This is a genomic window from Pseudomonas sp. Leaf129, assembly GCF_001423465.1.
GTDB classification, from domain to species: Bacteria; Pseudomonadota; Gammaproteobacteria; order Pseudomonadales; family Pseudomonadaceae; genus Aquipseudomonas; species Aquipseudomonas coleopterorum.
On record NZ_LMOC01000010.1, the window covers coordinates 286,481 to 400,006 of the forward strand.

The 113,526-nt window shown below is 62.2% G+C and carries 107 protein-coding genes, 1 tRNA gene and 1 pseudogene (2 of these 109 only partly in view); 57 read left to right on the plus strand and 52 right to left on the minus strand.

Annotated features, from left to right (window positions below; translation table 11 throughout):
* The 4 genes from ASF66_RS19970 to ASF66_RS19985 all read left to right on the plus strand — a co-directional run.
* Nucleotides 1-491, plus strand: the end of a protein-coding gene (locus ASF66_RS19970; RefSeq protein ID WP_056845067.1) for a sensor histidine kinase. The gene continues 799 nt to the left of window position 1, outside the view; only the last 491 of its 1,290 coding nucleotides appear in the window; its start codon lies beyond the left edge, outside the window; its stop codon occupies nt 489-491.
* A gap of 147 nt (nt 492-638) precedes the next feature.
* Nucleotides 639-1,319 (plus strand): class I SAM-dependent methyltransferase, encoded by a 681-nt coding sequence (locus ASF66_RS19975; RefSeq protein ID WP_056845068.1) that lies wholly within the window; start codon nt 639-641, stop codon nt 1,317-1,319.
* Nucleotides 1,320-1,324: 5 nt separating this feature from the next.
* Nucleotides 1,325-2,041: a lipopolysaccharide kinase InaA family protein gene (locus tag ASF66_RS19980; RefSeq protein WP_056845069.1), complete on the plus strand. Its 717-nt coding sequence runs from the start codon at nt 1,325-1,327 to the stop codon at nt 2,039-2,041.
* A complete protein-coding gene (locus ASF66_RS19985) occupies nt 2,041-2,268 on the plus strand; it encodes a hypothetical protein (protein WP_049860644.1) in 228 nt (75 codons plus the stop codon). Before ASF66_RS19980 ends, ASF66_RS19985 begins: the two co-directional genes overlap by 1 nt.
* Nucleotides 2,269-2,288: 20 nt before the next feature.
* Here the strand turns inward: ASF66_RS19985 and ASF66_RS19990 are convergent, their stop codons facing one another.
* The 7 genes from ASF66_RS19990 to ASF66_RS20020 all read right to left on the minus strand — a co-directional run bounded on the left by ASF66_RS19990 (nt 2,289) and on the right by ASF66_RS20020 (nt 11,268).
* Nucleotides 2,289-3,398, minus strand: coding sequence for a DUF1513 domain-containing protein (locus tag ASF66_RS19990; RefSeq protein ID WP_056845070.1), 1,110 nt, complete (start codon nt 3,396-3,398; stop codon nt 2,289-2,291).
* Nucleotides 3,399-3,400: 2 nt separating this feature from the next.
* Complete coding sequence (locus ASF66_RS19995) at nt 3,401-4,465, minus strand: imelysin family protein (protein WP_056845071.1); 1,065 nt, start codon at nt 4,463-4,465, stop codon at nt 3,401-3,403.
* A 25-nt stretch (nt 4,466-4,490) separates the two neighbouring features.
* Nucleotides 4,491-5,918, minus strand: coding sequence for a di-heme oxidoreductase family protein (locus ASF66_RS20000; RefSeq protein WP_056845072.1), 1,428 nt, complete (start codon nt 5,916-5,918; stop codon nt 4,491-4,493).
* 160 nt (nt 5,919-6,078) lie between these two features.
* Nucleotides 6,079-7,431, minus strand: coding sequence for an imelysin family protein (locus tag ASF66_RS20005; RefSeq protein WP_056845073.1), 1,353 nt, complete (start codon nt 7,429-7,431; stop codon nt 6,079-6,081).
* Between the two features lie 127 nt (nt 7,432-7,558).
* On the minus strand, nt 7,559-9,628 hold the full coding sequence (locus ASF66_RS20010; protein WP_056845074.1) for a putative bifunctional diguanylate cyclase/phosphodiesterase: 2,070 nt from the start codon (nt 9,626-9,628) through the stop codon (nt 7,559-7,561).
* 257 nt (nt 9,629-9,885) lie between these two features.
* The gene (locus ASF66_RS20015) at nt 9,886-10,482 is read right to left on the minus strand and encodes a superoxide dismutase (RefSeq protein ID WP_043186911.1); all 597 of its coding nucleotides are present in this window, start codon (nt 10,480-10,482) and stop codon (nt 9,886-9,888) included.
* A gap of 186 nt (nt 10,483-10,668) precedes the next feature.
* A complete protein-coding gene (locus tag ASF66_RS20020; protein WP_056845075.1) occupies nt 10,669-11,268 on the minus strand; it encodes a LysE/ArgO family amino acid transporter in 600 nt (199 codons plus the stop codon).
* Between the two features lie 89 nt (nt 11,269-11,357).
* Between ASF66_RS20020 and ASF66_RS20025 the strand changes: the two genes are divergently transcribed.
* From ASF66_RS20025 to ASF66_RS20035, 3 genes are all read left to right on the plus strand, one after another.
* Nucleotides 11,358-12,248, plus strand: coding sequence for a LysR family transcriptional regulator ArgP (locus ASF66_RS20025; protein WP_056845076.1), 891 nt, complete (start codon nt 11,358-11,360; stop codon nt 12,246-12,248).
* A gap of 137 nt (nt 12,249-12,385) precedes the next feature.
* On the plus strand, nt 12,386-13,384 hold the full coding sequence (locus tag ASF66_RS20030) for an NAD-dependent epimerase/dehydratase family protein (protein WP_056845077.1): 999 nt from the start codon (nt 12,386-12,388) through the stop codon (nt 13,382-13,384).
* Between the two features lie 90 nt (nt 13,385-13,474).
* On the plus strand, nt 13,475-14,314 hold the full coding sequence (locus tag ASF66_RS20035) for a hypothetical protein (protein ID WP_056845078.1): 840 nt from the start codon (nt 13,475-13,477) through the stop codon (nt 14,312-14,314).
* Between the two features lie 37 nt (nt 14,315-14,351).
* On the opposite strand, the gene ASF66_RS20040 is transcribed toward ASF66_RS20035, so the two are convergent.
* The 3 genes from ASF66_RS20040 to ASF66_RS20050 are packed head-to-tail and all read right to left on the minus strand — an operon-like array spanning nt 14,352 to nt 16,899.
* Nucleotides 14,352-15,401 carry an alkene reductase gene (locus ASF66_RS20040; protein ID WP_056845079.1) on the minus strand — a complete coding sequence of 350 codons (1,050 nt, stop codon included), beginning with the start codon at nt 15,399-15,401 and terminating at the stop codon, nt 14,352-14,354.
* Nucleotides 15,402-15,416: 15 nt separating this feature from the next.
* Nucleotides 15,417-16,583 (minus strand): MFS transporter, encoded by a 1,167-nt coding sequence (locus tag ASF66_RS20045; protein WP_056845080.1) that lies wholly within the window; start codon nt 16,581-16,583, stop codon nt 15,417-15,419.
* 13 nt (nt 16,584-16,596) lie between these two features.
* Nucleotides 16,597-16,899 carry an ArsR/SmtB family transcription factor gene (locus tag ASF66_RS20050; protein ID WP_049860656.1) on the minus strand — a complete coding sequence of 101 codons (303 nt, stop codon included), beginning with the start codon at nt 16,897-16,899 and terminating at the stop codon, nt 16,597-16,599.
* A 140-nt stretch (nt 16,900-17,039) separates the two neighbouring features.
* Between ASF66_RS20050 and ASF66_RS20055 the strand changes: the two genes are divergently transcribed.
* Entirely contained in the window at nt 17,040-17,612 is a 573-nt protein-coding gene (locus tag ASF66_RS20055; RefSeq protein ID WP_056845081.1) for an acyl carrier protein phosphodiesterase, read from the plus strand.
* A 117-nt stretch (nt 17,613-17,729) separates the two neighbouring features.
* Here ASF66_RS20055 and ASF66_RS20060 read toward each other — a convergent pair whose 3' ends face one another.
* Entirely contained in the window at nt 17,730-18,500 is a 771-nt protein-coding gene (locus tag ASF66_RS20060; protein ID WP_056845082.1) for a lysophospholipid acyltransferase family protein, read from the minus strand.
* Nucleotides 18,500-19,255, minus strand: a complete 756-nt coding sequence (gene olsB / locus ASF66_RS20065) for an L-ornithine N(alpha)-acyltransferase (protein WP_049860659.1) — start codon at nt 19,253-19,255, stop codon at nt 18,500-18,502. Before olsB ends, ASF66_RS20060 begins: the two co-directional genes overlap by 1 nt.
* 208 nt (nt 19,256-19,463) lie before the next feature.
* On the opposite strand from olsB, the gene ASF66_RS20070 reads away from it, so the two are divergent.
* The 4 genes from ASF66_RS20070 to sbcB all read left to right on the plus strand — a co-directional run bounded on the left by ASF66_RS20070 (nt 19,464) and on the right by sbcB (nt 23,662).
* The gene (locus ASF66_RS20070; RefSeq protein ID WP_056845083.1) at nt 19,464-20,543 is read left to right on the plus strand and encodes a serine hydrolase domain-containing protein; all 1,080 of its coding nucleotides are present in this window, start codon (nt 19,464-19,466) and stop codon (nt 20,541-20,543) included.
* Nucleotides 20,540-20,869, plus strand: a complete 330-nt coding sequence (locus tag ASF66_RS20075) for a hypothetical protein (protein ID WP_049860661.1) — start codon at nt 20,540-20,542, stop codon at nt 20,867-20,869. Before ASF66_RS20070 ends, ASF66_RS20075 begins: the two co-directional genes overlap by 4 nt.
* 122 nt (nt 20,870-20,991) lie before the next feature.
* Nucleotides 20,992-22,149 carry a phospholipase D-like domain-containing protein gene (locus tag ASF66_RS20080; protein ID WP_056845084.1) on the plus strand — a complete coding sequence of 386 codons (1,158 nt, stop codon included), beginning with the start codon at nt 20,992-20,994 and terminating at the stop codon, nt 22,147-22,149.
* A 73-nt stretch (nt 22,150-22,222) separates the two neighbouring features.
* Complete coding sequence (gene sbcB / locus ASF66_RS20085) at nt 22,223-23,662, plus strand: exodeoxyribonuclease I (protein WP_056845085.1); 1,440 nt, start codon at nt 22,223-22,225, stop codon at nt 23,660-23,662.
* 83 nt (nt 23,663-23,745) lie between these two features.
* Here sbcB and mvaT read toward each other — a convergent pair whose 3' ends face one another.
* Complete coding sequence (gene mvaT, locus ASF66_RS20090; RefSeq protein WP_049860664.1) at nt 23,746-24,126, minus strand: histone-like nucleoid-structuring protein MvaT; 381 nt, start codon at nt 24,124-24,126, stop codon at nt 23,746-23,748.
* 314 nt (nt 24,127-24,440) lie between these two features.
* Between mvaT and purU the strand changes: the two genes are divergently transcribed.
* Both purU and ASF66_RS20100 read left to right on the plus strand, forming a co-directional pair.
* Nucleotides 24,441-25,292, plus strand: coding sequence for a formyltetrahydrofolate deformylase (gene purU / locus ASF66_RS20095; protein ID WP_056845086.1), 852 nt, complete (start codon nt 24,441-24,443; stop codon nt 25,290-25,292).
* Between the two features lie 2 nt (nt 25,293-25,294).
* Nucleotides 25,295-25,522: a hypothetical protein gene (locus ASF66_RS20100; protein ID WP_056845087.1), complete on the plus strand. Its 228-nt coding sequence runs from the start codon at nt 25,295-25,297 to the stop codon at nt 25,520-25,522.
* On the opposite strand, the gene ASF66_RS20105 is transcribed toward ASF66_RS20100, so the two are convergent.
* Nucleotides 25,491-26,486, minus strand: coding sequence for a lysylphosphatidylglycerol synthase transmembrane domain-containing protein (locus tag ASF66_RS20105; RefSeq protein WP_056845088.1), 996 nt, complete (start codon nt 26,484-26,486; stop codon nt 25,491-25,493). The genes ASF66_RS20100 and ASF66_RS20105 overlap by 32 nt on opposite strands.
* Before the next feature lie 354 nt (nt 26,487-26,840).
* Here ASF66_RS20105 and ASF66_RS20110 point away from each other — a divergent pair, with 354 nt between their 5' ends.
* Complete coding sequence (locus ASF66_RS20110) at nt 26,841-28,313, plus strand: helicase HerA-like domain-containing protein (protein ID WP_056845089.1); 1,473 nt, start codon at nt 26,841-26,843, stop codon at nt 28,311-28,313.
* A 69-nt stretch (nt 28,314-28,382) separates the two neighbouring features.
* Here the strand turns inward: ASF66_RS20110 and ASF66_RS20115 are convergent, their stop codons facing one another.
* Nucleotides 28,383-29,855, minus strand: a complete 1,473-nt coding sequence (locus ASF66_RS20115; protein ID WP_049860669.1) for an inorganic phosphate transporter — start codon at nt 29,853-29,855, stop codon at nt 28,383-28,385.
* Nucleotides 29,856-30,152: 297 nt separating this feature from the next.
* The gene (locus ASF66_RS20120; protein WP_049860670.1) at nt 30,153-30,353 is read right to left on the minus strand and encodes a hypothetical protein; all 201 of its coding nucleotides are present in this window, start codon (nt 30,351-30,353) and stop codon (nt 30,153-30,155) included.
* 296 nt (nt 30,354-30,649) lie between these two features.
* Between ASF66_RS20120 and pcaR the strand changes: the two genes are divergently transcribed.
* From pcaR to pcaC, 9 genes are all read left to right on the plus strand, one after another.
* A complete protein-coding gene (pcaR, locus tag ASF66_RS20125) occupies nt 30,650-31,534 on the plus strand; it encodes a pca regulon transcriptional regulator PcaR (RefSeq protein ID WP_049860671.1) in 885 nt (294 codons plus the stop codon).
* A 291-nt stretch (nt 31,535-31,825) separates the two neighbouring features.
* Nucleotides 31,826-33,172, plus strand: a complete 1,347-nt coding sequence (locus tag ASF66_RS20130) for an MFS transporter (RefSeq protein ID WP_056845090.1) — start codon at nt 31,826-31,828, stop codon at nt 33,170-33,172.
* Between the two features lie 133 nt (nt 33,173-33,305).
* On the plus strand, nt 33,306-34,166 hold the full coding sequence (locus tag ASF66_RS20135; protein ID WP_056845091.1) for a CoA transferase subunit A: 861 nt from the start codon (nt 33,306-33,308) through the stop codon (nt 34,164-34,166).
* A complete protein-coding gene (locus ASF66_RS20140; protein WP_056845092.1) occupies nt 34,163-34,942 on the plus strand; it encodes a CoA-transferase subunit beta in 780 nt (259 codons plus the stop codon). The genes ASF66_RS20135 and ASF66_RS20140 overlap by 4 nt, the downstream gene beginning before the upstream one ends.
* Nucleotides 34,939-36,144: a 3-oxoadipyl-CoA thiolase gene (gene pcaF, locus ASF66_RS20145; protein WP_177331312.1), complete on the plus strand. Its 1,206-nt coding sequence runs from the start codon at nt 34,939-34,941 to the stop codon at nt 36,142-36,144. The genes ASF66_RS20140 and pcaF overlap by 4 nt, the downstream gene beginning before the upstream one ends.
* Nucleotides 36,145-36,357: 213 nt before the next feature.
* Entirely contained in the window at nt 36,358-37,647 is a 1,290-nt protein-coding gene (locus ASF66_RS20150; RefSeq protein ID WP_056845094.1) for an MFS family transporter, read from the plus strand.
* 45 nt (nt 37,648-37,692) lie between these two features.
* Nucleotides 37,693-39,057 carry a 3-carboxy-cis,cis-muconate cycloisomerase gene (locus ASF66_RS20155; protein ID WP_056845095.1) on the plus strand — a complete coding sequence of 455 codons (1,365 nt, stop codon included), beginning with the start codon at nt 37,693-37,695 and terminating at the stop codon, nt 39,055-39,057.
* A 10-nt stretch (nt 39,058-39,067) separates the two neighbouring features.
* Nucleotides 39,068-39,856, plus strand: a complete 789-nt coding sequence (gene pcaD, locus ASF66_RS20160) for a 3-oxoadipate enol-lactonase (protein ID WP_056845165.1) — start codon at nt 39,068-39,070, stop codon at nt 39,854-39,856.
* Nucleotides 39,857-39,868: 12 nt separating this feature from the next.
* Nucleotides 39,869-40,261, plus strand: coding sequence for a 4-carboxymuconolactone decarboxylase (pcaC, locus tag ASF66_RS20165; protein WP_049860678.1), 393 nt, complete (start codon nt 39,869-39,871; stop codon nt 40,259-40,261).
* 48 nt (nt 40,262-40,309) lie between these two features.
* On the opposite strand, the gene ASF66_RS20170 is transcribed toward pcaC, so the two are convergent.
* The 4 genes from ASF66_RS20170 to ASF66_RS20185 all read right to left on the minus strand — a co-directional run bounded on the left by ASF66_RS20170 (nt 40,310) and on the right by ASF66_RS20185 (nt 47,676).
* The gene (locus ASF66_RS20170) at nt 40,310-41,575 is read right to left on the minus strand and encodes an OprD family porin (RefSeq protein ID WP_056845096.1); all 1,266 of its coding nucleotides are present in this window, start codon (nt 41,573-41,575) and stop codon (nt 40,310-40,312) included.
* Between the two features lie 327 nt (nt 41,576-41,902).
* Nucleotides 41,903-43,357 carry an AdeC/AdeK/OprM family multidrug efflux complex outer membrane factor gene (adeC, locus tag ASF66_RS20175; protein ID WP_056845097.1) on the minus strand — a complete coding sequence of 485 codons (1,455 nt, stop codon included), beginning with the start codon at nt 43,355-43,357 and terminating at the stop codon, nt 41,903-41,905.
* Nucleotides 43,354-46,524: an efflux RND transporter permease subunit gene (locus ASF66_RS20180; RefSeq protein WP_056845098.1), complete on the minus strand. Its 3,171-nt coding sequence runs from the start codon at nt 46,522-46,524 to the stop codon at nt 43,354-43,356. Before ASF66_RS20180 ends, adeC begins: the two co-directional genes overlap by 4 nt.
* Before the next feature lie 3 nt (nt 46,525-46,527).
* Nucleotides 46,528-47,676: an efflux RND transporter periplasmic adaptor subunit gene (locus tag ASF66_RS20185; RefSeq protein ID WP_056845099.1), complete on the minus strand. Its 1,149-nt coding sequence runs from the start codon at nt 47,674-47,676 to the stop codon at nt 46,528-46,530.
* 257 nt (nt 47,677-47,933) lie between these two features.
* On the opposite strand from ASF66_RS20185, the gene ASF66_RS20190 reads away from it, so the two are divergent.
* Complete coding sequence (locus ASF66_RS20190) at nt 47,934-48,566, plus strand: TetR family transcriptional regulator (protein WP_056845100.1); 633 nt, start codon at nt 47,934-47,936, stop codon at nt 48,564-48,566.
* Between the two features lie 129 nt (nt 48,567-48,695).
* Entirely contained in the window at nt 48,696-49,592 is an 897-nt protein-coding gene (locus tag ASF66_RS20195) for a DMT family transporter (RefSeq protein WP_056845101.1), read from the plus strand.
* A gap of 110 nt (nt 49,593-49,702) precedes the next feature.
* Here the strand turns inward: ASF66_RS20195 and ASF66_RS20200 are convergent, their stop codons facing one another.
* Together ASF66_RS20200 and ASF66_RS20205 are read right to left on the minus strand one after the other, a co-directional pair.
* The gene (locus ASF66_RS20200; protein ID WP_177331314.1) at nt 49,703-51,157 is read right to left on the minus strand and encodes an MDR family MFS transporter; all 1,455 of its coding nucleotides are present in this window, start codon (nt 51,155-51,157) and stop codon (nt 49,703-49,705) included.
* A 177-nt stretch (nt 51,158-51,334) separates the two neighbouring features.
* On the minus strand, nt 51,335-52,264 hold the full coding sequence (locus tag ASF66_RS20205; protein WP_056845103.1) for an AraC family transcriptional regulator: 930 nt from the start codon (nt 52,262-52,264) through the stop codon (nt 51,335-51,337).
* 312 nt (nt 52,265-52,576) lie between these two features.
* Here ASF66_RS20205 and ASF66_RS20210 point away from each other — a divergent pair, with 312 nt between their 5' ends.
* Nucleotides 52,577-52,915, plus strand: a complete 339-nt coding sequence (locus tag ASF66_RS20210) for an antibiotic biosynthesis monooxygenase family protein (protein ID WP_056845104.1) — start codon at nt 52,577-52,579, stop codon at nt 52,913-52,915.
* 42 nt (nt 52,916-52,957) lie between these two features.
* A complete protein-coding gene (locus tag ASF66_RS20215; RefSeq protein ID WP_056845105.1) occupies nt 52,958-53,197 on the plus strand; it encodes a hypothetical protein in 240 nt (79 codons plus the stop codon).
* On the opposite strand, the gene ASF66_RS20220 is transcribed toward ASF66_RS20215, so the two are convergent.
* From ASF66_RS20220 to bglX, 7 genes are all read right to left on the minus strand, one after another.
* Nucleotides 53,190-53,816 carry a flavin reductase family protein gene (locus tag ASF66_RS20220; protein ID WP_056845106.1) on the minus strand — a complete coding sequence of 209 codons (627 nt, stop codon included), beginning with the start codon at nt 53,814-53,816 and terminating at the stop codon, nt 53,190-53,192. The two genes, ASF66_RS20215 and ASF66_RS20220, sit on opposite strands and share 8 nt — an antisense overlap.
* A 109-nt stretch (nt 53,817-53,925) precedes the next feature.
* Complete coding sequence (locus ASF66_RS20225; RefSeq protein WP_056845107.1) at nt 53,926-54,132, minus strand: hypothetical protein; 207 nt, start codon at nt 54,130-54,132, stop codon at nt 53,926-53,928.
* Between the two features lie 267 nt (nt 54,133-54,399).
* On the minus strand, nt 54,400-54,660 hold the full coding sequence (locus ASF66_RS20230; protein WP_442962792.1) for a hypothetical protein: 261 nt from the start codon (nt 54,658-54,660) through the stop codon (nt 54,400-54,402).
* Nucleotides 54,661-54,709: 49 nt separating this feature from the next.
* Nucleotides 54,710-56,029 (minus strand): MFS transporter, encoded by a 1,320-nt coding sequence (locus ASF66_RS20235; protein ID WP_056845109.1) that lies wholly within the window; start codon nt 56,027-56,029, stop codon nt 54,710-54,712.
* A 159-nt stretch (nt 56,030-56,188) separates the two neighbouring features.
* Nucleotides 56,189-57,517: a sigma-54-dependent transcriptional regulator gene (locus ASF66_RS20240; protein WP_056845110.1), complete on the minus strand. Its 1,329-nt coding sequence runs from the start codon at nt 57,515-57,517 to the stop codon at nt 56,189-56,191.
* Nucleotides 57,514-59,268 (minus strand): sensor histidine kinase, encoded by a 1,755-nt coding sequence (locus ASF66_RS20245; RefSeq protein WP_056845111.1) that lies wholly within the window; start codon nt 59,266-59,268, stop codon nt 57,514-57,516. The genes ASF66_RS20240 and ASF66_RS20245 overlap by 4 nt, the downstream gene beginning before the upstream one ends.
* A gap of 23 nt (nt 59,269-59,291) precedes the next feature.
* Nucleotides 59,292-61,583: a beta-glucosidase BglX gene (gene bglX, locus ASF66_RS20250; RefSeq protein ID WP_056845112.1), complete on the minus strand. Its 2,292-nt coding sequence runs from the start codon at nt 61,581-61,583 to the stop codon at nt 59,292-59,294.
* A gap of 225 nt (nt 61,584-61,808) precedes the next feature.
* On the opposite strand from bglX, the gene ASF66_RS20255 reads away from it, so the two are divergent.
* A complete protein-coding gene (locus tag ASF66_RS20255; protein ID WP_056845113.1) occupies nt 61,809-63,005 on the plus strand; it encodes a class I SAM-dependent methyltransferase in 1,197 nt (398 codons plus the stop codon).
* Between the two features lie 96 nt (nt 63,006-63,101).
* Complete coding sequence (locus ASF66_RS23055; RefSeq protein WP_275669801.1) at nt 63,102-63,314, plus strand: response regulator transcription factor; 213 nt, start codon at nt 63,102-63,104, stop codon at nt 63,312-63,314.
* A gap of 12 nt (nt 63,315-63,326) precedes the next feature.
* Here ASF66_RS23055 and ASF66_RS20265 read toward each other — a convergent pair whose 3' ends face one another.
* Nucleotides 63,327-64,346, minus strand: coding sequence for a DUF4917 family protein (locus ASF66_RS20265; protein ID WP_056845114.1), 1,020 nt, complete (start codon nt 64,344-64,346; stop codon nt 63,327-63,329).
* A 140-nt stretch (nt 64,347-64,486) separates the two neighbouring features.
* Here ASF66_RS20265 and ASF66_RS20270 point away from each other — a divergent pair, with 140 nt between their 5' ends.
* Nucleotides 64,487-65,557 (plus strand): glycerophosphodiester phosphodiesterase, encoded by a 1,071-nt coding sequence (locus ASF66_RS20270; RefSeq protein ID WP_056845115.1) that lies wholly within the window; start codon nt 64,487-64,489, stop codon nt 65,555-65,557.
* A gap of 99 nt (nt 65,558-65,656) precedes the next feature.
* On the opposite strand, the gene ASF66_RS20275 is transcribed toward ASF66_RS20270, so the two are convergent.
* The 3 genes from ASF66_RS20275 to ASF66_RS20285 all read right to left on the minus strand — a co-directional run bounded on the left by ASF66_RS20275 (nt 65,657) and on the right by ASF66_RS20285 (nt 68,395).
* Nucleotides 65,657-65,971 (minus strand): hypothetical protein, encoded by a 315-nt coding sequence (locus ASF66_RS20275; protein ID WP_049860698.1) that lies wholly within the window; start codon nt 65,969-65,971, stop codon nt 65,657-65,659.
* A 103-nt stretch (nt 65,972-66,074) separates the two neighbouring features.
* Nucleotides 66,075-66,656 carry an AAA family ATPase gene (locus ASF66_RS20280; RefSeq protein WP_056845116.1) on the minus strand — a complete coding sequence of 194 codons (582 nt, stop codon included), beginning with the start codon at nt 66,654-66,656 and terminating at the stop codon, nt 66,075-66,077.
* Between the two features lie 299 nt (nt 66,657-66,955).
* On the minus strand, nt 66,956-68,395 hold the full coding sequence (locus ASF66_RS20285; RefSeq protein ID WP_236707131.1) for an NCS1 family nucleobase:cation symporter-1: 1,440 nt from the start codon (nt 68,393-68,395) through the stop codon (nt 66,956-66,958).
* A gap of 304 nt (nt 68,396-68,699) precedes the next feature.
* Here ASF66_RS20285 and ASF66_RS20290 point away from each other — a divergent pair, with 304 nt between their 5' ends.
* From ASF66_RS20290 to ASF66_RS22235, 3 genes and pseudogenes are all read left to right on the plus strand, one after another.
* Entirely contained in the window at nt 68,700-69,413 is a 714-nt protein-coding gene (locus ASF66_RS20290; protein ID WP_056845118.1) for a GntR family transcriptional regulator, read from the plus strand.
* 19 nt (nt 69,414-69,432) lie between these two features.
* Nucleotides 69,433-70,179, plus strand: a complete 747-nt coding sequence (locus ASF66_RS20295) for an aspartate/glutamate racemase family protein (protein WP_056845119.1) — start codon at nt 69,433-69,435, stop codon at nt 70,177-70,179.
* A pseudogene (locus ASF66_RS22235) lies at nt 70,161-70,331 on the plus strand (transposase domain-containing protein); the annotation flags it as partial. The gene ASF66_RS20295 and the pseudogene ASF66_RS22235, both read left to right, overlap by 19 nt.
* Nucleotides 70,332-70,429: 98 nt before the next feature.
* Here ASF66_RS22235 and ASF66_RS20300 read toward each other — a convergent pair.
* Nucleotides 70,430-71,371: an aromatic alcohol reductase gene (locus tag ASF66_RS20300; RefSeq protein WP_056845120.1), complete on the minus strand. Its 942-nt coding sequence runs from the start codon at nt 71,369-71,371 to the stop codon at nt 70,430-70,432.
* Nucleotides 71,372-71,418: 47 nt separating this feature from the next.
* On the opposite strand from ASF66_RS20300, the gene ASF66_RS20305 reads away from it, so the two are divergent.
* Nucleotides 71,419-71,862 carry a winged helix-turn-helix transcriptional regulator gene (locus tag ASF66_RS20305; RefSeq protein WP_056845121.1) on the plus strand — a complete coding sequence of 148 codons (444 nt, stop codon included), beginning with the start codon at nt 71,419-71,421 and terminating at the stop codon, nt 71,860-71,862.
* Nucleotides 71,863-72,564: 702 nt separating this feature from the next.
* Here ASF66_RS20305 and ASF66_RS20310 read toward each other — a convergent pair.
* A complete protein-coding gene (locus ASF66_RS20310; protein ID WP_082484723.1) occupies nt 72,565-73,344 on the minus strand; it encodes a GntR family transcriptional regulator in 780 nt (259 codons plus the stop codon).
* Nucleotides 73,345-73,440: 96 nt separating this feature from the next.
* On the opposite strand from ASF66_RS20310, the gene ASF66_RS20315 reads away from it, so the two are divergent.
* Genes ASF66_RS20315 through ASF66_RS20330 form a run of 4 tightly spaced genes read left to right on the plus strand, consistent with a single transcriptional unit; the run spans nt 73,441 to nt 78,454 of the window.
* The gene (locus ASF66_RS20315; protein ID WP_056845123.1) at nt 73,441-74,280 is read left to right on the plus strand and encodes an ABC transporter ATP-binding protein; all 840 of its coding nucleotides are present in this window, start codon (nt 73,441-73,443) and stop codon (nt 74,278-74,280) included.
* Entirely contained in the window at nt 74,277-75,269 is a 993-nt protein-coding gene (locus ASF66_RS20320) for an ABC transporter substrate-binding protein (protein WP_056845124.1), read from the plus strand. The genes ASF66_RS20315 and ASF66_RS20320 overlap by 4 nt, the downstream gene beginning before the upstream one ends.
* A 7-nt stretch (nt 75,270-75,276) precedes the next feature.
* Nucleotides 75,277-76,026, plus strand: a complete 750-nt coding sequence (locus tag ASF66_RS20325) for an ABC transporter permease (RefSeq protein WP_056845125.1) — start codon at nt 75,277-75,279, stop codon at nt 76,024-76,026.
* Between the two features lie 46 nt (nt 76,027-76,072).
* Nucleotides 76,073-78,454 carry a hypothetical protein gene (locus ASF66_RS20330; protein WP_056845126.1) on the plus strand — a complete coding sequence of 794 codons (2,382 nt, stop codon included), beginning with the start codon at nt 76,073-76,075 and terminating at the stop codon, nt 78,452-78,454.
* Between the two features lie 799 nt (nt 78,455-79,253).
* On the opposite strand, the gene ASF66_RS20335 is transcribed toward ASF66_RS20330, so the two are convergent.
* The 3 genes from ASF66_RS20335 to ASF66_RS20345 all read right to left on the minus strand — a co-directional run bounded on the left by ASF66_RS20335 (nt 79,254) and on the right by ASF66_RS20345 (nt 80,417).
* Nucleotides 79,254-79,327: transfer RNA gene (locus ASF66_RS20335), tRNA-Gly, on the minus strand.
* A gap of 165 nt (nt 79,328-79,492) precedes the next feature.
* Entirely contained in the window at nt 79,493-80,185 is a 693-nt protein-coding gene (locus tag ASF66_RS20340; protein ID WP_056845127.1) for a pseudouridine synthase, read from the minus strand.
* A gap of 7 nt (nt 80,186-80,192) precedes the next feature.
* Nucleotides 80,193-80,417 carry a cysteine-rich CWC family protein gene (locus ASF66_RS20345; RefSeq protein ID WP_056845128.1) on the minus strand — a complete coding sequence of 75 codons (225 nt, stop codon included), beginning with the start codon at nt 80,415-80,417 and terminating at the stop codon, nt 80,193-80,195.
* 217 nt (nt 80,418-80,634) lie between these two features.
* Here ASF66_RS20345 and ASF66_RS22245 point away from each other — a divergent pair, with 217 nt between their 5' ends.
* Entirely contained in the window at nt 80,635-81,042 is a 408-nt protein-coding gene (locus ASF66_RS22245; protein WP_082484724.1) for a hypothetical protein, read from the plus strand.
* Between the two features lie 54 nt (nt 81,043-81,096).
* Here ASF66_RS22245 and ASF66_RS20350 read toward each other — a convergent pair whose 3' ends face one another.
* A complete protein-coding gene (locus tag ASF66_RS20350; RefSeq protein ID WP_056845129.1) occupies nt 81,097-82,209 on the minus strand; it encodes an enoyl-CoA hydratase/isomerase family protein in 1,113 nt (370 codons plus the stop codon).
* Between the two features lie 158 nt (nt 82,210-82,367).
* Between ASF66_RS20350 and ung the strand changes: the two genes are divergently transcribed.
* Nucleotides 82,368-83,054 (plus strand): uracil-DNA glycosylase, encoded by a 687-nt coding sequence (gene ung, locus ASF66_RS20355; protein WP_056845130.1) that lies wholly within the window; start codon nt 82,368-82,370, stop codon nt 83,052-83,054.
* On the opposite strand, the gene ASF66_RS20360 is transcribed toward ung, so the two are convergent.
* From ASF66_RS20360 to ASF66_RS20375, 4 genes are all read right to left on the minus strand, one after another.
* Nucleotides 83,051-84,088: an AbrB family transcriptional regulator gene (locus ASF66_RS20360; protein WP_056845166.1), complete on the minus strand. Its 1,038-nt coding sequence runs from the start codon at nt 84,086-84,088 to the stop codon at nt 83,051-83,053. The genes ung and ASF66_RS20360 overlap by 4 nt on opposite strands.
* Complete coding sequence (locus ASF66_RS20365; RefSeq protein ID WP_056845131.1) at nt 84,081-85,595, minus strand: tripartite tricarboxylate transporter permease; 1,515 nt, start codon at nt 85,593-85,595, stop codon at nt 84,081-84,083. The genes ASF66_RS20360 and ASF66_RS20365 overlap by 8 nt, the downstream gene beginning before the upstream one ends.
* Before the next feature lies 1 nt (nt 85,596).
* Nucleotides 85,597-86,055: a tripartite tricarboxylate transporter TctB family protein gene (locus ASF66_RS20370; protein WP_056845167.1), complete on the minus strand. Its 459-nt coding sequence runs from the start codon at nt 86,053-86,055 to the stop codon at nt 85,597-85,599.
* Between the two features lie 153 nt (nt 86,056-86,208).
* The gene (locus tag ASF66_RS20375) at nt 86,209-87,192 is read right to left on the minus strand and encodes a Bug family tripartite tricarboxylate transporter substrate binding protein (RefSeq protein ID WP_049860713.1); all 984 of its coding nucleotides are present in this window, start codon (nt 87,190-87,192) and stop codon (nt 86,209-86,211) included.
* Nucleotides 87,193-87,473: 281 nt separating this feature from the next.
* Here ASF66_RS20375 and ASF66_RS20380 point away from each other — a divergent pair, with 281 nt between their 5' ends.
* Together ASF66_RS20380 and ASF66_RS20385 are read left to right on the plus strand one after the other, a co-directional pair.
* Nucleotides 87,474-88,145 carry a response regulator gene (locus ASF66_RS20380; protein WP_049860714.1) on the plus strand — a complete coding sequence of 224 codons (672 nt, stop codon included), beginning with the start codon at nt 87,474-87,476 and terminating at the stop codon, nt 88,143-88,145.
* Nucleotides 88,138-89,520, plus strand: a complete 1,383-nt coding sequence (locus tag ASF66_RS20385; RefSeq protein ID WP_049860715.1) for a sensor histidine kinase — start codon at nt 88,138-88,140, stop codon at nt 89,518-89,520. The genes ASF66_RS20380 and ASF66_RS20385 overlap by 8 nt, the downstream gene beginning before the upstream one ends.
* Here the strand turns inward: ASF66_RS20385 and ASF66_RS20390 are convergent.
* Nucleotides 89,517-90,329, minus strand: a complete 813-nt coding sequence (locus ASF66_RS20390) for an HDOD domain-containing protein (RefSeq protein ID WP_056845132.1) — start codon at nt 90,327-90,329, stop codon at nt 89,517-89,519. The two genes, ASF66_RS20385 and ASF66_RS20390, sit on opposite strands and share 4 nt — an antisense overlap.
* Nucleotides 90,330-90,403: 74 nt before the next feature.
* Nucleotides 90,404-91,345, minus strand: a complete 942-nt coding sequence (gene ygfZ, locus ASF66_RS20395) for a CAF17-like 4Fe-4S cluster assembly/insertion protein YgfZ (protein ID WP_056845133.1) — start codon at nt 91,343-91,345, stop codon at nt 90,404-90,406.
* Nucleotides 91,346-91,471: 126 nt separating this feature from the next.
* Here ygfZ and ASF66_RS20400 point away from each other — a divergent pair, with 126 nt between their 5' ends.
* A complete protein-coding gene (locus ASF66_RS20400; protein WP_043187050.1) occupies nt 91,472-91,726 on the plus strand; it encodes an FAD assembly factor SdhE in 255 nt (84 codons plus the stop codon).
* Nucleotides 91,710-92,162, plus strand: coding sequence for a protein YgfX (locus tag ASF66_RS20405; RefSeq protein ID WP_056845134.1), 453 nt, complete (start codon nt 91,710-91,712; stop codon nt 92,160-92,162). The genes ASF66_RS20400 and ASF66_RS20405 overlap by 17 nt, the downstream gene beginning before the upstream one ends.
* Here ASF66_RS20405 and nadB read toward each other — a convergent pair.
* Nucleotides 92,131-93,747 carry an L-aspartate oxidase gene (nadB, locus tag ASF66_RS20410; RefSeq protein WP_056845135.1) on the minus strand — a complete coding sequence of 539 codons (1,617 nt, stop codon included), beginning with the start codon at nt 93,745-93,747 and terminating at the stop codon, nt 92,131-92,133. The genes ASF66_RS20405 and nadB overlap by 32 nt on opposite strands.
* Nucleotides 93,748-94,312: 565 nt before the next feature.
* Between nadB and rpoE the strand changes: the two genes are divergently transcribed.
* The 11 genes from rpoE to pdxJ all read left to right on the plus strand — a co-directional run bounded on the left by rpoE (nt 94,313) and on the right by pdxJ (nt 104,735).
* Nucleotides 94,313-94,894, plus strand: coding sequence for an RNA polymerase sigma factor RpoE (gene rpoE / locus ASF66_RS20415; RefSeq protein WP_011535354.1), 582 nt, complete (start codon nt 94,313-94,315; stop codon nt 94,892-94,894).
* Nucleotides 94,895-94,924: 30 nt separating this feature from the next.
* Nucleotides 94,925-95,518 (plus strand): sigma-E factor negative regulatory protein, encoded by a 594-nt coding sequence (locus tag ASF66_RS20420; RefSeq protein WP_056845136.1) that lies wholly within the window; start codon nt 94,925-94,927, stop codon nt 95,516-95,518.
* An 8-nt stretch (nt 95,519-95,526) separates the two neighbouring features.
* Entirely contained in the window at nt 95,527-96,477 is a 951-nt protein-coding gene (locus tag ASF66_RS20425) for a MucB/RseB C-terminal domain-containing protein (RefSeq protein WP_056845137.1), read from the plus strand.
* Between the two features lie 320 nt (nt 96,478-96,797).
* Nucleotides 96,798-98,183 (plus strand): DegQ family serine endoprotease, encoded by a 1,386-nt coding sequence (locus ASF66_RS20430; RefSeq protein ID WP_236690508.1) that lies wholly within the window; start codon nt 96,798-96,800, stop codon nt 98,181-98,183.
* A 254-nt stretch (nt 98,184-98,437) separates the two neighbouring features.
* The gene (lepA, locus tag ASF66_RS20435; RefSeq protein WP_049860724.1) at nt 98,438-100,234 is read left to right on the plus strand and encodes a translation elongation factor 4; all 1,797 of its coding nucleotides are present in this window, start codon (nt 98,438-98,440) and stop codon (nt 100,232-100,234) included.
* 9 nt (nt 100,235-100,243) lie between these two features.
* Nucleotides 100,244-101,098 (plus strand): signal peptidase I, encoded by an 855-nt coding sequence (gene lepB, locus ASF66_RS20440; protein ID WP_049860725.1) that lies wholly within the window; start codon nt 100,244-100,246, stop codon nt 101,096-101,098.
* Nucleotides 101,099-101,150: 52 nt separating this feature from the next.
* A complete protein-coding gene (locus ASF66_RS20445; RefSeq protein WP_056845168.1) occupies nt 101,151-101,528 on the plus strand; it encodes a DUF4845 domain-containing protein in 378 nt (125 codons plus the stop codon).
* Nucleotides 101,525-102,214, plus strand: a complete 690-nt coding sequence (rnc, locus tag ASF66_RS20450; protein WP_049860726.1) for a ribonuclease III — start codon at nt 101,525-101,527, stop codon at nt 102,212-102,214. Before ASF66_RS20445 ends, rnc begins: the two co-directional genes overlap by 4 nt.
* Nucleotides 102,207-103,109, plus strand: coding sequence for a GTPase Era (era, locus tag ASF66_RS20455; protein WP_056845138.1), 903 nt, complete (start codon nt 102,207-102,209; stop codon nt 103,107-103,109). Before rnc ends, era begins: the two co-directional genes overlap by 8 nt.
* Nucleotides 103,110-103,263: 154 nt before the next feature.
* Nucleotides 103,264-103,950, plus strand: coding sequence for a DNA repair protein RecO (recO, locus tag ASF66_RS20460; protein ID WP_056845139.1), 687 nt, complete (start codon nt 103,264-103,266; stop codon nt 103,948-103,950).
* Between the two features lie 41 nt (nt 103,951-103,991).
* Entirely contained in the window at nt 103,992-104,735 is a 744-nt protein-coding gene (gene pdxJ, locus ASF66_RS20465; RefSeq protein WP_056845140.1) for a pyridoxine 5'-phosphate synthase, read from the plus strand.
* 92 nt (nt 104,736-104,827) lie between these two features.
* On the opposite strand, the gene nadE is transcribed toward pdxJ, so the two are convergent.
* The 6 genes from nadE to ASF66_RS20495 all read right to left on the minus strand — a co-directional run bounded on the left by nadE (nt 104,828) and on the right by ASF66_RS20495 (nt 112,831).
* On the minus strand, nt 104,828-105,655 hold the full coding sequence (gene nadE, locus ASF66_RS20470) for an ammonia-dependent NAD(+) synthetase (protein WP_056845141.1): 828 nt from the start codon (nt 105,653-105,655) through the stop codon (nt 104,828-104,830).
* Nucleotides 105,656-105,849: 194 nt separating this feature from the next.
* Nucleotides 105,850-106,308 (minus strand): CopM family metallochaperone, encoded by a 459-nt coding sequence (copM, locus tag ASF66_RS23340; protein ID WP_236707132.1) that lies wholly within the window; start codon nt 106,306-106,308, stop codon nt 105,850-105,852.
* Between the two features lie 75 nt (nt 106,309-106,383).
* Nucleotides 106,384-107,370, minus strand: coding sequence for a LacI family DNA-binding transcriptional regulator (locus tag ASF66_RS20480; protein WP_162240095.1), 987 nt, complete (start codon nt 107,368-107,370; stop codon nt 106,384-106,386).
* Nucleotides 107,371-107,563: 193 nt separating this feature from the next.
* A complete protein-coding gene (locus ASF66_RS20485; protein WP_056845144.1) occupies nt 107,564-108,817 on the minus strand; it encodes a D-mannose isomerase in 1,254 nt (417 codons plus the stop codon).
* A complete protein-coding gene (locus ASF66_RS20490) occupies nt 108,810-109,682 on the minus strand; it encodes a glucose 1-dehydrogenase (RefSeq protein WP_442962794.1) in 873 nt (290 codons plus the stop codon). Before ASF66_RS20490 ends, ASF66_RS20485 begins: the two co-directional genes overlap by 8 nt.
* Nucleotides 109,683-109,945: 263 nt before the next feature.
* Nucleotides 109,946-112,831: a ribonucleoside-diphosphate reductase subunit alpha gene (locus ASF66_RS20495; protein WP_056845146.1), complete on the minus strand. Its 2,886-nt coding sequence runs from the start codon at nt 112,829-112,831 to the stop codon at nt 109,946-109,948.
* 505 nt (nt 112,832-113,336) lie between these two features.
* Between ASF66_RS20495 and fhuF the strand changes: the two genes are divergently transcribed.
* On the plus strand, nt 113,337-113,526 hold the start of the coding sequence (fhuF, locus tag ASF66_RS20500; RefSeq protein WP_056845147.1) for a siderophore-iron reductase FhuF. The gene runs 479 nt beyond the window's last position; the window shows 190 of its 669 coding nt (coding positions 1-190); the start codon lies at nt 113,337-113,339; the stop codon falls past the right edge of the window.

A 113,526-nucleotide genomic window follows, 5' to 3' on the forward strand; every position in this document is an offset into this window, starting at 1 on the left:
CTTTCCTGATGCTGGCGCGCGCTCAGCGCGATGACAGCGGCCGCGTGACGCCGGCCACCTTGGGCCAGGTCGCCGAAGACCTTATGACGCAGTGGCGACCCGCGATCGAAAAGAAGGGCCTGAGATTGGAATTCGTGGCCGGTGCGCCCCTGAGTCAAACCTACAACGGTACCTTTCTACACGCGGTGATGGGGAACCTGTTGCGTAATGCCCTGCATTACACCGATCAGGGCTTCATTCGCCTGACGCTGGACGCGACAAGCTTCCAAGTTGAAGACAGCGGCGTGGGCATTCCCGAGGCTCAGCGAGAGGCCATGTTCCAGCCTTTCGTGCGTGGCCCTGAAAAGCGCGGGGAGGGTCTAGGCCTGGGGTTGTCGCTGGTTCAGCGTATCTGCGAAGACCAGGGCTGGCAGGTCCAACTGGAGCCTGTCGAACCCCACGGCTGTCGCTTCACCATCGAACTTGGATTGGGCAAACACGCATTGGCCTGATGCTTGCTTCCAACTGCCGCGTGCCATTACTGTAGGAAATATCCTGTATCACCTAGGAAATTTCTGACAAATTTTTCACAGTGACATGACCTGGCCACGACGGTTGGATGAATAAGGTGTGCGCCATCTGTCCTAGAGGCGTGCCCCATGTCCGATCCCGTCAAGTTGGAATTTTCCGAGAAGTATGACCGCGCCCACGCGCAGAAATATTTTGATAAACATCGCAACAGTTTTGCTCGACGCATGTCACACAGGCGCGACGAGCAACTGGCCCGCAAGGCACTGGCGCTGGTCGGCGAGCCCGGCCTGGTGCTGGACCTGCCGTGTGGTGCCGGTCGCTTCTGGCCGCTGCTGGCCGAGAAGCACAACCGCGTGATCATCGGTGCGGACAATTCGGCGGCGATGGTCGAAACCGCGTGCGCCTCGCAACCCAAGGACATCGTGGAGCGGGTGCAGCCGTTGCAGACTTCGGCGTTCGATATTGCCCTGCCGGACAATTCGGTAGACAGCATCTTTTGCATGAGGTTGCTGCACCACATCGGTGAAGCCGAACACCGCCTGACCATTCTCAGGCAGTTTCACCGGGTAACCCGTGACAGCGTGGTGTTGTCGCTGTGGGTCGACGGCAACTTCAAGGCCTGGAAGCGTGAGCGGGCCGAACAGCGTCGACGTCTGCGCAACGATCAGGACGAGTATCAGAACCGCTTCGTGTTGCCTGCGGCAACCGTGGAAGCGGAGTTCATCCAGGCCGGTTTCCGTATTCAGGAGCGCCTGGACTTTTTGCCGATGTACGCCATGTGGCGAGTATACGTTCTACGTAAGGGGTAAGCAGGATGGCGGTTGAGGGCATGACGGCAGGCACGGCAAGCGGCAAGGCCGGCTTCGATCACTACTGGCGGCAGCAGGGCGCGTGGGTGGAGGAGCCCAACGTGCGCCGTGGCGGCGAAAGCGGCGTGCAACGCCTGTTCGCGGCCGACGGGCAGATGATCTACGTCAAACGTCAGGTCGGACACATCTATCGCAGCTGGCTGCATCCGTTCGGTCGTCCTACGGTATTGCGCGAACGCGATGCGTTGACCGCGCTCTACCAACTGGACGTCAACGTGCCGAAGATGATCTTCTGTGGCACCCAGCGCGACGAGAACAACGAGTGGCAAGCACTGTTGGTGACGAAGTCGCTGGACGGTTTCGAAGAGTTCGAGCATTGGTTGCAGGGCGGCGGTCGCGAGCGTCATGGCGAAGCAGTCTACGAGCAGGTTCTGCAGAGCCTGGCGACCAACCTGGCGCGCATGCACCGCGGACGCTGGCAACACAGCTGCATCTACATCAAGCACGTATTCGTCCGCGTGACGGGCGAAGGTAGCAATGCGCGCGGTGAAGTGGCGCTGCTGGACCTGGAGAAGTGCCGTCAACGCATGACCGCTCAGCAGGCGGCCTCACACGACATGAAGCAGCTGCGTCGCCATTCGTCGTTCAGTGATCCGGACTGGCGCAAGCTGATCTACCTTTATGAGGCGGCATTCGGCAGCTCCATCAAAGGTTTACAGTGATGAAACTAGAAATCGCACGAGGTTTGTTTCTGGTGGCGGCGCTAGGCGTGGCCACCGCGGCGGTAGCAGCGTGGGAACAACCGCGCTCGGCCATCCTCAGCGCTGCCCACGGCGAGGGCAACTGTCCGTTGCCGCGCTCCCAGAAGGCGCAGATGGCCGTCACTCCGGACAAGGATTTCATCCTGTTCATGCTTGGCCTGAGCCAGGGCGTACGCACTCAGGGGTAAGGCGCCCAGCTCACCTGTATTCAAGCCACGTTCAGGTGCAGGTACAGGTGATTGTCCCAAAGCCCCGACGGCAGTTGCAGCGGCGCTCCCACCAGCTGTGGAGCGCGGCAGTCGTAGTAGCGGCAGCGGCCTTGCCCCGAGGTCACCACGAAACCATCTTCCACGGCACCGACGCCCGCGCAATCGGGCAAGGTGCCGTCGTGCTTCACCGCACCGCTGTCCATGTCCCAGATGAAGAAACGGTTGGCCCTGGGCGCGGTGAGTGCCACCAGGCGCAGTTCGCTGTGCACTGCGACGCTGGCGGTGTAGTGCCCCATCGACTGCAATTGTTCAAGCGAAACAGGGAAGGCCTGAAAGGCCTGGCCCGGTCGCTTGACGGCCAGCAGCGGGGCGCTCTCGTGGCTCGGGCCCATGAACTGCTGACAGGCGAACACGGTATCGTCGGCACTGATCGCCAGATGCCGCACGCTGTTCATCGGCTGCTCCAGGCATTCCTTGCTCAGCAGCGAGCCATCGCGACGCATCATCACCAGGCTGGGCTGCATGGCGTCCAGGTTCATCTCGACCCGGCTTTCAGCTTCGGTGCGGATGCCACCGTTGGCCACCACCAGGGTTTCGCCGTCCGTCATCCATGACACCTGATGCGGGCCGATACCGTGGGTGGACAACTCGCCGCTGTGCACCAGGCGCCCATCGACGAAGCGATAGACACCCAGCACGCCACGGCCTGGATCGGTGGTGTCGTTCTCGGTGGCATATAACCATTCGCCGTCCTTGTGAATCACGGCGTGGCCATAGAAATGCCGATCAGGGCGCGATTCCAGGGTTTGCAGCAGCGCCCCATCGCGCAGGTCGATCAGGTAACTCTGGGTGCCGGGACGACGCGCGACGAAGAGGGCCACCGGCAAGGTCGGGTGGTCGACGATGTCATGACAGCGTTGGCCGACCTGGGTGGCGAACACCTCACGGCCGTCCAGCCGATAACCCACGGCGTAGTGCCCGCCATCGGCATCGTCCCGGGCCGACAGCAACAGCGGTTCACGCTGTGCCTGCCTGGACAGTGTCCAGTTGCCCAGAGTCAGGGCCTTGAGCAGCACTTGGGTCAGCTTCTGCGCCGAGCGTGCGATCATCGTCAGTCACCGTCGTTGGCATTGAAGCCCAGCTGGATGTTCAGGGCGCGGGCCAACTCGCCTTCGTGCAGGCGGTGGACCACGTTGAGGCTGTCGTAGAGGGTGTTGAGAAACTGTTTGCCGGCATCGTCGCCAAGCAGGTCGCCCAGGCTGCGCGTGTTGCTGTCGAGCAGCTTCATGGACGTGGCGTAGGCCGCATCGATCTTGTCGGCCAAGGCTTTCTGGTCGCTGGGTAGCAGGCCGCGCAGGCCCTTGTTGTCGACGCCGGCCCAGACGGTCTGCGCGGCCGCCAGACTGGCACGCACGCTGTGTATCGACTGGGCGCTGCGCCAGGCTTCGGCCTGGTAGGGTTGGGCGATGCCCTTGGTGAGGCGGCCCATGGGCGCGCCGAGCTTCTTCTTCAGGGTGTCGAGTGCGGTGACCTGGGCCCGCAGGACGTCGGCGATGGCCTCGTGGGAATCGGCGTAGCGCTGATTGGGAAACTTGGTCATCTGCGCAAGCATGCCGTCGGCGCTGTTCCAACTGGCGAGAATCTCTTCGGCCAGTGCTTTCTGGTGCTCGCCGATGGCAGTGAGCAGCGGGCAATAGCGAGCCTTCTGCGCGGCATCGGCAATTTCCGGCTTGCTGTCGAAAAGGATGTACTCGTACGCCGACAGGCCCTGTACCACCACGCTGGCCTTGGCCAGGCTCTGTGCATCGATGGGTTGCTCGGCGTTGGCGAGCTGCTCGACCTGGCGCCCGACCAGGTTTTTCTTGTCCGGCCAGAACTGCACCGACCAGGCCTTGTTGCCTTCGGCCAGCGGGCCGATCAGCAAGGGTTGCAGCTCGGCCCAGGCTTTTTGCGCCTTGAGGAAATCAGCGCGCGCGGCGTCCAGTGGCTGGGAGCCCTGGCAGAACGCCAGGGCGCTGGCGGCCAGTTGCCGATCGGCTTCTACCCAACGGCTGTAGGTCGGCAGGATGACCTGCTTGGCGATGGCGGCACTGGTGACGGCTTGCTGGTCTTGGGGCGAGCAGGCGCCCAGTGCCAGGGCAGCGAGGCCGGTGAAGAGCAGCTTGGGACGGAACATGTAGGCTCCTGAAACGTGTAGTCATCTAGAGAGAGTTCAAGAACGCCAGCAGCGCAGCGCGCTGCTGGTCGTCGAATTGCAATACCTGCTGTTTGGCCGTTTCGGCCTCGCCGCCATGCCACAGCACGGCTTCGAGAAGGTTGCGCGCACGGCCGTCGTGAAGGAACTGGCTGTGCCCGCTGACCGTTTCGCTCAAGCCGATGCCCCACAGCGGCGGCGTCCGCCAGTCCTGTGCGCCGGCCTTGAACTCGCTGCGTCCGTCGGCCAAGCCTGGACCCATGTCGTGCAGCAGCAGATCGGTATAGGGGCGAATCGTCTGGTTGCGCAACTCCGGTTCCGCGGCGTCGCTTGCCGTGGTGTATTGCGCCACATGGCAACCCTGACAGCCAGCCTGGTAGAACAGATTCTTGCCGGCCAGCACCTGCGCAGAGTCGACGTCGCGTCGCGCCGGTACGCCGAGGTTGCGGGTGTAGAACAGCACCAGGCGCAGAATGTTATCACTGACTTCGGGTTCGCCGCCCGGGCCATTGCCATTGATCGCCCCACGGCAGGCGGTTTGCGCCGCCGTGCACTCATCGAACGGACGCAGCGAAGTGGTCAGCCCCATGTCGCCGGAGAAGGCATGCACATTCTGCTGATTCAGGTTGGGCTGCCCGGCTTTCCAGCCGAAGCGGCCGAGCACGGTACGGTTCTGGGCATCGTCCCATACCTGATTGGGCCGGCCCTTGACCGGGCCGGCGCTCTCGGCCTGGTGGCGGGCATTGGCCAGGATGTCCTGCTCGCTGATCGCTTCGAGCAGGCCCAGACCGATCATCGGTGGCGCGATCCGCGCCGAGAAGCGTGTATCGGGATGCAGGTCGCCGTAGCCCAGTTGGCTGATCTGCAGCTGCGGCTTGCGCAGTTCGATCTGCGTACCGTCCTTGAAGCGCACCGGCACGCTCTGGTAGGTCACCCGCACCTTGCCTTCAGGGGCGTGACCGGGGATGGCCATGTCCTGCAATTGCGTGCCATAGACCGGTTCGGGCACCACGCCCAGGCGCTCGATCTCGCGCAGGTAGTTCGGGCTGTCGGGCAGCGACAGGCGTACCAGCATGGACACGGCACTCAGCGCGTCGTCCTCGGGCGGGTGGCCGCGACCGTCCTTGATGTGGCAGTTCTGGCAGGCGTTGGTGTTGAACAGTGGCCCCAGGCCGTCGCGCGCGGTGGTGGTGGATGGCGCGATGACCCACGGACTGCGGAAGAAACTGTTGCCCACGCTGAAATCCAGGCGCCGGACCGGCGACAGATTGGCCGAAGGCATGGAGTAGGCATTGACGTCGAATTTGCGCACCGTGGCCTGGCCCGCGCTGTTCGCTTCGCCAGGTTCGGCCTGGGTGAAGCGCGGGGCGTCGTCGCACCCGCCCAGGCCGCAGGCCAGAAGCAGAGAGACGAAGCAGGGCAGGGCTGTGCGCATGGTCTGGAAGCTGTGGGAATCGGTTGAATGTTTGGCGATGGGGCTGTGAAAGCCTGGCGGGCAGCGGACTCGCCGCGCGCTTCGCCTGTACGGGCTTTCGAGCCTTGGGTGAACGGGCTGCACCGGACGCGCGAGTGCCTGTCGGTGCAGCCCGGATCGATCAGAACTCGTGGTCGGCGGTGTCCGGGTTGAGATCGGTGATACCCAGTTTGCCGGCGGCCTGCTCGATAGCGCCGGTCTGCTTGACCAGGGCGGCGATGGCATCGCGCACCACTTGCTGGCCAGCGGTGTTATCGCTGCTGATCAGCTGATCGAAGTGCTCGCCCTTGTTGGCGCGGTCGACGATGGCCTGCATCTTGGCTTCGGTGTCGGCAAGATCGGCCTTCAACGCGGTATCGGTAGCTGGGTCGGCCTTGGCCACCAGCGAGGACAGGCTTGCACCGGTCAGCTTGGTGCCATCGGTACGCGTGTACTCGCCCAGGTAGACGTTGCGGATACCCTTGGCGTTGTAGAACGCCGAGTTGTGCGTGTTGTCGCTGAAGCAGTCGTGCTCGTCTTCCGGCGAGTTGGCTTCCAGGGCGACCTTCATGCGCTCGCCGGCCAATTCGCCGAGGGACAGGCTGCCCATGCCGAAGAGCATCTTGCGCAGGCCGCTGTCGACCGGCTCGCCCACCAGGGTGGCGCGGTAGTTGTCGGCGACGTTGGGTTTCCAGTTGGCGAGCATCTCTTCGAGGTCGCTGACCAGCAGGTCGGTGACGGCCTTGAGGTAGGCACGACGACGGTCGTTGTGGCCACCGGTGGCACCGGCGCCTTCCAGGTAGTCGGACGCTGGGCGGTTGCCGGCGCCTGGGCCGGTACCGTTGAGGTCCTGGCCCCAGAGCAGGAATTCGATGGCGTGGTAGCCGGTAGCGACGTTGGCTTCCGAACCACCGAGTTCGTTCAGGCTGGCGAGCTTCTCGGGGGTGATGTCGCTGACGTCGACCTTGTCTTCACCGACCTGGATGATTTTGTTGGCGATGATGTTGGCGGTAGCGCCGGGGTTGCCCAGGGCGTGCTCGTAGCTCTTGTCGGTGTAGTCGATCAGGCCTTCGTCCAGGGGCCAGGCGTTGACCTGACCTTCCCAGTCATCGATCAAGGTATTGCCGAAACGAAAGGTCTCGGTCTGCAGGTACGAAGGACGCGAGGCAACCCAGGCATCGCGCGCAGCTTTCAAGGTGGCGTCGCTGGGCGCGGCAAGGAAGGCGTCGACGGCTTTCTGCAATGCCTGAGCGGTGGTCAGGGCATCTTCGAACGTGGCGTGCACGATGTCCGCGTAGTGGGCGACCACGGCCTTGGCCGCAGCTTCGTCGAGGGTGCCGGAAGCCGTGGGCACCGCAGCCGGGGCCGCCGGCGCGGAGGCGGCCGGGGCTGGGGTCTGGGCGGCGGTGGTGGTTTGCTTGTCCTTGCTGTCGCAGCCGGCAAGAGCGATGGCGATGGCCAGCAGACTGGCGGTGGCCAGGGGCGTACGAATCATGGCGAAATCCTGCGTCAAGAGTGGCGAGCGGGCGCGCGGAGGGCGCGCAAAACTGCGCCATAATGCGAAAGATATGCATTTTCTGTAAAGGGCTAATGTGAAAAAAGCTTCAGGCTGACGCGTTGCGCTAACTCTGCGACGGCGTCGAGGTGAGGTGGGTACGGCTGCGCTCCGATTGCTTGAGCAGGGCCGTCAACTCACGCGCCGCCAGCGGCTTGCTGTAGAGGTAGCCCTGACCCTCGTGGCAGCCCTGGGCGACGATGTAGGCCTCCTGCTCCAGAGTTTCGACACCTTCGGCGATGACCTGCATGTTCAGGCTCTTGCCCAGCTGGATGATGGCCCGCACGATGGTCGCGTCATCCTCGTCGCTGAGCACGTCCTGGACGAAACTCTTGTCGATCTTGATCTTGTCCAGAGGCAGCGACTTCAGGTAACTGAGCGATGAATAGCCAGTGCCGAAGTCGTCGATGGCAATCAGTGCGCCCGAGCGGCGCAGGCTCAGCAGGTGCTGCGCGGCCGTGCTGATGTCTTCCATGAGGCCGGTTTCGGTCACCTCCAGCTCCAGGCTGCGCGGCGGCAGACGATACATTTGCAGGATGTTGCTGACTACGCGGGGCAGTTCGTTGTGGTGCAACTGCACCGTGGACAGGTTGACTGCCATGCGCAGGCCGATGAAGCCCTGGTCATGCCACTCGCGCAACTGGCTGCAGGCCTGATTGAGGACCCATTCGCCGATGGCGATGATGCTGCGGTTCTGCTCGGCCAGGGGGATGAACTGATCGGGGGGAACCAGGCCGTGTTCCGGGTGCTGCCAGCGCAGCAGCGCCTCGACGCCGACGATACTGTGGTCGCGGTAGCTGATCTGCGGCTGGTAGACCAGGTGCAGTTGATTGCGCGCCAGTGCCTCGCGCAGGTCCTTTTCCAGCTCGCGGCGTCGGCGCATCTCGGTGTCGACGCTGGCGATGTAGAACTGGTAGCGGTTGCGCGAACGGACCTTGGCCAGGGTCATGGTCTGCTCGGCTTTCTGCAGCAGCTTCTCGGTACTGTCGCCGTCTTCGGGAAACAGGGTGATGCCGATGGTGGCGCGCAGGCGGATCGAATGCTCGTCGAGCGCGAAAGGGGCATCGAGGTCGTCGAGAATGCGCTGCGCCAGCTCCGCTGCCTTGTAGGGCTGTTCGATGTCCGCCTGAACCAGCGCGAACTGGTCGCCGCCCAGGCGTGCCAGGTTGCCGAACCTGCCGCTGTGAGCCCGCAAGCGATCGGCCAGGGCGCGCAGCAGGAGGTCACCCGTCTGGTAGCCGAACTGCTCGTTGATGCCCTTGAAGTCATCCAGGCCGACGCACAAGACCGCGACCCGACGCTGCAGGCGATGAGCGTCAAGCAGGACCTTGTCCAGTTGTTGCTGCAGTTGCACGCGGTTGGCCAGGCCGGTCAGCACGTCGTGCTGGGCCATGTGCAGCATGGTGTCTTCGGCTTCGTGGCGCAGTTGGGTGTTGCGCTCGATGGACGCCAGGAGCTGGTTGGCCGTGTTGACCCACAGGCCCAGCTCATTGTGCTCATGACCGCGTGGCAACGGCAGTTGGTATTCACCGGGCCGGTCGGGATTGATCTGCAGCAGGTGTTCGATGATTCGTGACAGCGGCTTGGTCAGCAGCCAGTGATAGATCAGGTACAGCAACAGGCCCAGGGCCAGGGCGCGCAAGGTGCCGGAAATGAAGATGATCACCGAGCTGACGATGAAGTCCTCGCCATAGGTGGCGGTGTCCAGGGTGATGTGCAGGTCGCCGTAGTATTCGCTGAACGGGCCGCGACCGACCAGGCGTGTGCTGAAGCTGCGCTCCTGGCCCAGGATGCGATCGGTCAGCCAGCGGCTGCTCAAGCTCTGCAGTGGGCGCGAGCGTTCGGCCAGCATGGCTTCGTCGGGGTGGCCGATGGACGCTTGACGCACCGCTTCATCCTGAAACAGCCCTTCGATTACCTGCATGCCCATTTCCCGGTCCAGGCTGTAGAGCGCCTGGGTCGAAGGGTCGCGGAACATGGCCAGGATCCGCTCGGCGTCGGCGGAGATGGCCTGGCGGGTCTTGTAGCCATCGAAGACGATCTGCGCACAGCTGAGCACCATGCCCACGACCAGGGCCGACATCAGCACCGCGCGAAGCAACTTGACGGACAAGCTGTTCCTGACTTCCAGCTTCAATGGCAATTCCTTGTGTCGAACGCTTGGTATCAAGATGCCACGAGTATTGGCAACTTACCGTGGGCCGTAAAGCCACAAATGAACGCGAATCGTACCGATTGTCTCGAATGGCGACAGGCGCGCCAGTGTGTCGGCCGGCCTGGATGCATTCTTGAGCGACAATCTGGCAACAAGCTGGACGGGAAGTGCCATCGGCGAATGCAGGCGGGCACAAAAAAGCCCGGCACGAGGGCCGGGCTTTTCAGAAACGATGTGGCTTATGCAGTGAAGGCGCGGCCTTCGTACTGCTGGGCCACGAAGTCCCAGTTCACCAGGTTCCAGAACGCCTCGACATACTTTGGACGCACGTTGCGGTAGTCGATGTAGTAGGCGTGTTCCCAGACGTCGCAGGTCAGCAGCGGGGTGTCGCCGTTGGTCAGCGGGTTGCCGGCACCGATGGTACTGGCCAGGGCCAGGGAGCCGTCAGCTTTCTTCACCAGCCAGCCCCAGCCGGAACCGAAGGTGCCGACCGACGTCTTGGTGAATTCTTCCTTGAACGTGTCGAACGAACCGAACGCGGTGTTGATGGCTTCGGCCAATGCACCGGTAGGCTGGCCGCCGGCGTTGGGTGCCAGGCAGTTCCAGTAGAAAGTGTGGTTCCAGACCTGGGCGGCGTTGTTGAAGATGCCACCGGACGACGACTTGACGATTTCTTCGAGGGTCTTGCCTTCGAACTCGGTGCCAGGCACCAGGTTGTTCAGGTTCACGACATAGGTGTTGTGGTGCTTGTCGTGGTGATACTCCAGGGTTTCCTTGGAGATGTGCGGCTGCAGGGCATCGTGGGCGTAGGGCAGCGGCGGCAATTCGAAAGCCATGGTGATTCTCCTAATCAGGTCTGTTGCGGTTTGCGCACGGCCGATCACGGGCGGCCTGAGAAACGTCGGCGAGTTTTTACTCTTTGCGACGCAGTGCCGGATCATAGCATCGGCATGGGGCCTTAACCACGCAACAACTGTGTGGGATAGAGGTTCCAGAGCCTTTGCCTGGCCAGACTGACGGTTTCAGGTGAACACCAGCTGCGCCGCGACCGCGAACATCATCACCGCCACCATCAGGTCGAGCAGGCGCCAGGTGGTGGGGCGTGCCAACCAGGGGGCGAGCCAGGCCGCAGCCAGGGCCAGGCCGAAGAACCATACCAGCGACGCGCTGGTCGCACCGGCCACATAGGCCGCCGGTACGCTTTGCTGGGCGCCCAGTGAGCCGATCAACAGCACCGTATCCAGGTACACATGGGGATTGAGCAGGGTCACCGCCAAGGCACTCAGCAGCACTGCCTTGCGCGAGCGCAGCCCGGTATTGTCGGCCCGTTCCAGGCTCTGCCGCGAGCAGGCACGGCGCAGCGCCTGGGCGCCGTACCAGAGCAGGAACAGGGCGCCGCCCCAGCGCGCCACCGCCAGCAACGTCGGATTGTGCGCCAGTAGCGTGGCCAGGCCAAACACACCGGCGGCCACCAGCAGCGCGTCACAGGTCACACACAAGAGGGCTACGGGCAGGTGATGCTCGCGGCGCAAGCTCTGCGCCAGAACGAACGCATTCTGCGTGCCGATCGCCATGATCAGGCCGAACGAAACCAGCAAACCATTCAGGTAACTCTGCCACATCGGTGTTTCTCCCTTTAGAAGCTGGCCATTGTGAGGACTGGCGCGGTATAAGAAAAACCAATAGTGCTGATCACTCATTAGGGAAACTGATGTTCGATTACAAGCTGCTCGCCGCACTGGCTGCCGTGGTGGAACAGGCCGGGTTCGAGCGTGCTGCCCAGGTGCTGGGCTTGTCGCAATCGGCGGTGTCGCAGCGGATAAAACTGCTCGAAGCACGGGTGGGTCAGCCGGTGCTGATCCGCGCCACGCCACCGGCACCGACCGATATCGGCCGGCGCCTACTCAACCATGTGCAGCAGGTGCGATTGCTCGAGCGTGATCTGCAGGGGCAGGTGCCGACGCTGGATGAGCAGGGCATGCCCGAGCGCCTGCGCATCGCCTTGAATGCCGACAGCCTGGGCACTTGGTGGGCGGGCGCGGTGGGTGAGTTCTGCATTCGCGAGCAGTTGCTTCTGGACCATGTGGTGGAGGATCAGGACGTCGGCCTCAAGCGCATGCGTGCCGGTGAAGTGGCGGCCTGCCTGTGTGCCAGCGAGCGGCCTCTGGCCGGCGCGCGCAGTCTCTTGCTGGGGGCCATGCGCTACCGGGCGCTGGCCAGCCCCGATTTCATGGCCCGGCATTTTCCCGACGGGTTCAACCCGGCCCATCTGCCGCGCACGCCCGCACTGGTGTTCGGCCCCGACGACTATCTGCAACACCGCTTTCTGGCATCGCTGGGTCTGGCCGAGGGCTTTCTCCATCACCTGTGCCCCTCGTCCGAGGGCTTCAACCGTTTGGCCAAGGCCGGCATGGGTTGGGGCATGGTGCCAGAACTGCAGGTCGAGGACGCGCTGGCCGAAGGCAGTCTGATCGAGATCTGCGTCGGACATCCGGTGGATGTGCCGCTGTACTGGCATCACTGGCGCAACGGCGGACAGCTGCTCGAACGGCTCACGCAGCATCTGCGCGACGGTGCCGGGAGCTGGTTGGTGCCGCTGTGAGCCCTGCGCGCGTCTATCGGTAGCAGGCGTCGTCCAGGCGTGCAGTGCACGCCCGTAAATCACCTAGAAGCACGCGGCAAAGCCCTTTTCCGGGCGAGCTGCGGTTACACATTGATCGATGTACAGCGGAGCAATTCATGAAGATTCTGGTCACCGGCGCAAGCGGCTTCATCGGCGGACGCTTCACGCGTCTGGCGCTGGAGCAGGGGCTTGAGGTGCGCATCAATGGTCGCCGGGCCGAAGGGGTGGAGCATCTGGTTCGACGCGGTGCGCAGTTCACCCAGGGTGACTTGCTCGACCCCGATCTGGCCAAGCGCCTGTGCATAGGCATCGATGCGGTGGTGCATTGCGCCGGTGCCGTGGGTACCTGGGGCCGCTACCAGACGTTTCATCAGGCCAACGTCGAAGTCACCGAGAACGTCGTCGAGGCCTGTCTCAAGGAGCATGTGCAACGGCTGGTGTACCTGTCGTCGTCGGCGGTCTATGTCGACGGCCGCAGCCACCTTGGACTCAAGGAAGAGCAGGTGCCGAAGCGCCTGCGTGGCCATGAGGCGCGCACCAAGTGGCTGGCCGAGCAGAAGGTTCTGGGCGCCGCCGAGTTCGGCCTGGAAACCGTCGTGCTGCGCCCGCATCGGGTGACCGGCGCTGGCGACGGGCAGCAGTTCGCACGGCTGATCGAGCGCCAGCGCAAGAATCGCTTGCGGATCATCGGTGACGGCTTGAACAAGGTCGATTTCACCAGTGTGCAGAACCTCAACCAGGCACTGCTGGGCGCGTTGTCGGCGGGCGATACCGCGCTCAATCAGGTCTACAACATCAGCAATGGCGCGCCGATACCGTTGTGGGACGTGATCAACTACGTGATGCGCCAGCTGGAATTGCCTCAGGTGCAGCGCTATCGCGATTTCGGCCTGGCCCACGGCAGCGCTGCGCTCGGCGAGGCGGCCTGCCTGCTCTGGCCCGGCCAGCCTCGGCCGCGACTGTCGCGCTACGAGGTGCAGGCGCTGCATGAGCATTTCACGCTGGATATCAACCGAGCCCGACACTATCTGGGTTACGACCCGCGGACGTCGCTGTGGGCATCGCTGGATGAGTTCTGTGGCTGGTGGCGTGCCCAGGGCGCGCCCGGCGCCTGAGCCAATTGCCTCGGTGGTCGGTCGATGACCACCGTGGCGAGGTTATACTCGCGGTCCCGGCCATTACCCCGTGACCCAAAGGTTTCTCACATGCGCAAAGATGCCCGCGACGACTTCGACGACAACCTGCCCAGCCTGCGCGGCGATACCCGCGACGATGACGACTTCGCCCCAGTGGGCGGCGGGCGCGAGCGCAATGCGTTGTATTCGCGCAACACCCCGGTGGTGCGTGTCAAGGCGCCCAGCACCGGCGCGCTGTGGGCACTGATCGGGGCCTTGTTCATCGCCTTGGGCGGGCTGGGGTGGTGGAGCTTCCAGCAGATCAACCTGATGGAGCAGCAGTTGGTGGCGACCCAGGAAAGCTTCGCGCGCATCAGCGAAGAAGCGGCGGGGCGCCTGCAGGACATCAGTGGCAAGGTTGCCAACACCCAATCCACTGCCGTGTCGGGCAGCGAAGCGATGCGGGCCGAGATCAAGCAGTTGCAGGAGCAGTTGGCACAGCAGACCCAGCAGCAGAGTGGTGTGGCCGGTCAGCAGAGCACCTTGCAGACACGTCTGGAGCAGGCGGCGTCGCAAGTGGCCGCGCAGCAGACGCTCAACGAGCAGTTGCAGGCGCAGTTGAAGAGCCTGGGCAGCGACCTAGCCGCACTCAAGCAGGCCCAGCCGGATACCGGCAAGTTGCAGGCACGCCTGGATGGCCTGGACGGCGAGCTGGCCGCATTGAAGAAGAGCAACCCCAGCGCGCAATTGGAGCGTCTGGAGCAGGACCTGATCGTGCTCAAGAGCGAGCAGGAGAATCGCCCGGCGGCCAGCAGTGGGCCGAGCGTCAATGAATTCGATGCGTTTCGCGGGCAGGCGACGCGCAGCTTGACCACCTTGCAGAGTCAGGTGCAGAACCTGCAACAGCAGATCAGTCAGCTGCGGCGCTGAACGGCCGGGCGCGCCTGGTAGCGGCCCGGCCTGCCGCTTACATGCGCGGGTAGTCCAGGTAGCCAGCAGCGCCCTTGGCGTAGAACGTTTCAGGGTGTGGCTCGTTCAGCGGTGCATCGGCCTGCAGGCGCTCGGGCAGGTCGGGGTTGGCGATGTACGGCACGCCGAAGGCCACGGCATCGGCGATGCCATTGGCCAGGGCAGCGTTGGCCGAAGCCTTGTCGAAACGCTCGTTGACGATGTACGGACCGCCGAATGCATCACGCAGTTGCGCGGCCAGGCTGTCTTCCCCTTCCTTCTCGCGGGCACAGATGAACGCGATGCCACGCTTGCCCAGCTCGCGGGCCACATAGGTGAAGGTTTCGGCGCGGTTGGCGTCGCCCATGTCATGCAGGTCGGCGCGTGGCGAGAGGTGCACGCCGACACGGTCGGCGCCCCAGACGTCGATGGCCGCATCGGTCACTTCCAGCAGCAGGCGCGCGCGATTTTCCAGCGAGCCGCCGTAGGCGTCGGTGCGCTGGTTGGTGCTGCTCTGCAGGAACTGGTCGAGCAGGTAGCCGTTGGCGCCGTGGATTTCCACGCCGTCGAAGCCGGCGGCCTTGGCGTTTTCCGCGCCCACACGGTAGGCCTCGACGATGTCGGCGATTTCAGCGGTTTCCAGCGCCCGTGGCGTTTCGAAACCGGTGATCGGACGCACCAGGCTGACGTGGCCGTCAGCGGCGATGACGCTGGGGGCCACCGGCAGTTCGCCGTTCAGGTACAGAGAATGGGAGATACGGCCCACGTGCCACAGCTGCAGCATGATCCGCCCACCGGCGGCGTGTACGGCCTGGGTGACGTTGGCCCAGCCACGCACCTGGTCGTTGGACCAGATGCCGGGGGTATCCGGGTAACCGACGCCCATGGGCGTGACCGAGGTCGCTTCGCTGAGGATCAGGCCGGCGCTGGCGCGCTGGACGTAGTAGTCGGCCATCATCTGGTTCGGCACGCGGCCTTCGTCGGCGCGGCAGCGGGTCAGTGGGGCCATGATGATACGGTTCGGCAGTTCCAGCGCGCCGAGCTTGATCGGGTCGAAAAGTGTAGTCATGGAAAACAGCCTCTATCAGTGAGTGGCAGGTGCCAGGTCCGGAGTCCGGGTCTGGCGAAAAGTGATCAGGGTGACGATCAAGGCGAGCACGGCCAGGACCGCCGCGGCCAGTGGCACGCTGGTCAGGCCGAGGCCGCCGGCGATGACGGCGCCGCCGATCCAGGCGCCCAGGGCATTACCCACGTTGAAGGCGCTGATGTTCAGGGTCGACACTAGGTTGGGTGCCGACTTGCCGAAGGTCACCACGTTGATCTGCAGCGCAGGCACGGCGGCGAAGGCTGCAGCGGCCCACAGGAACAGGGTGATTTCGGTGGGAATGACGGCGACTGCGGTCCAGCTCAGCGCGGTGGACACCACCGCCATGGCCGCGAACACGCCGACCAGGGTCGCGCCCAGGCGTCGATCCGCCAGCTTGCCGCCGATGATGTTGCCCACGGTCAGGCCCAGGCCGATCAGCAGCAGGGTGTAGGTGACGCCGCGCGGCGAGATGCCGGTGACATCGCCCAGCAGCGGCGCGATGTAGGTGAACAAGGTGAACATGGATGCGGCGAACAGCGCCGTCATGCTCAGAGACAGCCATATCCCGGCGCCCTTGAGCGCCGACAGTTCGGCGACCATGTCCAGCTTGGCTTCTTCGCGATTGCTCGGCAGAAAACGCAGCAGACCGATCAGGGCGACGACGCCGATCAGCGTCACCACCCAGAAGGTCGAACGCCAGCCTGCGGCCTGGCCCAATGCGGTGCCCAGCGGCACACCCAGCACGTTGGCCAGGGTCAGGCCGGTGAACATCAGGGCCACGGCCGAAGCGCGCTTGTTGGGCGCGACCAACCCCGCAGCCACCACCGAACCGATGCCGAAGAAGGCGCCGTGGGACAACGCGGTGACCACCCGGGCGAACATCAGCACGTTGTAGTCGCTGGCGATCGCGCACAGCAGGTTGCCGATGATGAAGATGCCCATCAGCACCACCAGCGCCGCCTTGCGTGGCAGGCGCGCGGTGGCCAGGGCCATGAATGGGGCGCCAATGGCGACGCCCAGGGCGTAGCCGGTGACCAACCAGCCGGCGCTGGGGATGCTCACGCCGAGATCGCCCGCCACATCGGGCAGCAGGCCCATGATGACGAACTCGGTGGTGCCGATGGCGAAAGAGCTCAGCGCCAGGATCAGCAGGGATAGAGGCATGGAAAAATCCTTGTCAGAGCTGTTCGCTCATTTGCGCGAGAAACGCCTGGATGACGTCCTCGTTGCGTTTGAAAAAGTGCCACTGGCCAACCTTCTTGCTGCTGATCAGGCCGGCCCGTTGCAGGGTCGCCAGATGGGCGGAGACGGTTGACTGCGAGAGGCCGCAGCGTTGATCGATCTGCCCGGCACACACACCGTTTTCGGTGCTGTGGTGCTGATCGGGAAACTGCCCCTGGGGATCCTTGAGCCACGCCAGGATTTCCCTGCGCACGGGGTGGGAGAGGGCTTTTATTATTTCGTCGAGATCAAGAGGCATGACGGACTCGGCTTATATCGGGACGGGACGAAATATATATCTGTATTTCGCGATATACAAATATGATTGCGTGCTAACGAAGGGTCGTTCGGCTATATCGGGTTATAACGATACAGGCGCAATGGTGCTAAGCTGCCGGCATGAACTACCTCGCGCACCTTCACCTCGGCGGTCCTTTACCTGAGCAGCTGCTCGGCAGCCTCTATGGCGATTTCGTCAAGGGTCGCCTGGAGGGGCGCTTCAGCGCGCCCTTGGAAGCCGGCATCCGGCTGCATCGGCAGATCGACGCGTTCACCGACAGCCATCCGCTGGTGCTGGCTGCCATTGGCCGTTTTCCGGTAGAGCGGCGACGTTATGCCGGGATCATCGTCGACGTGTTCTTCGATCACTGCCTGGCGCGGCACTGGGCGGATTATTCACAGCAGCCGTTGGCGGACTTCTCACGCCACGTCTATCGCGTGCTGGCCGCCGAAGCCGACCTGCCCGGACGGCTGGCGGCCATGGCGCCACACATGATCGCCGAGGATTGGCTGGGGTCGTACCGTGATTTCCGGGTCATCGAGCGGGTGCTGCAAGGCATCTCGCGGCGCTTGTCCAGGCCAGAGGGGCTGGCCGGGGCGTTCGAGGAATTGCAGGCGCTGTATGAGCCGCTGAGCGAGGATTTCCGGGCGTTCTATCCGGTGGTGCAGGGGTTCGCTCGGGAGATGCGGTGATTGTGCCGACGCTTTCGCGGGCGGAGGGCTCGCCGCCCGCCCCGCTCCCACACGGTTTGGGAGGGACCTTGTGGGAGCGGGCTCTGCCCGCGAATGAGGCAACTCGGAACACCTGACTCACGCCGCCCGCCGCATCTCCTCTACCTCACCGAACAACGCCCGCCGCACCGCCTCCTGCGCTTCAAAGGCCAGCGCCGCCCGTTCCTTGCCGGTGCTGGCAATCGGCGTCAGCACCTGAATCAATACCTGCCCCCGAGGCTGCGCAAACAGACGCAACAGGTGCGACAACAGATCGTCATCGCCCACGAACGGCGCGATCGGATCCAGATCGCCGCCCCGTTCATAGCGGATTGCGATCGGCTGCACCGCCACGCCGGCATCGATGGCGCTGGACATCAGCCGCCCATGGAAGGTCCGCAGACTGTGTCCATCGGTGGTCGTGCCTTCGGGGAAGATCATCAGGTCCAGATCGTTGCGCAGGTGCTGGGTCATCTGCCGGCGGATCAACTGGCTGTCACCCGCACCGCGGCGGATGAACAGCGTCCCCGCCTTGAGCGCCAGCCAGCCGGCCACCGGCCAGGTGCGGACTTCGGCCTTGGACAGGAACGAAAGCGGCGCCAGCATGCCGAGCAGCGGGATGTCGGTCCAGGACACGTGATTGCCGACCCACAGCATGGGCGTGCGTGGCAACTCGCCCTGCACGGTGACCTCGAAGGGCAGGGCATCGCTCAGCCGTTCCATGAACCAGCGCGACCAACGCTGGCGCCGCTCCATGCAGTTCGGTACGCGCAGCCGCTCCAGCAGGCTGAACGTCCCGGCCAGCGCCAGGCCCAGACCGATCACCCAGAGCAGCCGCAGGATGCGCGCGTAGACGCGCCAGCGCGGCATCACACGGCCGCCTTGAAGTGGCGGGCATAGCGCGGGCAGAGGTCGTCGCGCTTGAGCAGGATGAACACGTCGGCCACCTGGAAATCCGGGTCCCAGCACGGCTCGCCGCAGATCTTCGCGCCCAGGCGCATGTAGGCCTTGAGCAGCGGCGGCAGTTCGGCGATGACGTTGCCGGGAATGTCCAGGCTCGGCAATGGCATCTTCGGCTCGGCACGCAAGTGCTCGGTGCACAGGTAGCGCTCGCGCAGCCGCTGCATGATCGCCTGGGCCTGGATGCCGCCGTCCTGCATCGGAATGCTGGCGCAACCCATCAGGTAATCGTAGCCGCCTTCGTTGAGCACCTCGGCCAACTCGCCCCAGAGCACCGCGATGGTGCCGCCGTTGCGATAGGCCGGCGCAACACAGGTGCGGCCGATTTCCAGGATCGAACCTTGCAGATGCCGCAGACCGTGCAGGCTGAATTCCTCTTCGCTGTAGAAGCGGCCCAGCCGATTGGCCGCTTGATGGTCGAGCAGGCGGGTGGTCGCCACCAGACGCCCGGTGGCCAGGTCGCGCACACCGATGTGCTGACAGTGGGCATCGTAGTCGTCGACATCCAGACCCAGCTCGGCGCTCTTGAGCGTGGCGTTGAGTTCGGTGCTGAACACGGCGAAGCGCAGGGCCTGGGCCTCGTGCAGAGCTTGCGGGCCGGTGAGGCGTTCGGCCTGCAGACGGCGTTCGGTACGGGTGTCGCCAGAGCGTGCGATCTGAGTCATTGCAAGTCTCCAAAAGCCGGCCGGTGAGTGCGGCAGGTCGATTTTGCTAGGCATGGCCAGCCTAGGAAGACGCGGTGTCACCCCCGTGAAGCTTTGGTGATGCTTGCGTGACAGACCCGGCGGCCGCATGCCACACAACTCTTGCAGCGAACGGCTGTCATACCCGCACTGCACACTCGCGCCAACCCCGCTCACGAGCCTTTCTCGCATGTCGCGTCTGTTTATCCTGTCGATCTTTCTGCTGTGCTCGGTATCGGTGGGTGCGCAAAGCTGGCCGTCCGCGCAGTGGAGCCAGGCATTGGCACCGGCGTCGCCGGCCATTGCCGAGCTGGAGCGCTATGCGTTCTTGCCGCGCGATGACGTCACGCGCGAAGGCGTGCGCACCGACGCCTTGCTGGCCATCCGCGACGGCGAGATCGTCTACGAGCGCTACGCCGGGCCCGGCGCCGCCGATCGGGTGCATGCCACCTGGTCGATCAGCAAGAGCCTGCTGGCCACGGTGATGGGCGTGGCCTACGGCGAAGGGCGCTTTGCCCTTGAGGATGCCGCCGCCGACTATTTCCAGCCGCTCGACTCCCATCGTGACATCCGGGTCGAGGACCTGTTGCACTGGGCCTCGGGGCTGGACTGGGAGGAAGACTACGAATACGCGCCGCTCAATTCATCGGTGGTGGCGATGCTCTACACCCGCGGCCATCAGGACATGGCCAGCTACGCTGCCAGCCACCGACGTGCCCATGCCCCCGGCGAACGGTTTCGTTACTCCAGCGGCGACAGCAATCTGCTCGCCGCCGCGCTGCGCAACATGGTCGGCCTGCATGAATACCCGAACTATCCCTGGCAGGCGTTGTTCACCCCGCTGGGCATCGACCAGGCGGTGTGGGAGACCGATGCCAGCGGCACCTTCGTCGCCTCTTCATATGCCTACCTGACCGCGCGGGATCTGGCACGCGTGGGCCTGCTCATGCAGCGCGATGGTGAATGGCAGGGCCGGCAGTTGCTGCCTCAGGCCTGGGTCGCCTTCAATCGCACCCCATTCGCCCCGAGCCAGGACGTGCCGGGCGAGCCGGCCGCAGGCGCGCATTGGTGGCTCAACAGCAACGCCGCCTGGCCCCACGCCCCGCGCAGCACGATGGCGGCGCTGGGGCACTGGGGGCAAGCCCTGTACGTGTTGCCCGAGCAACGCTTGGTGATCGTGCGCTATGCCGACGATCGCGATGCCAGCTTCAGCCATGATGCACTGCTGCAACGGCTGCTCGCCGCCTTTGCCCCGGAGGGTGGCCAATGAGCACCGGCAAGCGCGCCTGGGTGGCCCTCAGCCTGCTGCTATCGCTGACGGCGGCCACCTGGCTGTGGCACGAGCGCACACAGTTGCTGGCATTTCCGGACATCCTCAGTGCCTATTCGGCAAAAGAGTACTGTTCATGCCGCTACGTCATGCAAAACAGCGTCGAGTACTGTCAGAGCTACATCAGACAGTATCTGCCGCTGAGCAGCCTGAGCGAAGACTCGGGCCAGCGGCGGGTCCTGGCCAGTGGCCTGGGACGCAGCAACACGGCGGCCTGGGTCGGTCCGCGGCAAGGCTGCCGGTTGATTCCGGGGAGTGATGGATGAAACTGCCCGAGCCACGTTGCCCGCGCCGATCACTGGCCTCTTCTTTCACTTGGTTACAGGACTGCCCATGCATGATTCGAACGGCTTGCAAGCGACCCTACCCGTCATGAAGGGGCGCTGATATGGGCGGGCCGGTGTTCCCATGGCGCAACTCCAGCGAGTTCGAGCTGCTCATCGATGGGCCGCAGTTCTTTCCGCGCATGCTCGAACGCATCGGCCAGGCCGAGCACACGATCGATCTCGAACTCTACCTGGTGGAAGCCGGTGCTTGCGCGGCGGCTGTGGTTCAGGCTCTGCAGGCGGCTGCAGTGCGTGGTGTCCATGTGCGCTGCCTGTTCGACCATTACGGCTCGCTGGCCTTCACCACGGAACTGCGCGCGCAGCTGACCGACGCCGGCGTCGAACTGCGCTTCTACAACCCGATCAGTTGGCGCCGCGGCGTGCGCAACCTGTACCGCGACCACCGCAAGCTGCTGCTGGTGGACCAGCAATGGGCGATGGTGGGTGGCACCGGTGTGACCGATGAATTCTGGCAGCCGGATGAAAGTGTCAGCGAATGGCACGAAGTGATGGTCGCCATCACCGGCATTCTGGTTGCCGATTGGCAGATGCTGTTCGACCGCCAATGGCGTGCCAACCTCAGGCGCACCGCCTGGCGCCCGCCGACCCATTTCGGCCTCGCGCGCGTGCCGCCCATGCCCGAAGGCGGCCAAGGGCTGGGTCGGGTAGCCTACGCGGACGCTCGTCAACATCGCGACATACTCCAATCGCTGGTGCGCGCACTTAACAGCGGACAGCGGCGCATCTGGCTGGCGACGCCGTATTTCCTGCCGACCTGGAAGGTTCGTCGTTCGCTGCGGCGGGCGGCCAGTCGCGGCCTGGATGTACGGCTGTTGCTGACCGGCCCGCGCACCGACCACCCCTCGGTGCGCTACGCCGGACACAACTATTACCCCAAGCTGCTCAGGGCCGGAGTCAAGATCTACGAATACCAACCCTGTTTCCTGCACCTGAAAATGGTCTTGATCGATGACTGGGTCAGTGTCGGTTCCTGCAACTTCGACCACTGGAACCTGCGCTTCAACCTGGAAGCCAACCTCGAGGCGCTCGATCCCGTCCTGACCGAGGCGGTGGAACGCAGCTTCACCACCGACTTTGCGGCCAGCCACGAAGTCAGTCTGAGCGATTGGCGCCGTCGGCCGTTCTGGGGGCGCGTCCAGCAGCGCATCTTCGGCTGGATGGATCGCCTGAGCGTGGCCGTGTTCCGCCGCCGCGGCTGAAGCTGCTCGGCAGGCGTGGCCGGATGCCGGGCAGGGCTCTACACTGTCGCGCTACTGCGCACAGGACACCTCAGTGACTTCCAGCATCTTCTGGTACGACTACGAAACCACCGGCATCAATCCGCGCTGCGACCGGCCCTTGCAGGTCGCCGGAATCCGCACCGATGCCGACCTCAACGAGATCGCCGCGCCAGTCAATCTGTACTGCCAGCCCAGCGACGACATTCTTCCGCACCCTGCGGCCTGCATGATCACCGGCATCACCCCCGAGCGTCTGGCCGACCGTGGCCTGAGCGAGGCCGATTTCATGACCCGGGTCCACGCACAGCTAGCCATGCCCGGTACCTGCGGAGCCGGCTACAACACCCTGCGCTTCGATGACGAGATGACCCGTTACAGCCTGTATCGTAATTTCTTCGACCCCTATGGGCGGGAATGGCAGGGTGGCAACAGCCGTTGGGACCTGATCGACGTGGTGCGGGCGGCCTATGCCCTGCGTCCGGACGGCATCGAATGGCCAGAGGTGGACGGACGCGCCAGCATGCGCCTGGAGCTGCTCACGGCGGCCAACGGCATCGACCATGGCCAGGCCCATGACGCGCTGTCCGACGTCCGCGCTACCATCGCCCTTGCACGTTTGATCCGCCAACGCCAACCCAAACTGTACGACTGGCTGTTTCAAATGCGCAGCAAACAACGGGTGCAGCAAAGCATTCAGCTGTTGCAGCCGCTGGTACATGTTTCCGGTCAATTCGGCGCTGCGCGACGCTATGCCGCAGTAGTCCTGCCACTGGCTTGGCATCCGACCAATCGCAATGCGTTGATCGTCTATGATCTGGCTCACGATCCCCAACCCTTGATCGAACAAAGTATCGAAGTATTGCAAGAGCGATTGTACAAGCGGCGTCAGGATCTGGCCGAGGGCGAAGCGCCCGTGCCTTTGAAACTTCTGCACATCAATCGTTGCCCGGTCATCGCGCCCCTCAACGTATTGCGCGATGAAGATTGGCAGCGCCTCAATCTGGATAAACCGCTCTATCAGGCTCGAGCGATGCGCTTATGCAATGACCAGCCGCAATGGCATTACAAATTGTCACCGCTCTATCAAACGACGACGTTTCCCGAGAGTGCCGATCCGGAGCAGCAGTTGTACGACAGCTTCATTGGCGACCGCGACCGATTATTGTGTGAACGCATTCGTACATTGGATCCAGAACAGTTGGCCCGTGCCGACTTGATGTTCGATGACGATCGACTGCCCGAATTACTGTTTCGCTACAGGGCGCGCAACTTTCCGGATACACTGAATCCTCTTGAAACACAGCGCTGGTTGCAATTCTGCCAACAGCGCTTGAGCGATCCTGTATTTGGCGCACCCAATACCTTGCAGGGTTTCAATGCCGCGCTGGGCGAATGCATGGCCAAGGCTGATCCGGCGCAGACGCAAGTGCTGCGGCATTGGCAGGCCTACGCTCAGGCATTGGCGGTACGCGTGGGCATGGTGCCTCACTGAGCTGAACAGAGGCCATAAAAAAACGCCAGTCCAGGGACTGGCGTTTTTTGATTGGCACGGTGCGACTTAACAAGATGTAACGATTAGCCCAGGAAAGTGGCCCAGGTTTCGACCACATCGCCACCCCACTTGGCTTTCCATTCTTTCAGGGTCTTGTGGTTGCCACCTTTGGTTTCGATGACTTCACCGTTGTGCGGGTTCTTGTATTGCTTGACCTTGCGCGCACGCTTGGTGCCGGTAACTTTACCGGTGGCAGGGCGCGGTGCCTTGTTCAACTTGGCTTCCGGGTCCAGCAGGGCGATGATGTCGCGCAGCGATTTCTGGTATTCGCCCATCAGGGTGCGCAATTTGCCTTCGAATTCCAGTTCGGTTTGCAATTTGTCGTCTTGCGACAGGTTTTTCAAGCGGGCTTGAAGCTCTTTGATGGCTTCTTCTGTAGCGCGATATTCGTTGATCAGGGACATGGTGATACCTCGGGAATGCAAGTGTCAGTGAAAACAGTGGGGTGATAATAAGCATCCTTCCGAACCAAGTAAACAATTAACGTGAACAGCGTTTTGCGCCGGGCCGGTTATCCACGATTCAGGTGAAGGGTTTTTCATGTTTACCTCCGCACATCTATATAATACCTGCCCCTGTATCGACACTGTGCTCGTCGGCGCCGATCGGCGCAGCAGGGCGGCTCTGCACCTGACAGCCAAGGCTGCAATCAATACTGCAGACTTGCCCGTCAACCGCTAGAATGGCGCCCTTTGCGAAGTTTCTGGAGTTTGAATACATGCGCACTTTTCGGCTGGTGACCGCTTGCCCGGACCGCGTTGGCATCGTTGCCAAAGTCAGCCATTTCCTGGCGTCCCACAATGGCTGGATCACCGAATCGAACCACCACTCCGATGACCAGAACGGTTGGTTCTTCATGCGCCACGAAATTCGTGCCGACACCCTGCCGTTCGACATCGAGGCGTTCCGCGCCGCGTTCGCGCCCATCGCCGAAGAATTCGCCATGGAATGGCGGGTCACCGACACCGCGCAGAAGAAGCGCGTGGTGCTCATGGCCAGCCGCGAATCCCACTGTCTCGCCGACCTGCTGCACCGCTGGCACAGCAACGAGCTGGACTGCGACATCGCCTGTGTGGTGTCCAACCACGATGACCTGCGCAGCATGGTCGAATGGCATGGCATTCCCTACTACCACGTGCCGGTCGACCCTGCGGACAAACTGCCGGCGTTTGCCGAGGTTTCGCGCCTGGTCGATCAGCACCAGGCCGACGTCGTGGTGCTGGCGCGCTACATGCAGATCCTGCCGCCGCAGCTGTGCCAGGCCTATGCCGGCAAGATCATCAACATCCATCACAGCTTCCTGCCGTCCTTTGTCGGTGCCAAGCCGTACCATCAGGCCTCGCTGCGCGGCGTGAAACTGATCGGTGCTACCTGCCACTACGTGACCGAAGAACTGGACGCCGGTCCGATCATCGAGCAGGACGTGGTCCGTGTCAGCCACAGCGACAGCATCGACGACATGGTGCGTTTCGGCCGCGACGTGGAGAAGATGGTTCTGGCCCGTGGCCTGCGCTATCACCTGGAAGATCGGGTGATGGTGCACGGCAACAAGACCGTCGTGTTCAGCTGAACATGAACGACCCCGGCGACAAGGCCAGTGCAAAGCCGTTGCCGGTGCTCGGTGCGGGTTGCGCGAGCCGTTATGATCCCGAAGCGCTGAGCGAAGAACACGGCACCGAGTTTCCCGGTGCCGAGGCGTTGCGGGCGCAACAGGTGTCGGAACGGCAGCAGGGTACGCCTGCCCGCGACGCCGACACGGCTGCCGAGCTCAAGCCTGACGAGCCCGCAGCAACTTGTTGAGCAGGGGCTTGCCCAGCAGGGCAACGAACACCGGGCCGCCGGCGATCAGGTAGAAATAGTAGGTCACCAGTCGCCAGATCAGGATGGCGGCAGCGGCGGTCGACTTGCCTACCATGGGCGCCAGCAACGCGGCCGAGGCCAGCTCGGCCGCGCCCGCGCCACCGGGCAACAGGCTGAACTGGCCGGCACTCAGGGCCAGCATCTGGATCAGGAAACTCCACGCCCAGTCCACTTCGCTACCCAATCCCTGCAAAGTGAAATACAGCACGCTGTAGCGCAACGTCCAATGTACGCAGGTCAAGGCGAACACTTGGGCGAGCACGCGGCGGGGCAGGCGGAAATTGTCGGCGAAGGCGTCCAGAAAGTGCAGCAGCTTGCGTGCCCAGCGCCGCCGCGTGGCCGGCTTGATCCGCAGCAGTCGCAGGAATCGGCCGTTGAGCTTGATCGCCGGGCGGTGGTAGCGCGCCAGGACTGCGCAGGCGACCAAGGCCCCGGCCATCAGGATACCGCTGGCCAGCAGCATGCTTTCCAGGGCCTGGCTGAGGTTGTGAAACAGCGCGTAGACCAGAATGCACAGCAGGGCGAAAAAGAAGAACATCAGGTCGTTGAGCTGGTCCATGGCGAACACGGCGCTGGTCTTGGCCGCGCCGATGCCGTGCCGGCCGAGCAGCGCCAGCAGTGTCAGCGGTGCGCCGCTGCCACCAGGGGTGGCGCAATAGGCGAACTCGGCGGCCATCACCACGGCCACGGTCTTCAGCCGACCGATGCGCGCCGCCTGCTCGGCCAGCAGCAGGCGCAGGCGCATGGCATTCACCACCCAGCCGACACAGATCATGCCGAACATGCCCAGCAGCAGAAGCAACGAGAACCCGCGCAGGCGCTGAAGCATTTCGGTGCCGCCCATGATCACTGGAATCAGTACGGCGACGACGATGATCAGGACCAGCCACAGCATTCGGTTCATGGCTGGTGGTTCGCCGCGAGGTTGCAGGGAAGCGAAAGGGGAGTGCGCTGCATGGGAAAGTCCGTATGGGCCGGCGCCAGGCCGTCGTGGCCGAGATGATAGCCGCGTCGGGGGGATTCGTCAGCGACTTGGCGTTGTGGTGTAGTTGATCTTGGGTTGATTGTGCTGGCCTCTTCGCGGGCAGAGCCCGCTCCCACAGAGGTGGGTACGGATGTGTGTGGGAGCGGGTCTCTGCCCGCGAAGAGGCCCTCACTGACTCCCACAGAAATGGTTCCAGCGCACGTTTTTCCTGCACACCGGTCTGTTTGGCATTACGCTGCCCTATGCTTCATTGAATAACAGCAGAGGTGCAAGATGACGGATGCCAGACACGTACTGTTCGGTGCCGATTCCAGCGGTGAACCCGTAGGCCTGGACCTGCGCTTGGCCAACCGCCATGGTTTGATCGCCGGGGCCACCGGGACCGGCAAGACGGTAACCCTGCAGCGCCTGGCAGAGGCGTTCAGCGAGGCCGGGGTGGCGGTGTTTGCCGCCGATATCAAGGGCGACCTGTGTGGCCTGGGTGCCAGCGGCAACCCTCAGGGCAAGATCGCCGAACGCATTGCCCAGATGCCTTGGCTCAATTATCGCCCGCAGGCCTGCCCGGTCACGCTGTGGGACATCCACGGCCAATCCGGCCATCCGCTGCGAACCACGCTCAGCGAAATGGGGCCGCTGCTGCTGGGCAGCCTGCTGGAGCTCACCGACAGCCAGCAGTCGGCGCTGTATGCCGCCTTCAAGGTGGCCGATCGCGAAGGCCTGCTCCTGCTCGACCTCAAGGACCTCAAGGCCTTGCTCAATCATCTCCGGGACAATCCCGAGCTGCTGGGCGACGACAGCGCCTTGATGACCACGGGGTCGAGCCAAGCCCTGTTGCGCCGTCTGGCCAGCCTGGAACAACAGGGCGCCGAAGCGCTGTTCGGCGAGCCGGCCTTGCGCCTGGAAGACATTCTGCACCCCGACGCCGAGGGTCGCGGCCGCATCCATTTGCTCGACGCCAGCCGCCTGGTCCACGAAGCCCCCAAGGTCTATGCCACGTTCCTGCTGTGGCTGCTGGCCGAACTGTTCGAGCAGTTGCCCGAGCGCGGTGATGCCGACAAGCCGCTGCTGGCATTGTTCTTCGACGAAGCCCACCTGCTGTTCAACGGCACGCCCAAGGCCTTGCAGGATCGTCTGGAACAGGTGGTGCGGTTGATCCGTTCCAAGGGCGTTGGCGTGTACTTCGTCACTCAGTCGCCCAGCGACCTGCCCGATGCAGTGCTGGCTCAGCTGGGCCTGCGCATCCAGCACGGCCTGCGTGCATTCACCGCCCGCGAGCAGAAGGCCTTGAAGGCCGTCGCCGAGGGCTTCCGGCCCAACCCCGAGTTCGACACTCTGGCCGTGCTGACCGAATTGGGCACGGGTGAAGCCTTGGTCGGGACGCTGCAGGAAAAAGGCACCCCGGCGATGGTCCGGCGGGTCGCGATCGCGCCACCGCAGTCGCGCATCGGCCCACTGACCGACGCCGAGCGCGCGGCCACGGTGCGCCACTCGCCGCTCGCCGGTCGCTACGATAAACCGATCGACCGCGAATCCGCCTATGAAATGCTGACCGCGCGCAAACTGCCGCCGACGGCGGATCCCGTACAGCCATCGGAGCCGAGCCTGGCCGACAAGGCCGGCGAGTTTCTCAGTGGGGCAGCAGGGCAGGCGTTGAAGTCGGCGATGCGCCAGGCTGCCAACCAGTTCGGCCGCCAGTTGGTGCGTGGCTTGATGGGCTCCCTGTTGGGAGGGAGCAAGCGCAAGTAGCGCAGGAGGTTTCTTCAGCCATGCAAAAAGGCGCCCGTGGGCGCCTTTTTGCAGAGTGTCACGCGGTGGTCATCCCACCAGTTGGCTGGCCAACCAGAACAGACCGGCCGCCAGGCCCATGGAGGCCGGGAGGGTCAGCACCCAGGCCAACATGATGGTACGAACCGTGCCACCTTGCAGGCCGCTCTTGTTGGCCACCATGGTCCCGGCCACGCCCGAGGACAAGATGTGGGTGGTCGAGACCGGCAGGCTGAACACGTTGGCCGCGCCGATCGCACAGGCGGTGACGATCTGAGCCGACATGCCCTGGGCATAGGTCATGCCCTGCTTGCCGATCTTCTCGCCGATGGTCAGAACCACACGCTTCCAGCCGACCATGGTACCGATACCCAGCGCCAGGGCCACGGCCAGAATCACCCAGAACGGCGAATACTCGGTGGTGGCAGTGAGGTCCTTGCGCAATTTCTCCAGGTCGGATTTCTCGCGCGGTTCCAGTGCCGGCAGCTTGCCGACCTTCTTCGCCGTGTCATCCAGGCAGAGCAGGTAGCGACGCACTTCGATACGGTGTTCGGCAGCCAGCGAGTGGTAGTCGGAGACGCCATCGAGAGTGCTCAGCAGCGCTGCGATGGTCGGTTCGGTCTGCTGTGGATTGCAGCTGAATTTCTCCGGCAGATCGCCCTGCTGAGCTTTGCCCAGCGCCAGGAATTCACCCAGGGTGGCCTGGTTGCGCTGATAGAACTGGCTCAGGTGCTGGGTCGCGTCGCGGGTCCGCTCGATCTGGTAGGTGGTCGCGTTCAGGTCCAGCACGAACTGCTGCGGAACGATACCGATCAACACCAGCATGATCAGGCCGATGCCCTTCTGGCCATCGTTGGAACCGTGCACGAAGCTCACGGCCATGGCCGACAGGACCAGCACCAGGCGATTCCAGAACGGCGGGTGTTTCTTGTCGTCCAGCTTGCGGCGCTGCTCAGGCGTCTTGTGCATCTTGGAGGTCGGACGCCACCACTTCAGACCGATCAACACCAGGGCCGCCGCCACGAAGCCGGCCAGCGGCGAGAACACCAGCGAGGCACCGATATCGATCGCCTTCTGCCAGTTGACGCCATCGCCCAGTGGAATGTCGTTGATCAGCGCGTTAGCCAGGCCCACGCCCAGAATCGAGCCGATGAGGGTGTGCGAGCTCGACGCCGGAATGCCGAAATACCAGGTGCCCAGGTTCCAGGTAATGGCTGCGGCCAGCAGCGAGAACACCATGGCCAGGCCGTGTCCGGTGTTGACGTTGATCAGCAACTCGACCGGCAGCAGGTGAACGATTGCGTAGGCTACGCCGACGCCGCCCAGCAGTACACCGAGGAAGTTGAAGATACCGGACAGGAATACCGCCAGGTGCGGCGGCATGGCCTTGGTATAGATGACTGTGGCGACCGCGTTGGCGGTGTCATGAAAGCCGTTGATGAATTCGAAGGTGAGTACGAACGCCAGCGCTAAGAACAGGCTGATCAGCACCCACGCATCCAGTGCGCTGAATAATTCGATCATGAAGGTTTTGTGACCGGGCCATTGAGGGGGCGCGATTATGCCAGAAATCGACGCGGTATGACCCCCCAGGCGCTGACCGGTGGGTCCGCTTTTCGAGCGACAGGACGATGGTGGCAGCACATGGCTTGCAGACGAGCCTGGCTTGAGCCCCGAAAATTCGGGCTATCGATAGGCCGCCATAAAGCCGTAAGCCAGACGAAAGATTCAAACGGTCGTATGAAATTTATCAGCGGATGACGCAATTCTGAAGGCAATTGACGTGGCACAAGCGGCCGATAGCCGCCTGCCACGCCTGTGTCATGCGTTCTGTTGCTCGAGATCCTTTTCGATCTTCTGGATCTCTTCCTGAAAGGCCTGATCGAGAATGCTGGCACGTTTGCGCCACGGTTTGCGTTCTGGATCTGGCTGAGCGGCATAGGTGGTGATCTCACCGCCGTAGACTTCCTTGTAACGTTGTTCCTGGCGCTCCAGTTGCGCGCGCAGTTCGTCTTTCGTCACTTTTATTACTCTGTTATTTGGAAAGTTGAAACCCACCGATGAGGCGTCGAGAGCCGCCTGGCAGTTGGAGCCCGCATTGTAGCGGGCTGCAACCGCGACGGGGCAGGAAGGCCGTTCATTCGGTGTGTATCAATGTGCACAACACAATCTGAGAAAGCACAGACAGGAATAAGTTTCAGGACCGCCTGGCAACGTCATCCTGCCAGAAATCGGATCAGCGCAATGGATTTGCGATTATCGCCCACCGGTCCGATAATCGCCCTCGGTCGGTTTCGAACATTCCAGAGGGCAGCACCATGAGCGAACACACACCACCGGCAGGCCCGTCAGCAACCGGTTCGAAAGTGCCACAGCGCCCTGCGTTCAGCTCACTGGCCCCGCCGATCGTCGCATCGCCCGCCAAGCGCATCCAAGCCTTCACTGGCGACCCGGACTTCATGACCTCGCTGGCCCGCGGACTGGCGGTGGTGCAAGCGTTTCAGGAGCGCAAGCGACACCTGACCATTGCGCAGATCAGCCACCGGACAGAAATTCCGCGGGCTGCCGTGCGGCGCTGTCTGCACACCCTGATCAAGCTGGGCTATGCCACCACCGATGGGCGCACCTACTCGCTGTTGCCCAAGGTCCTCACCTTGGGCCATGCCTATCTGTCGTCCACGCCCCTGGCCGTGTCGGCCCAACCGTACCTGGATCGCATGAGCGAGCAGTTGCACGAAGCCTGCAACATGGCCACCCTCGAAGGCGATGACATCCTCTACATCGCCCGTTCGGCCACGACTCAGCGGCTGATTTCGGTGGACCTTTCGGTGGGCGGTCGACTGCCGGCGTATTGCACTTCCATGGGTCGCATCCTGCTCGCGGCACTCGACGACGCGTCGCTGCACGAATACCTGCAGCACACCGATCTTGCGCCCAAGACCAGTCGGACCCTGACCAACAAAACCGCGTTGCTGGAGTGCCTGGAACGGGTTCGCCAGCAGGGCTGGTGCATCGTCGATCAGGAGCTGGAGCAAGGGCTGCGTTCGATTGCCGTGCCGGTGTACGACGCGTCGGGGCAGGTATTGGCCGCGCTCAATGTCAGCACCCACGCCGGTCGCGTCACCCGGGCCGAGCTTGAGCAGCGTTTTCTGCCGATCATGCTGTCGGCCAGTCGCGATCTGAGTGCGCAACTGTTCGCTTGAACGCTTGGCGGGCGCTCTGCATGGCAGTGTGCGGTGACCGCACACATCCGCCAGTGCCCGATTGACCCGACCGGGGCGCGCTGACTAATGTCCATCGCATCGACCGCTCAAGCGGTCGCCAATAAAAATAGCGAGGATCACCTCATGCGCAACGCCTTCAGCTTTTGCTCCCTTTGCGTTCCGACGCTCGCCACGCGACACCCCTAGACCTTCGACTGCCCAGGCATGCGGCCGCATGGCCCGCATCGACGTGCCCGTCTTTCCCGGACAATCACAATGACAAGAACAACAATGAACAAACCTGCCAACGCTGTGGGGCTGTGCCTGGATGTGCAGACCCTGATCAACGACCGACCGCTGTCGCGCTATCAATGGCGCGTGGTCATCCTGTGTTTCCTGATCGTCTTCCTCGACGGGCTGGACACCGCCGCCATGGGCTTCATCGCACCTGCGCTGTCGCAGGAGTGGGGCATCGACCGGGCCAGCCTCGGACCGGTGATGAGCGCCGCATTGATCGGCATGGTGTTCGGCGCCCTGGGCTCCGGGCCATTGGCCGACCGTTTCGGGCGCAAGCTGGTGCTGGTCGGCGCCGTGCTGGTGTTCGGCGGGTTCAGCCTGGCTTCGGCCTACAGCAGCAACGTCGATCAGCTGTTGATCCTGCGCTTTCTCACCGGGTTGGGGTTAGGGGCCGGCATGCCCAACGCCACTACGCTGTTGTCCGAGTACACCCCGGAGCGCTTTCGTTCGCTGCTGGTGACCAGCATGTTCTGTGGGTTCAACCTCGGCATGGCCGGAGGTGGGTTCATGTCCGCCAAGCTGATTCCCGCCTTCGGCTGGCACAGCCTGCTGTTGCTCGGCGGCGTGCTGCCGCTGGTGCTGGCGGTGGTGTTGATGATCTGGCTGCCCGAGTCGGCGCGGTATCTGGTGGTGCGCAACAAGGGCGTGGAAAAGATACGTCGCACCCTGGCGCCGATCGACCCGGAGCAGGTGGCGCGGGCCGAGCGTTTCAGTGTGCCCGAACAGAAAACCGTCAAGGCGAGCAACGTGCTGGCGGTGATCTTTTCCGGTACCTACCGCGCCGGCACCTTGCTGCTGTGGCTGACCTACTTCATGGGCCTGGTGATCGTCTACCTCCTGACCAGCTGGCTGCCGACGCTGATGCGCGAGAGCGGCGCGAGTCTGGAGCAGGCCGCGTTCATCGGCGCACTGTTCCAGTTCGGCGGTGTGCTGAGTGCCGTGGGCGTGGGCTGGGCCATGGACCGGTTCAACCCGCACAAGGTCATTGCCACGTTCTACCTGCTCGCTGGGGTGTTCGCCTACGCGGTCGGGCAAAGCCTGGGCAACATCACGCTGCTGGCGACGCTGGTATTGATTGCCGGCATGTGCGTCAACGGCGCGCAGTCGGCCATGCCGTCGCTGGCCGCGCGCTTCTACCCCACGCAAGGGCGTGCCACCGGGGTGTCCTGGATGCTGGGGATCGGCCGTTTCGGCGCGATCCTGGGGGCCTGGATGGGCGCGACCTTGCTGGGCCTCGGCTGGAATTTCGAACAGGTCCTGACCGCGCTGGTCGTTCCTGCCGTGCTGGCCACCGTGGCCTTGCTGATCAAGAGTCGCGTCAGCCACGCCGACGCGACCTGAAACGCGCCGCTGTATCGTTCGATTATCGAACGGATAGTCGATAATCGGATTGTTCGTGAGGAGCTGGCGCCCTAACCTGTACGCCAGCTTCATTCAAACAAGATGGCTCACAGTATCGAGGAGTCCTGCCCACATGGCTGCAATCCTGTCGCTTACCGATGCGGTGAAGCAATTCGTCAACGATGGTGACACCGTCGCGCTCGAAGGCTTCACCCACCTGATTCCAACCGCCGCAGGTCACGAGATCATTCGTCAAGGCAAGAAAGACCTGACGCTGGTCCGCATGACCCCCGACCTGATCTACGATCAGTTGATCGGCGCCGGTTGCGCTCGCAAGTTGATCTTCTCGTGGGGCGGCAACCCCGGTGTCGGCTCGCTGCATCGTCTGCGCGACGCGGTCGAGAAGCAGTGGCCCCAGCCGCTGGAGATCGAAGAACACAGCCATGCCGACCTGGCCAATGCCTACGTCGCCGGTGCCTCCGGCCTGCCGTTCGCGGTCCTGCGGGCCTACGCCGGTTCCGACCTGCCCAAGGTCAATCCGCTGATCAAGACAGTCACCTGCCCGTTCACCGGCGAAGTGCTCGCGGCCGTGCCTTCGGTACGCCCTGACGTCACCGTTATTCACGCGCAGAAAGCCGACCGCAAGGGCAACGTGCTGCTGTGGGGCATTCTGGGGGTGCAGAAGGAAGCGGCCCTGGCCGCCAAGCGCTGCATCGTCACGGTCGAGGAAATCGTCGATGACCTCAACGCGCCGATGAACAGCTGCGTGTTGCCGACCTGGGCGTTGGCCGCCGTGTGCCATGTGCCCGGTGGTGCGCATCCGTCCTACGCCCATGGCTACACCGAACGCGACAACGTGTTCTACCAGGCCTGGGACCCGATCGCCCGCGACCGGGCGACCTTCACCGCCTGGATCGACACGTACATCCGCGGTACCAAGGACTTCAGCGAATACCAGGCGAAACTGGCCAGCGCAGCGCAGGTGACTCCATGACTTACTCCACCAACGAGATGATGACCGTCGCAGCCGCGCGGCGTCTGCAAAACGGCGCGGTGTGCTTCGTCGGCATCGGCCTGCCGTCCAAGGCCGCCAACCTGGCCCGTCTGACCTCCTCGCCGGACGTGGTGCTGATCTACGAGTCCGGCCCGATCGGCGCGAAACCCACTGTGCTGCCCCTGTCCATCGGCGATGGCGAGCTGGCAGAAACCGCCGACACCGTCGTGCCCACCGGTGAGATTTTCCGCTACTGGCTGCAAGGCGGACGCATCGATGTGGGCTTTCTCGGCGCCGCTCAGGTCGACCGTTTCGGCAACATCAACACCACGGTGGTGGGCGACTACCATCAGCCCAAGGTCCGTCTGCCGGGCGCCGGTGGTGCACCGGAGATTGCAGGTTCGGCCAAGAGCGTGTTGATCATTCTCAAACAGTCGCACCGCAGCTTCGTCGAGAAGCTCGATTTCGTCACCTCGGTCGGCCATGGCGAAGGCGGCGATTCGCGCAAGCGCCTGGGCCTTCCAGGACAGGGGCCGGTAGGGATCATCACCGACCTGTGCATCATGGAACCTGAAGCCGGTTCCAACGAATTCGTGGTGACGTCCATTCACCCGGGCGTGACGCGTGAACAAATCAGCGCAGCGACCGGCTGGCCTATCCGCTTCGCCGACCAGGTGCAGACCACGGCCGAGCCTGACGCCACGGAACTTGAAGCGTTGCGCGCCCTGGAAGCACGCACGGCGGCCGCCCACGGCCAGGCACCGGGAGAAGCATGATGCGCGACGTATTCATTTGCGATGCGGTGCGTACGCCCATCGGTCGCTTCGGCGGCAGCCTGGCCCACGTTCGCGCCGACGACCTGGCAGCGGTGCCGATCAAGGCGTTGCTCGAACGCAACCCTGGCGTGGACTGGGCGCAGCTGGACGAAGTGTTCATGGGCTGTGCCAACCAGGCGGGCGAAGACAACCGCAACGTCGCACGCATGGCGCTGCTGCTGGCCGGCTTGCCCGAGGGCGTGCCCGGCGTGACCCTCAACCGCCTGTGCGCTTCGGGCATGGATGCGGTGGGCACAGCGTTTCGCGCCATCGCCAGTGGCGAAATGGAGCTGGCGATTGCCGGTGGCGTCGAATCGATGTCGCGCGCGCCTTTCGTCATGGGCAAGGCCGATGCCGGTTTTTCCCGCAACATGAAACTGGAAGACACCACCATCGGTTGGCGTTTCATCAACCCCCTGATGAAGGCCCAGTACGGCGTCGATGCGATGCCGCAGACGGCGGATAACGTGGCCGACGATTGCCAGGTCTCCCGTGAAGACCAGGACGCCTTCGCCGTGCGCAGCCAGCAGCGCACCGCTGCCGCACAGGCTGCGGGTTTCTTCGCCGAAGAAATCGTGCCGGTACGCATTCCGGGCAAAAAGGGTGAAACCGTGGTCGAGCAGGACGAGCATCCGCGCGCCGACACTACCCTGGAAACCCTGGCCAGGCTCAAGCCGGTCAACGGCGCCGACAAGACAGTGACGGCGGGCAACGCGTCGGGTGTCAACGACGGCGCCGCCGCGATGATCCTCGCCAGCGCCGAGGCGGTGCAAAAGCACGGCCTGACTGCCCGTGGCCGCGTGCTGGGCATGGCCAGTGCCGGGGTAGCACCGCGGGTCATGGGGGTCGGTCCGGTGCCGGCCGTACGCAAACTGCTCGAACGCCTGAACCTGGCGGTCGAGGACTTCGACGTGATCGAGCTCAACGAGGCGTTCGCCAGCCAGGGCCTGGCAGTGTTGCGCGACCTGGGGCTGGCGGACGATGCCGCGCAGGTCAATCCGAACGGCGGTGCGATTGCCTTGGGTCACCCGCTGGGCATGAGCGGTGCACGGCTGGTGTTGACGGCGCTGCATCAGTTGGAAAAAAGCGGCGGCAAGCGCGGGCTGGCGACGATGTGCGTGGGGGTAGGGCAGGGGTTGGCGTTGGCGATCGAGCGGGTTTGAGGGGGACCTGACGGGCCTCTTCGCGGGCAGAGAGCTCGCCGCCCGCCCCGCTCCCACAGAAGTGTGGAGTCACTTGGAGATTTTGTGGGAGCGGGCTCTGCCCGCGAAGAGGCCCTAAAGCCAACCCTCAACCTCCCAGACAGCCAATCACCTTGTGCCTGGGGTTGTAACAGGTTATGTCTAGCCTTTACCGACCTCAATGAGAACTAAAACATGACAACAGTTCATTACACCGGTGAGGAGCGCAAGAAGCGCATTTTCGCAATCGTCGGCGCGTCATCGGGCAATCTGGTGGAGTGGTTCGACTTCTATGTCTACGCCTTCTGCGCCATCTACTTCGCCCCCGCGTTCTTTCCCTCCGACGACCCCACCGTGCAATTGGTCAACACCGCCGGGGTCTTCGCGGCGGGCTTTCTGATGCGGCCCATCGGTGGCTGGCTGTTCGGCCGGGTGGCCGACAAGCATGGCCGCAAGAATTCGATGATGATCTCGGTGCTGATGATGTGCGCCGGCTCGCTGGTGATCGCCTGCCTGCCCACCTACGCCACCATCGGCGTCTGGGCGCCGATCATCCTGCTGCTGGCCCGTCTGTTCCAGGGCCTTTCGGTGGGCGGTGAATACGGCACCACGGCCACCTACATGTCGGAAGTGGCCTTGCGTGGGCAGCGTGGCTTCTTTGCATCGTTCCAGTACGTCACCCTGATCGGTGGGCAACTGCTGGCGGTGTTGACCGTGGTCATCCTTCAGCAGTTTCTCGATGAGCAGGAATTGCGCGCGTGGGGCTGGCGTATTCCGTTCTTCGTCGGTGCGGTGGCCGCGATCATTTCGCTGTTGTTGCGCCGTACCCTGGAGGAAACCAGTACCGCCGAAACCCGCAACGACAAGGACGCCGGCAGCATTGCCGGGCTGTTCAAGAACCACAGCGCGGCGTTCATCACCGTGCTGGGCTACACCGCGGGTGGCTCGCTGATTTTCTACACCTTCACCACGTACATGCAGAAATACCTGGTCAATACCGCGGGCCTGCACGCCAAGACCGCCAGCCTGATCATGACTGGCGCGCTGTTCCTGTACATGTGCATGCAGCCGCTGTTCGGCATGCTCGCCGACCGGATCGGCCGACGCACCTCCATGCTCTGGTTCGCCGGTCTGGGTACCTTATGCACCTTGCCGATCCTCATGGTATTGAAGACCGTCACCAGCCCGTTCCTGGCCTTCGTGCTGATCACGCTGGCCTTGGCCATCGTCAGCTTCTATACCTCGATCAGCGGTCTGGTCAAAGCCGAGATGTTCCCGCCGCAAGTGCGCGCGCTGGGCGTTGGCCTGGCCTACGCCGTGGCCAACGCCGTGTTCGGCGGGTCGGCGGAGTTCGTCGCGCTGAACCTGAAGAACATGGGCAACGAAAACGCGTTCTACTGGTACGTGACGGTGATGATGGCGATCGCGTTCCTGTTCAGCCTGCGCTTGCCCAAGCAACCCAAGTACCTGCATACCGACCATTAAGCCCACAGGCGCGCCTTGTGTGGCGCGCCGTTACAGGGGAGTTCCATGAGCCAACCGCCGAACAATCAGTTGTTCGATGTCTATTTCACTGCGCCCGCCATGCGCCAGATCTTCTGCGACCATGGCCGGGTGCAGGGCATGCTCGATTTCGAAGCCGCGCTGGCTCGGGCCCAGGCCCGCGTCGGCGTGATACCCGGCTCGGCCGTCGCCCCCATCGAGGCGGCCTGCAAGGCCGAGCAGTACGACTTTCAGGCCCTGGCGCAGGCCATTGCCAGTGCTGGCAATTCGGCCATTCCGCTGGTCAAGATGCTCAGCAAGGTCATCGCCGCTTCCGACCCGGATGCCGAGCGCTATGTGCATCTGGGCGCGACCAGTCAGGACGTGATGGACACCGGGCTGGTCCTGCAACTGCTGGCGGCGGTCGACCTGATCGAAGCCGACCTGCAACGTCTGAGCGAGGCGCTGAGCCAGCAGGCCCGTCGCCATGCCGCCACGGTCATGCCCGGACGCACCTGGCTGCAACACGCCACGCCCGTCACCCTGGGCATGAAGATCGCCGGCTGGCTCGGCGCCCTGACCCGCAGTCGGCAACGCCTGCGTGAGCTCAGGCCACGGCTGGCCTGCCTGCAGTTCGGCGGTGCCTCGGGCTCCCTGGCCGCGCTCGGCGAACAGGCGATGCCGGTGGCCCGGGCCTTGGCCGAGGAACTGCACCTGAACCTGCCCGACCAGCCCTGGCATACCCAGCGCGACCGGCTGGTGGAACTGGCCTCGGTACTTGGCCTGGTGGCCGGCAGCCTGGGCAAGCTGGGCCGGGACATCAGCCTGTTGATGCAGACCGAAGCGGCGGAAGTGTTCGAGCCGTCCGCGCCGGGCAAGGGCGGTTCGTCGACCATGCCGCACAAGCGCAATCCGGTCGGTGCGGCAGTGCTCATCGGCGCTGCCACCCGAGTGCCGGGGCTTGTGGCGACGCTGTTCAGCGCCATGCCTCAGGAGCATGAACGCAGCCTGGGGCTGTGGCACGCCGAATGGGAAACCCTGCCGGAGATCTGCTGCCTGGTCTCCGGCGCGTTGCAGCAGGCCCTGGCCATTGCCGATGGCATGCAGGTGGACGCTGAGCGCATGCGGGCGAACCTGGACCTGACCCAGGGCCTGGTGCTGGCAGAAGCCGTCAGCATCGTGTTGGCGCAGCGGATCGGTCGCGACCGCGCGCACCATGTGCTGGAACAGTGCTGCAAGCAGGCCGTCGCTCAAGGCCGCCACCTGCGTGCGGTACTCGGCGACGAGCCGCAGGTCACCGAGCAATTGAGTGCCGATGAACTGGACCGTCTGCTGGACCCTTCGCACTACCTGGGCCAGGCCCAGGTCTGGGTTGAACGGGCAGTAGCCGAACACGATCTTTTGAATGCGTGAGGAGATGAGCGTGGCACAGGTACAACTCGCCGACGGCGAACTCGATTACAGCCTGGAAGGCCCCAAGGACAAGCCCGTCCTGGTGCTGTCCAACTCGCTGGGCACCGACCGACACATGTGGGACGGCCAGATGGCCGCCTTCACCGAACATTTCCGGGTGCTGCGCTACGACACCCGTGGTCATGGCCAGTCCCTGGTCACCCCTGGGACGTACACCATTGAGCAGTTGGGCGGCGACGTCCTGGCGTTGCTCGATGCCCTGAACTTGGACAAGGTGCATTTCTGTGGCCTGTCCATGGGCGGTCTGATCGGCCAATGGCTGGGCATCAATGCCGGCGAGCGCCTGCACAAGCTGGTGATCTGCAACACGGCGGCGAAGATCGGCACCCAGGACGTCTGGAATCCACGTATCGAAATGGTTCTCGGCCAAGGCGAGGCTGCCATGCAGGCGTTGCGTGACGCGTCCATCGCACGCTGGTTCACTCCGGCGTTCGCCGAGGCCCATCCGCTGGAGGCCACACGCATCACCGACATGCTCGCCGCCACCTCCCCACAGGGCTACGCCGCCAACTGCGCTGCGGTGCGCGATGCCGATTTTCGCGAACAGCTGGTTGCCATCCAGGTGCCACTACTGGTGATCGCAGGCACCGAGGACGCTGTCACCACACCGGCGGATGCGCAGTTGATCGTCGAGCAGGTGACGGGTGCGCAGTACGCCGAATTTGCCGCCGCGCATCTCTCCAACGTCGAAATCGGTGCGCCGTTCAGCGACCGGGTCGTCGAATTTCTATTGCGCTGAAGGAGCCCGTTCGTGGACGAGAAAGAACGCTACAACGAAGGAATGAAGGTCCGGCGTGCCGTGTTGGGCGAGGCCCATGTGGAGCGCAGCCTGAACAACCTGACCGAGTTCAACAGCGAGTTCCAGGAGATGATCACCCGCCACGCGTGGGGCGATATCTGGACCCGCCCGGGCCTGCCGCGGCACACGCGCAGCCTCATCACCATCGCCATGCTGATCGGCATGAACCGCAGCGAAGAACTCAAGCTGCACCTGCGCGCGGCCGCCAGCAACGGCGTCACCCGTGAGGAGATCAAGGAAGTCCTGATGCAGAGTGCGATCTACTGCGGCATTCCGGCGGCCAATGCAACGTTTCACCTGGCCGAATCGGTCTGGGATGAGCTGGGCGTCGAATCACGCCAGTGATAGGGGAAGGAGGGCGGTAGCGCGCTGAACGCGCCACCGCCCCGGCGATTACAGAATGCTCAACGGGTAGCTGACGATCACGCGGTTTTCGTCGAACTCGCTGGTGCTGTAGTCGCGACGCATGGTCGAGTTGCGCCAGCGCATGTTCAGGCTCTTGAAGGTGCCCGACTGCACGGTGTAGGCCAGCTCGGTTTCGCGCCCCCATTCCTTGCCGTCGGTGACGGTGGCGGTGTGCACGTTGTCGCCGCTGATGTAGCGGTTCATCAGGGTCAGGCCTGGAACGCCCACGCCGGCAAAGTTGAAGTCGTGGCGCAACTGCCAGGATTTTTCCTTGGCATTCTCGTAGCTGGAGTTATAGCTGTCGTTAGCCAAGGTACCGCCACTGGTGCCGTTGACGCGCATCCAGCCATTGTCGCCGGTGACTTTCTGCAGGCCGACATAGAAGGTGTTGCTGCCATACTTGGCGGACAGCAGCGCCGACCAGGTCTTGTTGTCCAGATCGCCGGCCCGTGCGCTGCCGTCTTCTTTGCCGTGGAAGAAGCCCAGGTTGGCGCCCAAGGTCCAGTCGCCAATCGGCTGGCTGTGCAGGATCTGCAGGTACTGCTGCTGGTAGATGTCCTTGAGCTCGGCGTTCCACAGGCCGACCAGGGTGTTCTTGTTGTTGAAGGTGTACTCGCCACCGACGAAGTTGAAACGGTCGGAGGTGATGCCGGCGCGACCCTGCAGGAACATGTCCTCCATGCTGGCATCGTTACGCGGGCTGTTCTTGCGGAACTGGCCACCGTACAGGGTCAGGCCATCGATTTCCTGAGAGGTGATCTGTCCGCCCTGGAAGGTCTGCGGCAGCGAGCGGCCGTCGTCCGAACGCAGGATGGGCAGTACCGGCATCCACTCGCCGACCTTGAGCACGGTCTTGGAGATCTTGGCCTTGGCGGCCACACCCAGACGGCCGAAATCGTCGGCCGGGTTGTTGCCGTCATGCACAGGCAGCAACTGCGTGCCATAGGTACCACGGCCACCATCGAGCTTGACCGAGTACATGCCCAGCACGTCCACACCGAAGCCGACCAGGCCCTGGGTGTAGCCGGACTTGGCGTCGAGGATGAAGCTTTGGGTCCACTCCTCGGACTTGCTCTGCGGGAAGGCCGGGTTGGTGTGGTTGCGATTGAAGTAGAAGTTGCGCAGGTTCAGACCCACCTTGGCGTCTTCCAGAAAGCCGGACTCGGCTGCGAAGGAAGGCAGGGCGGCCGTGGCAACGGTCAACGCGATCAGATTGGGCAACAGACGGGGTGAACGATGGAAGTGCTGGCGCATGGGGTAAACCTATTGTTATTGATTTTATGATTGACGCACGCTGGAACGGGCTTTTCTGACATTTTGTTACGTGTTGCGCGGATGGTGCTTCGGGGTGAAGCACGATTCAACCGACCGCACAGGAATGCGTGCGATAACCGAACACTAACTAACTAGTTAATAACAAGTCAGTTATCTGGTCATCGGACCACTATTGCTCATGATTGAACTTTCAGCCAGTCCCGAGTGACATTTTCTTCAGCCGCCTCGCGCCGTCTGACTCCTGGCAGCGTGTTACAGGCGTAAAAAAAACCACCGCAAGCGGTGGTTTTTTCATGCCATCAGCAGTCAGCTCTTGGGCGCCTGCGCTGGCTGGGCCAACTGAGCCTGGCCAGTGCGCTCGTACCAGCCGCCTCCCAGCGCCTTGTACAGATTGACCTCGCTGGTCAGCTGCGACAGCCGGTCGGTGATCAGCGATTGCTGGGCACTGAACAGAGAGCGCTGGGCATCGAGGAAGGTCAGGTTGCTATCGATACCGATACGGTAGCGACGCTCGGCCAGGCGGTAGTAATCCTGGTTGGCCTGCACCGAATCACGCTGGGCCTGCAACTGCTCGTTGTAGGTCTTGCGTGCAGCCAAGCCGTCGGACACTTCCTGGAACGCCGTCTGAATGACCTTCTCGTAATTGGCCACGTTGATGTCTTTCTGGATCTTCGAGTAGTCCAGGCTGGCACGCAGCGCACCGGCGTTGAAGATCGGCAGGCTGATGCTCGGCGAGAACAGCCAGCTGCCGGAACCAGCGTCGAACAGGCCGGACAGCTGTCGGCTCGACGTACCGGCATTGGCCGTCAGGCTGATGCTGGGGAAGAACGCCGCGCGGGCCGCGCCGATGTTGGCGTTGGCGGCCAGCAGGGCGTGCTCGGCTTCGAGAATGTCCGGGCGTCGGGTCAGCAACTGCGACGGCATGCCGGCCGGCACTTCGCTGAGCAGGTCGGCGTCCAGCCCACGGGCTTCTGGCAGGTCGGTCGGAATGGCCGTGCCCAGCAGCAGGGTCAGGTTGTTGCGATCCTGAGCCACCTGGCGCTTGTAGCGCGCCAGGCTGACACGGGCGGTTTCCACCGCCGTGCGTGCCTGGCTCAGGTCCAGGGCCGAGGACACGCCTACTTCGGTGCTGCGGCTGGTCAGCTTGAGGCTCTGCTCGAAAGCGCCCAAGGTCTCCTGGGTCAACTTCAGCAGCGCCTGGTCGGCCTGCCAGGTCAGGTAGGCGTTGGCCACGTTGGCCACCAGGCTGATCTGTGTGGAGCGACGAGCTTCCTCGGTGGACAGGTAGGTCTGCAAGGCCTGTTCGCTGAGGCTGCGGATGCGCCCCCACAGGTCCAGCTCATAGGCACTCACGCCCAGCGTGACGGCGTACTGGCTGGAGATGCCCGACTCGCCAAGCTGTGACAGGTCGGCCGGTGTGCGCTGACGCGTACCGGTGCCGTCGGCATTGATGGCCGGGAACAGATCGGCACGCTGGATGCGGTATTGCGCCCGGTAGGCTTCGATGTTCAGCGCCGCGACCCGCAGGTCGCGGTTGTTCTCAAGCGATACCTGCACCAGGCGCTCGAGCGCCGGGTCGGTGAAGAACTGCCGCCAGCCTTGTTCCGCCGCCGCCACTTCGGCCGCATCGGCGGGCGCGTAGGCCTCGCCCTGCGGGAACTGCTCGGCCACCGGCAGGGCAGGCTGCTTGTACTCGGGGATCATCGAGCAGCCGCCGAGCACGAAGGCGGCGACAGCGATGGATATCAGTGACTTGCTCATTGGCCAGCCTCATCGTGTGTAATGGCTTTGTCGTTGTCCTTCTCGTGTTCCTTGTCGTACTTGCTCTTGAACAGCGACGACACGGCCACGTAGAACATCGGCACCCAGAAAATTGCCAGGATGGTGGCGGTGATCATACCGCCGATCACACCGGTACCGATCGCATGTTGGCTACCCGAGCCTGCGCCGCTGGAAATCGCCAGCGGTACAACGCCGAGAATGAACGCCAGCGACGTCATGATGATCGGTCGCAGACGCATGCGGCACGCTTCGGCCGCCGCTTCCACCAGGCTCTTGCCCTGTTCGTGCAGTTCCTTGGCGAACTCGACGATCAGAATGGCGTTCTTGGCCGCCAGGCCCACCGTGACCAGCAAGCCTACCTGGAAGAACACGTCGTTGGACAAGCCGCGCAGACTGGTCGCGATCAATGCACCGATCACACCCAGCGGCACCACCAGAAGCACTGCGATCGGGATCGACCAGCTCTCGTACAGCGCCGCCAGACACAGGAACACGAACAGCAGCGAGATCGCATAGAGCGCTGGGGCCTGGGAGCCGGACAGACGTTCTTCGTACGACAGGCCAGTGAACGAGTAGCCGATGCCGTCAGGCAGTTTCTTGGCCAGTGCCTCGACCTCGGCCATGGCATCACCGGAGCTGTAGCCCGGCGCCGGTGTACCGAGAATCTCCATTGCAGCCACACCGTTGTAGCGCGACAGCTTGGGTGAGCCGTAGATCCATTCGCCAGTGGCGATGGCCGACAACGGCACCATGGTCCCCGAATCGTTGCGCACGTACCACTTGTTCAGATCTTCAGGCGTCATGCGCGCGGCCGCTTCGCCTTGCACATAGACCTTCTTCACCCGACCGCGGTCGATGAAGTCGTTGACGTAGCTGCCGCCCAAGGCGATGGACAGGGTCTGGTTGATGGTCGACAAGGTAATGCCCAGGGCACTGGCCTTCTCGTCATCCACGGTGAGCTGGTATTGCGGCTCATCGTTCAGGCCGTTGGGACGTACGCCTGCCAGGATCTTGCTCTGGGCCGCCATGCCGAGGAACTGGTTGCGCGCCTCCAGCAGTTTTTCGTGGCCGACACCGCCCTGGTCCTGCAGGTAGAAGTCAAAGCCCGACGCGTTACCCAGTTCGAGTACCGAAGGAGGCACCACGGCGAACACCATGGCATCGCGGAAGCTGGCGAAGTGTTTCTGCGCACGCTCGGCGATCTTGAACACCGTCGTTTCGGCGCCGCGCTCATCCCAGGGTTTGAGCATCACGAACGCCAGGCCCGAACTCTGGCCACGGCCAGCGAAGTTGAAGCCGTTGACGCTGAACACGGATTTGACGCCTGCGCCTTCGCCGTTTTCTTCGTCCAGCAGGAAGGTCCGCATGTCGTCGATGACCTTCTGCGTCCGCTCGGCAGAAGAACCTGCCGGCGTCTGCACCTGGGCGAAAATCACACCCTGGTCTTCTTCAGGCAGGAACGCCGAAGGAATGCGGGTGAACAGGAAGACCATGCCGGCGAAGATGACCAGATAGACGATGAACGCTGGCAGCTTGTGGGTGACCATGCGTTTGACGCCGTTCTCGTACTTCACCACGCTGCGGTCGAAGGTCCGGTTGAACCAGCCGAAGAAACCACGCTTGGGCTGGCCGTGCTTTTCCGGATCGATCGGCTTGAGCATAGTGGCGCACAGCGCCGGGGTGAAGATCAGCGCAACCAGTACCGACAGGCCCATGGCCGAGACGATGGTGATGGAGAACTGCTTGTAGATCACACCCGTGGAGCCGCCGAAGAAGGCCATCGGCAGCAGTACCGCCGAGAGCACCATGGCGATACCGACCAGAGCCCCCTGGATCTGGTCCATGGACTTCTTGGTCGCCTCCTTGGGCGAGAGATGCTCTTCTTCCATCACCCGTTCGACGTTCTCCACCACCACGATCGCATCGTCCACCAATAGCCCGATCGCCAGGATCATGCCGAACATGGTCAAGGTGTTGATGGTGAAACCGAACGCAGCGAGGATGCCGAAGGTGCCGAGCAGTACCACCGGAACCGTCATCGTGGTGATGATGGTCGCGCGCAGGTTCTGCAGGAACAGGTACATCACCAGGAACACCAGCACGATCGCTTCAATCAGCGTATGCACGACGCCGGAAATCGATTCGGTCACGGTCGGGGTGGTGTCGTAGGGGTAGACCACCTTCATGCCAGGCGGAAAGAACGGTTCCAGACTGGCCACGGTGGCGCGGATCGCCTTGGCGGTGTCCAGCGCGTTGGCGCCGGAGGCCAGCTTGATCGCCATACCCGAGGCCGGCTTGCCGTTGAACTGCGCATCGATGCTGTAGCTCTGGCCACCCAGACCAATACGCGCGACGTCCTTGAGCCGGACCTGCGCGCCATCTTTATCGACTTTGAGGAAGATATTGCCGAACTGCTCGGCGGTCTGCAGGCGGGTCTTGCCGATGATGGTGGCGTTGAGCTGGGTGCCGGGCAAGGCCGGCAGGCCGCCGAGCTGACCTGTGGCGATCTGCACGTTCTGCGCGCTGATCGCGGCGCTGACCTCGACCGGCGTCAGTTGGTATTTGTTGAGTTTGGCCGGATCCAGCCAGATGCGCATGGCGTACTGTGAACCGAACACCTGAAAGTCGCCAACGCCCGAGGTCCGCGAAATCGGATCCTGGATGTTGGAGACGATGTAGTTGGACAAGTCTTCACGGGTGAGAGAGCCATCCTCGGCCACCAGGCCGATCACCAGCAGGAAGTTCTTCACCGACTTGGTCACGCGCAAACCCTGCTGCTGCACTTCCTGCGGCAACAGTGGGGTGGCCAGGTTGAGCTTGTTCTGCACCTGAACCTGGGCGATGTCCGGGTTGGTGCCCTGGTTGAAGGTCACGCTGATGGTCATGCTGCCGTCGGAGTTGCTCTCCGAGGAAACGTAACGCAGGTTGTCGATACCGTTGAGCTGCTGCTCGATGATCTGGACCACGGTGTCCTGCACGGTCTGTGCGGAAGCACCAGGGTAGGTGACCTGGATATCGATGGCGGTCGGCGCGATGGCCGGGTATTGGTTGATGGGCAACTTGAGAATTGCCAGCCCGCCCACGAGCATGATCACCAGGGCGAGTACCCAGGCGAAAATGGGGCGGTCAATAAAGAATCTGGACATCGATTACTTACCTTCGCCTGTGGCGGTGGAATCGGACTGGCCGGGCGTCAGGTTGCCCGCTTCCTTCACGGTCACGTCGGCACCTGGCTTGACGTACTGCAGGCCCTCGGTGATGACGCGATCGCCGGCGTTCAGGCCTTTCTCGATCACCCAGAACGCGCCGTCGGTGCGATTGGCTACCAGCTCGCGCTGCTCGACCTTGTTGTCCTTGTTCACGATCAAGGCGGTCGGGGTGCCCTTGAGGTCACGGGTCACGCCTTGCTGCGGTGCCAGGATCGCCTCGCTGCGCACACCGGCCTGCAGCTTGGCGTGAACGAACATGCCTGGCAGCAGCACGTGCTCGGGGTTGGGGAACACGGCGCGCAGGGTCACCGAACCGGTGGCCTGGTCGACCGACACTTCGGAGAACTCCAGCTTGCCGGTCTGGCTGTATTCGCTGCCGTCTTCCAGGGTCAGTTTCACCGACGCGGCGTTATCGCCGGCCTTCTGCAACTTGCCGCTGTCCAGGTCGCGACGCAACCGCAGCATCTCGGCGGACGACTGGGTCACGTCGACATAGATCGGGTCCAACTGCTGGATAGTGGCCATGGCGTTGGTCTGGCCGTTGGTCACCAGTGCACCTTCGGTCACGTCGGAACGACCGATGCGGCCCGAGATCGGCGCCAGCACCTTGGTGTAGCGCAAGTCGATTTGCGCGCTCTTGACCGAGGCTTCGGCTTGCAGCTGCTGCGAGCGGGCGTTGTCGTATTCCTGACGGCTGACGGCTTGCTCGTCGATCAGCTGTTTGTAGCGTCCAGCCAGCGACTTGGCCGATTCCAGGGTCGCCTGGGAGCTGCCCAGCGTGGCCTCGTACACCGACGGGTCGATCTGATAGAGCTGCTGCCCGGCCTTGACCTCGGTACCTTCCTTGAACAGACGCTTGAGGATGATCCCGTTGACCTGCGGCCGCACTTCGGCCACGCGGTACGCAGTGGTCCGACCCGGCAGTTCGCTGGTCAGGGTGTAAGGTTGGGTTTTCAGGGTAACCACGCCGACCTGAGGAGCCTGCTGAGCCTGCTGCGGGGCTGCTTCTTCCTTTTTGTCACAGCCGCTGAGCAGAGTGGCCAGGGCGACGGCGGATACCAGAGCGGTAACAACTGGCTTGAATTGCATGAAGATCCTCGGGTCGTGAGCGCGTGGGAGGGCTCAAGAATAGTGGAAGGGTAAAAAAATGTTACGACTGGATTAATAGCTTACTAACGAATATACTTACATTCGTGGTTGTTTGTAAACAACTTGATGGCCTGATGCCCGCGACCAGGCGGCGCACCATCGACATTCGGGACAAGCCCCCCATAAAAGGGACTCCCGGCCTGAGCACGCGCCGCGTACCGCATGGCCCGTGCATTGAAGATTGAGGTTCTACTGCCATGGTTCGCCGCACCAAAGAGGAAGCCCAGGAAACCCGAAGCCAGATTCTCGAGGCCGCCGAGCAGGCCTTCTACGAGCGCGGTGTGGCCCGTACGACCTTGGCCGACATCGCGACCCTGGCCGGGGTGACGCGCGGCGCCATCTATTGGCACTTCAGCAACAAGGCCGATCTGGTTCAGGCCATGCTCGACAGCCTGCAGGAACCGCTCGAAGAGTTGGCCCAGGCCAGCGAAAGCGAGGATGAGCCAGACCCGCTGGGTTGCATGCGCAAGCTGCTGATCCGCCTGTTCCAGCAGATCGCCGTGGACCCCAAGACCCGCCGTCTCAACGAAATTCTGCATCATAAGTGCGAGTTCACCGATGAAATGTGTGACATGCGTCGCCAGCGTCAGACGGTCAGTATCGACTGTAATGTGCGCATCGATCGCTCGCTGAGAAATGCCGTGAACCGCGAGCAGCTGCCGCGTGATCTGGACACCGTCAGGGCCGCCATCGCCTTGCACGCCTATATAGACGGTATGATCGGCCAATGGTTGCTCGTCCCCGACAGCTTCGATCTTTTTCAGGAAGCGGAGCGTTGGGTCGATCTGATACTGCAAACGCTGAGCCTGACACCTGCATTGCGCAAATAAAGTTCTGAATCAAGTTGTAACAACGCCCTGGCTCGCGCCATCATCGACCGTAACCTGTGCAGTTGTTGCCTGCATGCAGTTGGCAAGTCCCGGTCGGTACCCTTTCATCATCCTGTTGCGAGCGTGTGAATGAGCGTGCAAAACCCGTTGCTTACTGGGACCAACCAGCCGCTGCGCGGTATCGCGCTGATCTGTCTGGCGACGTTGCTGTTCGCCAGTCACGACGCCTTGTCCAAGTACCTCTCCGGGTTTTTCCCCATCGTCGTGGTGGTGTGGGCGCGCTATGTGGTGCACACCCTGTTGATGCTGGCCATCTTCGTGCCGCAGACCGGTTTGTCCACGGTCATCCGCACCAAGCGACCCGGATTGCAGCTGCTGCGCGCGCTGTGCCTGATCGCCACCAGCCTGTTCTTCACCACCAGCCTGCGTTACATACCGTTGGCCGAGGCCACCGCGGTGAACTTCCTGGCGCCCTTGCTGGTGACGGCGCTGTCGGTGCCGCTGCTCAAGGAGGTCGTGACGCGCGCTCAGTGGGCGGCGGTGATCACGGGCTTCATCGGTGTACTTATCGTCATCCGGCCCGGCGGTGCCTTGTTCACGCCGGCGATCATCCTGCCGCTGATTTCCGCGTTCTTCTTCGGTCTGTACCAGTTGCTCACGCGCAAGCTCAGCGGCATCGACAGCCCGACCACCAGCAACTTTCTTGCCGGTATCTTCAACACCCTGATCATGAGCGCGGTGCTGCCGTTCTTCTGGCAGGCACCGGGCTGGATCGATGCCTTGTTCATGGTAGGCCTGGGCACCTGCGGCATGCTCGGGCATCTGTTGCTGACTCAAGCCTTTCGCCATGCGGCGCCGGCGCTGCTGGCGCCGTTCAGCTACGGGCAGATCCTGTTTGCCGGCATGTATGGTTACCTGATCTTCGACCATACCCCGGATATCTTCGGGGTGGTGGGCATCAGCGTCATCTGCCTCAGCGGCCTGGCCGTGGCCTGGGCCCAACGCAAGAAGCGACCGGCTGTTTGAGCGGGCCCCTTCGCGGGTAGAACCCCCTCCCACAGGTCAAGCAGCTTCGCTCCACCCCTTGTGGGAGCGGGTTCTACCCGCGAAGAGGCCAGACCTGCCCCCCACACAAGCTACTTCTCCCCATGCCCACGGCCCCTCAGTTCCAGATTGGGCAGCGCCAATGCCACGGCCAGTCCCAGCAGCGAAATACCGGCACTGGCCCACAGCAGGTGTTGAAAGGTCTGCCCCAGTTCCAGCCGCAAGGCGTCCCGTGCCGGGCCCGCCGCCGCATTGAGCCCGGTCAGCAGCACATTGCCGCCCATCGCCTCGAGGCCGTGACCGCCCAGGGCACCGTCCGCCAACTGCACGCCGTGCAACATGGCCAGGAGCAGTGCCGACAGACAAGCCACCCCAACCGCGCCTCCCAGCGAGCGAAACAACGCCAGGGTGCTGGTCGCCACACCAATGTCCCTGGCCTGCACCGAGTTCTGCGCGCCCACCAGCGAGGTGGGAAACTGCAGGCCGCAGGCGAAGCCGGTCAACAACATGAAGCCCACGCTGAGCAGCAGATTGTCCGGCGGGCTGAACGACATGCCCACAATGCCCAACGGGGCAAGCAGCGCCCCGGTCAGGATGATCGGTTTGTAACGCCCGGTCTGTGAAGTCCGACGCCCGCCCAGGAACGCGCCAATCGGCAGGCCCAGCGCCAGCGGTAGCAGGTACAGCGCCGCTGCATCGGCCCCGGCCCCGGTGACGGTCTGGAAACGCAGAGGCATCATCACGCTCAGGCCAATGGCCTGGAAGCTGGTGAAGAACACCGAGCACCAGCACAGCACCGCCGCTGGAATGGCGAACAGGTGCAGCGGCAGCAGAGGCTCCCGAAAGCGTCGCTCATGCCAGACGAAACCCAGCAGTGCCACCACGGCCACCACCAGCAGGCCCCACACCTGCGTGTCGCCCAGCCCATGGCCCTGGCCGATGCGGGTGATGCTCATCAGAAGGGTGCTCAAACCGATGATCATCAGCACCGTGCCCAGGTAGTCGATGATCGGCGTGCGCTGCGGAATCGGCAGCCCCGCCAATTTGCGGTTGGCGTACCAACAGGCGAATGCGCCCAGCGGCAGGTTGATCAAAAACACCCAGCGCCACGACAGGTACTGGGTCATGTAGCCGCCCAGCACCGGCCCCAGCACACTGGCTGCGGCGTACATGCTGCTGAAATACCCCTGGTAGCGACCGCGCTCGCGGGGCGGCACCACGTCACCGATGATTGCCTGGCTGACCGATACCATGCCGCCAGCACCCACCCCTTGCAGCAGGCGCGCCAGCACCAGCTGCTCCATGCTCTGCGCCATGCCACAGAACAGCGACGCGACGGTGAACAATCCGGTGCCGATGAGGATCATCCGCCGACGGCCATACAGGTCGCCCAGCTTGCCGTAGATCGGCGTGGCCACGGTCATGGCCACCATGTACCCGGAAATCACCCAGGCCAGACGGTCGACGTCGTTGAACTGCGCAGAGATGGCCGGCATCGAGACCGCAACGATGGTCTGATCCAGGGCGCCGAGAAAAATGGCCAGCATCAAGGCCACCAGAATGCTCTTGATGGCCGGCGGGGAATGGCTGAGATCGGTCACAGGTGGGCCTGTAGAGAAACGCCGAGGCCAGATGGCCGCGGGCCGTGGCTTAGAGTGTACTGGATAGCTAGCTATCGGTTCTATCGGTGACCCGGTGTTTTTTCCAGGTCTGCCTGCGCGGCCCTACAGACTGATCCGCAGCCGTGCCAGATCGCGCACCGGCGGCGCGCCGAAATGGCGGCTGTATTCGCGGCTGAACTGGGAAGGGCTTTCGTAACCCACTCGATACCCGGCCGCCGAGGCGTCGAGGTCTTCGCTGAGCATCAGCCGGCGCGCCTCCTGCAAGCGAAGCTGTTTCTGATATTGCAGCGGGCTCATGGAGGTTACCGCCTTGAAGCGGTGGTGCAGGGTGGACACGCTCAAGTTGACTTCCCGGGCCAGGTCTTCGATGCGCAGGCTGCGATGGAAATGCCGGTTGATCCAGGCGATGGCTTGACTCACGCGATGGGTCTGACTGTGCGCCACCGCGATTTCGTACAGTCGATGACCTTGTTGCCCGCCTAACAGACGGTAGAGGATTTCCCGCCTCACCAGAGGTGCCAGCACGGCAATGTCTTTCGGTGTTTCCAGCAGTCGAACCAGACGCAGCACGGCATCCAGAAAGGCCGTGTCCATTCGCTCCACGTACAGGCCGCGCTGGGTCGAGCGCGTGGGCACACCCAGCGGTCCGGCGTCGGCGATCACTGCGTTGATTTCCTCAGGGTCGATGTCCAGCCGCAGCGACAGGCTGGGATCGTGCGGGGTGGCATCGAGGATCCGTCCCGACATCGGCATGGCCACCGACACCACCAGAAAATTCAAGGGATCGTAGACATAGCGCTCATCGCCAAGACGCACTTCCTTGCTGCCATTGGCAAAGATGCACACCGCCGGTTGGACCAGGGCCGGGAACGACTGTACACACTCTTCATAACGCACCAGGTGCAGGCCGCTGATCGCGGTGCCATGGTTGCCCGGCGTCGGGGCGCCACGGGCGATGCGCTCGGCCAGTTCGCGACGACTGTGTTCCAGGGCAGGGTCCAGCGGTAACAAAGCAGGGGCGCAGAGGTTCATGCAGGCTCCAGGATCTGTACATCACATCAGGCGAGGATAATCCGCGCTTAATGCCAGAGGTAGACGATAGCTGCCGGATGTTTGCCCAATCCTGCCAACTTGCGTCAGGGCCTTGTACACACCGAGGCGGGCAGTGTCAGCGGGCAAGCCTGAAAATGCCCAAAATAAGCCATTCCGGTTGAACGAAGCTGCAACCCGGCAGGATCGGGCAAGACCTTGACAGGAAACGGCTAACCCCTGCGGTCCGGGGTTGCGTAACGTTGTCGCTGCAGCCTTGTTCACCGCAGAACGTTCAATCAGGGAGAGTCGCGCATGAGCTCATTTTCTACCATCAGCCTTTCTACCGTCAGTCACTGCGCCTTGGTCACGGCTCGACAGGGTGATTCCGAACAGGTCGGACTGGCTTTGTCGGCATTGGTTGAGCCCGCGCTTGCCATGCCTGGCTGTCTGCACTTTGCGGTCCAGCGCAGTCACGGCGACGAGCGACTGTGGCAGGTGGCTGGCGTTTGGCGTGATCAGGCCGCGATGACCGCCTGGCTCAACTCGCCGGGCATGCAGGTGTTCTCCGATCTGGTCCACGGCCTGCTGGTGACCAGCCTCGACCTGCACACCTTCGGTGACGCGGCGCTCGAACATGCCAGTGCGGCCTGAGCCGCGTACAATCGCGGCTTTTCCATCGGCCCGAGGTACGTCATGGCACGCAAGGTATTCGAACATCACGAAGCGGTTTCGGCAGTAGTGCCGGAGGCAGGCAGTTACCGCGCGGCCATTGCCATCAAGGCGCTGCAGGGCGGTGGCGCCCCGCGTTTCCACAAGGTGCTCGATGGTCAGTCGTTCGCCACCGCCCACGAGGCCGATGGCGCTGCCGCCGAGGTCTTGCCGACACTGACCCGTGTCGACGAAGACGGCGAACCGGTGTTTGCGCCTATTTGACCTGTGGCCGGTGCATCTGGAACAGCGCCTGCGGACCGATCTCGAAGTAATCGGCCGGGCCGCCGCCACGCAGGATCGGGCCGGCCGCTGCGGTGTCGTAGATGCCGTCCTTGAGCAGTGACTTGGCGATGTGCACCGCCACCACCTCACCCAGAATCAACCAGGTGGGCACCTCTTGCTGATCGGCGCCCTTGAGTTGAATGATCTGGGTGACCTTGCATTCGAATGACACCGGCGCTTCGAGCACCCGCGGCACGCTGACGATCTTCGAAGGCGCGTGCTGCAAACCGCTGAGTTCGAACTCGTCTACTTCGGGTCCCACTGCCGCGCAGCTCTGGTTCATCTGCTCGGCCAGGGCGCGAGTCGACAGATTCCAGACGAACTCGCCGGTCTGCTCGATGTTGTTGAGGCTGTCCTTGCGTCCCACACTGGCGAAGCCAATGATCGGCGGCGTGTAGTTGAAGGCGTTGAAGAAGCTGTAGGGCGCCAGGTTCAGACGACCTTCGCGGTCATGGGAAGAGATCCAGCCGATTGGCCGCGGGCCGACGATGGCGTTGAACGGGTCGTGGGGCAAACCATGGCCCTTGGCGGGTTCGTAGTAGTAGGTGTCATCCGACATCGGGGGCAGTCCTCAGCGTTCAAGTGCCCCCAGTGTGCGTTGCCGTGGGTATCAGTGCAATGAACGGTCGACAGATGCGCAATGTGTATCGTGTAACCCCAGCAGCAGGTCAGTTGTGCATAAGCGCAAGGGTAGCAGCGGCTGCGAAGACGAAGGTGGCGGTTGCAGCGCCCATCGCGAACGAAAGTATGGCCGGACGAGTGGAGCCGGACCCTGACTCCGCTTGGCGCATTTCTTCGGTGAAGGCTGCAACCTCATTGTGAAGCTGTTCGAACTGTCGGCGTTGAATGCAGGCATTCTTGAGGGACGTAGACATGTCTGATTATCCTGTCGGGCGGACTTCGTCTGCTATGCAAACTCTGTATCAAATGTGCCCCCGCTAGCCTTGAAAAACAAGCTGTGTCGGCATGGAGTGCACTCTGGCAAATACCTCACCGTTCCTGTAGCAGCGGCGCGAGCCGCGTCGGCGGTAGATGCAGAAGTGCAGATGCACCACGGTGATTCCGGACGCGGCTCGCACCGCTGCTACAGGGAAGTGCGGTGTCAGTTGCAGCAAATCTCTGGCGGCCGCGATGAATGAGCTTCAAGTGGCGAAAAAACGGATTAGCAAGCTAATGGTTGCGACAATCGCCGTGACCAGCGCAGCACCCACCGCAAAGGGATACCATTCTGATTCTCGCCTGAACTTCAAAGCTTCAGCATTCAACTTGCGGCTTTCGGCCATGAATTTTCGTATCTCGACATTCAGCTTTTCCAGCTCCAACGTCTCACGTCGGTGATCAGACATTCTGATGCTTCCTTTCGAAATGGAATCGCGCTCCGTGCGCTGGTGATAAATGCTCATGCCTTGACCGGTGATGACACTGCCCGGCTTTCGCCGGGCATGCCTGGCTTCAGTCCGTTTCGATCCGCGAGTGCTTCTGGGTGTCCTTCATGAACACGTACACCAGCAGCGAGCAGGCGATGCAAGCGGTCACGTACCAGTAGTAACCGGTTTCCATGCCGATCTGCTTGAACCACAGCGCGATGAGTTCGGCGGTGCCGCCGAAGACCGACACGGTCAGCGCGTAGGGCAGGCCGACGCCCAGGGCGCGGATTTCGGTGGGGAACAGCTCAGCTTTAACCACCGCGTTGATGGAGGTGTATCCACTGACGATGATCAGCGCCGCCATGATCAGGAAGAACGCGCCCCACCAGGTTTCAATGGTGTGCAGGGTGGTCAGGATGGGGACGGTACACAGGGTGCCCAGTACGCCGAAGGCGATCAGGATCGGGCGGCGTCCGACCTTGTCGGAAAGGGCGCCGATGACCGGTTGCAGGCACATGAACAGGAACAGCGTGGCGGCCGAGATGGCCGTCGAGTCGGCCTTGCTGAAGCCTACCGTGTTGACCAGGTACTTCTGCATGTAGGTGGTGTAGGTGTAGAACGCCAGCGTACCGCCCATGGTCAGGCCGACTACGGTCAGCAGTTCCTTGGGGTGGCGCAACAGGGTGCGCATCGTGCTTTCCTTGGAGACCTTTTTCTGGGTGAAGGATTCGGTCTCTTCCATACCGCGACGCAGCCACAAAGCAACCACGGCGCACAGCGCACCGATCACGAAGGGTACGCGCCAGCCCCAGCTCAGCAATTGTTCTTCGGTGAGCGTCTGTTGCAGCACGATCAGCACCGCCAGGGCGATCAACTGACCGGAGATCAGGGTGACGTACTGGAAGCTGGAGAAGAAACCACGCCGCTCGCGGGTGGCCATCTCGCTCAGGTAGGTGGCGGAGGTGCCGTACTCACCGCCCACCGAGAGGCCCTGCATCAGCCGCGCCAGCACCAGCAGCACCGGTGCCCAGATGCCGATGGTTTCGTAGCCCGGTGTCAGGGCGATCACCAGCGAGCCGAAGCACATCAGCAGGACCGAGGCCATCAGCGCCGCCTTGCGGCCTTTGCGGTCGGCATACAGGCCCATCAGCCAGCCGCCGATGGGGCGCATCAGAAACCCGACGGCGAAGATCGCGGCAGTGTTGAGCAGTTGGGCGTTGAGACTGTCCTTGGGGAAGAACACTTGGGCGAAGTACAGGGAGAATGCGGCGTAGACGTACCAGTCATACCATTCGACCATGTTGCCGACCGAACCGCTGAAGATCGATTTGACCCGGCTGGCGGTGGTGCGAGGCGGGGCGGATGCAGCAGTTGCCCCGGCGGGCAGGGTGTTTGAGTTATCCATGATGGAACCTTCTCGTTATTGTTGGCAGCACGTTGAGTCGCGCTTGCCAAGGCAATAGCAGAAGCCGTGCCAGCCTGCGAAGCCCAGGTTTTGCAGGGGCTTATGCATTAAGTAGGCGGATTCTTGCTGATACGAGAAGGGTGATAAGCGGATTTTTGCCTATTCGCGAAAGTCTTCGCGCGCCAGTCCGTGACGCTGCATCTTTTCGTTCAAGGTCCGCCGGGGCACTTGCAGGGCGTGCATCACCGCTTTGATGTCACCCCGATGTCGGGCCAGTGCCGCACGCAGGCATTGCGCTTCGAACGCTTCCTGCTGCGCCGCCAACGACAGCCCGCCGCCGGGTGTTTCCAGGGCCGGCGCGGCCAGCCCCAGCACGTGGCGTTCGGCGGCGTTGGCCAGCTCGCGGACATTGCCGGGCCAATCGTGACTGAGCAACTGACTCAGTTGCGTCGAGTTCACCACCGGTACCGGGCGTCCCAGGCGCTTTGCGGTGGCCGCCGTGAAATGATCGAACAGGCACACGATGTCTTCACGCCGCTCGCGCAGCGGTGGCAGGCGCAGTTCGGCGACATTCAGCCGATAAGCCAGGTCTTCGCGAAACAGCCCGGCCCGGGCCTGCTCCAGCAGATCGGGCTTGCTGGCCGCGACCAGGCGCAGGTCCACCGCGATGCTCTGGTTGGAGCCCAGGCGTTCGAGCTTCTGCTCCTGCAGCACGCGCAGCAGCTTGGCTTGCTGGGCCATGGGCAGGCTTTCGATCTCGTCGAGAAACAACGTTCCGCCGTGAGCGTATTCCAGCTTGCCGATGCGTTTGCCTTGCGCACCGGTGAAGGCGCCGCTTTCATGGCCAAACAGTTCGGCCTCGAACAACGCCTCGGGAATGGCAGCGCAATTGAGCGCCACGAACGGCTTGCCGGCGCGCGGGCCGAAATCGTGCAGGCAGCGTGCGACCAGCTCCTTGCCACTGCCGGTCTCGCCGCGAATCACTACGTTGACCGGCAGTGAGGCCAGGTCCAGCACCTGGCGGCGCAGTTGGGAGATGGCGGGCGCCGCGCCGAGCAGGGTCGCCTGCAATTGCTCGCTGAAGTCGACGCGGTTGTGCAGACGGCGGTTTTCCAGGACCAGTCGACGCTTGTCCTGAGCCCGCCGCAAGCTGCTCAGCAAGCTTTCCGGGCTGAAAGGTTTTTCGAGAAAGTCGTAGGCACCATCGCGCATGGCCTGGACCGCCATCGGTACGTCACCGTGGCCGGTCAAGAGAATCACCGGCAACTCGGGATCGCGTGCCTGGAGTTGCGCCAGCAGACCAAGCCCGCCCATGCCCGGCATGCGCACATCGCTGAGGATCACGCCGGGGAAATCCTCTGGCAGTTGCGCCAGGCACTCCTCGGCCTGGCTGAAACGCTGCACCGAAAAGCCACTGAGGCCCAACCATTGTTCGACGGCGTCACGAATGCTCGCTTCGTCGTCGATGACCATCACTTGATTGCTCATGCAGGTTCCTTGTCGAGGGGCAGGGCGAGGGTGAAGCGGGCGCCACGCTCCAGGTTTTCCGCGCTCAGCTGACCACCGTGTTCATGGGCGATCGCCAGCGAGACCGCCAGCCCCAGGCCAAGCCCTTCGCCGATCGGCTTGGTGGTGAAAAACGGATCGAACAAATGCTCGATGTGTTCACTGGCAATGCCGCTGCCACTGTCGGCGATGCCCAGATGCCAGTGTTCGCCGTGAATCTGCAGGGTGATGTGCAGGTCCTTGGCCGGCTCGCTGCTCATGGCGTCCAGCGCATTGCGCAACAGGTTGATCATCACCTGCTCCAGGCGAATGGCGTCGCCGCGCACCCAGGCAGGCCGGCTGACCTGCAGATGCAGGCGGACCCCGGCTGCCTGCAGAGGCGTCTCCAGCAACTGCAGGGCCTGATCGAGCACCCGCGCCAGGTCGAGTCGTTCGCGTACGCCTGCCGGGCTCTTGCGGGCGAAGGTTTTCAAGTGTGTGGTCAGCGCCGCCATGCGTGTCAGCATCTGTTCCAGTGGCGCCAGGGCCTGGCGCGCCGCATCGATGCGATCCTGATCGAGCAACAGCCGCAGGCTCGCCAGTTGCATGCGCTGCGCCGTCAGCGGTTGGCTGATCTCGTGGGCCAGCGCTGCCGACATCTGGCCCAGGGCGGCCAGCTTCGCCGCCTGAACCAGACCTTCCTGGGCGTCGCGCAATTCGCGGGTACGTGCCCGTACCAGCGACTCCAGCTGCTCGCGGCTGCGCTGGCGCAGGGCGGCCAGACGACGGCGCTGGTTCAGCCACAAGCCACCGAAGACCAGGCTCAGCCACACGCCCACCGCCGCCAGCGCGGCATTGCGGCTGTCCTCGTTGCCCGCGACGGGTGGTTTGAGCAGGTGCAAGGTCCAGCCTTCACTGGCCATCGGCAACGATGCCCAGAGATAGTCGGCCGTGCCCTGTGGGCCGTTGACCCGTACTCGCCTGGCCGCGGCGTCGAGCGTGTCCAGCACCTGGTAATCCAGTGGCTGCACGGCTTGGTCGTGATACTGGCGAGTGCGCTGCAACTCAGCGCGGTCGGCATCGCTCAAGGCGTGCAGCGTGCGATAGCGCCAGCCCGGCCGATTGGCGATGAACACCACGCCCCGCGCATCGCTGACCAGCAGCGTGTCAGGCCCCTGCGCCCATTCCTGTTCCAGCTCGGGCAGTTCCAGCTTGACCACCATGGCGCCGAGAAAACCGTCCCGGCTGTCCTTGATGGCGCTGGACAGGAAATAGCCGGGGATACCGCTGGTCACGCCCACGGCATAGAAACGCCCGCTGCCCTGGCTGACCGACTGGCTGAAATAAGGCCGGAACGCGTAGTTGTGACCCACATAGCTGGTGGGCAGGCGCCAGTTGCTGGCGGCCACCGCCAGACCGGTGTGGTCGAGCAGTTCCAGGGTCGAGGAACGAGCCGCGGCGTTGATGCGTTCCAGTTTGCGGTTGAGTACGTCCTGGGTGGTCGCATCGATCGGTGCCTGCAACGCCTGCTGCAATTGCGGATCCAGCGCCAGTACGGCAGGCAGGGTGCGGTAGCGCTCGATCAGCGTGTGCAGGCTGTTGGCGTACAGTGCCAGCTGGCCATCGCTGCGCGACGCCTCTTCGTTCTGGGCCAGTCGCTGGGCATGGCGGCTGGCCCAGACGGCGGACAGCACCGCGCCGGCCACGATGGCCAGCACAATGGCGCTCAGGCGCAGGGCACGGGAGTCGATCACGGGCGCTACTCGACCATTGCCGGCTACAACAACTCGAAGTTCGCCTCTTTCACGTCGTCGGAATCCAGCCCGATCATGACAGTGAATTGACCCGCTTCCGCTGCACGAACCAGCTGCTGGTTATAGAACTTCAGATCGTCCTCGACGATGTCGAAGGTCAGGGTCTGGCTTTCGCCCGGCTTGAGCATCAGCTTGCGGAAATGCTTGAGCTCCTTGACCGGTCGGGCCATGGAAGCGGCCACGTCGCGCACATACAACTGCACCACGGTTTCGCCCGCGACCTTGCCGATGTTGCGTACGTTGATGCTGGCTGTGACCTTGCCATCGCGGCTCATACGCTTGCTCGACAGCTTGACGTCCGACAGGCTGAAATCGGTGTAGCTCAAGCCGTAGCCGAAGGGGTACAGCGGACCTTGCTCGCTATCGAAATACTGGGAACTGTAGTTGCCTGGATGCCCTGGCGTGAACGGCCGGCCAATGCTCAAGTGGCTGTAGTACAGCGGCACCTGGCCCACCGAGCGCGGGAAGGTGACCGGAAGCTTGCCGGACGGGTTGTAGTCGCCGAACAGCACATCGGCGATGGCATTGCCACCCTCGGTGCCGGCGTACCAGGTTTCCAGAACCGCGTCGGCCTGGCGCTGCTGCTCGTCAATGGTCAGCGGACGGCCGTTCATCAGTACCAGCACCAGCGGCTTGCCAGTGGCGCGCAGGGCGGTGATCAAGGCCTGCTGGGTGCGAGGCAGATCGAGGGCGACGCGGCTGGCCGACTCATGGCTCATGCCACGCCATTCGCCGACCGCCGCGACGATCACGTCAGCATCACGTGCCGCCGCCAACGCCTCGTCGATCAGGGCCTGGCTGGAGCGCGGATCGTGGGGCAGTTTCATGTTTTCAGGCAGGAACCGGGTAATGAACTCCACGGTGGCGCGGTCGTCGCTGAGGTTGGCGCCCAATGCATATTTGACATGGGCCGGATCGCTCATGGCATTGCGCAGGCCCTTGAGCAGCGTTACCGACTGCCCGGCCACGCCTGCGGCAGACCAACTGCCGAGCATGTCATCCGGCGCATCGGCCAGTGGCCCGATCAGCGCGATGCGTGCATCCTTTTTCAGCGGCAGCGTCTGCTTCTGGTTTTTCAGCAGGACCAGGGTCTTGCGGGCCACGTCGCGGGCTTCGGCACGATGCAGACGGCTTTCCGCATTGACGTCGGCTGGATCGTCCTGGGCCTTGCCGATGCGCAGGTACGGATTGGCGAACAAACCCATGTCGTACTTGGCCCCGAGCACTTCGCGCACGGCGTTGTCGAGGTCGGCCTCGCTGATCTGACCACTCTTGAGCAGCTCTGGGAGGTGCTCGCCGTAGGCCTGATCGTTCATGCTCATGTCGATGCCGGCCTTGATTGCCAGTTTCGCCGCCTCGCGGTCATCGGCGGCCACACCGTGCTTGATCAGCTCATGGATGGCACCGTGGTCGCTGATGGTGACGCCCTTGAACCCCCATTGTTTGCGCAGTACATCCTGCATCAGCCAGGTGTTGGACGTCGCCGGCACGCCGTTGATCGAGTTCAAGGCGACCATCATGCCGCCCGTGCCGGCATCGACGGTGGCGCGGTAGGGCGGCAGGTAGTCCTGGAACATGCGCTGCGGGCTCATGTCCACGGTGTTGTAGTCGCGCCCGCCTTCGATTGCGCCGTACAGGGCGAAATGCTTGGCGCTGGCCATCATCCGGTCTGGATTGGCCGGGCTGGAGCCCTGGATGTTCTCCACCATCACCCGGGCGATCTTCGACACCAGATGGGTATCTTCGCCGAACCCCTCGCTGATGCGACCCCAGCGCGGATCGCGGGAAATGTCGACCATCGGCCCGAAGGTCATGTCGATCCCGTCGGCGGCCGCTTCGGCGGTCGAGGTCCTGGCGCTCAGGGCAATGGCGTCCATGTCCCAGCTCGCGGCCAGGCCCAGGCTGATTGGAAACTGGGTACGGTGGCCATGAATGACGTCATACGCGAAGAACATCGGAATCTTCAGCCGGCTGCGCTGGGCAGCGTCCTGCATAGGGCGGTTTTCCGCGCGGGTGACCGAATTGAACGTGCCACCGATACGCCCAGCGGCAATCTCCGCTTCGATGCGCTGATGGGTCATTTCCCCACCGATGGCAATCAGCCGCAACTGGCCGATCTTCTCGTCTACGGTCATGCGTGCGAGCAGGTCGGCAACGAATGCCTCCTTGTTCTGCAGACCTTGGGAGGGGCTTTCGGCATGCGCGGATTGCAAGGCCAGGCCGACGACGACGCCCAGCAGACACAGCTTGTTCATGGAGTTCTTCTCTTTGGCGTACCGCACAGGGTGCTGCAGCCGGTGACAGGTGGCAGTGTTTTTGTAGTTCGTGGGAGGTGTTTTAACGTATCGGCGCCGGTCAATCCAGTCAGGTGCCAGGATTGATACAAATGCATCCATGACAGTGAGGGCAAATCCATTTTCCCCAAGTCCATGCACACCCACTAAAATGCCCGCCTGAACACACCCGAGATCCGTTTCGCCATGCCCGTCACCGACCCCCGCGCCGAATTCCTTGCCCTGCTCGACACCAGCCTGGCGCAGAACGCTTTCATCAAGCTGGTGCTGGCCCGCCACGTCGGCCAGGAGCCGGAGCTGCAGCGGCTGATCGTCAAGTTGGCGACCATCAAGGGCGAAGCGTGCCTGTCGTTCGTGTACCGCTACAAGACGCGCGACATCACCAAGAACTTCAGTCTGAGCGATGGTCAGCTGTTCATTGCCGAAGCCTTGCCCGACACCTTCAAGAACGCGCACCTGCTGACCTTGACCGATGAGTTGCAGCTTGAATTCAGCAAGAAGAACAAGGCCAGCCTGCACCGCAACAAGCAACAACAGGAACGGGCTGCGCCGGAGTTGGGCCACGATCGGGAAAAGAAGCGGTTCCTCGAATTGAACCGGCCGTTCCTGCAGGACCTGGGTGTGACCGACCGGCAGGGGCAGTTGATCCCGTCGATGTCGCGCAAGTGGAAACAGATCAACAAGTTCATTGAGGTGTTTTCCCACGCGTTCGCCACGTCCCGGCTGGCCAGGGCCGACGCGCCGGTGCGGGTCGCCGACTTCGGCTCGGGCAAGGGCTACCTGACCTTCGCCATCCACGACTACCTGGCCAACTCCCTGCAGCGTCAGGCACAGGTCACGGGCGTGGAACTGCGTCCTGACATGGTCGAGCTGTGCAACGCCGCAGCCGCTGGTCTGGACCACCCGGGGCTGGTTTTCGAATGCGGTGACGTACGCTCGGTGGTGCCCAGCGAAATCGATGTGATGATCGCCCTGCATGCCTGCGACATCGCCACCGACTACGCCATGCATACCGGTATCTGCTGCGGCGCGGCGATCATCATGTGCTCGCCGTGCTGCCACAAGGAAATCCGCCTGCAGATCCAGAGCCCGGGCCTGCTCAAGCCCATGCTGCAATACGGCCTGCACCTGGGCCAGCAGGCCGAGATGGTCACCGACAGCCTGCGTGCCTTGCTGCTGGACGCCTGCGGCTATGAAACCAAGGTGTTCGAGTTCATTTCTCTGGAACACACCAACAAGAACAAGATGATTCTGGCGGTCAAACGTGACACGTCCAGCCCGAGCGCCGAAGCGCTGGCCAGGATCGAAGAGCTGAAGGCGTTCTACGGCATTCGCGAGCAGCGCCTGCAGACCTTGCTGCAGGAAGACGGCCTGCTGGGCTAGCTTGCTGTGAGGCGTCGGCACTACAAGTCGACGGCGTTGTGACCCGCCCTTGGCGAGCGCCACCATGAGCGCTCAAGTCAAGGGTTGGAGTTTGCAGTGACGCTCGACATCAAGCTGACGCCGCGCGAGCAGGAAGTGCTCGTCTGGAGCGGCAGAGGCAAGTCCTCGTGGGAAATCTCGCGCATATTGGCCTGCTCCGAGGCTACGGTTAACTTTCACTTCGCCAACATCCGCCGCAAGTTCGCCGTGGGCTCGCGCAGCGTGGCCGTGCTGCTGGCGCTGGAAAAAGGGTTGATATCGCTGTGCTGAAGGCGTTTGCCTTCAGCGACGCTTCTTCACAACGGCGGGCACTGGTACGTTCAGTTGCGCACTGCCCAAGCCATGGCTGGTCGCGTCGAAGAAATGCAGGGTTTTGCCGCAGTCGGCGAACAGTGCCGTGAAACGCTGCTTCTGGCTGATGATCCAGGCATCGCTGAGCGGAAAGATCGAAACGTGGAACGTCTGCGCTGGCGCCTGGCGCAGAGCCTGAAGAATGTGCGCGTCGTCGCTGTTCAGGTTGTGGCCGAAAATGCACAGCGTGCCGTCCTGCCGGCTCAATTCGCCATGGCACCAGCTCAGGTAATCGGAATCGCGGATGCTGCACAGCTTCTGTGCGCTGGGGCCCTCGTTGATCAGCAGTGGTACATCACCTGGGGTGTTGATGGCAAAGCCGTCGAGCAGGGCTTCGCCCTCGGCGGTCCGCTGCCGGGTCGTGCCGTCGCTGTTCTTGATCAGGTGCAGACCGCCGTGCAGGTACAGCATGCGGCATCCCTGGGAGGTCGTGCGGCGGATGTCGAAGCCGGCGTCCACGTCCATCAGCTCGGCGAAACCCTGCGGGTCATGCTGCACGGCCCAGGGGCAGAGCAGGTCGTAATTGCTGCTGTACACGGTCTCGAACGAGCGCAGCTCGCGGTTCAGGAGCGCCAGGCGTTGCTCGTCGAGCAGGCGATAGGGAATGTGCACGCTGCGCACGGCGTGGATCAGCGCTTCCTTGATCGCATAGTAGCGGTTGAGCGGGGCGGTCGAACTGATCGCCAAGGCCGCGTTGACCCGCACGGTGCTGTTGAGCACGGTCAGCACCTGTTCGAAACTCTGGGTCTGCAGCGACTTGAACAAGGCCAGGTCGGTCAGGCTCAACGGTTTGTTGCGCACCTTTTGCGCGCGCTCGAACAGCGCGTCGTAGGCGAAGCTGCGCCAGACCGCACGGCTGGCGCCGTTGCCCAGCAACAGGCTTTGCGCAGGCTGACGGGTGTGGAGGGTTTGCCAGTCGTCGAGGTGGGCGTCGAAGGTGTCATGTGCCATGGTGATGATTCGTTCTGCTCGTGTCTTGGACAAGGGCGCGACTCTAGCACGCCATCTCCTGTCATCCGACGCCGTCTATGCTAGGTCGGTTCATCGGTATCTTGCGGTGCCGTTTTCGATCACCTCTGAAAGGACTACGCATGTTGACATCCCTGTGCAAGACGCTGTGCCTGACCGCCGCCCTCGGCGCCGCTGCCACGGCCCACGGGCAAACGCCCGAACAGTTGGCCCATGCCGTCAACATTCCCTATCCCGCCGTCATCGCCCATCGCGGTGCCTCGTACGATGCCCCCGAGTCCACACTGCCAGCCTACCTCCTGGCGCGTGACCTGGGCGCCGACTACCTGGAGCTCGACGTGCAACGCACCCGCGATGGGCAGTTGATCGCGCTGCACGACGACACCCTGCTGCGCACCACCGACATCGCCAGCAAATTCCCCGAGCGCAAGGACAAGCCGGTCAGCGACTTCACCCTGGCGGAGCTGAAAACCCTCGACGCTGGCAGCTGGTTCAATGCCGCGCACTCGCAACGTGCCCGTGACAGCTACAAGGGTCTGAAGATTCTCACGCTGGACGAAGTGCTCGACGTCGCCCAGGGCGGTACCCACAAACCTGGGGTGTACATCGAAACCAAGGTACCGCAGCAGTTTCCCGGTATCGAACGCGATCTCAAGGCCAAGCTTGCCCAACGGGGCTGGCTGGATGGTCAGCATCGGGTGGTGCTGCAGACGTTCGAGAAAAACAGTCTGGAATTGCTGGCCAAGGAAATGCCGCAGGTGCCCAAGGTATTGTTGCTGTGGGTCGGTGAGGGCAGCATCGAGCCCAAATCCAAGGCGTCATTCGCGGCGTCCGGCATGACCGACAAGGCGGCGTACTATGCCCAGCAACAGCCCCGTGATCGCGCCGAGTTCGAGCGCTGGCTGGACATCGCCAAGGCCAACGGTGCAGTGGGCACAGGCCCTTCGGCTGCATTGAGCGAGGGGGGAGACCAGAGCTACATGGACCTGGTTCAGCCCTGGATGAACCAGTTGACCCACGACAAGGGCTTGCTGGTGCATGTCTACACGGTCGACGAGGCGGTTGATTTCAAGAAGGTCAGCGAGGCGGGAGTGGACGGTATCTTTACCAATCGTGCCAGCGAGTTGCTCAAGTTCTACAAACGTCCTGCCCCGGAATCCGTCGATCAGATTCTCGAACGACACGATTATTGAGGGCCGGACATGAAAACGGCGCGAATCCCGTTGCTCGGCCCCTGTGCGTTACAGGAGCAAGAGCGGGATTCGCGCCGCCGTGTGGGCTGGTGCGGGCGGTTATTTACCGGCGCCGGCGCCGTTGCCGCCACTGTTGCCCGAGCTGCCATCACCCTTGCTGGCGCCCATTGGAGTAGGGCCGCCGTCCGTGGTCCCGGCATCTGCGCCTTGGCTCATCGATCCGGATTTGCCATCGATGCCGGTGGCGTTGCCGCTGTCGGGCGATTTGTCGGTGCCTGGGATAACCTGACGACCCGACGGGGCTTCAGGTGTGGCCGTAGAGTTGGTGTCGTTCGACGCCGCAATCGCCGCGAACGACGAAGCCGATAGAAGACCGGCCAGAGCCAGCGAGGCGAGCTTTTTGCTAATCAACATGGTGCATCTCCGCAGTGAGAGGGGGGTACAAGCATTGGGCCATCGCATGGATCCCAACGTGCCCTCGAGGCGACGAGCGGCAGGTACGCCACAGTGCTTCTGCTCAGCGATAGAGACGATGAAACCCCGGTGGATGGCTTCTGGCGGTATCGATGGAAATGGGCTGGCCCCGCTTGAGCCAAGCGTCCACGGTCTGGCCAAAGGTATGATCGCTGCAGTCGCGCAGCAACATCAATGGAATGTGCAGATGCCGCGCCACGGCTCGTGCACTTTCGCGTTCCTGCTGTTGGAACAGCTCGACTTCGGTGGCGGAGGCGTGGCAGGCCGGTAACCGCTGGAGCACGGTCCCCGGATCGCTTTCCAGCAGCAGGATCGCTCCCAGGGAAAGCCGCTCGAATGCCGTCACATCGATACCCAACGTGCGTGCTCGCTTGCCCATCAAGGCAACGTTGCCTTCCAGCAGCATCGACTTGCCGCTGGCGGCGATGCTGGTCGCGGCCAGTTCCAGTGCCTGGCGGTTACGGTCGCGGTTGGTCGCATAGCGGTCATCGCTCCATTTTACGGACGCCAGTACCTGCCGGACCAAGCCTTTCGCGCTGCCGTGCAGCACCCCGCGACGGTGCGCATAATGCTCGCAATGCCAGGTTTTACCGACCCCATGAATACCGGCTACCAGGATGATCATGATGGATATCCCTATCAAGTAAGAGGTTATTACTACAAGGGGTCGGTTGCTGAAGCGTCAACAAGGGAATCAGAAATTTCTGATTGAGTTAGAGGATTTTTCAATTTGCCCTGGCATAACTTGCTGTTTCGTTGGCAAAAGCAGGCGTCAGGCAGGCTCAGAAGTCAGGACGCCGAGGAAGGTAATCTGTACTGGCGACTCTGGGCTATCTGCGTATTGTTTAAGTTTGTTGATTAATGTTCGACCTGTGGTGCAGGTACGCCGCTGCATTCACGGCAGACGACGTACCCTGTCTTGGGTCAGGCGCCTGCCAGGCTCAACGAACGCACGTCCCGCCGTGCCAGCAGCCAGTAGAACCCGCCACCCAGGAAGCAGCCGGTGAACCAGGCGAAGTTGGCGATCGGCTTGAACCAGGGCACGAAGGTCACGACGATACCAATCAGCGTGGCCGCCAGCAGCGCCTTGATCGCCACCGGGTTGAAGCCGTTGCTGTACCAGTAGCGCCCGGTGGGCGAGTCGTCGAACAGCGCCGCTACGTCGATCCGCTGTTGCTTGATGCAGTAATAGTCCACCAACAGGATTCCGAACAGCGGGCCAATGAAGGTCGCCAGCACGTCGAGGGTGTAGTGGATCACTTCGGGGTTGTTGAACAGGTTCCACGGGGTGATGAAGATCGAGGCCACGGCGGCAATCATCCCGCCGGCGCGCCAGCTGATCTTGCTTGGCGCGCAGTTGGCGAAGTCGAAGGCGGGCGAGACGAAGTTGGCGACGATGTTGATGCCGATCGTTGCCGTGACGAAGGCAAAGGCGCCCAGCAATACCGCAACGTCGTTGTCGATGCGCGCCACCGTGGCGATGGGGTCGTGGAGCATTTCGCCGAACACCGGCAGGGTTCCCGATACGATCACCACGGTGACCAGCGAGAACGCCAGAAAATTCACCGGCAGGCCCCAGAAGTTGCCGCGCCGCACGTCAGCCATCGTCCGGCAATAGCGGCTGAAATCGCCAAAATTCAACGTGGGGCCGGAAAAGTACGAGACCACCAGAGCCGTCGCCATCACCACCTGGCCGAAGGCTTCCCAGCCGCTCAGGGATTTTTCCGCGAGGGTGAAGCTGATGTTGCTCCATCCTGCCTTCCAGACGATCCAGCCGGCAAGAATGAACATCGCCGCGTAGACCACCGGCCCGGCCCAGTCGATGAAGCGCCGGATCGAATCCATGCCGGTCCAGAACACCGCCGCCTGCACCGCCCACAGGAACAGGAAACCCATCCAGCCCAGGTACGACAGGCCGGCGAACTGCACCTGTGCGTAGCTTTCCATGCCCGGAAAGAAACGCAGCACCACGATGATCAGTGCGCTGGACGCCAGGTACGTCTGCACGCCGTACCAGGCGACCGCGATCAGGCCGCGAATCACCGCCGGAATGTTCGCACCGAACACACCGAACGCCAGGCGGCAAATCACCGGGTAGGGCACCGCCGCCTGTTGGCTGGGTTTGGCGACCAGGTTGGCGATCACCTGAATGATACCGATGCCCACCAGCAGCGCGATCAGCACCTGCCAACTGGCCAGGCCCAGGGCGAACAGGCTGGCGGCGAACACATAGCCGCCAACGCTGTGCACGTCGCTCATCCAGAAGGCAAAGATGTTGTACCAGTTCCACTTCTGTACTACCGGGCCCAGGTCTTCGTTGTACAAGCGAGGGCTGTAGCCCTTAGGTAGGTCGGGATTCTTCACGCACACGCTCCAGGATCGTGGCCGCTCCGAGCATTGCATACGGGGGTCGGCGTTGTTGTATACGATCCATGGAGCAGGATGCGTGCCAGCGTGTATCGAAGCGCAAAACCAACGGGTTTACAGTGATGGCGCAGCCAGCGTCGTGCTTGCTTTGTGAATATCCTGTGCTGTTTTCGCGCATTTTCTGGCTGTGGAGGCCCGTATTGGTGCGGTTTGATGAATGCCGATCTTGGCCCGGGGCAAAGATGGCGAAGACAATTCAGTTTGTATACGATTGCCTCACGCGTACCCAGGAAACGATTTCGTGAATTCTCCCCTTTTTCTTGCCAACAGTTCCGATGGCTCTACGGCCGTCAGTCGTGATGAACACATTTATCAGGAGATCCTCGACGCCATCGTCGAGCACCGCCTGCAACCGGGCGTGCGCCTTCCCGAAGATGCCCTGGCCGAAGTGTTCAACGTCAGCCGCACGGGCATTCGCAAGGCCTTGCAGCGTCTGGCTTTGGAGCGTCTGGTCACCCTGCGGGCCAACCGTGGTGCGGAAGTGGCCCATCCCAGCGCCAAGGAGGCTCAGGATGTATTCGCCGCCCGGCAACTGATCGAGCCTGCGTTGATGCCGACCGTGGTCGCCCACGCCACGGCCGAACATTTCAAGCGGCTGCGAGAGCTCGCCGAGCAGGAGCATCAGGCGCAACATCAGGGGCGGCATAGCCATGCCATTCAGCTCTCGGCGCGGTTTCACGTGCAGCTGTCGGTAGCCGCCGACAATCAGGTGCTCAGCGAGCAGATCGCCCAGTTGACCACGCGTTCGTCGCTGATCATCGCGGTGTACGGTTCGCGCCATAGCGTCGGTTGCGATTGTGGAGAGCACGTCGAGCTGATCGAGCTGCTCGAACGGGGAGAGGGCGCACTCGCGTCGAACTGGATGGCCCGACATCTGGCGAGCATTCGCGCCAGCCTCCAGCTGGACGCCAAACCCGTGGCCGAGCCCGACTTCAAATCCATCTTCAAACGCTGATCCAGCTGCCGAGCCTTTCATGAAAATCCAGGTCATCAACCCCAACACCAGCTCGTCCATGACCGCCAGTATCGGCCGCGCCGCCAGTGCCGCCGCCGGTCGCGATACGCAGATCATCGCCTGCTGCCCGCAGGACGGCCCGGAATCGATCGAAGGCCATTTCGACGAAGCCATCGCTGCGGTCGGCGTGCTGGAAGAAGTGCGCAAGGGCGTGGCCGCCGGTTATGACGCGCACATCATCGCCTGCTTCGGCGACCCCGGCCTGCTGGCCGCCCGCGAACTGGCCCGCGGCCCGGTGATCGGCATCGCCGAAGCCGCCTTTCATGTCGCCAGCCTGCTGTGCACTCGCTTCGCCGTGGTCACCACGCTCACCCGTACGCGCATCATCGCCGAGCACCTGCTGCGCAACTACGGCATGACCGAGCACTGCACCTCGGTGCGCTGCGTCGACATCCCCGTGCTGGAACTTGAAACCCTGGGCGACGAGGTATTGGTCGAGCGCATCGCCGAGCAGGCCCTGCAGGCCCGCGACCAGGAAGGCGCTGGTGCCATCGTGCTGGGTTGTGGCGGCATGGCCGACCTGCCTGCACGAGTCAGCGAACGCGTCGGCCTGCCCGTGATCGATGGCGTAGCGGCGGCAGTCAAATTGGCGCAGGTGCTGGTGGAATTGGGGCTGGGGACGAGCAAGCACGGCGATTTGGCGTATCCGCTGGCGAAGCGGTTCAGTGGGCGGTTTGGGCATTTTGGGCAGCGATCGCGAGCCTGATCCAGTCGGCGCGCTTCAACGGGCATGACCCGTATGCCTACCTCAAGGCTGTGCTGACGAGGTTGCCGACCCAGCGAGCCATTGGGATCGAGCAACCGTTTGCGCGTCGGTGGACGCCTGGCCGATCTGTACAAAGTGCGTTTACTTTATGAGGGGTGTGTTAACTCGTCTGACGATGCCGCGGGTGAGCGAAATCGAACGACTCCTGCCATAAGAATGGGCGCATCTTCAGCGACTCAACGCGCGTCTGCTAATCTGAGCTACGACGCAGACTTGATTGCGCCCATTGTTCTGCACTGGTCACTGGTAATCCGTGTATTGCGTTGAATGTCATCGCTACATCCCATGCCACACCACGGCCCATAGCAAAAACTGCCCGGTATTTTCGTAAGTTATCGCCAGGTTTTTCTGCAAGGTCTGCTAGCAACTGCTGCACGCTAAGCGCTCGGCGCTCGACTTTCCGTTCGATGACTCGCTCAACCAAATCAGCCAAAGCGCCGTAGGTGAGGGTGTCACCAGCAGTGTAAACGACCTGATTAATAAGGCGCGGGCTGTGCAGGACAATGGCGGCGGTGAGCGTGCCTATGTCCTCCGGTGTTGTCACCGTAACCATGGTTTCAAAGCTGCCCAACGCATTAACCTGTCCGGCGTTTAGGTCAACGACCCCGAAAGCTGGATCGAATAGGAAGCTGGTGAACATGCCGGTGGAAATAATCACCCATTCAGTCCGAGATTGAGCACGTAACAGGTCGCGAACATCCAGTTGCTCGTCGAACAGGTCTTGAGGGCTGCCACGACCAATTAAGTCGTAGTCAACGCCGAACTGCCATGGAATATAACGTTTCACACCCGATGTGAGCGCGGCTTGAGTCAACTTAAGCTGAGTACCCCGGCCCGCAGCAAACCCTACGCAACTGATCACCGTGTCGAAGCGTCCCAGCACCGCCGCAAGCTCTTCGATGGAGGCATTGGTGATGTCAGCTGTCTCAATAGCAACCCCTAGCTTCCTGATGGCTTGAATATCCTGTTGTTTTTCCATTGACGAGTTCTGCACAGTGGCTTGACGCAGCAGCACGGTAATGTTGATCGATTCGGTTGATCGGCCGGCCAGTCCTTGCAATACGGCAAGCCCTAGTTCGCCTGCCCCCAATACCAGAATACGTTGTTTGACGTTTGAAATAGCAGCCTGCATGGTGAGCCCCTGTCTGACGTACTTAATTTGAAGCTAGGAATCTTGTCATGGACATCGATGCGCAAAAAGTAGGTACATCGGTGATACCGAGCGGTCTGGATGCTCAGGAAATCGTGCGCCTTTCACAGAATGCCTGTCGCGAACTGAGCGAGGATGAGGATGGTCTCAAGCGCGATATCCTCAGTCATTCTGGAAACCGATGGTCACTAGGCGTGGTGCATGCGCTGGGTGTGAGTAGCCCCTTGCGCCACGCGGAGTTACGTCGCCGATTGGACGGCGTCACTCAACGCATGCTCACTCACACACTGCGTCAGCTGGAACGCGACGGCCTGATCTCTCGACGCGATTTTGGCGAGAAGCCCTTGCGTGTCGAATATGCTCTGACCGAGCTTGGAATGGGATTATTGGTGCAGATGATTCCGCTATGGACGTGGGTGATCGAGCAGTCAGAGGGGTTTAATGAGGCTCGCAAGCGTTATGACGAGCGATAAGGGTGGAATAATGCACTGCATCCTAACGCTCGACATGATGTAGGTGGTTTTCCCGGACGCTTACCGTTTTTCAGACTCCGGGGGCTGCGCTGTGGTGGCGCAAGTTGAGCATCCTTTTTCCACGATCGAAAATCTGCAATAGCTCATCTTAGTTTTTAAGGATGATCCTCGGAGGTCATGTGACGCGCGACAATACGCCAAGCCCACTCACGGCCCAAGAGTTTGAGCTGATGATGGGCGAGCTGGATACAGCTCAGGACTGGATGCTCGATCAATTGAAACAGCGTCGGACTGATCAAGAGCATCCTCACGTGCCTACGGAAACTGATCAGTGAAACAGCGATGGATACCACTGTGCATACCGTGAGTTCTCTGCAGGGGAACCTTGCAGCGCCGGATTAAGCCAATTTCGGCTTGGGCAACTGGGTGGTGACGACGTGCAATCCGCAGAACCCCACAGCATTGCCGTCGCTGCGACCATCCAGGCGAAGCATGATGAATAAAATCATTGTCAGGCTGTTCGGTACCTATGTGTTTCATGCATCCCGTTGGCTAAGGGCTACGTCTGATCTTCAGTGATGGACACGGGCAAGGAATCTACCCTGGGATGTATCTGCAACAAATGGAATGAAGAAGCAGCAGGTTTTCAACGTCACTGGCAGTCTGTAAAGAATGGAATTTCAATACCAAAGGGCGGTTCGCCTATACGCCCACTTTAAATACACCGCTGAGCACGAACGAGTAGCGCTCCGGCCTGATATAGAAGGTTGTGCGATCGCAGCAGCGGCCGTCGGCAAACCAGGACGTGCGTTCCATCACCAGTAGTGCCGCGCCACGTTTGATACCCAACGCATCAGCGAGTCCTTTGTCAGCTTGCTGCGCCCGTATTGCCATGTCGGCACGGCTAACCGGACAACCAGTGACTTGCTCCAGCACCGAATAGATGGGCTGTTGTTCCACTTCCTTCCACACTACACCGGCCAGCTCGGCAGGGAGGTGGCTGCGCCCCAAAGCGATGGGTTCACCGTCAACGAAATGCAGGCGCTCCACGCAGAGTGACTGTGCCGCCTCCGGAAACAAGTGCCGGAGTCCTTCTGGGGTGAGCACCAAGTGATGATCAATTACCTGCATGGTCGACTTCAGACCTTGAAGCAGCAACGCCTCATGAAAGCTGCGCAATGCATCCAGCCCATGACGCAATTGTTTGGCGGCCACGAAAGTGCCTTTGCCCTGCTTGCGTTCAACCACTCCCTCGTCGCAAAGCTTGCCGATGGCCAGGCGTACGGTCACGCGGCTAACAGCAAAGCGCTCACCGATTTCGGCCTCCGACGGCAGCTTGCCTGACGGTTCAAAATCACCTCGGTGGATTTCCTCCAGCAGTTGCTGGGCGATTTGCTGATAGAGCGAAGTGCTGCTGTCGCGAAGAATCGTCACTGTTCTATTCCATGGGCGCTCAGGCCAGCTTGGAAGGCTGGAGCGCATTTGCTTCTAAGGTTATGACAAGATGATATTACTTCAACTTGTACTAATACGTATTATGTCGAGACATCCATTGTAAACGACCTGATCGCACTTGCCATGTCTTCCCCGTCTCCAAAACCAAACCCGCCGACCAATGCCTTGAGCGTTGAAGCGATCAGCTTCAGTTACGCCAATGGTCATCAGGTGTTCGACCAGTTCAGTCTCAGTGCTCGTCCGGGGGAATTCGTCGCGATCCTCGGCCCTTCAGGGTGTGGCAAAACTACGTTGCTCAACCTGCTGTCGGGTTTTCAGCAGCCGAGTAAAGGACAGGTTCAAATCAATGGCGAGCCAATACGCCCTGAGCGGGCAGAGCTGGGATACGTATTCCAGTCACCTCAACTCTTTCCCTGGCTGAGCGCACTGGAAAATGTCCGCTTCGGCCTGCGCATGGCGGGGCAGGGCAGTGTCGTCGAGCAGCGCGAGAAAGCGCTGGCGTACTTGCGGCTTGTCGGTCTGGAGCAAGCCACACAACGGTTGCCACAGCAGTTGTCCGGAGGCATGCAGCAGCGCGTTTCGCTGGCCAGAACCCTGGCATTAGAGCCCAGCGTATTGCTGATGGACGAGCCTTTTGCTGCGCTGGATGCCATCAGTCGCAATAGCATGAACGAAGAAACCCTGCGCATCTGGGCGCAGCTGGGGCAGACCGTTCTGTTCATCACTCACGACATCGATGAGGCGGTTTTTCTGGCTGATCGCGTGGTGGTGCTGAACATCGCCCCAGGCGGTATTCACAGCGAACTGCAGGTCGATTTGCCCCGTCCGCGCAGTAATCTGCAAACCCGCCGCTTGCCAGCGTTTCTCGACTATCGCAATGAACTCATGGCGCGTATTTCCCACGTCATGGCGCAGGCTCCTGGCGCCATTCAAACTTCTTCCTCACCCGAGTTGACCGCATGATCAGACGCACGCTCCTGGCCGCTTCTCTTGCTGCTATTACTTTCGCCAGCAGCGCTTCGGCCGCTGACCAACCTCTGCGTATCGGCTACGTCTTTGCCATGGCCAATGCACCGGCGCTGATTGCCGACAAGGAGGGTTTCTACAAGCAGGAAGGGCTGAATGTAGACCTCAAGGCGCTGGGTGACGGCCCGGTTATCCAGCAAGCTCTGGCGGCAGGAGAACTGGACGTCGCCTATGTGGGGACGCCACCGGTTTACCAGTGGTACTCACGGGGGCTGAAAAGCACGATCCTCGCCAAGGTCAACTATGGCCAGGCAGCGGTCATCGTCGATAACAAAAGCCCAATCCACGATTTGGCCGGGCTTAACGGCAAGAAGCTGGCGGGTGTGAAGAAAGGCAGCGGCATGGACGTGCTCCTGCGTGGCTATGTGCTCAAGGAAGCCGCCGGGCTCAATCCGGACAGCGACGTCGACATCGTCGACATGCCACCGGGCAACATGAACGCTGCGCTGGAGCGAGGCATCGTTGACGCTGCTTTCACCTGGGAACCCTTTGTCAGCCAGGCGCTGCTGCGGGGCAATAGCCGAGTGCTGTTCGATGTGAACCAGGCGCTGCCGCAATACCCATGGTATGTGGTCATTGCATTGCCCAAGACGTTGCAGGATCGCCCGGATGATGTGGTCAAGCTGCTGCGTGCACACCGCAAGGCCGTAGATTTTCTCAATCAGCATCCCGAGGAATCCAACAGAATAATCGCCGAGGCTTTCAAGCTTGAGGCCGTTCAGGGGGCGGATGGCAAGACTATCAGTCCAGAGCAGATTGTCGCGCAGGCACGCTCGCGCCTGGGATGGTCAGCAGATTTGCAGCCCAGCGATATCCAGTTCATCCAACGCCTGATGAATTACTCGACGCAACTGGGCTTCATGAATACCCATCTGGATACCAAAGATCTAGTGGACACTTCTTACCTGGATAAAGCCTCGCGCTGAGCCTCTGATGTCGATACCAAAACCCAACTGGGGCTGGGCCTCGCTGCCATTTTTACTGGTGGTCTGGATCCTCCTGGCTTCACGCTTCCCTAGCTACGTGCTGCCGCAACCCTGGGTGGTTGCCCAAGAGGCGATCCGATGGATCAACGACGGATCGCTGTGGAAGCAATTTCGCGCCAGCATGTTGGAAGAGTTGGCCGGATTTACATCCGCCGTCGTAGTCGCTGTGCTACTGGGCACGGCTGGCGGGCTGTCGCGCCGCTTTCGAGACTTCATTGCGCCGCTCAACAGCCTGTTCATGGCGATTCCGCCAATCGCCTGGGCTCCGCTGATATTGATCATCTTTGGCCTTGGATTCTTCTCCATTGTGCTGGTGATCTTCATCGCTGCGGTGTTCCCCATGGCGGTCACTATTCAGGAAGGCGTACAGAGCATTCGCGGCGGAGAAGTGCGGGCCGCGCGCACTCTGGGTGCCAATACCCGGCAACTGCTGGCTCATGTTTACCTGCCCGCTTCGCTGCCATTTCTGACTGCTGCCTTGCGTATTGGCTTCAGCCAGGGATGGCGTGCACTGGTGGCTGCTGAAATGATCGGCGCTTCTCAGGGCATCGGCTGGATGGTTTCCATGGGCGGACAAATCGGTAACAGCAGCCAGGTACTGCTCGGCATCGCCTTGATCGGCTTGCTGGCCTGGCTGATGGAAAGCCTGGTTTTCCGCCGTATCGAGCGTCACTACCAGGCGTGGCGTGCCCACTAAAACCTTCTTTTCGAACCGCTTCTATCGGATTCCCACGAGGTGCATTTTGACGACTTCCTTCGACCCACGCGACGCTGGTGAATACACCGCGCCAATTGGCCTGTATGAGCGCAACAAGGCCCGGCCGTTTCTTGGCAGTATCAGCGGCGACCGACAAACGCTGGTGGCCGGACAGTGGGACGAGATCACGTTGACCTACGAGGTGGGTGCCAGCGGGCTGGCGGATGGTGCCTGGTTGAAGCTGGCGTTCAAGTTCTATTCCGATTGGGCATTGTTTCAAACGTCCAATCCGTTGGGGCCCAACTATGTCAGTGCCGAGTATCAGGCAGGCGATTTAGTGCCGGGGCAGAGTCAGGCCACCGTGCAGTACCTGAAGGTGCGCTTTGATCAGAAGGGGCATGAGCGGCCGTTTCAGAAGGCGATCATCATCGACATCATCGACGGCTATCTGAATCCCGGGGATCGTATTGTCATTCGCCTCGGTGATCGTCGTCAGGGCGGGGCGGGCACTCGGGTGCAGAGCTTTGTCGAAAAAGACTTCCGGTTGCGCCTTTTCATCGACCCACTAGGCAGTTCGAAATTTGCCGAAGTTCCAGGTGATCTGCTCTGGGATATCGTTCCGGGTGTCGCGAGTCAGTTGCAGGTCATTGCGCCGCGACTGGTCAGTAGAGAAGAGGCTTTTGATGTTTTACTGCGGGTCGACGATGCCTGGGGTAACACCTGCCGGCAGTTGCCGTTAGAGGGCCGTCTGCTACTGGTTTCTCCTGACGGGGCCGAGCGCGACATTGCGTTCACGCTCGCCAGCGAGGGCTGGGCCGTGGTGCGGTTGCCTGCGCTGCGCTTGAGTGAAACCGGCGAGTGGCAGCTGCGTGCGCATGTCACTGACGCCCGTGTGCGACCTGCCCAGGCGTTCATCAACGTTGACCCGCAGGGCGCCGGTCTCCGCCCACTCTATGCCGACCTGCATGTGCATTCCGATGATACCGTCGGCACCAACGACACCCTTTACAACCTGAGCTATGGTCGGGATGTCGCAGGTCTGGACGTGCTGGGTTACACCGCCAATGACTTCAACATCACCGAGCAGCGCTGGGATCAAGCGGTCAAACTGATTCATGAATTGAATGAGCCGGGACGGTTCGTCTGCTATCCGGGGACTGAGTGGTGTGGCAACTCCTGTGCTGGCGGCGACCGCAATGTAGTGTTCTTGCATGATCGCAAACCTGAGTTCCCCTTCGATGATCAAGGCCGTCTGGTTCGCTCTTTCGAGTGGAACGAGTTCACTGCGGGTACCATTAAGCCAGGAGCCTGGCCGGTGGATGAGCTATACGCAGCTTATGCCAAGGATCCGGAAGGGCATTTGATGATGCCCCACGTGGGTGGGCGGCGTTGCAACCTGGACTGGCATCATCCTGCCCTTGAGCGTTTGATTGAAGTCGGCTCGGCATGGGGGCAGTTCCACTGGGTATATGCCGAAGCTTTGCAGCGTGGTTATCAAGTGGGTGCAGCCGCCAATAGCGATGAGCATCAGGGGCGTTGCGGTGGTGGCGTGCCTGCTACCGCAGTATTTGGCTCCCGAGGCGGGCTGACCGGCGTATTGTCGGCAGGCTTTGATCGCAAAAGCGTCGGCCAGGCCCTGCGCGCCCGTCGCACTTTCGCCACCACTGGCGAGCGTTCGTTTGCCAGCCTCAGCTCTGGCGAGCATCTGATGGGCGAAGTGTTCACCGCCTCGGAAGATGCCAGCCTCGACTACCGTCTGCTCGGTGAAAGCGGGTGGGAACAGATCGATCTGTTCGATGGAGAGCAATTGATCTGGTCGCGCAACCTGCATGAAGAACTCGGTTTCAGCAGCCAGCGTATTCGCTTGCGTCTGGGCGGCGCGCGCATCAAGGATCGTTACCGCGGAGCCTATTGGACTGGTGAAATTCGCGTGACTAGCGCGGTCATCAAGCATTTCGATGCCTGTGGCCTGGATCACCCCGAACAGACGGTATGGCGTCAGGATTCGACCAGTCTTGCGTTCCGCACTGACACCAACGGTGACACCGACAGCATCGAAATTGAGCTGTCCCAGTTGGCTGGTGCGCGTGTGGAAGTTCGCAGCCGAATCGACAACTACACAAAGGTGGGTGACCCAGCAAACCCGGAAGCCTTTGTGCATGCTCCCAGTGTTGAAGTGGTAGTGACCGGCGATGATTTGTTAGCTCAGGGGCAGCACGTTGTAGACCTACCCGGGGCAGAGCTGAAATTATCGTTAGACCGCATGACTGCCCTGACTCTGCCGCGAGAGATTCAAGGGGATCTAAAGATATCGGATCTGCATCTGCAGGCAGGACGCGAACATCCGTTGTTCATCTGTGCACGGCAACGTGATCAGTCGCGTATCTGGACGTCGGCGTTATTTTTGACGTTGCCTACAGAAGGATAGTGCGGGGGGCAGAGAGGCGACTGTTAGACCGGTGTACTTGAGAGAATAGTATCATCAATACAACACAAGAACTGATGCTGACTGACCAGTTTGATCTGAAGTACTGGCCATCAATTAGCGAATTTATAGCTGCGGTTGGTGCCGATGCTGTTAAGGCGGTTACAGTTGCTAACGACTCAACTGCGGTTGCAGCAACAGAAGGGCGTCGTCCTGGACTTGCGGACTTCTTGAAAGCTTTTGAAGCCTCACTCGCTGTAAACCGAGTGAGGCGTCACGGATGAATTCCGAATAACTTTTCACTGTCCGATAGCGCAATGGCATCTCTGGTCAACTGTGCACTTGAGTTGGGACGTCGATGAGCTAATTGATAGAAGCTTCGTAATGAGATTCCGCAAGCGCGAACGCGAAAAAGCAGCAAGTCGAGCAACGGACGTATGAGGCTCGGTTCGGCTACGGCTCCGGATGTAGTAGAGGCTCTTGGTTTCGGTTTTTGTCAGGTCGGCTGGGTGGCGAGTGGAATAGCCAGTCCGTTCACCCACCCTGCGTGATCTGGCTTTCAGGATGTTTGGGTGCGCCGTTCAAGCTCTGCTGGCATGTCGGCAGAATGAGCGTTTTAGCGTTTTATTGAGTAATCGAAGGGGAAGCGCGGGTCAGACAAGAGGCCGTGACGAGGGAGTCGACCGTGCACCAAATTTCCGGCGCTTTCGGGGGAGCTGATGGTCACGCTGCGAGAAGGTTTTGATTGGCTTAGCCGCTAGGGAAAAATTGGCTGAAATGCCCGGAATCATTGGCTGGAAGGTGGAGCGGGTAGAGGGAATCGAACCCTCAACTAAAGCTTGGGAAGCTTTCGTTTTGCCACTAAACTATACCCGCATGACGCATTGTTTCCGTGCCGCTGGCCGTTCATTGCGAACCCGATTGCCAGCTTGGCCACCTCGGTGCGATGCGTCTTTCGACACCTGCTCCGGGCGGCTGACTTTGTACCAGAAGCGCCCTGCAATTTGAAGCGCTAATTTTCGTTTCTCTGCTCGATCCCCCTTAAACCAGACCGATTTCCTCCGCGCTCAGGCTGCGGTATTGGCCGGGTTGCAGGCTTTCGTCCAGCACCAGTTCGCCCATGCGTTCGCGGTGCAGTTTGAACACCTTGTTCTGGAAGTACCCGAACATCCGCTTCACCTGATGGTAGCGCCCTTCGACGATGCTCAGGCGCGCCAGGCGCGGGCCGAGGATGTCGAGGTGGGCGGGCAGGGTGGTGAGGTCTTCGAAGGCGAAGTAGATGCCTTGCGCGAAGGTTTCGATGTAATGGGGTTCGATGACCTGCTCGGTTTCAACCCGGTAGACCTTGGGCAGTTTGGTGGTCGGTTGAGTGAGGCGGCGTGACCATTGCCCGTCGTTGGTCAGGATCATCAGCCCGGTGGTGTTGAAATCCAGTCGACCGGCAATGTGCAGTTGATCCTTGTCCGGCAATTCGATCAGGTCCAGGACGGTGCGGTGCTGCGGGTCCTGGGTGGCGCTGACGCAGCCGGGTGGTTTGTGCAGCATCAGGTAGCGGGCGGGATGGCCAGCCTGCAGCAACTCGTGGTCGAGGCGGACTTCGCTGAATTCGGTGACGGCGTGCAGCGGGTCGCGTACCACGCGGCCGTCGACCTGGATGCGGCCTGCGATCAGGGCCAGGCGCACCTGTTTTCGGTTGAAACGTTCGAGATTGGAAAGAAATCGGTCCAGGCGCATGGCGGCGTTACGCCCTCGATGCCGACAGTTGCTCACTCACTTGAGCGCAGCGAGGGCACAGGCAGGCGGCGTTGCGCAGGTGCTCGGGCAAGGCCTGCAGTACTGCGGGATCGATGCTCACCGAGTAGCACCAGCAGGGCTGGGCGGCGGTCTTTGAATCGGCCAGGGTGCAGTCGTTGCGGCTTCCGCAGGCTGGGCAGAGGTGGCTGGCAAGTGACGCGGGGGTGGTCATGGGCGATCCATGCAGCGATGAGTGCCCGCATTCTACGGCAGCAGGGGATACGGCGGCGAATGACGCCGGCGGGCACCCTTGGATGAGGCTTTGTATCAATTTATTGCCGAGTGAAATGCAGTATCTTTCCGGGTGTCTGAGTTATGCCCAGAACCAATGTTCCGGGTACCGACCAGTCGTGCTGGTTCGATCCCTCTCGCGGTCCAGGAGGCCGCTTATGTCCCTTAGAGCTCTTTTGATCGTGGTATTGGCCTTGTCGACAAGTGCCTGTGTGCCCTATGGAGGGGGAGGTTACTACCGCACCGAAGTCTATTCCGTGGACAGCGCGCCGCGTGCTGGCTACTACCCGTACAGCCAGCCCTACAGCAGCGGTCATTACGTGACGCCGGCGCCACGGTACTACGAAGGACCGCGTTACTACTCCGCGCCTCGTTACTACGCAGTACCGCCGCCGCGCTACTTCGGTCCACCGCCACCGAACTACCGGCCTGGATTCGGACCCGGCCGCGGTCCCGATGCCAGGTGGCGTGACGGTCCGCCGCGCCATTACGGTCAGGATTGGAACCGCGGTCGAGGTCCGGACCGGGGTCCTGGTCGGGGCCCCGGCCGCGGCGGTCGGCACTAGCCTGCAACGGCGCCCTAAGGGGCGCCGTTTTTCGTTGTTACGGGCAGATCGCCTTCAGTAGTCGCACAGGTCCGCCAATGGATGACGGCCCTCCCAGGCCTTGCCGAAATGCGCCTCGACCACCGCCTGTGGCACATGGTCGACGTCAGGCCAGTGCCAGTGCGGCTGGTTGTCCTTGTCGATCAGACGAGCGCGCACGCCTTCGCTGAATTCGGGGTGGCGGCAGCAGTTCAGGCTCAGGCTGTATTCCATCTGGAACACCTGGGCCAGCGACAGATACCGAGCGCGGGCCAACTGGGCCCAGATCAGATGGGCCGTCAGTGGGCAGCCTTTTGCCAGGTTGCCGGCGGCCTTGGCCAGCAACGGGTCGTCGTGCTGCTGCCATTGCACCAGCGCGTGCCAGGCCGCTGGCGCGTCGCTGACATCCAACTGCGCGTCAATGGCCGCGCGGCGGGGTAGCCATTGCGCGGCGGGCACGGTGTCGCGCGCATCGTGTTCGAGGGCCTTGAGCAGGCTGTTCAACTGCATGGCGGTCTGCTCCTGCCAGTTGAGCTGCAGCAGGCCGTCGAGCAAGTCTTCGTATTGGTCATCGCGCAGGGAGCGGTCGGCCAGGTCGAGGTCCAGAGCGTCGCGCGCGTTGATCTGCGCGCCGGTCAGGCCCAGAAACAGGCCGAGCTTGCCCGGCATGCGTGACAAGAACGTGCTGGCACCGACGTCCGGGTACAGGCCGATGGTGATCTCCGGCATGGCCAGGCGGCTGCTCGGCGTGACGATGCGGATGCTCGAGGCTTGCAGCAGGCCCATCCCGCCGCCCAGTACATAGCCGTGGCCCCAGCAGATCACCGGTTTGGGGTAGGTGTGCAGGCGGTAGTCGAAGCGGTATTCGGCAGCGAAGAAGCGCGCGGCCAGGTCAGGCACTTCGCCGGGGTGTGCACGGCAGGCCTGGACCAGGCTGCGCACATCGCCACCGGCGCAGAAGGCTTTTTCGCCCTCACCGCGCAGCACGACGCACACCACGCGATCGTCCTGCGCCCAGGCATCGAATTTTCCCGCGAGCGCTTCGAGCATCGGCAAGGTCAGAGCATTGAGCGTCTTCTCCGCATTCAGGGAGACGACGCCGATACGTGCGCCATTGCCGGCGCTGAGTTCTTCGAAATTCAAATCCATCCTGACCTCGCATCGAAAGGGCGGTGGCGGGGGGGACGAAGACCGCAAATGGCCAACGTAGGGTTGCAGTGCGCGATTGTGTCTGGATTTGACTTTCCGGGTTCGCTTTCCTACCGTCCGCCCACTGATTTCTGCTGCCTACTGATTTCTGGTGATAAATGAGTACAGACGACCGCATCAAACTCGAGCCTAGCTGGAAAGCTGCACTGCGTGAGGAATTCGACAAGCCCTACATGGCGCAGTTGCGTGAATTCCTGCGTGAAGAACATGCGCAGGGCAAAGAGATCTATCCGCCCGGGCCGATGATTTTCAACGCACTGAACACCACGCCGCTGGATCAGGTGAAAGTCGTCATCCTCGGTCAGGATCCCTATCACGGTCCGGGCCAGGCCCATGGCCTGTGCTTTTCGGTGCAGCCGGGAATTCCCACGCCGCCGTCGCTGGTGAACATTTACAAAGAGCTCAAGCGCGACCTGAACATCGACATTCCCAAGCACGGCTATCTGCAAAGCTGGGCGGAGCAGGGTGTCTTGCTGCTCAACACCACCATGACGGTGGAGCGGGCGAATGCCGCCTCCCACGCCAAGAAAGGCTGGCAACCGTTCACCGACCGCATCATCGAAGTGGTCAGCGAGCATCAGTCCAGCGTGGTCTTCATGCTCTGGGGCGCCCATGCGCAGAGCAAGCAGAAGTTGATCGACAACAGCAAGCACCTGGTGCTGACGTCTGTGCACCCTTCGCCGTTGTCGGCGCACAAGGGCTTCATCGGCAACGGCCATTTCAGCCGCGCCAACAAGTTCCTGGAGCAGAACGGCCTGACCCCCATCGACTGGCGCCTGCCCTAGGACACCGGTCGACGTTTCTGCCACTGGCGAAACAGCGGCTCGGCCAGAAACAGCACGAACAGCAGACGCATCACCTGCATCGCCGTCACCAGCGGGACCGACAGTTGCAGCACCTCGGCGGTCAGGCTCATCTCGGCGATGCCGCCGGGCATCATGCCCAACGTCAGCGAGCGCAGGTCCAGATGGGTCAGGGCGCTCAAGGCCAGCGCGCAGCCCGCGGCGATGGCCATGGTCAGGGCGGTGCTGACCAGCGTGCGAGCCAGGAACGATGGTGCTCGACGGAAGAACGCTCGGTTGAAGTGGCAGCCCAGGCCGCTGCCGATCAGCCACTGGCCGATCTGGCTGCCGCCGTCGGGCAGGCCGATGTGCAAGTCGAAACTCACGCTCATGGCGGCACTCACCAGCAGGGGGCCGAACAGCCAGGGGTTGGGCTGGTTCAAACGTTGCCAGATCCAGGCGGCCAGGCCCGCGAGCGGGAAAATCAGCGCCAGCCAGGCCCAGTCGACAGCCCCTTCGTGGCTGATCGGCGTGCCTTCGCCGAGCAGGAACTTGAACAGCGCCGGCACGCACAGCACCACCGCCAGCACCCGCAGGCTTTGCCCGGCCGCGACGCGGCTGAGGTCGGCGCCGTTGCGCGCGCCCAGGTTGACCATCTCGCCGGACCCGCCCGGCATGCTCGAAAAGAAAGCCGTAGGCCGGTCTTCACCGGTGCGCAGCATCAGCCACACGCCTACGGCACTGGACACGCTGGTGATCAGCGCACCAAAAAAAATCGGGCCGAAATGGCCCGCTACCTGTTCCATCACCAACGGGGTGAAGTGCAGGCCAATCCCTATACCGACGATCCATTGGCCGAGCTTGCGGCCGTTGGGTATTTCCGCCAGTTGCCAGGGTGTCAGGCAACGCACCAGGATGATCGCCAGCAACGAGCCGATCATCCAAGGCAGTGGCCAACCGATCAGGCTGGCGAGGTAACCGCCAGCCAGACCGACGAAGGGTGTACCCCACCAGCTGTGCAGGAACCGATCAAGCATCGGCAGCGGCACGACGCAGGGCGGCACGTTTGCGCCAGATGCGAACCACGGGCAACAGCAGCATCAGAACGGTCAGGACCCAAACACCGGCGGTGATCGGGCTGCCCCAGAGAATCTGCAGCTCACCGTTGGAGATCGACAGCGCACGGCGCAGGTTCTGCTCCATCAGGCCGCCCAGGATGAACCCGAGCAGGACCGGCGACAGCGGGAAGTCCAGCTTGCGCAGGATGTAGCCGAAGATGCCGATGCCGATCATCAGGAACAGGTCGAAGGTGGTCGCGTGCACGGCATATACGCCGATCCCGGTGATGATGGCGATCACCGGCACCAGTGCCCAGTTCGGCACGGCGAGGATCTTGGTGAAGATGCGGATCATCGGGATGTTCAGGATCACCAGCATGATGTTGGCGATGAACAGCGAAGCGATCAGGCCCCAGACGATGTCCGGCTGCTGTTGGAACAGCAGTGGGCCGGGCGTGATGTTGTACAGCGACAGGGCGCCGATCATCACCGCGGTGGTGCCCGAACCCGGTACGCCCAAGGTCAGCATCGGCACCAGCGCGCCACAGGCGGTGGCGCCGATGGCGGTTTCCGGCGCGGCCAGGCCACGCTTGTCACCTTGGCCGAACTTGCCGCTGGCACCGGCCAGGCGCTTCTCGGTGGTGTAGGCCACGGCGCTGGCCAAGGTGGCGCCGGCACCGGGCAATACGCCCATGATGAAGCCCAGCACGCCGCAGCGGATGTTCACCCAGAACACCGATGCGGCTTCCTTGAGGTTGAACATCATGCGCCCGGTGGCCGTGACGGCCACGCTGCCGTGGTGAGTCTTTTCCAGCAGCAGGAGGATTTCACTGATCGAGAACAGGCCCAGCACCAGCACCACGAATTGGATACCGTCGGCCAGGTGGATGTTGTCGCCGGTGAAGCGGTACACGCCGCTGTTGGCGTCGATGCCGACACTGGACAGGAACAGGCCGATCAACGCCGCGATGAACGTCTTCAGCGGCCGGTCACCGGCCATGCCGCCCAGACAGACGATGGCGAACACCATCAGCACGAAATACTCCGCCGGGCCGAAGGCGATCGCCCATTTGGCCAGGATCGGGGCAAACATGACCATGCCGCAGGTGGCAATGAATGCACCGATGAACGAGCTCCACGCGGACAACGACAGCGCAACGCCGGCCAGACCCTGGCGGGCCATCGGATAGCCGTCCAGAGTGGTCATCACGGTCGATGCTTCGCCGGGGATGTTGAGCAGGATCGAGCTGATGCGACCGCCGTATTCGCAGCCCAGGTACACCGCCGCCAGCAGGATCAGTGCCGATTCCGGCGGCAGGCCCAGGGCGAAGGCGATCGGGATGAGCAGGGCGACACCGTTGATCGGTCCCAGGCCCGGCAGCAGGCCGACCACGGTGCCGATCAGGGTGCCCGACAGGGCGGTGATCAGGTTGTAAGGGGTCAGTGCAACGCCGAAGCCCTGACCCAGGTAGCCAAGAGTATCCATGTCAGTTCTCCAGAACGCTGAGCAGGCCCAGGGGCAGCGGCACGTCCATGACTTTATCGAAGAGCACGTACAGGCCGATGCTCATCAAGGTGATGATGATCACGCTGGGCACTGCGCGGCCGCCGTACAGCAGGGCCATCGGAATGCCGATCAGGATGCTGCTGAGAATGAAGCCCAGGGGTTCGAACATCCCGGCGAACACCAGCAACAGGCCGATGCACATGGCGATCTTCTTCAGGGTCGGACGGTCCAGCGGCGGTTCTTCCTCGCTGTGCACGATCGGAGTGGGACGAAACACCAGGTACAGCAAGGCCAGGCTCATCAGGCCCAGCATCAGCAGCGGGTAGGCACGCGGGCCGACCGGCTCATAGGAAAAGGGCGCCTGATACGGCCAGGCCATCAGCGCCAGACCGGCACAGACGAGCAGCAACAGCAGGGCGAAAAGCCGTTGAACGATCATGATCATGGTCATGTTCCTTCGTGAAGAGTGAAGGTGGTGGTATCAGGGACAAAGCCTTCGCGGGCAGAGACCCGCTCCCACAGGGGTTCAAGATATGTACGCCTGTGGGAGCGGGTCTCTGCCCGCGAAGAGGCATCACAAGGCCCAGCCCGATTACTGAACCAGCCCGAATTCCTTGGCCAGGGTCTTGTACTCGGCCACCTGTTTCTTCACGTAGGTATCCAGCTCCGGCCCGGTCATGGCGAACGGGAACAGCTCGCGCTGGTCACGCAGCTTGGCGAACTCTTCGGATGCCAGCAGCTTGTCGAACGCCGCTTTCCACCAGTCGTATTCCGCGTCGGTCACTTTCGGCCCGAGGTAGAAGCCGCGCACCACCGGCCAGACAATGTCGTAGCCCTGTTCCTTGGCGGTCGGGATGTCCTTCATTTCCGGCTCGTCCAGACGCTTGTCGGAGAACACCGCGAGCAGCCGCATGTCGCCGCTGAGGATGTGCGGCATGGAGTCGGAGATGTCGGTGCTGCCCACCTGGATGTGGCCGCCGAGCAGGGCCGTGGCGATTTCGCCGCCACCTTCCAGGGCCACGTAGCGCAGGTCGCGTGGGTTGATCCCGGCGGCCTTGGCGATCAGCGCGGTCTGCATCCAGTCCTGGCTGCCGACGGTGCCGCCGGAGCCGATCACCACCTTGCTCGGATCGGCCTTGAGCGCCTTGACCAGGTCATCCAGGGTCTTGTACGGCGAGTCGTTCTTGACCGCGATGGCGCCATAGCTGGTACCGACCGCCGCCAGCCAGCGCACGGCGCTTTCGTCGAAACGACCGAACTTGCCTTGAGCCAGGTTCAGCAGCGAGCCGCTGGACCAGGCCACCAGGGTTCCCGCATCGGCCGGACGCTGGGCCACCACGGCGTTGTAAGCCACGGCACCGACGCCGCCAGGCATGTAGGTCACACGCATGGGCTTGGACAGCAGTTTCTCGTTGACCAGCGCGCTTTGAGCGAGTTTGCAGGTCAAATCGAAGCCACCGCCAGGCGAGGCTGGGGCAATGCATTCAGGACGTTTGGGTTCTTCCTGGGCGAGCAGCGGGGCACTGATGAACAGGCAGCTGACGGCCAGGGCAAGCGGACGCATGGCGCGGATCATGGGTGTTTCTCCATTGTTGTTCTTGTTATCGAAAACGTACGGTGACGTTTGCGTGGCCGGTCTCTCGGTACCCGCCTTGCTGAAACCATATGTCGCGAACCTTTCACCAAGCTTTCAGTGGCTGCCAATCTGCCAAGACTGCTTCACAGTGCGGCGAGGCCCTGTAAACTCGGGCCCATAAAGCGCTTGATGAGCCGTTCGCGCAAAGTTTCGGTGGCAGCCAGCACCGGACTGCGGCGGCATCATCTCGACCTGAAAAAGATTGGCCGTGAGGAATACCGATGCGTGTCCTGCTTGTAGAAGATCACCTGCAGTTGGCCGAAAGTGTCGCCCAGGCGCTGAAGGCCACCGGCCTGACCGTCGATGTGCTGCACGACGGCGTGGCTGCGGACCTGGCCCTGGCCAGCGAGGAATACGCTGCCGCCATATTGGATGTCGGCCTACCCAGGCTCGATGGTTTCGAGGTGCTGGCGCGCCTGCGGGCGCGGGGCAAGAACCTGCCGGTGTTGATGCTCACCGCGCGCAGCGACGTCAAGGACCGCGTCCATGGTCTGAACCTGGGCGCCGACGACTACCTGGCCAAGCCGTTCGAACTCACCGAACTCGAAGCCCGGGTCAAGGCGCTGCTGCGGCGCACCGTGCTTGGAGGAGAGCGGCAGCAGCGCTGCGGTCCGCTGGCCTACGATCTGGATACGCGCCGCTTCACCCTGGGCAAGGAGCTGCTGACCCTGACCTCCCGCGAGCAGGCGGTGCTCGAAGCGCTGATCGCCCGGCCAGGACGGGTGATGAGCAAGGAGCAGTTGGCGGCCCAAGTGTTCGGGCTGGACGAAGAGGCCAGTGCCGACGCCATCGAGATCTACGTGCACCGCCTGCGCAAGAAGCTCGACAAGCAGCCGATCGCCATCGTCACTTTCCGGGGTCTGGGCTACCTGTTGGAAAGCCGCGATGCGTGAGGTCAGCAGCCTGCGTTGGCGGTTGCTGTGGAACCTCGCGATGCTGCTGGTCTTCCTCATGCTGGCCAGCGGCCTGAGTGCCTACTGGAACGGGCGCGAAGCGGCCGACACGGCCTATGACCGGACCCTGCTGGCGTCGGCGCGTACCATCGCCGCCGGGCTGTCCCAGCGCGATGGCACACTCAGCGCAGACGTGCCCTACGTGGCGCTGGATACCTTCGCCTACGACAGCGCCGGACGTATCTATTACCAGGTCAACGACATCGACAACAAACTGATCTCCGGCTACGAAAACCTGCCGGCGCCGCCCAAGGGCACGCCACGCACGGACGATTATCCGGCCCTGGCCACCTTCTACAGCGGTCGCTACCTGGGCCAGGACGTGCGCGTGGTCAGCCTGCTCAAGGCCGTCAGCGAGCCAAACATGATCGGCATGGCGGAAATTCGCGTGGCCGAGACCGAAGAGGCGCGTGTCTCCATGGCCCGCAGCCTGATGGCCGACACCTTGTTGCGCCTGGGCATGCTGGGAATCGGCGCGTTGCTGCTGGTGTGGATCACGGTCAGCGCCGCGTTGCGGCCATTGGAGCGGCTGCGCGACGAAGTCGAGGACCGTCAGCCCGATGACCTGCGCCCCTTGCCGCTGGTGGAGGTGCAGCGCGAGCTGTGGCCGCTGGTGCAGGCGCTCAACCATTTCACCGAACGTCTGCGCGTTCAGTTCGAGCGTCAGGCGCAGTTCATCGCCGATGCCGCCCATGAGTTGCGCACGCCCCTGGCGGCACTCAAGGCGCGCGTCGAACTGGGCCTACGTGCCGAACAGCCGGAGGTCTGGCGGACCACGTTGCAGGAAGCGGTGCAGGGCACCGACAAGCTGACCCACCTGGCCAACCAGTTGCTGTCCCTGGCCAGGGTCGAGAACGGCGCCCGGGCCATTGCCGAAGGCGGCGCCCAGCGTCTGGACCTGAGCCAGCTGGCCCGCGAGCTGGGCATGGCCATGGCGCCTTTGGCTCATGGCCGGGGGGTAGCCTTGGCACTGGAGGCCGACCAGCCGATCTGGCTGCGCGGCGAGCCGACGTTGCTCAACGAATTGCTCAGCAACCTGGTGGACAACGCCCTGGCCCACACCCCGGCCGGCGGCAACGTCATCCTGCGCGTGCTGGCCCCCGGCATCCTCGAAGTGGAGGACGACGGGCCGGGTATTCCGGCAGATGAGCGCGATCGCGTGTTCGAGCGTTTCTATCGGCGCAACCCGCACAGCGCCGGTACCGGACTGGGCCTGGCGATCGTCGGCGAGATCTGTCGCGCCCACATGGCGCGGATCAGCCTGCACGATGGCGCCCGAGGCGGTTTGAAAGTGCGTGTCGACTTTCCGCTCTAGCTGAGCAGCGTCTGTGCGTGCATCAAGTCACTGGCCAGCAGCACCGGGCTCTGCTTGATCTCCAGGCGTCGATACGCCGGGTGTTCGACCAGGGTCGGCAGGCCGGTGTTATGCGGCAGGCGCAGCAGGGTGGCGATCATCACCAGGTCGCCGTAATCGGTTTCCGTGTTGTCCCGGTTCAGATCCAGGAACTGGCCGGGCACCTTCGCCAGTATCGCCGGGAAGTCCCACTTGCGCAGAATGCGGTCGCCAATCTGTGGGTGGATGTGCTCGATGACGTGGCTGAGGCAAACAGGGTCCGAGAGCAGCTCGTTGTGCTCTTGGGCGTAGGTCAGGATCGGCAGTACGCCGATCTGGTGCACCAGGCCGGCGAGGGCGGCGCGGTCAGGCTTGAGCGATGTGAAGCGCCGCGCCAGTTCGGTGCACATGCCGGCCACTTCCAGGCTGGTTCGCCAGGCCTCACGCATCCGGCTCTGCACGGCAGGGGCGCGGGCATGGAAAATCTGCTCGATCACCAGACCGATGGCCAGGTTGCTGCTGTAGTTGACACCCAGGCGATTGATCGCCGTGCGCACGTCGGTCACTTCGAAGCTGGCCCGCAGCAGCGGGCTGTTGACCACCTTGAGCAGACGCGCCGAGAGCGCCGCGTCCTGGCCGATGACCTGGCTGAGGCGATTGACGCTGACGTTGTCGTCCTCCGCCGCTTCGCGGATTTTGATGGCCACTTCCGGCATGGTCGGCAAAACCAGGTCGTCTCGCTCGATGGCGGCCAGCAAGTCGCGTTGTACTGTATCTGCCAGCTGGTTCATTCGGCGCCTCGGCATCGCGGTGGTAGAGTGCGCAGGCCCTGTGCAGGGCGCTGCTAGCGCTGGGCAGGACGCTGCTAGCGCTGGATTTCTCGGTCTCGATCAAGTGTATAGGGCAAGGTGAGAAGTTCCAGCGCCGGACCTTCAAGGCTGCCCAGATGGATGCGACCATCTTCGACGGCGTTGTCTTGGAGTACTGCCAAGGCCTCATAGCCATCGGCCGTCGGTGCGGCCAGGGCGATCTCGCCGATGGCGCTGCCGTGCACCGGCGAGAACAGCCCGGTGCCTGGCTCCGGTCGTGTCGAACCGGCCAGTCGGACGTGGTAGAGGCGGCGCTTGAGCTTGCCCAGGTACTGCATGCGCGCGACGATTTCCTGGCCGGTGTAGCAACCCTTCTTGAAGCTCACGCCGCCCACGGCCTGCAGGTTGAGCATCTGCGGGATGAACAGCTCGCGGGTCGGTTCCACTACTTGACCGATACCGGCGCGGATCTGCCCCAGCAGCCACTCGTCGAGCGAGCCCTGAGCCAATTGTTCACCCAGCCGCGCGGCCAGATTTTCCGCTTGCTCGGCAGGCGCCCACAGCTCGGCTCGGGCGGGGGATACCCGTACCGCGATCAGCGCGCCATGGCGCACCACCGCGTCGGTTTCCAGGGGCAGTTGCAGGCCCAGGGCAGTCAGAGCGCCATCGCCATGCTGTACGCCGAAACGCACCCAGGCGTCGCTTTCGTCGGTCAACTTGGACTTGGAGAACACGGCGTACTTTTTCAGGTCGGCCAACTGCGCTTCGAGCAGGCCGCGAGCCATGGCCAGCACGCAGCCATCGCCTTGCAACAGGATGCGGAAGCTGGACTGCATGCGGCCTTTCTGGGTGCAGCGCGCACCGAGGCTGGCAGTGTGCTCGTCCAGGTAGTTGAGATTGCAGGTCAGCTGGCCCTGCAGAAACTTGCTGGCGTCCGAGCCGCGAACGGCCAGGACGCCCTCGTGGGTCAGGGTGCAGAACATAGCGGTATCGGACATGGGTCATCGCTGAGTTGAAAAGAATGGACATCATCATAGAGCCCCGCACCGGGGGAATGCTATCCCTGCGGCCCTGACACCCCATCGGCGCGTCTGTATACTGCGCGCCTATTCAAGGAGCCCCCCATGGTCGAAAACGTTGAACTCAACCGGCTTTACTGGCACAGCCGCCGCGGCATGCTGGAGCTGGACGTGTTGCTGGTGCCTTTCGTCAAGGAAGTCTATCCCCACTTGAATCAGGTGGATCGTGACCTCTATGTGCGTCTGCTCGAATGTGAAGATCAGGACATGTTCGGCTGGTTCATGGAGCGCAATGAATCGCAGGACCCCGAGTTGCAGCGCATGGTCCGGATGATCCTGGACCGTGTCCAGCCCAAGTAACCGCTTCGAATGCCACTGGCAGCCTTCACGACGGCTGCTGGCGCTCTACGCACTGGCGCAGGCCGCCGCCTGGCTGGCGAACGGCTTGATGGAGGCGCCGGTGCTCGTGCACTTGGCGGCCGGGGTGCTGTGCATTGCGCATGGGCTTTATGTGCTGCCGCGACAAGTGCTACTTGTTCACCCGCAGGCTGTGACCGGTCTACGTCGCGATCGCAGTGGCTGGTCGGTGTGGACCGAGGCCGATGGCTGGCAGGCGGTGCAACTGCGTCCGGACAGCATGGCGCTGCCGCAGGTGGTCATTCTGCGATTCCGCCTGGCAGGCCAGCGCCGCGTGCGCAGCGCCTGCGTGCTGCCCGACGGCCTGGAAGCAGACACTCACCGGCGCTTGCGTCTGCGCCTCAAATTCAGCCGACGAAGGTGGGCGGCTGCAGGATAGTGTCCTGCGCCTGCGGCAGCAGGTCCGGATAGTCCAGCGTGTAATGCAGGCCGCGGCTTTCCTTGCGCTGCATGGCCGACGTGATCATCAGCTCGGCCACCTGTGCCAGATTGCGCAGTTCGATCAGGTCCCGGCTGACCTTGTAGTTGCTGTAGAACTCGTCGATCTCGTCGAGCAGCAGGCGAACACGATGCTGCGCGCGCTGCAAGCGCTTGGTGGTGCGCACGATGCCTACGTAGTCCCACATGAAGCGACGCAACTCGTCCCAGTTGTGGGCGATGATCACGTCTTCGTCCGAATCGGTCACCTGGCTCGCGTCCCACTGCGGCAACGGCCCGGGCGCTTGGGTCTGGTCCAGTTGCGCGACGATGTGCTCGGCGGCCGAGCGCGCATAGACGATGCACTCGAGCAACGAGTTGCTGGCCATGCGATTGGCGCCGTGCAGGCCGGTGGAGCTGGTCTCGCCAATGGCGTACAGGCGGGGGACGTCGGTGCAGCCATGCTCATCGACCCGCACGCCACCGCAGGTGTAGTGCGCTGCGGGCACGACGGGAATGCGCTCGCAGGTGATGTCGATGCCGAATTCCAGGCAGCGCTGGTAGACCGTTGGGAAATGGCTGCGCACGAAGTCCGCCGGCTTGTGGCTGATGTCCAGGTACACGCATTCGGCACCCGTGCGCTTCATCTCGTGGTCGATCGCGCGCGCGACGATATCGCGCGGTGCGAGTTCTGCACGTGCATCGAAACGCGGCATGAAACGTTCGCCATTGGCCAGCGTGAGCAGGGCGCCTTCACCGCGCAGCGCCTCGGTGATCAGGAAACTCTTGGCCTGGGGGTGGTAAAGGCAGGTGGGGTGGAACTGGTTGAATTCCAGATTGGCCACACGACAGCCTGCGCGCCAGGCCATGGCAATGCCATCGCCGCAGGCGCCGTCGGGGTTGCTGGTATAGAGGTATACCTTGGCAGCGCCGCCGGTGGCCAGTACGGTGAAGCGCGCCCCGTGGGTGTCCACTTCACCGCTGCGGTGATCCAGCACATAAGCGCCAAGACAGCGATCCTCCGTGCGGCCCAGGCGCCGTTCGGTGATCAGGTCGACGGCAGCGCACTGTTCCAGCAACTCGATGTTCGGGCGCAAGCGCGCCTGGGCCAGCAGGGTGTCGAACAGAGCCGCGCCGGTGGCATCGGCCGCATGGATGATGCGGCGCTGGCTATGGCCTCCTTCGCGCGTGAGGTGAAAGGGGAAGCCGGTATGCTCCGGATCCGAATCATCTTCGCGGGTAAGCGGCACACCCATTTCGACCAGCCACTGAATCGCTGCGCGGCTGTGCTGCACCGTGAAGCGCACCGCTTCTTCATTGCACAGGCCGGCGCCGGCATCGAGGGTGTCCTGCACGTGAGCTTCCACGCTGTCGGAGTCTGCAAGCACGGCGGCGACCCCGCCTTGGGCCCACGGTGTGGAGCCGTCGCCGAGCCCGCCCTTGCTGATGACCGCGATGCGCAGCGTGGCGGGCAATGCCAGCGCAAGGCTCAAGCCCGCGGCTCCGCTACCGATTACCAGAACATCGTGTTGCCGTTGCTTACCCATTCGAAGGTCATCCGCATGCCGAAAGTAATGTCGCGTGAGTCACCATCCACCGCGCCGTTCGCGCCCGTTGTGCACATCCCGCTGGTATATCCAAGGGGGTAGCGGCACAATAGCGGCACCTTCGACACACGATGGAATCGTTTCCCACCGGTATGGCGCGGCATTTATAGCAGCCACATCAAGGCTTGCGCTATGGCGGCAGGCACTTTGGGCCGGTAGTCGGGCTGAACCACCTCAGTCCCAGGAATCCAAGGCCTTTGTGTGTAGGGCTTCACCTTCGTATTTGTGGGAACTTTCCTAGAACCCCTGCAATCAATAGAAGGTTGCCCGTAAGAAGGAAACAATGCCGAACAACGAGCGCACCGGCTAGGTCCGGGTGCTGTCATCGGTGAAAAGATTATCGGCGCAGCTCGGCACGTTCGAGCTGCGCTTTCCGTGCAGGCTTGATCCGGGCCTGCGGGAAACTTGCCTGGAGGGGAGAACTTTTGCGAATAGCCCGAGTCTATGGTTGCAAGCCTGAACGATGGCCTGAGCAGCGCTCCTTCCGGACCCATGAGGAGTGTTCATGCTAACCCAGGAAGAGGATCAGCAGCTGGTCGAGCGTGTACAACGCGGTGATCGGCGAGCTTTCGATCTGTTGGTGCTGAAATACCAGCACAAGATTCTCGGGTTGATCGTGCGATTCGTGCACGACACCCATGAAGCCCAGGACGTGGCGCAGGAGGCTTTCATCAAGGCCTACCGCGCATTGGGCAACTTTCGCGGAGACAGCGCGTTCTATACGTGGCTGTATCGCATCGCCATCAATACGGCGAAAAACTATCTGGTGTCCCGCGGACGCAGGCCACCGGACAGCGACGTAAGTTCTGAAGATGCAGAGTTCTATGACGGCGATCATGGCCTCAAGGACCTCGAATCTCCAGAACGTTCATTGCTGCGCGATGAGATCGAAGGCACCGTCCATCGAACCATCCAGCAGCTGCCTGAAGACCTGCGCACGGCATTGACGCTGCGCGAGTTCGACGGTCTGAGTTACGAAGACATTGCCAGTGTCATGCAGTGTCCGGTGGGGACCGTGCGGTCGCGGATTTTCCGTGCCCGGGAAGCCATCGACAAAGCCCTGCAGCCGTTGTTGCAGGAATCCTGAGACAGCGGCGATAGCCAAGAGAGGAACGCCATGAGTCGTGAAGCCCTGCAGGAATCGCTGTCCGCAGTGATGGATAACGAAGCGGACGAATTGGAACTGCGTCGGGTACTGACCGCGCTGGACGATGTCGAGGTCCGTGCCACCTGGGCACGGTACCAGCTCGTTCGTGCCGTCATGCACAAGGATCTTCTGGATCCGTGTCTGGATCTGTCGGCGGCGGTGTCGGTAGCCATTGCCGAAGACATCGCCCCAGCCCCGGCTGCTCGCGGCCCGTGGCGCAGCCTCGGTCGTCTGGCCGTTGCGGCATCGGTGACCGTTGCCGTGCTGGCCGGTGTTCGCCTGTACAACCAGGACGACATCACCGGGTCCGAGCTCGCTCAGCAGCAGCCAGCTCAGCAAGCCCCGTCGACCCCGATGGTGCAAGGTCCAGCCGTGCTGGCCGGTTACACACCGGACAGCTCCGATGCGCCAGGCCCGATGGCCAGCGGTGTGCTCAAAGGCGAAGAAGGTCTGAACGACCAGCGTCTGCCAGGTTACCTGCGTCAGCATTCGCAAGAAGCCGCTGCCAAAGGTTCTGACAGTGCCCTGCCATCCGCCCGCTCCGCAAGCATGGAAAACCGTTAATCCCGATCATGCGTGCGGTCCTGTTTCTGCCAATTCTACTTGGCCTGGCCGCACCAGCCATTGCTGCACCCGATGCGGCTCAATGGCTTGACGCAATGGCGCAAGCCGAGCGTACGCAGGATTTCCAGGGGACGTTCGTCTACGAACGCGACGGTGACTTTTCTACCTACCAGATATGGCACCGCGCCGGTAACGGCGCGGTGCACGACCGTGTGCTCAAGCTCGACGGCGTCGCCTCCGAGCGCGTGCAGACCGACGGTCGGCTGACCTGCATGACAGGCAGTCCAGCGTCCGGGGTTGGCAAGGTGTCCGGCAGCGCTGTCGCTACCCTCGATCCGCTCAAGCTGATGTCGTGGTACCAACTGCGTGTGGCCGGTGCTTCGCGAGTCGCCGGGCGCGACGCTGTGGTCGTGACGATGGTGCCGCGTGATCGTGACCGCTACGCCTTCGAAATGCACCTGGATGCGCACACGGGGCTGTTGCTCAAATCCCTGTTGATCGACGCCAAAGGCCGTCTGCTCGAACGTCTACAGTACACCCAGCTTCAGCCAGGAGCACCTGCGCCTGTCGACTTGAAAGCAACGCCAAATTGTAAGCCTGTGTTGCATGCGAGCAGCGGGTCGATCCCCGGCAATGCCTTGGCCTGGCAGGCCAAATGGATACCTGCCGGCTTCGAATTGGCGCGTACCGCTCAGCGCAAATCTTCTGCCAGCAACGCCGAAGTAACCAGTTTGCTGTACGCCGACGGCCTCGCGCATTTCTCCGTGTTTCTTGAACCACTCAATGGCGCTGCAGCGCGCGATACCCGCGTCCAGCTGGGGCCGACGGCGGCCGTGTCGCGTCGCTTGAAGTCTTCGGACGGCGAAATGATGGTCACCGTGGTGGGTGAAATTCCCTTGGGTACAGCGGAGCGAATTGCCCTGTCGATACAGCGGCAAGACATTCATGCCGTCCGCTGAAGGGTACGCGCCTCATGGCGCGGTCATGGCCCTCGCTAACGCTTCATGCTTGGATAATCATCGAGCGTTAACGTGAAACCTGTTTCATGCGGGTTGCAAACCGCCGATTTTTTTCTTATAGGTCTGTGCTTCGGGGGCGGACCGTTTTGGTCGTCACAGGTTCGCTGCCGTGCGCCGCAGTCAAGCATCGATTCCGCTCTGCGCTGAATTCGCCTTCAGCGGCTGCACAACCCTAATGCTCAACCACGCTCGTTACGAACGGGAGCCGTATGTCGATACCACGTTTCAAACCCTTTCTTTCACTGTTCGCGGCAGTGCTGATGCTGGGCCAGATCGCCAGCGTCCAGGCTGAAGCGCTGCCTGATTTCACGACACTGGTCGAGCAGGCGTCGCCTGCCGTGGTGAACATCAGTACCACGCAGAAACTGCCGGACCGCGGTGTGGCTGCAAGCCAGATGCCGGACCTGGAAGGTCTGCCGCCGATGTTCCGCGAGTTCTTCGAGCGCAACATGCCGCGCGGCGGACCACGGTCTCCGCAGCGCGGCGATCGGCAGCGCGAAGCGCAGTCGCTGGGCTCGGGGTTCATCGTTTCGGCTGACGGCTATGTGCTGACCAATAACCACGTGATCGCCGATGCCGACGAAATCATCGTGCGTCTGTCCGACCGCAGCGAGCTCAAGGCCAAACTGGTCGGCACCGATCCACGGACCGACGTGGCGTTGCTGAAAATCGATGGCAAGAACCTGCCCACAGTGAAGCTGGGTGATTCCGCCAAGCTTAAAGTGGGCGAATGGGTGCTGGCCATCGGCTCGCCGTTCGGCTTCGACCATTCGGTGACCAAGGGTATCGTCAGCGCCAAGGGGCGTACCTTGCCCAATGACGCCTACGTGCCGTTCATCCAGACCGACGTGGCCATCAACCCAGGCAACTCGGGTGGTCCGCTGTTCAACATGAACGGTGAAGTGGTGGGTATCAACTCGCAGATCTTCACCCGCTCCGGTGGCTTCATGGGCCTGTCCTTCGCCATTCCGATCGACGTGGCCCTGGATGTGTCGGATCAGCTCAAGAAAGACGGCAAGGTTAGCCGCGGCTGGTTGGGTGTGGTCATTCAGGAGGTCAACAAGGACCTGGCCGAGTCGTTCGGTCTGGACAAGCCGGCCGGCGCACTGGTCGCGCAGGTGCTCGAAGACGGCCCGGCCGCCAAGGGTGGCTTGCAGGTGGGTGACGTGATCCTGAGCATGAACGGCCAGCCGATCGACATGTCGGCCGACCTGCCGCATCTCGTGGGCGGTCTCAAGGCCGGTGCGAAGGCGAGCCTGGAAGTGATCCGCGAAGGCAAGCGCCGCACCATCGACGTCACCGTCGGCGCGATGCCCGATGACGATCAGGACCTGGATGCCGGTGCCAAGGCCCAGACCGAGCGTAGCAGCAACCGCCTCGGCGTCTCGGTCGCGGAACTGACTGCCGAGCAGAAGAAGTCGCTGGAGCTCAAGGGCGGCGTGGTCATCAAGGAAGTGCAGGACGGTCCGGCGGCACTGATCGGCCTGCAGCCTGGTGATGTCATCACCCACCTGAACAACCAGGCCATCGAGTCGTCGAAGCAGTTCGCCGACATCGCCAAGGGCCTGCCGAAGAATCGTTCGGTGTCCATGCGCGTGCTGCGTCAGGGGCGGGCGAGCTTCATTACCTTTAAGCTGGCTGAATAAGCTTGGGGTAGGTGAACGAAAGGCGACCTTCGGGTCGCCTTTTTTGTGATCGGTGGTGTGGCCTTCGCGGGCAGAGACCCGCTCCCACACGGAACCGAGTGATCGCATGAACTGTGGGAGCGGGACTCTGCCCGCGAAGACGTCGGCACTGCCACCCATAACCCACCGGCTCCCACACCCGAACGTTATTCAGGTACAATTCCCGGCTATTTTTCGTTGGGCGTCCGGCCCGCAGCCTTTTTGAGTGTTGACCCGTGAGTGATTTGAGTCATATCCGCAATTTCTCCATCATCGCCCACATCGATCACGGCAAGTCGACCCTCGCCGATCGGTTCATCCAGATGTGCGGCGGCTTGGCCGACCGCGAAATGGAGGCCCAAGTCCTGGACTCCATGGACCTGGAGCGTGAGCGCGGGATCACCATCAAGGCGCACAGCGTCACCCTGCACTACAAGGCGCAGGACGGCAAAACCTACCAGCTGAACTTCATCGACACCCCAGGCCATGTCGACTTCACCTATGAAGTCAGCCGCTCGCTGGCGGCTTGCGAAGGTGCGCTGCTGGTGGTCGATGCGGGGCAGGGCGTCGAAGCCCAGTCCGTGGCCAACTGCTACACGGCCATCGAGCAGGGCCTGGAAGTGATGCCGGTGTTGAACAAGATGGACTTGCCCCAGGCCGATCCGGACAAGGTCAAGGACGAGATCGAGAAAATCATCGGCATCGACGCCACCGACGCCGTAGCGTGCAGCGCCAAGAGCGGCATGGGCGTGATCGACGTACTCGAGCGCCTGGTGCATACCATTCCGGCGCCTACCGGTGACATCGATGCGCCGCTGCAGGCCCTGATCATCGACTCCTGGTTCGACAACTACCTGGGCGTCGTCTCGCTGGTGCGCGTGCGCCATGGCCGGGTGAAGAAGGGCGACAAGATTCTGGTCAAGTCCACCGGCAAGGTGCACCTGGTCGACAGCGTCGGCGTCTTCACTCCCAAGCACACCGCAACGGCCGACCTCAAGGCTGGCGAAGTGGGCTTCATCATCGGCAGCATCAAGGACATTCACGGTGCGCCGGTCGGCGACACCCTGACCTTGAGCAGTACCCCTGACGTGCCTGTGCTGCCCGGTTTCAAGCGCATTCAGCCACAGGTCTACGCCGGCTTGTTCCCGGTCAGCTCGGAAGACTTCGAAGACTTCCGCGATGCCCTGCAGAAACTGACCCTCAACGATTCGTCGCTGCAATACCTGCCCGAAAGCTCCGACGCCTTGGGCTTCGGCTTTCGCTGCGGGTTCCTGGGCATGCTGCACATGGAAATCATCCAGGAGCGCCTGGAGCGCGAGTACGACCTGGACCTGATCACCACGGCCCCGAGCGTGATCTTCGAAGTGGTCATGAAGACCGGCGAAACCATTTATGTCGACAACCCGTCGAAGCTTCCGGATGTTTCATCTGTCGAAGACTTCCGCGAGCCGATCGTATCGGCGACTATTCTTGTGCCTCAAGAGCACCTGGGCAACGTCATTACCCTGTGCATCGAGAAGCGCGGCGTGCAGCGCGACATGCAGTTCCTCGGCAGCCAGGTTCAGGTTCGCTACGACCTGCCGATGAACGAAGTGGTGCTGGACTTCTTCGACCGCCTGAAATCCACCAGCCGTGGCTATGCCTCGCTGGACTACCATTTCGAGCGTTACCAGTCGGCCAACCTGGTCAAGCTGGACGTGCTGATCAACGGCGACAAGGTCGATGCCCTGGCGCTGATCGTGCACCGCGACAACGCGGCCTACAAGGGTCGTGCTTTGACCGAGAAGATGAAGGAGCTGATCCCTCGGCAGATGTTCGATGTGGCAATCCAGGCCGCCATTGGCGGACAGATTATCGCCCGGACCACTGTCAAGGCGCTCAGAAAGAACGTACTGGCCAAGTGTTACGGTGGCGACGTGAGCCGTAAGCGCAAACTGTTGGAGAAACAGAAGGCTGGTAAGAAACGCATGAAGCAGGTCGGCAACGTGGAAATTCCACAGGAAGCCTTCCTTGCTGTGCTCAGGTTGGAATAATCGAGTCCTATGTCCCTAAATTTCCCGCTGTTGTTGGTTATCGCCGTAGCCGTTTGCGGTCTGCTGGCCTTGCTTGATCTGGTCTTCCTGGCGCCACGGCGACGGGCTGCGATCGCCAACTACGAGGGCAGCGTCAGCCAGCCCGAGCCGTCGGTAGTCGAACGCCTGGATAAGGAACCGCTGCTGGTGGAGTACGGCAAGTCGTTCTTCCCGGTGCTGTTCATCGTGCTGGTGTTGCGTTCGTTTCTGGTTGAGCCGTTCCAGATCCCGTCGGGTTCGATGATCCCGACCCTGGAAGTGGGTGATTTCATCCTCGTCAACAAGTTCTCCTACGGCATTCGCCTGCCGGTGCTGGACAAGAAGGTCATCGAGGTCAACGATCCCAAGCGTGGCGACGTCATGGTGTTCCGCTACCCCAGCGACCCCAACGTCAACTACATCAAGCGCGTGATCGGCTTGCCGGGCGACCGGATTCGCTACACTTCGGACAAGCAGCTTTACGTCAACGGCGAGTTGATCGCTCGCCAGCTGGTCGGCAGCGAGCCGGGCAGTCTGGGCAGCGCCGAGTTGTACAAGGAAAAGCTGGGCGAGGTCGAACACGTGATCCGTCAGGAAATGTCGCGCTACCGTGCGCCGCCCGACAGCCAGTGGACGGTGCCCGCCGGGCACTACTTCATGATGGGTGACAACCGTGACAACTCCAACGACAGCCGCTACTGGGATGACCCGTCGATTCCCAAGGAGCTGCTGGGCATGGTCCCCGACCAGAACATCGTCGGCAAGGCCTTCGCCATCTGGATGAGCTGGCCTGAACCCAAGCTCAGCCACTTGCCCAACTTCTCCCGAGTCGGGCTGATCAAGTAGCGCTGCCGGCGCCGTCCATGGACGGCGCCGAATGTTTTCCGAGGTGTCCGGCATGAACGCAGTGAAGTCTCAGCAAGGCATGTCCATCGTCGGCTGGTTGCTGACGCTGGCGGTGGTGGCGTTCGTGGCGAGCACGGCTTTCAAGCTGGTGCCGCACTACATGGATAACCGGACCCTTTCCCAAGCCATCGAATCGATCGGCGCCGACAAGTCCGCCCGAGTCGATACGGTGGGTGAATTCTATGGCCACGTCAGCCGGGCCATGCAGGTCAACAATATTCAGGATCTGGATTTGAACAAGGTTTTGAGCGTCACCGATGCGGGCAATGTGTTTCAGGCCCACCTCAAGTATGAAAAGCGTGAGCCACTGATCCAGAATCTGGACGTGGTAGTGAAGTTCGATCGTCAGTTCAGCGTGGTCAAGCCGTGACCGCTTCCCTCGGCCGCCTCGAGCGCCAACTGGGCTACACCTTCAAGGACCAGGACCTGATGGTGCTGGCACTGACTCACCGCAGCTTCGCCGGGCGCAACAACGAGCGTCTCGAGTTTCTGGGCGATGCGATCCTCAATTTCGTGGCGGGCGAAGCGCTGTTCGAACGCTTCCCGCAGGCCCGTGAAGGGCAGCTTTCACGGCTGCGAGCGCGCCTGGTCAAGGGCGAGACCCTGGCCATCCTGGCCCGCGGCTTCGATCTGGGCGACTACCTGCGCCTGGGCTCGGGCGAACTGAAGAGTGGCGGTTTCCGTCGTGAATCGATCCTGGCCGATGCGCTGGAAGCCTTGATCGGCGCCATCTACCTGGACGCCGGTATGGAGGCAGCGCGCGATCGTGTGCTGGCCTGGCTGGAAGGTCAGTTCGAAGGGCTGACCCTGGTCGATACCAACAAAGATCCCAAGACCCGCCTGCAGGAGTTCCTCCAGTCGCGCGGTGCTGAACTGCCGCGCTATGAAGTGGTGGATATCCAGGGCGACCCGCACTGCCGACAGTTTTTCGTCGAGTGTGAAGTCGTCCTTCTGAATGAGAAAAGCCGGGGCCAGGGCGTCAGCCGTCGCATCGCCGAACAGGTGGCCGCCGCGTCTGCCCTGATCGCCCTGGGCGTGGAGAATGGCAATGACTGATGCACCCGTTACCCGTTGTGGCTATGTAGCCATCGTTGGCCGCCCGAATGTCGGCAAGTCGACGCTGCTCAACCACATCCTGGGGCAGAAGCTGGCGATCACGTCGCGCAAGCCGCAGACCACCCGCCACAACATGCTGGGCATCAAGACCGAAGGCGAGATCCAGGCGGTCTACGTGGATACCCCGGGCATGCACAAGGGCAACGAGAAAGCCCTGAACCGCTACATGAACAAGACCGCGTCGGCGGCGTTGAAAGACGTCGATGTGGTGATCTTCGTGGTCGACCGCACCAAGTGGACGGACGAAGACCAGCTGGTTCTGGAGCGCGTGCAGTACGTGCAGGGGCCGGTGATCCTGGCGATCAACAAGACCGATCGCATCGAGGACAAGGCTGACCTGATGCCGCACCTGACCTGGCTGCAGGAGCAGTTGCCGAACGCCGAGATCGTACCGATTTCCGCGCAGCAGGGGCATAACCTGGACGCGTTGGAAAAGGTCATTGCCGGGCACTTGCCCGAGAACGAGCATTTCTTCCCGGAAGACCAGATCACCGATCGCAGCAGTCGCTTCCTGGCCGCCGAACTGGTGCGCGAAAAGATCATGCGCCAGCTGGGTGCCGAGCTGCCGTACCAGATCACCGTGGAAATCGAAGAATTCAAGCAGCAGGGCAAGACCCTGCACATCCATGCCTTGATCCTGGTCGAACGCGATGGTCAGAAGAAGATCATCATTGGCGACAAGGGCGAGCGCATCAAGCGTATCGGCATGGAGGCCCGCAAGGACATGGAGGTGCTGTTCGACTCCAAGGTCATGCTCAATCTGTGGGTGAAAGTGAAGGGCGGCTGGTCCGATGACGAGCGCGCGCTGCGTTCGCTGGGGTATAACGACCAGTAATCCACAACCTGGCCTCGCGTTGGCCTTTTCGCGGCCACTGACCGCTCCTACGGGGAAGCACATCGCCGGGCGTGCGCGATCTCTGTGGGAGCGGGCTTGCGCGTAAGGCGGCGAAGAGGCCCGCCCAGACACCCGCTAACCCCGAGTCGCCCACATGTCGACCACCCCAATCCCACAACCCGCCTACGTCCTGCACTCGCGTGCCTATCGCGAAACCAGCGCCTTGGTCGACTTTCTCACCCCCCAGGGCCGCCTGCGCGCCGTGCTGCGCAATGCGCGCGGCAAGGCCGGCACCCTGGCGCGGCCCTTCGTGCCATTGGAAGTCGAGTTTCGCGGCAAAGGCGAACTCAAGAACGTCTCGCGCATGGAATCCGCCGGCGTGGCGGTCTGGATGCTCGGTGACGCGCTGTTCAGCGGCCTGTACCTCAACGAGTTGATCATTCGCCTGTTGCCCAGCGAAGACCCTCATCCTCAGGTGTTCGAACACTACGCCGCGACCCTCCAGGCGCTCGGCGCTGGGCGTGCTCTGGAGCCTCTGCTGCGCTCCTTCGAATGGCGCCTGCTGGACCAGCTCGGCTATGGCTTCGCTCTGGACGTGGACGTCAACGGTGACCCGGTGGCAACCGACGGCTTGTACCGCCTGTTGGTGGATGCCGGCCTGGAGCGCGTCGAGCTGCTGCAACCCGGACTGTTTCAGGGCGCCGAATTACTTGCGATGGCCCAGGCCAGTTGGGAAACGCCAGGCGCGCTGGCCGCAGCCAAGCGCCTGATGCGCCAGGCCCTGGCCGTGCATCTGGGCGGTCGTCCGCTGGTCAGCCGCGAGTTGTTTCGCAAGCCCTGACCAACACGTATGCTGTGCCCTGGATTTTTCGGAGAGTTCTCGTGGATACCTGTAACCGCATTCTGTTGGGCGTCAACATCGATCACGTGGCGACCTTGCGCCAGGCCCGTGGCACGCGCTATCCCGACCCGATCAAGGCCGCGCTCGACGCCGAGGAAGCGGGCGCCGACGGTATCACCGTGCACCTGCGCGAAGACCGCCGGCACATCCAGCCGCGCGATGTGCTGCTGCTCAAGGACGTCTTGCAGACCCGCATGAACTTCGAAATGGGCGTGACCGAGGCCATGCTGACCTTCGCCGAGCAGATTCGTCCGGCCCATGTATGCTTGGTACCCGAAACCCGTGAAGAGCTGACCACCGAGGGTGGTCTGGACGTCGCCGGGCAGGAAGCCAAGATCAAGGCCGCGGTCGAGCGCCTGAGCAAGCTGGGCTGCGAAGTGTCGCTGTTCATCGATGCCGACGAGCGCCAGATCGAAGCCTCGAAGCGCATCGGCGCGCCGGTGATCGAGCTGCACACCGGCCGCTACGCCGATGCCCAGACCCCAAGCGAAGTGGCCGCTGAGCTGCAGCGTATCGTCGATGGCGTCGGCTTCGGCCTGGGGCAGGGCTTGATCGTCAATGCCGGCCATGGCCTGCACTATCACAACGTTCAAGCGGTAGCGGCGATTCGCGGCGTGAACGAGTTGAACATCGGTCACGCTTTGGTGGCCCATGCGTTGTTCGTCGGGTTCAAGGCGGCGGTGGCGGAGATGAAGGCGTTGATTCAGGTAGCCAGCAGGGGCTGAAAGAAAAGCTTTCGCGGCCTATGACCGCTCCTACGGTATTCCGCCCCCGTAGGAGCGGTCAGCGGCCGCGAACGGCTCGCTGCGGTCCCGGCTCAAGGCGAAAACGGCAGCACACGTTTGTGATGCGTCTGGTCATACGCCTTGACGATAATCGCGTAGGCTTCGTCGCCCACCGGCTCGCCGTGCAGGAACGCATCGATCTGCTTGTAGCTCACGCCATGGGCGTCTTCGTCCGGCTTACCGGGCCGCAGTTCTTCAAGGTCCGCCGTTGGCACTTTCATCACCAGATTGTCCGGTGCCCCGAGGCGGCGGGCGATGGCGCGCACCTGGTTTTTCACCAGCCCGCTGAGCGGCGCGAGGTCGCACGCCCCGTCACCGAATTTGGTGAAGAAGCCCATGACGGCCTCGGCGGCGTGGTCGGTGCCGATCACCAGGCCATTGTTGGCATTGGCAATGGTGTACTGCGCAACCATGCGGATGCGTGCCTTGGCGTTGCCCATGACGAAATCGCGGCGAGCGTCGCTCAGCTCATGCAGCTGGGTAGTCTGCTGAGCCAGGCCCTGCACGGCACTGGCGATGTTGACGGTTTCTTCGACATCCGCCTTGATGAAGCGCAACGAGGCGGCGGCGTCGTCCTCGTCGTGCTGGACGTTGTAGGGCAGGCGCACTGCGATGAATCGGTAGTCGGTTTCACCCGTGCTCTCGCGCAGTTCTTCGATGGCCAGCTGTGCCAGGCGTCCGGCCGTGAGCGAATCGACCCCGCCGCTGATGCCCAGCACCAGGACCTTCAAGCCAGCCGTGGTCAGGCACTGCTTGATGAAGGCCTTGCGGCGTTCTATTTCCTGATCGATGGCGTGGTCGTCGGCGAACGGGGGGACCACGGCCAGGGCGGCGGCGATCTCGCTTTGGCGGTTGCTCATGGGCGGACTCCTTGAAGGTGGGGTTCGAGCGGGGAGGGTGAAAGCTTACATCGAAAATAGGGGGAGTGTTGGAGTGGTCATACTGGCCTCTTCGCGGGCAGAGCCCGCTCCCACAGTGTATGCACCTACAGTGGGACGCAGCGGGCTTTTGGGCAGAGGGCGAAGGGGGCGGCACTCCCAGGCGAACGTCTACATCACTTCTGATGCTTCTTGACCCATGTCTCCATCTGGTCGATCTCGACCTGCTGGGCCTTGATAATGTCTTCGGCCAGCTTGCGCATCTCCGCGTCCTTGCCGTATTTGAGCTCGATCCTGGCCATGTCCAGCGCCGCCTTGTGGTGGGCTAGCATGCCTTTGGCGAACGCCACGTCGGCGTCTTTTTCCATACCGCCTTCGTGCATGGATTTCTGCATGGTTTCCATGCTCATCATGTATTCATGCTGCATCGGCGTCATGTCGCTGTTGCTGTGCGACATCTCGGCAGCGAAGGCGGGGGCGGCCATACAGGCCAGGAGCAGGGCGGCGGTGGTTTTCATGGTAGTGACCAATCCGAGAGTGGGTTCGATGGGTTGACGGGCAGCCGTGAGGAAGGTTCCGTGTGGGGGCTGTTCGAGTGTACGCAATGTTTTCCGAAAACCTTCGCGGACGATCAAGGTCAGTCCGTGAAGGAGCGGATTTATTGGTTATCGGTTGGTGAAAGTACGTGCTGCATTCGATGAACTGGAACGCTAGACATCCTGTTCTTTGCCTGGCTGATTTCTGTTCGTACTTGCTCTTGCTATCAGTCGAGGCATCGGTTGGCTGTCATCGATTTCGTCTTCTGGTTCCATGATATGGCTGAGTGCCCTAGCAACGAGAGTGTCCAGGTTCTGATCGAACGATGTCAGGTCGTAGCTTCTCCAGGCGCCGCCGGGTGTGTTGTCGAAGCCTATGATCATCACGTCCTCGGGACAGCGCAGGCCACCTTCTTTTCTGATGGCGTCCATGACGCCGAAGGCCATGAGATCATTGGTGCAGAACACGGCATCCGGACGGCTGCCGTCAGTGGCCAGCGTACAGCCCCAATCGTATCCACAACGATAGGTGTAGTCGCCCTCGACCATGGTAGGTGCACAGGCATCAAGCGCCGCCAACTCCTGAGCAAAGCCCAGGCCACGTTCTCGATGCGCAATGTGATCTCCCGGACCGCCGATAAAAGCAAAACGTGTAGCTCCCCGTTCCACGAAGTGGCGCGCGGCCAACCGACCTGCGGCTCGATTGTCGCAGTTGATTGCCTTGATATAGTCGTTGGTAATCTCCGAGTTGAGCGTGATCACAGGGACGCGGTGAGCGGCGAGGGCTGTCGCTATATCATGTGAACCCACGGAGAGCGAACTGACGACGCCATCGATTCTGTACCCGGCGAAATCTGCAACCACCGCGTCGAGCAGACGGTCACTTTCAACCTGGATGACCATCGCCTGTTTGCCACGAGCGCTGATGCCCTTGAGAAAGGCGTCCAGTGCCATGGTGTGGAACGGGTTATAGAAACCTCCAGCCACCACGGCAATGATGTGCGACCGACCGCTCAACATCATGCCGGGCAGACGGTTGGGCTGGTAGCCCAGTTCTGCCGCAGCTTCCATGATTCGTTTGCGCTTCGCTTCGGAGACGCTACCGCCCGCTGTGAACGCCCTGGAAACCGCTGACTGCGAGACGTTGGCCAGGCGTGCCACGTCGTGGGACGTGGCGTTCGTGCGCCCTGAAGACGTCATGAAGTCATGGGCCCGGTCGGTTGGCTATACGTGTGTGGATTCACATCAGGTTCCCTGTTTTCTCGCTGGAATGCATCGAGTATTGCCGATAGTCGTTCAAGCTTTGAAACGAAATTTCAACTACCTCGTCAGCAGAGTCCAGCGTTACCGCAGTTCACCTGTTGCAACGTGCCAGCACTGTAGCAATGGAGGGCGTGACGGGTAGGGTCGGCGTCAAAGTGGCTTGATAGGCATGATAAAGATCTGCTTTGCCTTGGTACACCTGACGAGAAGGTTTGCCCTGCGGATCAACTTCGTTGTGCCAGCTGCCAAGTTGTCTGTCGATCACGTGTTGATCGACATAATTCCAGAAAGACCGATACCAGCCTTCATATTGAATATCACCTGTACGCTTGAGCAGAGTGGCTGCTGCTGTGATGGCTTCAGCCTGGACCCAATGGGCTCTGTTCTTTACGCAGGGCCTATCATCCCAACCAATGGTGTAGACAATACCGGGCCGACCGTCTGCAGCCCAGCCGGTTTCAATACCCGCATTGAACAGTTCTACCGCATCCTGGAACAGCCATGCAGGCGCCTCTTTGCCATTGGCCAGAAGCGCAGCTTCCAGCTTCACGAGTAGGTGTGACCATTCGAAGAAGTGACCGGGCGTCATCCCAAAGGGACGCAGATCATCCGTGGGTTTATCTTGGTTGTAGGCTTTATCGATATGCCAGGAGGGGTCGAAGTGTTCGGCTACGCGATAGTGATTGGCGCGGGCATGCACGTGGATCACGCGGGTCGCGATTCTGAGCGCGCGCTCGCGCCACAGGGGGGCATCCAGTACATCTGCCAGGGCCATGCACATTTCAACGCTGTGCATATTGCTGTTGGCACCTCGATAATGCTCCTCATCGCCCCAGTCGGCCGCGAAGCTTTCACGCATCGCCCCTTCGCTCTCTGACCAAAAGTGCCTTTCCAGAACGTTGACGATTGCGTCCAGAAGAACGCCCGCATTCTGCGCTCCTGCCACGCAGGCTGAGGACGCAGCCAGACCAACGAACGCATGGACGTAGGCCAGCTTCCGGCCGCATACATCGGCAGCGTCGGGTAGCCAACCGTCGTTGACGGGATCGCGTAACGGACCCAACAGCGCCGTTACGCCATGTTCGACCAGTGGCATGCACCCGGGCAGGCCGAGAATGGCCCCCAGTGCATAGGCGTGTGTCATGCGTGCCGTGATGATGGTTTCAGCCACTGGGTCAGCAGTCAGTTCACCGTGGTCATCAAGCGCGGCGAAACCGTTCGTCACTTTTGATTGTTTGGAAAAATCGAGTAAGCGCTGCCCCTGCGTATCAAGCCAATGGCTATGTCTTGGATTGTCTATCCAAGCGCAAAGGGGAGGCGCCACATAGGCGAAGGCATTATCCATTGATGATCATCCCGCCGTTGACATGAATCGTCTGCCCGGTGACGAAGGAGGCTTCTTCACTGGCGAGATAGACGTACGCCGGCCCCAGCTCACTGGGCTGTCCAATGCGTTTCATGGGGACATCCTTGCCCATGTCGGCGACCATCTGGGGATCCATGGGGCCGAAACCGGCCGGCTGGATCGAGGTCCAGACAGGTCCCGGAGCTACTTCATTCACCCTGATGCCTTTGGCGGCCAGTTGAAGGGCGAGTGCGCGAGTAAAACCTGCTTGAGCGGCCTTGGTCGTCGAATAGGCGACAAGAAACTCGTTACCGGCGAAGGCATTGACCGATGTGGTGTTGATGATCGATGCGCCTTCGCCGAGGTGCGGCAGAGCGGCACGGCTGAGAAAGAACATCGCATGGACATTGATTTCGAAGTGCCATAGCCAATCACTGTCTGATATGTCGCTCAGGTCTTTGGCAACTTTCTGGATGCCGGCGTTGTTCACCAGTATATGAAGGCTGCCAAAAGCGCCGATTGCCGTGTCGATCACTTCTTTGCACGCTTTGGGGCTGCGCAAGTCGGCTTCGATCGAAAGCGCTTGCACGCCTTCCGCCTCGATCATTCGGATAGATTCCGCCGCGTCGTCCGCCTCCTCTGGCAAATGGACGATGGCGACATCTGCACCCTCGCGGGCAAAGTGGACGGCCACGGCGCGGCCGATGCCGCTGTCTCCGCCGGTCACGATCGCTTTCTTGCCTTGCAAGCGACCCGCGCCTTTGTAAGTAGGCCGGATATGCTCGGCAGGCGGCGTCAGTTCGGTTTCACGGCCGGGCATGCGATTCTGGGATTGGGGAGGTATCTGCATTTCAGGACTCTCGATCAGGGGGTGTAAAACCTCTGATTTGAGCGAAGCAGATTCGTTGCATCGCGATGCAAAGAAATTCAGGCAATCGCGATCAGTCATCGAGGCTTGGAAAAAACCGAACGTTAACGCGGGCAAGGGATGTGCTGGTCTCCAGCTTGCGAGCTGGGTAGCACGAAGAATGTGCGGAAAAAGGCGGGGTAGGTAAACCCTTCAAGCCTCTTTGCAGAGGCTTGAAGGGAGGCGGTGCGATTACGAGCTAGGGGTATTGAAACCTGGGATCACTGGCAAGCTTCGCAATCCGGCTCGTCGATCGCGCAGGCTTTAGGCACAGGCGCCGGGCCGGCAGGAGCGGCCTGCATGGGCGCGCTGTCGCCACCGCTGGATACGGCGTTGAGCTTGCTGGTGCTGATGGTCGACTTCTCGGTGCTGGTCGCAGCCAGGGCACGAAGGTAGTAGGTGGTTTTCAGACCACGGTACCAGGCCATGCGGTAGGTCACGTCGAGCTTCTTGCCCGAAGCACCGGCGATGTACAGGTTCAGCGACTGGGCCTGGTCGATCCATTTCTGGCGACGGCTGGCGGCGTCGACGATCCACTTGGTGTCCACTTCGAAAGCGGTCGCGTAGAGGTCTTTCAACTCCTGCGGAATGCGTTCGATCTGCTGCACCGAGCCATCGTAGTACTTCAGGTCGTTGATCATGACCGAGTCCCACAGGCCGCGTTCTTTTAGGTCGCGAACCAGGTAGGGGTTGATCACGGTGAATTCGCCCGACAGGTTCGATTTCACGTACAGGTTCTGGTAGGTCGGTTCGATCGACTGCGAAACGCCAGTAATGTTGGCGATGGTCGCGGTCGGTGCGATGGCCATGATGTTCGAGTTGCGAATGCCTTTCTGCACGCGGGCACGGACCGGCGCCCAGTCCAGGGATTCGTTGAGGTCGACATCGATGTACTTCTGGCCACGGGCCTCGATCAGGATCTGTTGCGAATCCAGTGGCAGGATGCCCTTGGACCACAGCGAACCCTGGAACGTCTCGTAGGCGCCGCGTTCGTCGGCCAGGTCGCAGGACGCCTGAATGGCGTAGTAGCTGACCGCTTCCATCGACTTGTCGGCGAACTCGACCGCCGCATCGGAACCGTACGGGATGTGCTGTTTGTACAGCGCATCCTGGAAGCCCATGATGCCCAGTCCGACCGGACGGTGCTTGAAGTTGGAGTTGCGCGCCTGCGGCACCGAGTAGTAGTTGATGTCGATCACGTTGTCGAGCATGCGCACGGCGGTGTTGATGGTGCGCTCAAGCTTGGCGGTGTCCAGCTTGCCGTCGGTGATGTGGTTCGGCAGGTTGATCGAGCCCAGGTTGCAGACCGCGATTTCATCCTTGTTGGTGTTCAGGGTGATCTCGGTGCACAGGTTCGAGCTGTGGACCACGCCGACGTGCTGCTGCGGCGAGCGCAGGTTGCACGGGTCCTTGAAGGTCAGCCATGGGTGGCCGGTTTCGAACAGCATCGACAGCATCTTGCGCCACAGGTCTTTGGCCTGGACGGTCTTGAACACCTTGATCTTGTTGTACTCGGTCAGCGCTTCGTAGTACTCGTAGCGTTCTTCGAAAGCCTTGCCGGTCAGGTCGTGCAGGTCCGGGACTTCGTTGGGCGAGAACAGGGTCCACTTGCCGTCGTCGAAGACGCGCTTCATGAACAGGTCAGGGATCCAGTTGGCGGTGTTCATGTCGTGGGTACGACGGCGATCGTCACCGGTGTTCTTGCGCAGCTCGATGAATTCTTCGATGTCCAGGTGCCAGGTTTCCAGGTACGCGCAGACCGCGCCCTTGCGCTTGCCGCCCTGGTTCACTGCAACGGCGGTGTCGTTGACCACTTTCAGGAACGGCACGACGCCTTGGGATTTACCGTTGGTGCCCTTGATGTACGAGCCCAGTGCGCGCACGGGTGTCCAGTCGTTGCCCAGGCCGCCGGCGAATTTGGACAGCATGGCGTTGTCGTGGATCGCGCCGTAGATGCCCGACAGGTCGTCCGGCACGGTGGTCAGGTAGCAGCTCGACAGCTGCGGACGCAGGGTACCGGCGTTGAACAGGGTCGGGGTCGAGGCCATGTAGTCGAAGGACGACAACAGGTTGTAGAACTCGATCGCGCGGTCTTCCTTGTTCTGCTCTTCGATCGCCAGGCCCATGGCCACGCGCATGAAGAAGATCTGCGGCAGCTCGAAACGTACGCCATCCTTGTGGATGAAATAACGGTCGTACAGGGTCTGCAGGCCCAGGTAGGTGAATTGCTGATCGCGCTCGTGGTTGATCGCCCGACCCAGTTTTTCCAGGTCGAAGGTGGCCAGCACAGGGTTCAGCAGTTCGAACTCGATACCCTTGGCGATGTACGAAGGCAGGGCCTTGGCGTACAGGTCGACCATCTCGTGGTGAGTGGCGCTGTCGGCCACTTCCAGGAAGCTCAGGCCTTCGGCGCGCAGGGTGTCCATCAGCAGGCGGGCGGTGACGAACGAATAGTTCGGCTCGCGCTCGACCAGGGTACGCGAGGTCATCACCAGGGCGGTGTTGACGTCGGTCAGGGCCACGCCGTCGTACAGGTTCTTCAGGGTTTCTTTCTGGATCAGACCGCCGTCGACTTCGGCCAGGCCTTCGCAGGCTTCGCTGATGATGGTATTCAGGCGACCCATGTCCAGCGGCGCCAGGCTGCCGTCAGCCTTGGTGATGCGAATGCTGGGGTGCGCTTCGACCGGTGCGTCGGCCGGGGTGCGGGTGGCGCGCTCCTTGGAGCGCTCGTTGCGGTAGATCACGTAGTCGCGGGCGACTTTCTGCTCGCCGGCACGCATCAGGGCCAGTTCGACCTGGTCCTGGATTTCCTCGATGTGGATGGTGCCACCCGATGGCATGCGACGCTTGAAGGTAGCGGTGACCTGTTCGGTCAGGCGCGCGACGGTGTCGTGGATGCGCGACGAGGCGGCAGCGTTGCCGCCTTCAACTGCAAGGAACGCCTTGGTGATGGCCACGGTGATCTTGTCGTCGGTGTAGCCGACCACGGTACCGTTGCGCTTGATCACGCGCAGTTGGCCTGGAGCGGTCGCGGCCAGATCCGGAGTGGCATCGGCGGCCTGCGGCGCTTTGGCCGGCGAGTTCTCGCGAGTTGTGTCGGTTTGCATGGGGTGAGTATCTCCACGTTCAAAAGTTTGAGCGGACGCCAGTCATTGGGTCCGTCACCAAAAAGCTGTAAGCGGAAGGCCTGAGCCTTCAACGCTTGGGTGTAGGAAAGAGCTGAAAATGCGGCCGTCCGCAGGCAGCGGTAGGCGGGGAATTCTTTAGTGCAAAACACGGGAAAAGCACACTGCAGGGGCTTGAGTTCGGCCTTTGACCTATGCTTGGCTTTTCACGGCCAAACCCTACATGTAGTGGTTTGCGCAGATCGGGATACAAGATAATGCGGTATCGAGGCTATTGCAAGGCGCCCAGCTGTGGATAAGTTGTGGGTATTTTGTGTGTGTCGCCAGCAGACGCTTGCAGGCCAAGAGGGGAGCGGCCTGAACCGTTTGTCACCTGAACTTGCCGACGTCTGCCGAGACCAAGCCTTGTGAAAGCGTGAATTTTTGTGTCGTCTATCTGGACTTCTTCACGTCAGCCGCCAAGAGCGCCGCACTGTCACTGGAACCCATGAACCTTCATCAAAGCCCTTATCGCGACCTCCTCACCGGCCTTGCCGCCGACGACGATACGCGCGTTGCCGTGGCGCTTCCGGCGCTGCTGCAGAAGCGCGTGCTCGATCAACTGCTGACGCGCATCTATGGCGCGGCCATGCTCGACGCGCACAAACCGGTGCTGGTCTCGCAGTGGTCCAAGTACT

Coding starts and splice junctions, on each gene's coding strand:
- ASF66_RS19980 (WP_056845069.1), top strand. CDS start 1,325: ATGGCGGTTGAGGGCATGACGGCAGGCACGGCAAGCGGCAAGGCCGGC.
- ASF66_RS20370 (WP_056845167.1), bottom strand. CDS start 86,055: ATGATCGTTCAACGGCTTTTCGCCCTGCTGTTGCTGCTCGTCTGTGCC.
- ASF66_RS20300 (WP_056845120.1), bottom strand. CDS start 71,371: ATGCAGGCTGCTATTTCAAACGTCAAACAACGTATTCTGGTATTGGGG.
- ASF66_RS20110 (WP_056845089.1), top strand. CDS start 26,841: ATGACGGATGCCAGACACGTACTGTTCGGTGCCGATTCCAGCGGTGAA.
- ASF66_RS20190 (WP_056845100.1), top strand. CDS start 47,934: ATGGTTCGCCGCACCAAAGAGGAAGCCCAGGAAACCCGAAGCCAGATT.
- ASF66_RS20195 (WP_056845101.1), top strand. CDS start 48,696: ATGAGCGTGCAAAACCCGTTGCTTACTGGGACCAACCAGCCGCTGCGC.
- ASF66_RS20150 (WP_056845094.1), top strand. CDS start 36,358: ATGACAACAGTTCATTACACCGGTGAGGAGCGCAAGAAGCGCATTTTC.
- nadE (WP_056845141.1), bottom strand. CDS start 105,655: ATGAGCAACCGCCAAAGCGAGATCGCCGCCGCCCTGGCCGTGGTCCCC.
- ASF66_RS20025 (WP_056845076.1), top strand. CDS start 11,358: ATGTTCGATTACAAGCTGCTCGCCGCACTGGCTGCCGTGGTGGAACAG.
- ASF66_RS19975 (WP_056845068.1), top strand. CDS start 639: ATGTCCGATCCCGTCAAGTTGGAATTTTCCGAGAAGTATGACCGCGCC.
- ASF66_RS20345 (WP_056845128.1), bottom strand. CDS start 80,417: ATGACCACCCCCGCGTCACTTGCCAGCCACCTCTGCCCAGCCTGCGGA.
- ASF66_RS20280 (WP_056845116.1), bottom strand. CDS start 66,656: ATGATCATCCTGGTAGCCGGTATTCATGGGGTCGGTAAAACCTGGCAT.
- rpoE (WP_011535354.1), top strand. CDS start 94,313: ATGCTAACCCAGGAAGAGGATCAGCAGCTGGTCGAGCGTGTACAACGC.
- pcaF (WP_177331312.1), top strand. CDS start 34,939: ATGATGCGCGACGTATTCATTTGCGATGCGGTGCGTACGCCCATCGGT.
- ASF66_RS20045 (WP_056845080.1), bottom strand. CDS start 16,583: ATGCCTCTATCCCTGCTGATCCTGGCGCTGAGCTCTTTCGCCATCGGC.
- adeC (WP_056845097.1), bottom strand. CDS start 43,357: ATGAGCAAGTCACTGATATCCATCGCTGTCGCCGCCTTCGTGCTCGGC.
- ASF66_RS20015 (WP_043186911.1), bottom strand. CDS start 10,482: ATGGCTTTCGAATTGCCGCCGCTGCCCTACGCCCACGATGCCCTGCAG.
- ASF66_RS20235 (WP_056845109.1), bottom strand. CDS start 56,029: ATGGATAACTCAAACACCCTGCCCGCCGGGGCAACTGCTGCATCCGCC.
- ASF66_RS20140 (WP_056845092.1), top strand. CDS start 34,163: ATGACTTACTCCACCAACGAGATGATGACCGTCGCAGCCGCGCGGCGT.
- ASF66_RS20185 (WP_056845099.1), bottom strand. CDS start 47,676: ATGCAATTCAAGCCAGTTGTTACCGCTCTGGTATCCGCCGTCGCCCTG.
- ASF66_RS20255 (WP_056845113.1), top strand. CDS start 61,809: ATGCCCGTCACCGACCCCCGCGCCGAATTCCTTGCCCTGCTCGACACC.
- ASF66_RS20205 (WP_056845103.1), bottom strand. CDS start 52,264: ATGAACCTCTGCGCCCCTGCTTTGTTACCGCTGGACCCTGCCCTGGAA.
- ASF66_RS20060 (WP_056845082.1), bottom strand. CDS start 18,500: ATGCCGCGCTGGCGCGTCTACGCGCGCATCCTGCGGCTGCTCTGGGTG.
- ASF66_RS20130 (WP_056845090.1), top strand. CDS start 31,826: ATGAACAAACCTGCCAACGCTGTGGGGCTGTGCCTGGATGTGCAGACC.
- ASF66_RS20485 (WP_056845144.1), bottom strand. CDS start 108,817: ATGGATAATGCCTTCGCCTATGTGGCGCCTCCCCTTTGCGCTTGGATA.
- ASF66_RS20325 (WP_056845125.1), top strand. CDS start 75,277: ATGTCGATACCAAAACCCAACTGGGGCTGGGCCTCGCTGCCATTTTTA.
- ASF66_RS20365 (WP_056845131.1), bottom strand. CDS start 85,595: ATGGATACTCTTGGCTACCTGGGTCAGGGCTTCGGCGTTGCACTGACC.
- ASF66_RS20400 (WP_043187050.1), top strand. CDS start 91,472: ATGGTCGAAAACGTTGAACTCAACCGGCTTTACTGGCACAGCCGCCGC.
- ASF66_RS20495 (WP_056845146.1), bottom strand. CDS start 112,831: ATGCAAACCGACACAACTCGCGAGAACTCGCCGGCCAAAGCGCCGCAG.
- ASF66_RS20020 (WP_056845075.1), bottom strand. CDS start 11,268: ATGTGGCAGAGTTACCTGAATGGTTTGCTGGTTTCGTTCGGCCTGATC.
- ASF66_RS20210 (WP_056845104.1), top strand. CDS start 52,577: ATGAGCTCATTTTCTACCATCAGCCTTTCTACCGTCAGTCACTGCGCC.
- ASF66_RS20275 (WP_049860698.1), bottom strand. CDS start 65,971: ATGTTGATTAGCAAAAAGCTCGCCTCGCTGGCTCTGGCCGGTCTTCTA.
- ASF66_RS20240 (WP_056845110.1), bottom strand. CDS start 57,517: ATGAGCAATCAAGTGATGGTCATCGACGACGAAGCGAGCATTCGTGAC.
- ASF66_RS20005 (WP_056845073.1), bottom strand. CDS start 7,431: ATGATTCGTACGCCCCTGGCCACCGCCAGTCTGCTGGCCATCGCCATC.
- ASF66_RS20310 (WP_082484723.1), bottom strand. CDS start 73,344: ATGCGCTCCAGCCTTCCAAGCTGGCCTGAGCGCCCATGGAATAGAACA.
- ASF66_RS20230 (WP_442962792.1), bottom strand. CDS start 54,660: ATGAGCATTTATCACCAGCGCACGGAGCGCGATTCCATTTCGAAAGGA.
- ASF66_RS20030 (WP_056845077.1), top strand. CDS start 12,386: ATGAAGATTCTGGTCACCGGCGCAAGCGGCTTCATCGGCGGACGCTTC.
- ASF66_RS22245 (WP_082484724.1), top strand. CDS start 80,635: ATGTCCCTTAGAGCTCTTTTGATCGTGGTATTGGCCTTGTCGACAAGT.
- ASF66_RS20320 (WP_056845124.1), top strand. CDS start 74,277: ATGATCAGACGCACGCTCCTGGCCGCTTCTCTTGCTGCTATTACTTTC.
- ASF66_RS20105 (WP_056845088.1), bottom strand. CDS start 26,486: ATGAACCGAATGCTGTGGCTGGTCCTGATCATCGTCGTCGCCGTACTG.
- ASF66_RS19990 (WP_056845070.1), bottom strand. CDS start 3,398: ATGATCGCACGCTCGGCGCAGAAGCTGACCCAAGTGCTGCTCAAGGCC.
- ASF66_RS20340 (WP_056845127.1), bottom strand. CDS start 80,185: ATGCGCCTGGACCGATTTCTTTCCAATCTCGAACGTTTCAACCGAAAA.
- ASF66_RS20220 (WP_056845106.1), bottom strand. CDS start 53,816: ATGTCGGATGACACCTACTACTACGAACCCGCCAAGGGCCATGGTTTG.
- ASF66_RS20055 (WP_056845081.1), top strand. CDS start 17,040: ATGAACTACCTCGCGCACCTTCACCTCGGCGGTCCTTTACCTGAGCAG.
- ASF66_RS20380 (WP_049860714.1), top strand. CDS start 87,474: ATGCGTGTCCTGCTTGTAGAAGATCACCTGCAGTTGGCCGAAAGTGTC.
- olsB (WP_049860659.1), bottom strand. CDS start 19,255: ATGACTCAGATCGCACGCTCTGGCGACACCCGTACCGAACGCCGTCTG.
- era (WP_056845138.1), top strand. CDS start 102,207: ATGACTGATGCACCCGTTACCCGTTGTGGCTATGTAGCCATCGTTGGC.
- ASF66_RS20420 (WP_056845136.1), top strand. CDS start 94,925: ATGAGTCGTGAAGCCCTGCAGGAATCGCTGTCCGCAGTGATGGATAAC.
- ASF66_RS20225 (WP_056845107.1), bottom strand. CDS start 54,132: ATGTCTACGTCCCTCAAGAATGCCTGCATTCAACGCCGACAGTTCGAA.
- ASF66_RS20305 (WP_056845121.1), top strand. CDS start 71,419: ATGGACATCGATGCGCAAAAAGTAGGTACATCGGTGATACCGAGCGGT.
- ASF66_RS20000 (WP_056845072.1), bottom strand. CDS start 5,918: ATGCGCACAGCCCTGCCCTGCTTCGTCTCTCTGCTTCTGGCCTGCGGC.
- bglX (WP_056845112.1), bottom strand. CDS start 61,583: ATGAACAAGCTGTGTCTGCTGGGCGTCGTCGTCGGCCTGGCCTTGCAA.
- ung (WP_056845130.1), top strand. CDS start 82,368: ATGAGTACAGACGACCGCATCAAACTCGAGCCTAGCTGGAAAGCTGCA.
- ASF66_RS20100 (WP_056845087.1), top strand. CDS start 25,295: ATGAACGACCCCGGCGACAAGGCCAGTGCAAAGCCGTTGCCGGTGCTC.
- ASF66_RS20170 (WP_056845096.1), bottom strand. CDS start 41,575: ATGCGCCAGCACTTCCATCGTTCACCCCGTCTGTTGCCCAATCTGATC.
- pcaR (WP_049860671.1), top strand. CDS start 30,650: ATGAGCGAACACACACCACCGGCAGGCCCGTCAGCAACCGGTTCGAAA.
- ASF66_RS20135 (WP_056845091.1), top strand. CDS start 33,306: ATGGCTGCAATCCTGTCGCTTACCGATGCGGTGAAGCAATTCGTCAAC.
- ASF66_RS20155 (WP_056845095.1), top strand. CDS start 37,693: ATGAGCCAACCGCCGAACAATCAGTTGTTCGATGTCTATTTCACTGCG.
- recO (WP_056845139.1), top strand. CDS start 103,264: ATGTCGACCACCCCAATCCCACAACCCGCCTACGTCCTGCACTCGCGT.
- ASF66_RS20295 (WP_056845119.1), top strand. CDS start 69,433: ATGAAAATCCAGGTCATCAACCCCAACACCAGCTCGTCCATGACCGCC.
- ASF66_RS20315 (WP_056845123.1), top strand. CDS start 73,441: ATGTCTTCCCCGTCTCCAAAACCAAACCCGCCGACCAATGCCTTGAGC.
- ASF66_RS20215 (WP_056845105.1), top strand. CDS start 52,958: ATGGCACGCAAGGTATTCGAACATCACGAAGCGGTTTCGGCAGTAGTG.
- ASF66_RS20035 (WP_056845078.1), top strand. CDS start 13,475: ATGCGCAAAGATGCCCGCGACGACTTCGACGACAACCTGCCCAGCCTG.
- ASF66_RS20375 (WP_049860713.1), bottom strand. CDS start 87,192: ATGATCCGCGCCATGCGTCCGCTTGCCCTGGCCGTCAGCTGCCTGTTC.
- ASF66_RS20050 (WP_049860656.1), bottom strand. CDS start 16,899: ATGCCTCTTGATCTCGACGAAATAATAAAAGCCCTCTCCCACCCCGTG.
- ASF66_RS20385 (WP_049860715.1), top strand. CDS start 88,138: ATGCGTGAGGTCAGCAGCCTGCGTTGGCGGTTGCTGTGGAACCTCGCG.
- ASF66_RS20445 (WP_056845168.1), top strand. CDS start 101,151: ATGAACGCAGTGAAGTCTCAGCAAGGCATGTCCATCGTCGGCTGGTTG.
- ASF66_RS20080 (WP_056845084.1), top strand. CDS start 20,992: ATGGGCGGGCCGGTGTTCCCATGGCGCAACTCCAGCGAGTTCGAGCTG.
- ASF66_RS20265 (WP_056845114.1), bottom strand. CDS start 64,346: ATGGCACATGACACCTTCGACGCCCACCTCGACGACTGGCAAACCCTC.
- purU (WP_056845086.1), top strand. CDS start 24,441: ATGCGCACTTTTCGGCTGGTGACCGCTTGCCCGGACCGCGTTGGCATC.
- ASF66_RS20070 (WP_056845083.1), top strand. CDS start 19,464: ATGTCGCGTCTGTTTATCCTGTCGATCTTTCTGCTGTGCTCGGTATCG.
- ASF66_RS19995 (WP_056845071.1), bottom strand. CDS start 4,465: ATGTTCCGTCCCAAGCTGCTCTTCACCGGCCTCGCTGCCCTGGCACTG.
- ASF66_RS20360 (WP_056845166.1), bottom strand. CDS start 84,088: ATGCTTGATCGGTTCCTGCACAGCTGGTGGGGTACACCCTTCGTCGGT.
- ASF66_RS20115 (WP_049860669.1), bottom strand. CDS start 29,855: ATGATCGAATTATTCAGCGCACTGGATGCGTGGGTGCTGATCAGCCTG.
- ASF66_RS20200 (WP_177331314.1), bottom strand. CDS start 51,157: ATGCTGGCCATTTTTCTCGGCGCCCTGGATCAGACCATCGTTGCGGTC.
- ASF66_RS20350 (WP_056845129.1), bottom strand. CDS start 82,209: ATGGATTTGAATTTCGAAGAACTCAGCGCCGGCAATGGCGCACGTATC.
- ASF66_RS19985 (WP_049860644.1), top strand. CDS start 2,041: ATGAAACTAGAAATCGCACGAGGTTTGTTTCTGGTGGCGGCGCTAGGC.
- ygfZ (WP_056845133.1), bottom strand. CDS start 91,345: ATGTCCGATACCGCTATGTTCTGCACCCTGACCCACGAGGGCGTCCTG.
- ASF66_RS20040 (WP_056845079.1), bottom strand. CDS start 15,401: ATGACTACACTTTTCGACCCGATCAAGCTCGGCGCGCTGGAACTGCCG.
- ASF66_RS20270 (WP_056845115.1), top strand. CDS start 64,487: ATGTTGACATCCCTGTGCAAGACGCTGTGCCTGACCGCCGCCCTCGGC.
- ASF66_RS20390 (WP_056845132.1), bottom strand. CDS start 90,329: ATGAACCAGCTGGCAGATACAGTACAACGCGACTTGCTGGCCGCCATC.
- lepB (WP_049860725.1), top strand. CDS start 100,244: ATGTCCCTAAATTTCCCGCTGTTGTTGGTTATCGCCGTAGCCGTTTGC.
- ASF66_RS20425 (WP_056845137.1), top strand. CDS start 95,527: ATGCGTGCGGTCCTGTTTCTGCCAATTCTACTTGGCCTGGCCGCACCA.
- ASF66_RS20430 (WP_236690508.1), top strand. CDS start 96,798: ATGCTGGGCCAGATCGCCAGCGTCCAGGCTGAAGCGCTGCCTGATTTC.
- ASF66_RS20180 (WP_056845098.1), bottom strand. CDS start 46,524: ATGTCCAGATTCTTTATTGACCGCCCCATTTTCGCCTGGGTACTCGCC.
- mvaT (WP_049860664.1), bottom strand. CDS start 24,126: ATGTCCCTGATCAACGAATATCGCGCTACAGAAGAAGCCATCAAAGAG.
- nadB (WP_056845135.1), bottom strand. CDS start 93,747: ATGGGTAAGCAACGGCAACACGATGTTCTGGTAATCGGTAGCGGAGCC.
- ASF66_RS20075 (WP_049860661.1), top strand. CDS start 20,540: ATGAGCACCGGCAAGCGCGCCTGGGTGGCCCTCAGCCTGCTGCTATCG.